This window comes from Streptomyces sp. NPDC059850 (assembly GCF_042731515.1).
Taxonomy (GTDB): Bacteria; Actinomycetota; Actinomycetes; order Streptomycetales; family Streptomycetaceae; genus Streptomyces.
Genome location: NZ_JBHWJI010000001.1, coordinates 1 through 111,764 on the forward strand (window position 1 = coordinate 1; position 111,764 = coordinate 111,764).

Genomic DNA, 111,764 nt, shown 5'->3' on the forward strand with positions numbered 1-111,764 from the left:
CGCCGCCGCCACGCTGCGCGAGGCCACCCGGGACGACGAAGCCCTCGCCCTGCAGATCCCCAGCGACGGCAGCCAGCGCGAACTGCGCTCCCTCCTCGACTGGCTGGACTCCGCCGGAATCGAGGCCGACGAACTGACCGTGCACACCCCCGACCTCGACGACGTCTTCTTCGCCCTCACCGGCGACAACACCGTCCCCAACCAGCCCAACCAGCCCAACCAGCCCAAGGAGACCGTCCGATGAGCACTCTCCCCCTCGCCGTCCGCGACTCCGCCACCATGCTGCGCCGCAACCTCCTCCACGCCCGGCGCTACCCCTCCCTCACGCTGAACATCCTCCTGACGCCGATCGTCCTGCTGCTCCTCTTCGTCTACGTCTTCGGCGACGTGATGAGCGCGGGCATCGGGGGCGGCGGTGCCGACCGCTCCCAGTACATCGCCTATCTCGTCCCGGGCATCCTGGTGATGACCATCGGCGCCACCCCGGCAGGGACCGCGGTATCCGTCTCCATGGATATGACGGAGGGCATCATCGCCCGCTTCCGCACGATGGCGATCCACCGAGGCTCCGTGCTCATCGGGCACGTCGTCGGCAGCGTGCTGCAGGCGGTCATCAGCGTGGTGCTCGTCGGCGCCGTCGCCGTGGCCATCGGCTTCCGGTCCACGGACGCCACGCTCCTGGAGTGGCTGGCGGCGTTCGGGCTGCTCGTGCTCTTCGCCACGGCGCTCACCTGGATGGCCGTCGGGATGGGCATGGCCAGCCCGAACGCCGAGGCGGCCAGCAACAACGCGATGCCGCTGATCATGCTCCCGTTCATCTCCAGCGCCTTCGTGCCGGTCGACGCGATGCCGGGCTGGTTCCAGCCGATCGCCGAGTACCAGCCGTTCACCCCCGCCATCGAGACCCTGCGCGGGCTGCTGCTCGGCAGCGAGATCGGCAACAACGGGTGGATCACGATCGGCTGGTCCCTGGGTCTGACCGTGCTCGGCTACTTCTGGTCGAAGTCGCTGTTCAGGCGCGACCCGAAATGAGCGCGCGGGCGGCCTCCCGCAACGCGTCCCGCCCGAGGGCGGCGTACTCCGACACCGCGTCGGCGTACGCCGCCCCGGCAGCGTTCCCGTCGGCCTCCTCGGCCGCCCGCCGGGCGCGGGCCGCCGACATCGTCGGCTGGAACTCGCGCAGCACCCGCAGCCGTTCGGCCAGCGCGATCATCCGTACGGCGGCCACGTCCCCCGACGCGATCCCCGCCATCCCGAGCGCGTGCAGCACCGTCCCGAGAACAGGCAGCTCCATGGGTGGGCAGGACGGGCCGGACAGCAGCGTCCGCAGCCGTTCGGTCTGCTCCGCGACCAGCTCCGGGCGACCGGCGTGGGCGTGCGCCGTCACCGCAGCCGAGTGGATCTGCAGCGCCCACTGGTCGACCCAGGGGTCGCCGCCGTACGGCGAACCGGCCTCGAACATCCGCTCCACGGCGCCCCGCCACAGGCCGAGCCCGGCCTCCGTCTGCCCACGCGTGAGCGCGATCTCGGCGCGCACGCCGAGGTCGGGGCTGTAGAAGGCGTCCTGCTGCCGCGCGCTGTCCCCCTCCGCCTGCCGCAGCCAGTACTCGGCCTCGTCGGGATCGCCGCGCTGCAGACAGGCGAGGGCCAGGCCCCAGCGGATGCCGATGTAGTCGTGCTCGCCGCCGAGCCGCCGCAGCGTCTCCAGCGCGGTCCTGAGGTACCCGTACGCGGCCTCGCCCTCCCCCACCTTCAAGCACAGCTCGCTCAGCCGGGAGTGGGCCATGACCCCCAGGGACGGGTTGTCGCTCGCCGCCAGCGCGGCGATCATCCGCCGCGCCGAGGCCAGCGCGCCGTCGATGTCGTGCTCGTACTCCCAGACGTACGTGGCGACGCACTCGGCGATGCCGACGACCAGCGGCCGCTCGCTGTCGCAGAGCTTCCGCAGCACGTCGTAGCGGGGAGGCAGCATCTCGGGGACCGCGCTCAGCACCACCGAGGTGGCGCGCAGCAGCGTGTCCGGCGGGGCCGGGGGCAGCCGCCGGAGGGTGACGAGGTGGCGTACGACGTGCGGGCCGAAGTTCATGAACAGGCCCGCCGTGCACAACACCGCCGCGGTGCGGGCGACTTCGACGTACCCGGGCTCGGGGTGGTAGTGCGACAGCGGCGGGCCGGTGTCCGCGGCGAGGGTGGCGAGGCGGGGGTAGTCGGAGTCGGTGGACCACAGGGCGGCGAGGACGGCGGTGAGGGCGGCGGTGGTGGGGCCGTCCGTACGGGCCAGGGCGTACCGCAGGGCCAGTACGAGGTTGTCCTGCTCGGGTCTGATCCACTCCCCGGCCGCCAGGGGTTCCGGGCCGAAGAGCCAGTCGTGGTGCGCGACCCCGAAGTCCCGCGCCCAGGCGACGAACCGGCCGATGGCCGCCTCTTCCTCGCCCGCCTCCGCGCGCCGGGCCGCGCTGAACTCCCGTACGGTCTCCAGCATCCGGAACCGAACCCCCACCGGGGTATCGACGACGGTCAGCAGCGACTGACCGGCCAACTGCTCCAGCAGGGACAGCGCGTCCTCCCCCAGCACCTTCTCGCCCGCCTCGCCGGAGAAGCCGCCAGGAAAGACGGACAGCGTGCGCAGCGCCGCCCTGCCGTCCTCCGCGAGCAGGTTCCAGCTCCACTCCACGACCGCGTGCAGGGTGCGGTGGCGCTCCGGGGTGTCGCGCGCGCCGCCGCGCAGCAGCGCGAACCGGTCGCCGAGGCGGCGGGCGATCTCCGGCACCGACAGCACCCGCACCCGCGCGGCGGCCAGCTCCACGGCCAGCGGCAGCCCGTCGAGGTGGCGGCACAGCGCGGCCACCGTGTCCGGCGGCAGCGCCACGCCGGGGCGGGCGGCCCGGGCCCGCTGCGTGAACAGCTCGGCCGAGGTGTCGGGGCACAGCTCCGGCAGCGCGTACACCGCCTCCGACGTGAGGCCCAGCGGGGCCCGGCTGGTGGCGAGCACCCGCAGGTCCTTCGAGGCGGAGACGAGGGCCCGTACGAGGTCGGCGGCGCCCCGGATGACCTGCTCGCAGTTGTCCAGCACCAGCAGCGCGGGCCCGGAGCCGAGCACACCGAGGATGCCGGACACCGGGTCGGCCGGATCGGCCGCGGCATGGCCGCCGAGCGCGCCGTGCCGCCGCTCCCCCGCACCGAGCGCGGAGGCCACCTCGGCGGCAACGTCCTCGTCCGCGGTGACACCCGCGAGCGGCACGCAGTACACCACCCGCTGCTCTGCCCCCCGGCTGACGGCGTGCGCCAGCCGGGTCTTGCCGAGGCCGCCGGGCCCCACGACAGTGACGGCACGGGACGCACCCAGCAACCGCTCCACGGCCGCGATGTCCTCGTCCCGTCCCAGCAGCGGGTTCGGCTCGTGCGGCACCCCGTGCCGGACCACCGGCGCCTCGCCGCCGCGCAGCAGCTCCCGCTGTACGTCCCGGAGCCCGGCGCCCGGATCGGTGCCCAGCGTCTCGCGCAGCTCACGGCGGTACGCCTCGTACCGCGTCAGCGCGGCGGACGGGCCCGCCGTCGCCGCCTCACAGCGCAGCAGCTCGGCCAGCACCTCCTCGTCGCGCGGACGCTCCGCGGCGGCCCCGGCCAGCGGCCCGGCCGCCTCCGCGTACCGCCCCAGCCGGGCGAGCGCGAGCGCCCGCGCCCGTACGAGCGCGCCCCGGACGGGCGCGCGCTCGGCGCGCAACGCGGCCACGGGATCCTCCGCCTCCCCGCCCCCGTCAGGGCTCCCCTCCCACAACCCAAGCCCGGCCTCGGCCGCCGCCAGCGCCCCCGCGTGATCCCCGGCCCTGGCCCGCTCCGCGCTCGCGGCGGCGTGCAGCAGCAGAGCGGAGCTGTCGACCCGATCCTCGGCGAGGGCGAGCCGATACCCGGTCGGCGTGCCGACGATGACATCGGCCCCCAGCTGCGCCCGCGCCCTGGACACGAGCACCTGCACCGCCTTCCCCGGCCGCTCCGGCAACTCCCCCGCCCACAACCCCGCCACCAGCCGCTCGACACCACACCCCGCCCGCACATCCCCCGCGAGCAACGCGAGCAACCCCCGAAGCCGAGGCGCGGTGACCTCCCGCCCGCGATAGGCGACACGCGGCAGCAGAACCAGATCGGTGCTCACCCATGCAGACTAGGCGCAACGGCCCCAGCTGTGCGGCCCGGTCAAAGTGAGTACGCTCCGCCGAGGTGGCCCGTGCCTCGCCGCAGCCGCAGGCAGGCCGTGATTCTCGCCGTCCTGTTCCGCTGTCCACGTGGTTGTCAGCGCCGGTCTGTGGCTCGCGGGTGCCCCGTGCCTGCGAAGGTGATCCAGCAAGTCACCCGGACGGAGTCGAGGAGGTACCAGATGCGGCCGCCGCCGGTCACCTCGATCTGCCACTGCTCGCAGATGTGCCCACGGTGGGTTCCATGTGCCAGACCGCCCTTGAGGCGGTGGTGCCGGGATGTCTCGGTGGCCGGTCTGGGGGTGGTGCGCATGGTGATCCAGGCGCGGTAGGTGTTCTCACTGGCCTGCTGGGCGAGGCTCTCCCAGCCTTTGGCCGAGGCGGCGTCAGCGAAGCGGACTTCCCAGTGGCCATCCGGTGCCGGGGGTGCGGCACGGTCGCCGCGGCCTGCGGTCACGCGACGTTCCGCGGGTCCGGTACCGGGCCGTAGTCTTCGCCGTGGTCCCGTGTCAGCGCGGCCAGCAGTTCGGGGTCGGAGTAGACCTCGGCGGTGTGCTCCCAGGCGATGAGCAGTTGGGCGACGGATGCGTTGTTGCCGAGCGAGTCAGCGGCGCGCATGGTGTCGACCAGTTCGACGGCGAAGGCGTGGAGATCGGGCTCCGGCAGGAACCGGACCCAAGGGAAGGCGTCCGGCAGTATGTCGAGCAGTAGTTCCATGCTGCCGGGCTCCCGGCGAGCCATCGCGGTCAGCATCCGGGTGGCGGCTGACACCACAGTCTGGTCCTGCTCGGCCCGGGCCGCGGTGGTGAGGACTAGATCCTCGCCGTCTCTGCGGTGCAGGAGGAGTCTCGGCGATTCCTGGAGCCGGGCAAGCGTCTGCTTGTTCTTGTTCACCAGCTCGGAGAAGTTCACGGCTGCACTCTCGGCGCTCATGACTTTGAAACTACTTCGAAACCCGCCCGAGTGCCATCACCCAAAAGAGGGGCGCAGAGCAATGCACTGGTCACGCCCGCTCGCGAGCGGCCGATCACCGGTTTTACCGGTTCCATTCTCCTCGTTATCAGGTAACGATCTTCGACGCACCTGCACCGCCTTCACCGGCCGCTCCGGCAACTCCCCCGTCCACAGCCCCGCCACCAGCCGCTCGACACCACACCCCGCCCGCACATCCCCCGCGAGCAACGCGAGCAGCGCCCGAAGCCGAGGCGCGGTAACCTCCCGCCCCCGATAGGCGACACGCGGCAGCAGAACCAGATCGACGGTCACCCATGCAGACTAAGGCGCAACGCCCCGGCCACGCGGCCCACAGGTCACAGCCTGATCCCCGCCTTCTTGGCGATCCTGTTGAGCTTCGGGTTGCTGCGCTTGTGCAGGTGAGTGAGAACGCGGCTGAGTTCCTGGCTCGTGGGATGCACCTTGGCCATCTGCGGGACCACTTCCCAAGCTTCGGCCAACGAGTCGAGTGCTCCATCCCGGTCTTTGAGGGCCAGCTTCGCTCTCGATACGTTCATGTGCGTCGGGCCGATTCGGGTCGGCGGCAGCGCAGTGCCCTCCCGGAACAGATCGGCGGCCGTTGCCACCGCCTCGCGGTACTGCTCGGTGTCCGTCTCGGTCGCGATCACGTGGGTGGCCGTGTTGTCAGGGCCAAACAGCATTCCCCGGACGTTCAGGTCTGTTCCGACGAGTTCGGCAGCATGCCAGGCTGCCTCGACGTGACGCTGAGCCGTCGCCACGTCCCCTAGACGCCCGGCGAGCGTCATTCCCCGGAGATGGAGGATTCCCAGGCCGAGATGGCGGTCCCGGCCGGTCAGCGTCGTCTCAGCCATGACCACGGCACGGTCGATGACGGCCAATCCTCCGGCGAAGTCACCGCCATTGAGGAAGGTACCGGCCTCATCGCGTGCGGCGATCGCCAGGGAGAGGGCATCGGCTCGTTCCGAGGCCTGCTTCTGCCTCGCTACGGCCAATTCGGCCAAGGTCATCCAGCGGTGCCGTGCGGCCAGCCAGTACACCGTGCTGTAGACGTCGGCGACCCTGCCCCAGTCTTGCGGCTGACCGGTCGCATGAGCCGAGTCCTGCGCTCGTGACAGGACGTCGGGGAGCTTGTGTGTCACACGCTTGAGGTCGGCGGCGTCTCGCAGTTGAAGTAGCTCAGCCACCTCATGTTCGAGAGCCACTTGCTCGTCCGGCGGGCCTTGAGGAAGGTCAAATCGTCGAATGGCGGCGCGAAGCGAATTAAGGCTGTCCTCGTCCCCGGCCGGGACGGGAGCGGGTTTGAGGAGTTCGTCCAGCGTGATGCCGAACACGGTGGCGAGTGCGGCCCCCATCACCTGGCTGAGGGCGCGTTCGCCGCGCTCGATCTTGCCGAGCTGCGACTTGGACATGCCAGCTCGCCGTGCCAGATACTCCTGGCCCCAACCTCGGTCCTTGCGAAGGCGCGCGACGTTCGCGCCCGGGCTAACGGTGTCTGTCTCCATGAACTGCGCTCTTCCCGCCGAGAGTGCTTTTGGTCGCCAGTCTCTCAGGGCCGACTACCCGCGCCCCGGCACTTGTGCACTTCTTGTGCACTTTCGACTCAGCGATCCGTTGTTGACTGACTACTGAGAGCGAGGGGGCTCCAGGTGCTCTACCACCTGCCGGGGCCATGGAGACACCGGAGGGGAGCGCCAACGTGTGGAAGAGGATCGCTCGACTGGCGGAACGGCTACTGCGGGCGTTACCGCGCCTGGTTGGCCGACAGCCAGAACGGCACAGCGCTACCTACCTCGCGACTCGTCCCGTATCCATTGCGCCTTCGCCGCCTGTCCTGACCCCGGCCCGTTCGCCGTGTCCGACCTTGCGCGAGGACCCTCCCACCCTTCACCTGCCCCGAGTCCCGGTTGACCAGCGGGCCCCGATCTTCTGGGACACGGACCCGGCACCTCCGTACGTCCCCCGCTTCTTCCATGCACATAGGGGGACGGAGCGGTGAAGGTCGACCACCCCGAGAATGGCGAGCCCTCGATTCGATCCGCACCCTCCTGGCCCGTGTGCAGTTGCGGCCACCCGAAGTGCCCTGACGCCGATCCTGACGGCGGCCCCGAGCACAACCAGGGCGAGGGCGGCGACAGTCCCCTGATGGCTCAGCTTCGGGAGCGCATGCGCGAGGACATCAGGCGGCGGAATCAATTCGGCCCGATGGGGCGAATGTTGTGACAGACGAGACATGTAAGAGCAACGAAAGCCAGTTCGCGGGCACGCCGCATGAGGACTCGCCGAAAGATTGGTGGACAGAGTACGGCGGCACCAAAGACGAATCGGGTGCGGTCTATCTGCCTCGCCCTGAGTACCCGCGCTGTCCTTTCGAGTGTCACATGTGTGAAGGCAGCGAAGGACAGGAAATCGCAAGGCACCAGTTGTTCAGGCGAGTTCGACAGGCCCTGGCGGGACGCAGAGGCCGTCACGCTGGCCAGTGATTAGCTCCGCCTCTGCCGGACGTACTGAATTTGTGGCTCCCCGTCCTATTCAGAATCCCGGCAGGGGTGGGTACCACCAGAAAGGATCTCGCACAGTGCACCCCCTAACCGGTCTGCTCGTGCCTCGAAGCGGCCCCGTTGATCCGGAATCTTGCGAGCTGTGCGCCGAGCTGGTGTCCAGGCTTGAGAAGTCTGCCCGCGAAAGAAGCCTTGAACTTTTTCATACGGTCATCAACGACATGGACATGCATGCGACCTATGGGCACCCCGGAGACTCCCGCTTTGCGGGGCAGGGTGCTTCCAACACAGGGATAGAGGTGCATTCGCAGACAAAGAAAAGACTGACATGTTCCGATCTGAATGACCGCACCCCGGAACGGGTCGAGGGGCACAACGCCCCTTCAAGCCCCCCGTCCGAGCGCATCCCCCGGTGCGCCGGGCGGGACTCCCCCTCCGACCACCAGGGGGAGTAGCAAAGCCCGCTGCTGAAGAACCCACTCACGTTCGCCCAGCAGCGGGGGCACCATCGGTCCCATCCATCACCGAGACCCAAGGAGATACCGTGCAACTCGCATCCCCGATCCCCCTCCAATCGCCTGTACCGGTGGCAGTCAGTCCCAGCGCGATCAGGCCCTACGCGGTCCGTGGCGCGCTGGTACGGCAGCCCCTGCCCGAATCAGCGACCGGGTTGCGCCCCGTCTACAACCCGGAAACCCAGACGTCCGCGTACCCGGACGGAACCCCGCTGACGACCATGGCAACCTCACAGAAAACCAACCAGGACGGCGACATCAAGAACCCGCCTCCCTCGGACGAGGGCGGCGACCCCGGCGTGATCGAGTGACTACTGTCCTGATCGTGGACGGATTGCATGACGCGGCGACTGATTTGGTCGTTGAAGCACTCCGCACCGCACATGTGCCCGTCTTTCGGATGGACACCGCGCAGTTCCCCCGAGAGGTGGAACTGCGCGGCCATCACAACGGGTCCGGGGCATGGTCCGGGACACTCGTAACAGCTCATCGCAGCGTTGAACTGGCAGACGTCAGGGCGGTGTACTGGAACCGGCCGAATCAAGTCACGTTCCCTGACCTGTCAGTGTCAGACGCGCATTGGGCGCGAGGCGCAGCCCGGATCGGGTTTGGCGGCATCCTGACAGGGCTTGCCGCCGGGTGGCCCCGATGGATGAACCACCCAAGCCACGCCGCCGCAGCGGAGTTCAAACCCGAACAGCTCCGTGCGGCCTCGAACGCTGGGTTAGACACTCCACGGACACTGATCACCAACTGTCCGGACGCGGTCACGCAATTCGCAAAGGACACCCAAGGCCCGATCATCACCAAACCCATGGGCATTCCCTACATTGCCCATGAGTCCATCGGCGTGGAAACGATGTACACCCGCGTCGTGGACCTGAGCGACTTGAACGGGATCGAGACGACCGCTCACCTGTTTCAAGAGTGGATCGAGGGCGCCTTTGAGGTCCGTCTCTTCTCGATCGGGGGTACCTGCCACAGTGTCAGGATCGATGCACACAGCGAGGCCGCCAGCCTCGACTGGCGTACCTATTACGACGCCTTGTCGTACTCCGCCGTCGAGACCCCACAGGAGATCAGCCGGGCGGTCGCCACGTACATGGAGGCAATGAGGCTTACCTACGCCGCCTTCGATTTCATCGTCCGCCCCGATGGCAAGTGGACATTCCTGGAAGCCAATCCGTCTGGCCAATGGGCGTGGCTCAACGATCAATGCGCGCTGGCCGATGCCGTCGCGAACACCCTGAAAGGCTGGTGCACTTCTTGAACTGGCGATCACAGGCCCGCGCTTTGGCCGACGCTCTTGAGGCGTCGGAGGATCTTCGCTCCCCGCATTGGCGCGCGGCAATCCAAGACACTCCACGACACGAATTCGTGCCGCACTACTACCAGAACCAAGGCGGAGTCCCGACCGTATGGCGCCGAGTCAACGCCAGCGACGGCCCCGCATGGCAGGACCCGATCTACACGAATGCCACGCTCGTTACGCACCTTGACCCGGCGACGATGCACGCCGTCGAGGGCGGTTGGATCGGAACGCCCAGCTCATCCAGCACCGCACCCAGTCTCATGGTCCGCATGCTCGAAGCCCTGGACATCGCGGACGACCACACAGTGTTGGAACTCGGCACCGGAACGGGCTACAACGCTTCCCTGATCGCTCATCGACTCCGGGACGCGAAACAGCTCACCACTGCGGACATCGATCCGGAACTCACCAGCAGTGCCAGGGACCGCCTCCAGGCATGCGGACACAGCCCAACGGTACTGACCTGCGACGCGAGCGAGCATCAGTGGACACGTACCTACGATCGCGTGGTGGCCACCTGCGGACTGCCCCGAATCAACCAATCGCTGCGCATGGCTGTCACGCCCGGGGGACGGCTGATCGCCAACGTCATGCCCCCGCTCAGTGTCGGGCTCGCCGTCCTCACCGCAGACGGGGAGGGGAACCTTCAGGGCCATTTCCACCCGGACGGCGGCACGTTCATGGCCGCACGACACGACGCCACCACCTACGCCCGCGCGGCCCCCGGCACTCCCGGAGTCCACCAGGAAGGTAAGGCGGACATCCCCCTCGAAGCCTTCGACGACTACCGGTTCAAGTTCCTGCTGGCCGCCCACCTTCCGGGGGTGGAACTGCAATACGGCACAGAGGACGATCGGGTGATGCGGCGCCTGGTCCTGCCGGACGGGTCCTCAGCCGAAGCGCAGTACGAAGGGGGGCGGCCTCTCTCCTACCGTGAAAGTGGGAAACGGGAGGTCTGGGCAGTCGCCGCGCGATGCTGGGACTGGTTCGAACAGAACGACCGTCCGGGGTGGGAACGCTTCGGGCTCACCATCACGCACCAAGATCACCATTTCTGGTTCGAGAGTCCGGACCACATTCTCACCTCGTTCTGACCCTCGCTCGATGGTGCCCCGCCCGTGCGCTGTCCCCCTGACACACGGGCGGGGTCGATCATGCCGCCTCTGGCGACTCGGATCCGGAGGACGCCGCCCGGATGTCCTCAACGATGCCCTGGACCTCGCCGCCCAAGAGGCCACCCGTCTGCTCGGCGACCGCTGGCTGGCACCCGGATCAGGCCTTCGGCAATTGCCACAGGCGCGGGAACGCGAGCATGTCGTCGAAGACGTTGAGCGCCGGGTGCTCCATAGTCACGGTGGCGGCGTCGCCGGTGAAGAGTGCGGAGCATTTGGCGGCCAGTCGCTCCATGGGCGGCGTGTCGGATGGCAGCGGCTTGACCAGGCGGTAGCCGATGGTCGAGTGGAACTGGTAGGTCTCGAAGTCCGACGGCCGGATCTCCAGCAGGGCGCTCAGTTCCCGGCGGGCCGTCCAGAGGGTGTGGAAGGTGGCGTCGTCGGCGGGGGTGAGGTCCATCGTGAAGTTGGCGTCGAAGGGGCGGAAGCCCTTGACCTTCATCCTGATCGGGCTCAGCGGGGTCAGCTTCGATTCCTGGAGGCGCGCGAGGAATCGCTGGGACACCTCGGAGACATCGGTGCAGTCGGCGAGCCAGGCCGGGAGTTGCTTGTCGATGAGGGTGTTCTGCGTCATGGCGTCAAACACCGTCATGTGCATGCTCTGCTGCGGCAGGCAGACGTACTGATCGGCGAGGGAGGACCGCTTCATGATCTCCATCGCCTTGGTCTCGGCGTGGAAGAACGCCGAGTCCTGGGGCACGGGGCAGACGAACGTGTTGCCACGGAAACGCTGCGCGTTGCCGTCGAGGTCCCACTTCTTACCGGGCCCGGCGGCCAGCGGCTCGCGCCGCTCGGGGCCCCGCGAGGGCGAGGCGGCAGACGCCGTGGTCTGGGCGATCACGAGACCGGCAGCGGCGCCGACAGCGCCGGAGAGGACGCCTCGGCGGTTGGGGGTGGACATGGTCGCTCCTGTTGAGTTGGGGGCCCGGACAGGCGAAATGTGCCGGAGCGGCCTGAACGTGGGATGGCCTGAGAGCCACCCCCAAGCGGAGCAACGGTGAGTTTGTCCCTGGTCATAGGCGCCCGGCTCAGGCGCACCACCACAGGAAACGGGTGCAGGTCGGCGACGGGGTGGGGGCCGGGGCCGATGAGGAGGGCGGGGCCGGGTGTGTGGGGTCGGGGGCCGGGTCGTCCCCGGGCGAGGGGGCGCGAGGTGCGTCCGGGGACGGCGGGGCGTTGTCGTCGGACGGGTCCGGGTCGTCGGGGGTGGGCGAGGCCTCGGGCTCGCTGCTGGTCTCCTCGGCGGGGGCAGCCGTACGCGCGGCACGCGACGCGGCAGGCTCCGTACGGTCCGACACCGGTCGCTCCGGGGACTCCGGGGACGGCTTCGGGGCCGGGGTGCGCCAGTAGCCCTCGGTGGCCAGTTCGGCCACGAACACCGCGGCCAGTACGGGGCCCAGTACCGCGGCCATGATCAGTACCCGGCGGCCACGCCCCCGGCGGGCGCGGCGGCCTCGGCGGCGGGGCTTCGGCTTTCGGCGGGAGGTGTGCGCGTCGTTCATTTCGCCCGGCAGGTTATGTGACCTGCGGAGTGCGTGGGGCCTACCCGGTGTGAGGATCTTGTGCGGAGGGCCGGTGGGTCCGCCGGTGGTTCAGCCCGCGAACGACGGCTGCGCCAGGCCCCGGCCCGCGTCCGGGATGACCAGGACCGAACCCGCCAGCGGTGGGGCGGTGAGGCCCAGGCCTACGCGCGCCGAGGACACGTACAGGTCGCTGAGACCGGACCCGCCGAAGGCGCATGCGGTGGGGCGGGGGAAGGGCAGCGGGATCACCCGATCGAGTGTGCCGTCCGGGGTGTAGCGGCGGATCGCGGCGCCGTCCCAGAGGGCGACCCAGACGCAGCCGTCGGCGTCGACGCACAGCCCGTCCGGGAAGCCCGCGCCGTCCTCGATGTGGGCGAGGGGGCGGCGGCCGGTGACGGCCTCGCCCGTGACGTCGAAGACGTCGATGCGGCGGGTCGGGGAGTCGACGTAGTACATGAGGCGGCCGTCCGGGCTCCAGCCGGTGCCGTTGCTGACCGCCACGTCCGGCAGGATCTCCGCCACGGCGCCGTCGGAGCCGATACGGGAGAGGGTGCCGCCGCCCGCCCGCTCGTCGTAGCGCATGGTGCCCGCCCACAGGGAGCCGTCCGGGGCGACGGCCGCGTCGTTGCCCCGGCGGCCGGGGACGGGGTCGCGGACCAGCCAGCGGAAGGCCGACGCGGAGGACGAGGCGGGGGACGACGCGGAGTCGTACAGGCCCACGCCATCGCGCAGATTGACCACCAGCCCGCCGCCCGCCCGCGGCTTCGCCGCGCCGACGTGCTGCTCAGTGGCCAGGGTGGTGTGCCGCCCGGTGGCCGGGTCGTAGGTGTGGACGCGGGCGGAGAGGATGTCCACCCAGATCAGCCGCCCGGCGGCGGCGTCCCAGGTGGGGCCCTCGCCCAGTTCGGCGGTCGCCCGGACCGCCACGTCCCATACCCGCCCGCTCGACCGCCCGCTCATATGCCGCGTCCCCTCCGGTGTCCGAGGCGTACGGACAGCTCGCCCGCGCCCTTGGCCGCCAGTTCCTCCAGCTCCGCCTGGCGCTCCTCGCTCCAGCGGATCGTCGGCACCGAGATGGACAGCGCCGCCACCACCTTGCCCGCCGAATCCCGCACCGGGGCGGCCACGCAGCTCACATCGGGGTTGGACTCCTGCCGCTCGACCGCGACGCCGCGCTCCCGCACGGCGGCCAGGTGGCGGTGCAGCTCGGCCGGGGACGTGATGCTGTTGTCCGTCATGGCGGCCAGCGGCCGGTCCTCGGGGAACCGGGCGGTCAGCTCGTCCTCCGGGAGGGAGGCGAGCAGCATCTTGCCGACCGACGTGCAGTGGGCGGGCAGCTTGCGGCCCGCGGCGGAGACCATGCGCACGGCGTGAGTGGAGTCGACCTTGGCGATGTAGATGACGTCCGTGCCCTCCAGAATGGCCACATGGACGGTCTCGTCGCAGGTCTCGGCGACGCTCTGGGCGACCTGCCTGCCCTCGGCGGCCAGGTCGAGCTGTTCCGCGTACCGGCTGCCGAGCTGGTACGGGCGCACACCGAGCCGGTAGCGGCCGGGCTGCTCGGGCACCTGGACCAGATAGGAGCGGGCGGCCAGAGTGGTCACCAGCTCGTGGACGGTGGTCCGGGGCAGCCCGAGGCGGCGGGTGATCTCGGGGGCGGAGAGTGTGCCGTCGCCGTCGAGGAACAGCTCAAGAATGTCCAGAGCCCGGGTCACCGCGGGCACGAGGCGTCCCATGTGGTTCGCCCACCCCTTCTGGTCCAGATAACAGTGTTCGAGATCCCGGCTATTGACCGGTATCGCGAACATAGGTTACGCATAGGCCACTTCTCACGGCAACGGTTGCGCAAAGACCTTGGCAGTCGCTGACAAGACCGCCGACAGAACCGCTGACAGGACTGGTGAATAAAACGCTACGGCAGCGGCGGCAGCAGGTCGCCGCGGAGCCGCTGCGCCCGCAGCACCAACTCCAGCTCGAAGCGGCGGTCCGGATCCTCCACCTCGTCGCCCCACAGCTCCCTGATCTGGCGGAGCCGATAGCGCACGGTCTGCGGATGCACCCCCAGCCGGTCCGCGATCTCCGGCGCGCCGCCCCGCGTCTCCAGCCACGCCAGCAGCGTCTCGGCGAGGCGGCGCCCCTGGGCGGGGCCGCACCCGGCGAGCGGGGCGAGACGGCGGCGGGCCAGGGCGTCGATCAGCTCCTCCGGGGGCAGCAGCACCAGCGCCTCGGTGTGCTCGGTGCAGTGCAGCAACTCCCCGGCGGGCAGCAGCCCGCGCTCCATCAGCCGGACCGCGGCCGCCGCCCAGCGCAGCGACTTGGCGGCCTCGGCGAGCGGTACGGGCGGGCCGACCGCGCCCGACCACCCAGCGGTGGCGCGGCGCAGCAGCTCGGGGCGGCCCGCCTCCTCGGGGTCGGGGAGGACCATGCGCGGCTGTTCGCACTCCATGTCGAGGAGGACGTCCCGGCCGACGGCGGGGGCCAGCGCCTCGCGCGCGGGGCGCAGCAGTACGGCGACGGCGACCCGCTCGGGCAGCGGCCAGCCGATGCGGGCGGCCCGCTCGGCGAGGACATCGGCGAGGGCGTCGGCGTCGGCGGGGCTCTTGCGGGGGCGTTCGGCGAGGAGGAGGTCGAGCAGCCGCCGCTGGAGCCGCAGCCGCTCCCCCGCCTGGCGCGCGGCGGCCTCGGCGTAGCCGCGCATGGACTCGGCGACCAGCCCGTCCAGGTACTCGAAACCGGACTCGGCGAGTTCGTACATGGCGGGCGCCGGGATCTCGACCTGCTGGCCGATCTCGGCGAGGCGGCGCCAGGCGAGCCGTACGCCCAGCCGGTACATGGCCTGGAGCGAGTCGAGGCTGCGGCCGTGCTGCACCTGGCCACGGCCGAACTCCTGGAACACCTCGGGGTGTTCGCCGGGGCCGCCGGAGCCGTCCGACACGTACTGGACGAAGTGTTCGAGGGCGCGCCGGATGCCCACCAGCGCCACCGGTTCGCCGTTCTCGTCCGGGACGATGACCAGGTTCGGGTATTCGCGGCGGATCTCGCGGAAGATGTCCTCGGCGAGGACCGGCACCTCGTCCAGGGCGAGCCGGGCGAAGTGGCGCACCCGCGAGCGGGGCACCTCGCGCCAGGCGGAACGTAACGGCGACGCCATGACCGGATTACCGGTCGCCCGCCGGAGTCGCGGTCGCGGTGGCACCGGGATCGGACGAGGTCGGGAAGGTGACGAGGGGGACGTTCGGCTGATCGGGCGTGGCGCCCAGCAGGGCGACGATGCCGAGCGCCGCGCCGACCGCGAGGGCGGCGGACAGGACGCAGGTCACAGCGGCGGCGAGCAGTCTGGGCATGGCGCGGTGAGCCCCTTCCGTATGGCGTGCGCACCGGCCCGGCCCGGCAACTCACCAGCATGGGAGGAGGATTGACACTCCGTCAACCCTGCGCTTACGGTCCCGGGCCTAAGACTCGCCGGTAATATCCGGCCGCATCGAGACGGAGTGCCTGCCATGCGCCGCTCGGTATCACCCAGATCATCCGCTTTCTGGCCACTCTCGCTGATCCCGCTCGGGCTCGGCGTCTTCCTCCTCGTCCTCGCACCCCTGCTGGCCTGGTACGTCGAGCCGCGGGCGAAACGCACACCGATCGACACCGACGTGACCACGGTGTTCACCGGCCCGGGCAGCTACTTCGACACCAACGCCGTCAAGGAGCGGCGGGACCAGCGGCTGACCATCACCCGCCGGGTGCTGGGCGACGTCCACGACAGCGACCGCACGGGCCGCGCCGTCTGGGACGTGTCGACGACCGTCGACACCCCGCGCACCCTGCCGCTGAAGGACCCGCGCCGGGCGTTCCAGTGGAAGACCGAACGCTGGGTCACCGACCGCCGCACCAACGAGCCGGTGCACTGCTGCGGCGAGTCGCCGACACCGTTCCAGGGGGACGCGTACCTGAAGTTCCCGTTCGACGTGAAGAAGCAGACGTACCGCTGGTGGGACAGCACGCTGGGCGCCACCGTCCCGCTCCGTTTCGACGGGACCGCGAAGGTCCAGGGGTACGAGGGCTACCGCTTCACCGGCACCGTGAAGCCCACCCGCACCGGCACCCGCCAGGTGCCCGGGCGGCTGGTCGGACGGGGCAAGCAGGGCCAGGTGCAGGCCGAGGAGTGGTACGCGAACACCGGCATCGAGCTGGTGGCCGACCGCCGCACCGGCCGCATCATCTTCGCCGGGATCTCGCCCAAGGTCACCCTGCGCGCGCCCGGTGGCAACCGGGACCGGGTGACGCTGCTGCGTGGCGAGGGGCTGGAGTTCACCCAGGCCACCCAGCGCAGCCAGGTGAAGCTGGCCAGGGCCGACAGCCGCAAGCTGGAGCTGGTCGGCGAGACGGCGCCGCTGGCCGCGGGCATCGCCGGGGCGGTGCTGGCGGGTGCGGGAGCGGTGCTGGTGGTGCGGGGGAGGCGGGCACGCGTGAGTGACACTGCGCGAAGTGATGAAGCGTCAGGTGTCCGGGGACCGTAATTTGTCACGCCGGTGAGTAGCCGGGGCGAACAAGGAAGCGAAAACTAACCACCCCACGAGCATCACCCCATCGCACACTTCGTCGCACACCCCCGGTTCGGCACGTTCGTTCTCTCCGCAGGTTTTCTCTCCGTACGTCTTCCTACGAAGTCTCCGCACCCTGAGGCGAGTTGGAGCACCACGCCATGCCCCAGCACGTACGACCGTCCCCCGCCGCACCCCCCGATGCCACGCCGGAGGCCACCACTCCGCCGGAAAGCATCCCGCACCGGATCGTCTTCCTCGCCCGCCGCGACCTCGGCAATCCGGCGGCCGGTGGCTCCGAGCTGCTGGTGGACCGGATCGCCGAGGGGCTGACCGCCCATGGCCACCAGGTCACCCTGGTGTGCGGCGGGCCCGCCGACGCCCGTGGCTACCAGGTGGTGTCCGCGGGCGGCCACGGGCGCACCCTCGGCGAGCTGGGCCACTTCCTGCGCACCCCGCACACCCTCGCCCACCGGGTCGGCCCCTGCGATCTGCTGGTCGAGGTGTGCAACGGACTGCCCTACCTGGCCCCACTGTGGCACCGGGGACCCACCCTGTGCCTGGTCAACCACGTCCACACCGACCTCTGGAAGCTGCGTTTCCGGGGACCTGCGGCCCGGCTCGGCAGGCGCCTCGAACACTGGGCGCTGGCCGGTACCCACCGTGGCAACCTCATGGTGGCCGTCTCCGACTCCACCGCCGCCGCGCTGCGTTCCCTCGGCGTCGACCGCGAACGGATCCGGGTGGTGCACAACGGCGTCGAGGAGCCGGGGCCACTGCTGCCCGCCTCCCGTGAGCCGGTGTTCCTGGCGATGGGTCGGCTGGTCGAGTACAAGCGCGTCGACCTGCTGCTGCGGTTGTGGGAACGGGTGCGTCCGGTCACCGGCGGGCGGCTCGTCATCGTCGGCGACGGCCCGGAGCGGGCCCGGCTGGAGGCGATGGCCGGTCCCGGGGTCACCTTCACCGGCCATGTCACCGAGGAGGAGAAACACCGGCTGCTGTGCCAGGCGTGGCTGCTGCTGCACCCCTCCCTGATCGAGGGATGGGGCCTGGTGGTGATGGAGGCGGCCACCCGTGGCACCCCCACGCTCGGCTTCGACATCCCCGGGCTGCGCGACTCCGTCGACGACGGGGTGACGGGTGTGCTGGCGCGTGGCGAGAGTTCGTTCGCCGCCGCGTGGTGCGCGCTCGCGCTCGGTACGGAGCGGCGCGAGGCGCTGGGCCGGGCGGCGCGGCTGCGCGCGGAGCGGTTCCGGTGGAGCGCGACCGTACGGGGCTTCCGGGCCGTGGCCGCGGAGGCGTATCTGTCGGCGCCACCACCCCTGCCACCCGTTCCGCCCGTCTCGATGTCGTCGTCCCTCAGACCCTGGCGGTGAGCGGCTTGCGGGACCCGTCGATCCGTCGCTCCGTCGCCCTCTTCCGCGCCTTCATGGCGGAGCAGACCGACCCCGAACACTGCTACCGGCTCCTCGCCCGGGACGCCGCGCAGCAGGTGGCGCGGTACGGCGGGCCGCTGCGCGGGCGGGTGGTGGTCGACGTGGGCGGTGGCAGCGGCCACTTCACCGAGGAGTTCCGCCGCCACGGCGCCCACGCCTATCTCTTCGAACCGGACACCGGCGAGCTGACCTCCCGGGGCCACCCGCCCGCCGGGGCCGTCCTCGCCGACGGGTATCTGCTGCCGCTCGCGGACGGCGTGGCGGACGTCGCGTTCTCCTCCAACGTGCTGGAACACGTGGCCGATCCGTACACCTTCCTCAGCGAGCTGGCGCGGGTCACCCGCCCCGGCGGGCTGATCTACGTCTCGTACACCAACTGGCTCTCCCCCTGGGGCGGCCACGAGTGGGCGCCCTGGCACTATCTGGGCGCCGAGCGGGCCCGCGCCCGCTACCGGCGCCGCACCGGCCGGGCCGCCAAGCACACGCTCGGCGAAAACCTCTTCCCCCTCCACATCGGCCCCGTCCTGCGCCACGTCCGCAGCCGCGCGGACGTGTCCGTGGTCTCGGCACGTTCCCGCTACTGGCCGTTCCTCACCGGGGCGGTCACACGGGTGCCGGGACTGCGGGAGGTCGCGACGTGGAACCTTCTCCTGATCCTTAGGCGGTCGCCATGACCCAGGTCGTCCCGTCCCCGCCCCAGGTGCGCACCCCGCCCGCACCGCCGCCGCCCGCGCCCGGTGAACGGCCGCGCGGGCGGCGCTGGCTGGTCGGGTTCTGGGCCGCCGTCCTAGTCGCGTTCCTCGCGCCCTCGCCCGGCAAGATGTCCTTCGACACCAAACTGCCGGTCGTCCTCGACCCGTTCGGGTTCCTCGCCGACCTCGGCTCGCTGTGGCACGACCGGGCGGGCTTCGGCGGGATCGCGGACCAGTACGTCGGCTACGCGTTCCCGATGCTGCCGTACTACGCGCTCACCCACCTCCTCCACATCCCGGTGTGGTTCGCCGAGCGGCTGTGGATGTCCCTCATCGTGGCGGTGGCGTTCTGGGGCGCGCTGCGGCTGGCGGAGCGGCTGCGCGTCGGGAGCCCGGCGACCCGGCTGCTGGGCGCGGCCGGGTACGCGCTGTGGCCGGTGTTCACCATCGTCGTCGGCTCCACCTCGGCGGCCGCGCTCCCCGGGGCGCTGCTGCCGTGGGTCGTGCTGCCGCTCACCAACCCGGCCAGCCTCCCCCGTATCGCCGCCGCCCGCTCCGCCCTGCTCGTGCCCTGCATGGGCGGTGTCAACGCCGCCTCCACGCTCGCCTCGCTGCTGCCGGTGGCGCTGTATCTGCTCAGCCGCCCCGCCGGGCGGCGGCAGCGGGCGCTGCTGGGGTGGTGGATTCCGGGGGTGCTGCTGGCCACGGCGTGGTGGGTCGTACCGCTGCTGCTGCTCGGGGTGTACGGCGAGAACTTCCTGCCGTACATCGAGCAGGCCGACACCACCACCGCCACCATGGCCGCCACCGAGACGCTGCGCGGCGCGGGCAACTGGGTGGCGTATCTGCACTTCGGCGAGGCGTGGCTGCCCGGCGGCTGGACCGTGGCCGCCTCCGTCGTGGCCGTCCTCGGCTCGGGGCTCGCCGCCGCGCTGGGGCTCGCGGGGCTCGCGCGGCGCGATCTGCCCGAGCGGCGGTGGCTGCTGCTGATCGTGCTCTCCGTCGCGCTGATCACCCTCGCCGGATACGGGGGGACGCTCGGCGGACCGTTCCACGAGACGGTGCAGGGGTGGCTGGACGGGTGGCTGCGGCCGTTCCGCAACATCTACAAGTTCCAGACCGGGCTCGCGCTGGCGCTCGCGCTGGGGCTGATGCATGTGCTCACGGTCGGACGGCGGATCCCCGGCCGCCGTTTCCTCCCCGGTGTGCTGGCGCTGCTGCTCCTCCCGGCGCTCGCGTGGCCGTATCTCAACGGGACGGTGCTCCAGCCGGGCCGCTTCAGCGCGCTGCCCGCCTACTGGGAGAAGACCGCCGACTGGCTCGACGACCACGCCGCGCGGAGCCGCGCCCTCGTCGTCCCCGCCACCGCGCACGGCCTCTACACCTGGGGCAGCCCCATCGACCAGCCGCTCGACGTCCTCGCCCAATCCCGTTGGGCGCAACGGGACTTCGTGCCCTTCGGCACCGCCGGATCACGGCGCGCGATGGACGCGGTCGAGCAGGCGCTGCTGAGTGGCGGCGAGGTGCCGGGGCTACGGGACTTCCTCGCCCGCGCCGGACTGCACGAGGTGGTCGTACGCAACGACCTCGACCCGGACCAGATCGGCTACGTACCGCCGCAGACCGTCGCCCGCACCCTGGAGGCCTCCGGCTACCGCAAGGTCACCGGGTTCGGGCCGCTGATGACCGGTGGCCGGATCGCGGCGAACACCCCGGTGCAGGTGCAGGGGCTGTTCCCGCGCCGCCAGGCCGTCGAGATCTACCGGCCGGAGGGCGTGGCGCGGCCGGGGGCGGTGGGCGCCAAGCCGGTGTCCGCCACGGCCGCCGTCAGCGGTGGTCCCGAGTCGCTGCTGCAACTCTCCGCCGACCCCTCGATGGCCGACCGCCCCACCGTCCTCACCGGCGACCGCCACCCCGGGACCGGCACCCCCGCGCTGCAGGCGGTCGGCGACGGTTTGCGGCGCGCCGACACCCGCTTCGGGCTCGTCAACTCCAACACCTCGTACACGTACACCGCCGACGAACGGAACCCGTCCGGCAGCCTGACGGATCCGGGCGACCCACCGCGCCAGATCCTGCCCACGACGGGCACCCGCCACCAGACGACCGCCACGCTGCGCGGCGCGCTCTCGGTGTCCGCCTCCAGCAGCGGCAACTGGCTGTTCCACCTGCCGCAGTACGACCCCGTCGGCGCCTTCGACGGCAACCCGGAGACGGCGTGGGCCGAGGGCAGCGCGGGCAAGCCGGTGGGGCAGTGGCTGCGGATCGAGTTCGCGCAGACGCTGCGGCTGCCGGACTCCCTCCAGCTGACCCCGCTGCCCGGCGACGGCATGCGCGCCGCGCCCACCTCCGTACGGGTCCAGACCGACACCGGCTCTGCGGACAGCCCGCTCCAGCCGAACGGCACCGCGCAGTCCGTCAAGGTGCCGTCCGGTCCGGCGAAGTGGCTGAAGATCACGATCACTGGCTCGCAGGCGCCCAAGCCGGGGCTGTCGGGGGCCGGTTTCTCCGAGGTGTCCGTGCCCGGCGTACAGGTCACCCGGCTGCTGTCGCTTCCGAACGACGCCGGGCGGAGTGATGCCCCTTCGTCGGCCGAGGTCGTCTCGCTGCACCGGTCCGCCGACCCGGGCGGCCTCTCCCCCGCGTCGGCGGAGGTCGGGCTGCACCGCCAGTTCCGTAGTGGCGGCGGCGGTACGTACTCCATCGCGGGCCAGGCCGTCGCCGTACCCGGTGGCGCGCTCGACGCCCTGCTGGCCCAGGTGGCGCCCGGACAGCGCCCCCGGGTCACCATCACCGCCGACTCCACCAGCCGCACCGGCACCGCGCTCGGCGCGCGCAACCTCATCGACGGCGACATCACGACGGCGTGGATCGCGGGCGACTCGCCCGTGCTGCATCTGCGCTGGCCGGAGAAGAAACGCGTCAGTGAGATCGTCCTCGCGGCGGCGGGCGGGCTCTCCACCCGCCCCGAGGAAATACTCATCAACTCCCCCGACGGCGCCGCCACCGCCGGAGTCGACGCCAACGGCTGGGCCCGCTTCCCCGCCATCACCACCGACCGGCTCGACATCACCATCAGCAAGACCGCGCCGCTGACCCTGCACAACCCGGTCGCCGGGCAGGAGTTGCAGCTCCCGGTCGGGCTGAGCGAGGTCTTCATCCCCGAACTGGGCAGCATGCTGCGCACCACCCCGCCCTCGGCGAAGGCCCGCTTCTCCCTGCCCTGCGGCCAGGGCCCGGCGCTGGCCGTGGACGGCACCCTGCACGCCACGTCCGCCTCCGGCCTGGTCAAGGACCTGGTCGAACGCCGCCCGGTAACGGTCGAGTTGTGCGGCAACGAGGCCAAGGGCAGCAAGCTGCGGCTCGACCCGGGCCGCCACACGGTGGAGGCGGGCGACGCCGGTCCGCTGGCGCTGACCGACGTCACCCTGACCCGCGGCAAGCCCGCCACCGCTGCGTCGGATGTTCGTACCGTCCAGGCGAAGGACTGGTCGGGCGACCGCAGAACGGTCAAGGTCGCCCCCGGCCAGGCCGTCTACCTGCAGACGTACGAGAACCACAACGACGGTTGGAAGGCCACCCTGAACGGCCGCTCGCTGACGTCGTTGCGGGTCGACGGCTGGCAGCAGGCCTTCCTCGTCCCGGCGGGCGAGGGCGGCACGGTCACGCTCACGTACGAACCGTCGACGACGTACTACGCGGGCCTCATCGGCGGCGGGGCGGCGGTCCTGATCCTGGCCGGTCTGGCGTTCGCCCGCCGCCGCGAGGCCTCGGCTCCGGAAACCGATGCGCCTCCGTCACCGGGCTGGATCCTCGGCACGGTGGCCGTCACGGCGGTCATGGTCGCCGTAGCGGGCTGGCTGGCCCTGGCCGTCCCCGCCCTGGCCCTCCTCGCCTGGTACCGCCCCGCCTGGCTGGCCCCCACGGCCCTCGCGGCGATGGCGGCCGCGGCGGTGGTGGCGGCCACGGGCGCGGGCGAACCGGCGGCGGCGAGCGAGGGCGCGTTCAGCGGGGCCGCTCAGGCGCTGGCGATCGTGGCCCTGACGGCGGCGCTGGTGACCGTACCGCCCCGCAGTGGCGCCCCGGCCGGTGCTACCCCGAGCCCCGGCGGGCCACCCCGCCACCTGGCCGATGACGACGCCCCGACCCTGGTCACCCCACCCCTCGGCCACACACCGCCCGCGAGCGGCGATGGCGGGGTGGCGAAGCCACTGCACGACACACCCCCGCACAGCGGCACGACGGCGCCCCCGGGCCCAAGCACGTTCCGGGCCGACGCGGCGGCGGGCGATCCGGCACCGCCCACGTCCGGTGCCCCCGAAGCCACGCCCGCAGGCGGCAGCGAGGCCGAGCGGACGCACGGCCGCGCGACGAAGAGCGCCGGTCAGACCGCACACGCGGACGACAGCGCCCGCGCGCCACGTACGCCCGCACGGGCCACGCCACCGGGCCCCGACCCGACAGCGAGCGGCAGCGACGCAGCGGCGCGGACGCCGCACGACGCGGCAACGGGCAGCGGCACGGCGGCGGCGCACCACACCGGGCAGACTGCACACCCGGACGACGCCACCCACGCGCCACGCACCCCTGGCCGGGCCACGCCACCGGGCTCCGGCACGCCCCGGGCCGACGCGGGGGCGGGCACACCGACACCACCCGCGGCCGATCCGGCACCGCCCACGGCCGGTGCCACCAAAGCCACGCCCACGAGCGGCAGCGAGGCCGTGCTGACGCACCACGACACCGCACCGGGCGACCGCGCCCGCGCGCCACGTACACCCGGCGAGCGGGGCACCCGGCAGGCCGGGGAAGGCGGGGGCCGGTGACTGCGCTTGAGCAAGGGGCCGGTGGCGTAGCCCTGCCCGGGCAGGGCGAGCCGCACCGCGCGCGGCGGATCCCGTTCCCCACCGTCGACGAGATCTCCCGGCACTGTCTGCAGGACGACGAGCCCGAGACCGTGCACATCGAGGTGCATCTCCCGGGGCGGCCCGACCCCGGGCGGTTGCGGGACGCCTTCCGCCAGGCACTGCGGACGCATCCGCGGATTCTGGTGCGGGAGGCGCCCGGGCCGTGGTGGCGGCGGCGGTACGAGTGGGAGGTCACCGACGGGCCGGACGTCGAGCCGGTGAGCTTCTCCCCGTGCGCCACCGACGCCCTCGCCCGGGCCCGGGAACGGGCGCTCGCGGTGTGCCCGCCGCTCACCGCGTCGCCTCCGGTGCGGCTGGAGGTGGTGACCGAGCCGGACCGTACCGGCTGTGTGCTGGTCCTCACCGTCAACCACACCGCGCTCGACGGGCCGTCCTGTCTGCGGGTGCTCGCCACCGCCGCCACCCTGTACGGCGGCGGTGGCGACACCGAGGCCACCCCGGCCCCCGTGGCCGCGCCCGCGCCCGAGCGAGGTGGTGGCGCGCGGGGGCTCGCCCGGCCCGTACGGATCGCCAAGGACACCCACGCGCCCCGCACCGGCAACGCCATGCTGCTCTCCGAGCTGCCCGTACCGCCCCGCACACCCGGCGGCCCCACCGTCAACGACCAACTCCTCGTCGCCACCTGCCTGATGGCGGCCCGCTGGAACGAGCTGCACGGCCGCCCGCCCGCCCCCGTACGGATCACCATGCCCGTGGACGACCGGCCGCGCGGCGCGTCCGAGATGGCCATCGGCAACGGCACCCGGCTCGTGGAGGTCGGCTTCGGAGCCGAGGAGCGGGCGGACGTACGGCTCCTCACCCAGGAAACGCCCGATCCAGCGGCGGTGGCGCGGCTACTGCACCGCACAGCCGCGCGCACCCGGGCGCTGAAGGCCGCGCCGGGGGCGCAGCTGGGGGTGGCGGGGACGCTGCTCACGTTGCCCGCCGTACCGGTCGCCCTGCGGGCGGCGGTGACGCGCACGTTACGGCAGGCGGCCGGGCCGTGGACCTCGACCACGCTGCTGAGCAACATCGGCCGGATTCCGTACGCGCTCGACTTCGGCGAGGCGGGCCGGGCCACCGCCGTGTGGTTCTCGGCCCCGGCCCGGATGCCCCGCGGGCTGACGGTGACGACGGCCTCGACCGGCGGGCGGCTGCATGTGACGCTGCGCTGGTCGCGGGCGTTGCTGGACGACGCGGCGGGGGCGGGGCTCGCGGGCCTCTTCCAGCGCGCGCTGGCCGCCACCGCCCACGCGCACACGAGGGGTACGGCATGAGCCCGGCGCTCCGGGACTTCTACGAGAACCCCGCCGTCCCCGTCGCGTCCGGCCCGGACCGCAGCCGCCGCCAGGCGCGCATGCTCGCCCACGCGCTCGCCACCGAGGGGAACACGGGCGCCGCCACCATCCTCGACATCGGCTGTGGCGACGGCACGGCGGCCGCCACCGCCCTCCCCCTCCTGCGCGGCCACCACCTCATCGGCGTCGACTGGTCGCAGGACGCGCTGCGCCGCGCCGCACTCCGCCTGCCCGCCGTCGTACGGGGCGAACTCACCGACGGTGGAATGCCGTTCGCCGATGGGAGCGCCGACGCGTGCGTGTTCAGCGAGGTGGTCGAGCATCTGGTCGACCCGGACGCGGCGCTGGACGAAATACACCGCGTCCTGCGCCCCGGTGGCCATCTGCTGCTCTCCACCCCCAACCTGGCGGCCTGGTACAACCGTGGGCTGCTGCTGGCCGGGGTGCAGCCGGTGTTCTCCGAGGTCAGCCTGCGTGGCATCCACGGCCGCCCGGGCCGTGAGGTCGTCGGCCACTTGCGGCTGTACACGGCGCGGGCGCTGCGCGGCTTCCTCACCGCGTCCGGTTTCGAGGTGGTACGGCTCGCGGGGGCGCCGTACCACGATGTGCCACGCGTGTTGCGGCCACTGGACCGCGCCGCGTGCCGGGTGCCGTCGCTGGCCTCGATCCTGCTGGTGCACGCGCGGCGGCGGGAGGGCGCGGGCGCATGGGCTGGGGCGTAGGCGTGGTGGCGGCGCTGCTCGCGAACGTCGCGTACAGCACCGGTTTCGTCCTGGAGAAACGCGCCCTGTCCGCGCTGCCGCCCCTGAGCACCACCCGCCCCGCCCGGCTGTTGCGGCTGCTGCTGGGGAGCCCGCTGTGGCTGGCCGGTTCGGCGGCGCTCGCGGCGGGGTTCGCGGCCCAGCTGGTGGTGTACCGGACGTTGCCGATCGCGGCCGCGCAGGGCCTGTTCGTGTCCGGCCTGGTACTGCTCCTGCTGCTCTCCTCCCGGGTGCTCGGCGAGCGGACCAGTGGCCGCGAACGGGCCGGGATCGGGCTGATCCTGTGCGCCCTGGTGATGGTGGTGGCATCGCTACGGGGCGATGGCGACATCGGCCACACCGCCGCCACCGGCACGCTGCTCGCCATCTGCGTCCCGACGCTGGTGGCGGGCGTGCTGCTGTACGGCGCGACGGAGCGTCGCGCCCGCCGCCCGGACGCGTCGGTCACGGGCGTGGAGTACGGGGTGGCGGTCGGACTGCTGTACGGAGTCAGCTCGCTCGCCATCAAGGGCGTGTCCGGGCTGCTGACGACGGACGGTGGCCTCGGCTCCCTGGCGCTCACGCTGCTGCGCGGCCCGTACCCGTATCTGCTGCTGTTCACCGGCGCGGCGGGCCTGGTGCTGTCGCAGACCGCGCTGCAGCGCTGCCGCGCGTCGCTCATCGTGCCGGTGTGCACGACGGTGACCTGCGTGTTCACGGTGGTGTGCGGGACGGTGGCGTTCGGCGAGCCACTGCCGCACGAGCCGTGGCGGCTCGCGCTGCGGCTCGGCGGGACGGCGCTGGCGGTGTGCGTGCTGCTGACGCTCCCCCGCCGCGACGCCGCCCACCCCGATCCGGTACGCGAAGGAAGTGACCGATGACCCCCGACGACCCGATCCTGAAGATCCTGGCCTGCCCCCTCGACAAGGGCCCACTGACCCTGCTGCTGCCCGAGGACGTCCTGTACAACCCCCGGCTGCGCCGCCGCTACCCGATCCTGGACGGCGTCCCGCAGCTGCTCCCGTCGTCAGGGGAGCGGGTCCCGGACGAGGAACACGAACGGCTGGCGAAACGGCTCACTCCCTGACGCTGCTCGTACGCCACGATGTCCGTATGGACACCACGCCCGACGCCTTCCCCACCCCCTTCCCCTTCGTCCTCGTCCTGCTGCGCCGCATGGCCGACTACCAGCCGGGCATGGTCGAGGAGGCGCTGCGCGAACTGGGCCACGAGCGTGCCGTGATGCGCGAGGCCAACCGCCGCTGGCAGGCGATGCAGCGCTCGCCACGGCGGCGCTCCGCCGTCGCCCGCTACCGCTCGGTGCTGGGCCCGCCCGAGACCACCGCGCGGCGCCGGATCGGCGATCTGACGTGCGACGCGCTGAGCTGGCCGGTGCCGCTCTGGCCCGACCTGCGGTTCGAGGTGCTGACGGCGCCGGGCGGGGCGGTGTGGAACGAGTGGCTCGTACGCGCCCCCGGCGCACCCGCGCCCACCCTGCGCACGGCCGCCGACCTCGCCCCCTGGTCCTGCACGGTGGACGACGTGGCGCGCGCGTTCCCGCCCGCGCGCCCGATGGAGGGCTCGGCGCCGACCCGCTCAAGGCTGGCCTTCGACGCCCCTTCCGAAACAGGTGAACTCCGCTACCACGTAGCGGAGTTCACCTGGGGACTGCTGCAGCGGGTGGAGGACGTCAGGCCAGCTTCGCCGTCAGCGTGATGTCCGTACCGGCGAGTGCCTGGCTCACCGGGCAGTTCTTCTTCGCGTCCTCGGCGGCCGCCGTGAACCCGGCCTCGTCAAGACCCTCGACCGTGCCCTCCACGGTGAGGTGGATACCGGTGATGCCGGTACCCGGCTGGAAGGTGACCTCGGCCTGGGTGGTGAGCCGGGTGGGCGGGTTACCGGCCTGGGTCAGGCCGTGCGACAGCGCCATGGAGAAGCAGCTGGAGTGGGCGGCGGCGATCAGCTCCTCGGGGCTGGTCTTGCCGTTCGCCTGCTCGGCCCGCGACGGCCAGGAAACGGGCTGCTCGCCGATCCCGGACGAGTCGAAGGTGACCGTCCCCTGGCCCTCGGCCAGATTGCCCTGCCAGACGGTGTGCGCGGTACGCGTCGTAGCCATGCTCGCTGTTCCCTGCTTCCTGTTCGGTGACGTATACGCCGTCCCGTACGCGGGTGGCGTAGGGGGAATACGGAACTTACCAATCATCTTGTGTGAAAGCCCCAACCCTCAGCCCGGGGATGGAAGGCATCTCAGGGCTGATGTGACCTATGTTCGACGGTGAACATTCCAGGCCGGTACTTGGTCACAAAAACCAAGTGAACGCGCATCGCCGGAACCACATGCCTACCACGGCGACATTCGCCCTCTCGGCCCATGAGACCCACGTACGATCACGTTTGTGCAGCTCCGCTACAACTACCGGGTCTATCCGGACGCCCCGCAGCGTCGTGCGCTGGCGCGTGCCTTCGGATGCGCGCGTGTGGTGTGGAACGATTGCCTGCGCGACCGGGAGGAAGCACAAGCGGCCGGGCGGCCGTATGTGACGTCGGCCGAACTGTCCCGGCGCCGTATCACCCAGGCCAAACGCACCGCCGAGCGCGCCTGGCTGGCCGAGGCACCGGCGATCGCACTCCAGCAGTCTCTGCGCGACCTGGACACCGCCTACAAGAACTTCTTCGACTTCCTCAAGGGCACGCGCAAAGGCCGCAAGGTCGGACCGCCTCGCTATAAGTCGAAGAAGGACACCCGGCAGTCCATCCGCCTGACCGCCAGCGCCTTCTCCCTCCGCGGCAACGGCACGGTGTACGTGGCCAAGGTCGGCGACATCAAGGTGAAGTGGTCCCGGCCGCTGCCGAGCCCGCCCACTTCCCTGACTGTCACCAAAGACTCCGCCGGCCGGTACTTCATGAGCTTCGTGGTGGACACCGAACCGCATGTCCTTCCCGTGCTCGATGCCGAAGTGGGCATCGATCTGGGACTGTCCACCTTCGCTGTGCTGTCCGACGGCACCCGCATCCGCTCCCCGAAGTTCCTGCGCCGCGCGGAGAAGAAACTCAAACGGTTACAGAAAGACCTCAGCCGGAAGGCCAAGGGATCGAAGAACCGGGACAAGGCCCGTGCCCGGGTCGCGCGGCAGCACGCCCGGGTGGCCGACCGGCGCAGGGACTGGCACCACAAAGCCTCCACACAGATCATCCGCGACAACCAAGCGGTGTATGTGGAAGACCTCGCGGTCTCCGGCCTCGCGCGGACCCGGCTGGCCAAGTCCGTCCACGACGCCGGATGGTCGGCGTTCGTGAACATGCTGGAGTACAAGGCAGTCAAGCACGGCAGGTACTTCGGCAAGATCGGACGCTTCGAGCCAACCTCGCAGAAGTGCTCCGTGTGTGGCGTCAAGGACGGCCCCAAACCCCTCCACATCCGCCAATGGACATGCGCCGGATGCGGGACCGTCCACGACCGCGACGACAACGCCTCCCAGAACACCTTGGCCGCCGGACGGGCGGACAGGCTAAACGCCTTGCAGAGCGCAGGTAAGACCAGGACGAAAGTCCCGGCACAGCGCGTTGAAGCAGGAAGCCACCCAGGCGGTCACCCGACCGCGGCAGGAACCCTCGGACTTTAGGCCGAGGAGCACGTCAAGTTCCACGCCAGCAGAGCCGGACGCCCGTGCTCGGTTCCCAGTCGACTGACGGTCGCGGTCTCCAGCCGGAACAGCGCCCCGGCGGCGGGCGGCAGCCCCAGCCGACGGGCGGTGAGCACCCGCAGCACATGCCCGTGCGCCACGAGTACGACATCCTCACCGTCCTCGTCGCGCAACTCGGGCTCGATCCTGGCCAGCACCCGGTCGACCCGCGCCCCGATCTGCTCCGGCGTCTCCCCCGGATGGGCGACATCACCGGGCGCCACCCCATCCGTCCACAGCTCCCACCCGGGCCGCGTCTCATGGATCTCGGCGGTGGTCACGCCCTCATACCCGCCGTAGTCCCATTCCCGCAGCTCAGCCTCGGTGTGCACCTCGGTGAGCCCGGCAAGGCGCGCGGTCTGGGCAGCCCGCCCCAACGGGCTGACCAACGCCAACCCGACCTTCCGCCCCGCCAGCAGCGGCCGCAGCGCCCGGGCCTGCTCCTCACCGCGCGCCGTCAGCGGCAGGTCGGTCCAGCTGGTGTGCTTCCCGGTACGGCTCCACTCGGTCTCGCCGTGCCGGATCAGCACCAGCTCAGCCATCGGCCGCAGGCGTGGCGACGGAGGCCCGTACGGCGTCCATGTCGAGATCCCGCGCCTGCCCGATGACCTCCTCCAACCCCTGCTCGGGCAACGCGCCGGGCTGCGCGAAGACGGCGATGTTGTCGCGCACGATCATCAGCGTGGGGATCGACTGAATGTCGAACGCCGCCGCCAGCTCGGGCTGCGCCTCGGTGTCGACCTTCGCGAAGATCAGATCCGAGTGCCGCTCCGCGGCCTTCTCGTACACCGGCGCGAACATCCGGCAGGGGCCGCACCAGGAGGCCCAGAAGTCGATCAGGACGAAATCGGCGCCCGAGACGATCTCGTCGAAGTTGTCCTTGGTGAGTTCCACAGTGCTCGTGCCCATGCGACCGTAACCCACCCGCCCGCCCTGATATTCCTGCCCCCACCCTCCCGCAGGTCAGCGGCGCCCCCGGGCCTTCGTCGCAGCGGTCTTCGTCGCGCTCAGCCTGCGAGGAGCTTCAGCATCCGCCCGGTGTCGGAAAGATCTTCAACCACTTCGGCAGCCCCAGCGGCCCGCAGCTCCTCCGCGCTGGTACGCCCGGTGGCGACACCGACCACGCGGACGCCCGCACCCAGCCCGCCCCGCACATCGGACGGCGTGTCCCCGACCAACACGGCGAACTCCGCACCTACCCGGGCGCGCCCGAGGGCGGTATGCACCAGCTCCGGGCGCCCCTCCGCGTCCTCGCCGAAGGCGCCGATGGTGAGGTCGACGTACGGATCGAGGCCGAATGCCGCCAGCTTGACCTGAGCTGCGGCGCGGATGTTGCCCGTCACCGCCGTTTGCACCATGCCGTCGCGCGCTGCCAGGGCAGACAGCAACGACGGCGCCCCGGGGAGAGCGCGCCCCCGCTCACGCAGCTCGGCCGCGCGCCGTATGTGGGCGGCTCCGAGCGCCCGGGCGAAGCGCTCGAACAGCTCCCGACTGCCCTCCAGCCCGTGCAACGCCAGCGTCTCCCGGAGGATCACCGGCTCGGTCGACCCGTCGACCCTCGCCTGCTGCCGCATGGGCTGGCCGGTGACCTCCTCGAATGCCTCGGCCCAGACTTCCCGGCCGACGCCGCGGGTATCCACGAGCGTGTGGTCGATGTCCCACAGCACGAGCAGCGACACTGTCCCGCCTTCCGATCGCCGGGTACCGACCCCCGGATACCACCGAGCCCCGCCATCGTGCGAGCCCTGACGGGCTACGGGCCCGCATCGCGGCACCGCACACGCGTACCCCGCGTCTGGCCTCCGGGCCGAGCGAGGGGCGTCCGTCGTGTCAAGGAAGCGCGACGGCCCCCACCGAGATGGGGGCCGTTTAGCCGTACCTGCGGAGCCGACCGCGGGTAGCGTTCTGATGTCAACGCAGAACGGAGTTCAGCATGCCACAGAGCATCGAAGAGCACACCGGTAAGCGAATCGCGCGGGCGCGCAAAACCCGGCACCTGAACCAGCGCGAGCTGGCCGACAAGAGCCACGTCTCGTACAGCACCCTGACCAAAGTCGAGCAGGGTGCCATGCCCGCCAGCCCGTCCGTCATCGGCGCCCTGGCCCGCGCCCTGTCCGTCCCTGTCTCCGAACTCACAGGTCAGCCCTATCTGGACGAGCTGCGCCACGACCAGCTCGACGGCCTGATCCAGCCCATCCGCGAGGCACTGGACGTGTACGACCTCGGCCCCGATCCCGAAGTCGCCCCGCGCGGGCTGGCCGAGCTGCACGCCGACGCCGAGCGCCTGTGCACGCTGGTGCGCGCCACGGACCTGAAGACCGCCGCGGCCGAGCTGCCGACGCTCATTCACGAGGCGACCGCCACGGCGTACGAAGCGGGCAGCGACCAGGCGTGGAAGATCCTGGCCAGCACGTACCGCACGGCGTACGACGTCACGACGAAACTCGGCTACGCGGACTTGTGCACGGTCGCTCTGGACCGGCTGGAGTGGGCGGCTCAGCGCGGCTCCGACGCGGTACTCAGCGGGATGCGCCAGTACATGCGCGCCCTGGTCTACCTGCGGGCCGCCCAGTACGGGACCGGGCAGCGACTGATCCGTTTGGGGATGTCGGCCATGGAGCAGGCCGAGGCCAGCCGGGAACGGGACGTCGTAACTGGCCAGCTCCACCTGGGCGCCGCCGTCCTGTCCGCCCGCAGCAAAGACGGGGATGCCGCCGACAACCACCTGGCCGAGGCCGAGCGCATCGCGAAGCGCACGGGCGAGGCGATCGAAACGCATTGGCTCGCCTTCGGCCCGGCCAACGTGGGCGTCCACAAGGTCAGCACGCTCGCCGAGCGGGACTTGTACCCCGAAGCGGTGGCGGCCTCGAAGGACCTGACGCTGCCGGAGGACTGGCCACCGTCGCGGCTGGCTCATCACCACGCCGAGGTCGCTCGGGCGCAGCTGTGGATGGGCCGCACGAAGGACAGCTTCGGCAGCCTGCAGAAGGCGCGGAAGGTGGCGCCGCAGCAGACGCGGTACCACCCGATGGTGCGGGAGACGTACGCCGGGCTGGCTCATGTACGCAGGAACATGCCGGAGACGTTCACCGGATTCGGAACCTGGCTGGGCGTGTAACGCCCCGTCAATCTCTGGCCGGGGCTATCAATCAGCTCTGATAGTTCCGGCCCTTTCGCGTCGGCACGATGTAACGGTCAGCACACCGTCCGTACACGGAGCCGAACCATGACGACCCGAGCCCGAGCCGACCAATGGGCACCGCCAGCAGGCACCGAAGTTGAGATGATCAAAGTCGGGCCGCACTGGGACATCGTCCGAGCCCCCGCAGACTTAGGGGAACGCGTCCTCGAACAGCTCGGCGACACCTCCGGCGCCGTCATCGCGGACTACGGCCTCATGTACTGGTTCATCCCCTCGGGCCACGCCCAACACTGGGAGCGCCTCCACAGCGGCATCCACGCCCTCGGCGCACATGGCGCCGAGGTCACCTACGTCGGCGTGCCGCCCGCGACCTGGACGCAAGGCCCGCGCCTGCACTGGCGGACCCCGGCGAGCGACGGCCAGTACCTGACCGACCCGCACCGGCTGCGCCTGGCCCTGGCCCGAGCACTCGCCGAGCCCGCCGAGGAGGCGACGGGCCGGTGATGCCCCAGATCTGCGCCCGCTGCCAGAAGACCACCAGGCAGCCGGTCGTCGTCGCGATCGGTCACGGCGGGAGCAGTGGCGGCGGCACGGTCTACGCCTGCCCCGACTGCGCGCCCACGTTCCCGAAGCAGCGCGACCCGTTCGACTGCAGCAGCCGTCTCCTCGACCGCAACGAGCCCGTCAGACGGCAGAAATGACGGCACCCGAGCAGCCGCCCTCACCCACCTGCGGCGCCGAGCCCACCGCTCCGGAGCCCGAGTCGACGGCCTGGAGCCAGTTCCTCGACCACGCCATGGACTGCACCGGCTGCCGGAACGGCCACCGGTGCGCCACCGGGAATGAGCTGCACGACGCGGTGCGGGCGGCCTCGCCCTTGCGGCCCGATAAACCGGGCGGGCCGGTCCTCGCTTAGTTGAGCGCGGCCCGCAGCACCGCCGTGACGTCCATCGCCGGATCGGAGGCCCGGAGGATGCTCATCGCCTGGTCGATCACTCCGCCGCAGGCGTCCGGCGGTGCTACGGCCAGCGCATCCCGCACCCACACCACCACCTCGTCCGGGTCGACCGGCGGAGGCACCTCCCAGGGCAGCGGCCGCTGCTCAGTGGCGTACGCGGCAGCGGGAAGCCCAACCCGCTCGGGATGCACGCACACCGGCACACCAGCCGACGTGAAGCGGTTGCCCGTCTCGGGGTCGAAGGCAGAGTCGCGGGACGGCCGCTCGTGAACGTCGAATCCACCACCGGGGAGCCGCAGACTCGGGCAGATCCCGCACACGGGCCGCTCCCCATCGTTGGAGAAGGGGCTCGCCTCACAGTCCTGTGGCATCTGCGGCCTCCGCCCTTCGCAGCGCAGCCGACTGACGCTCCGAAGCCTAGCGATCCCTGGAGTCACGGGCCGGGTTCAGCGGGCTGATGTAGCCGTGCGAGGTGCCCGAGCACATCGCCGCAGGCGTCCACATGCTGACCTACGCCTTCGGGCTCCAATACGTCGCACTGGACTTCCTCGTTAACCCACAAGGGGACTGGCACTTGGTCGACGTCAACCCCAACGGCCAGTGGGGGTTCGTCCCGGACCTGCGCACGCCCATCACCCGAGCACTCGCTGACCTACGGGAAAGGCCCACCCCATGACCATCACCGACGCACCGTCCGCCGCTGACGAGCTGCGCCGCCACATGGCCGACCACCTGGTGAGCACCGGCTGCATCCGGTCCAAGCCGTGGCGCGCCGCCTTCCTCAGCGTCCCCCGCCACGAGTTCGTCCCCCACTTCACCGTCCGGTCGCAAGGCGTCCTCCACGAGTACAGCCAGGGCGACCCCGCGTGGCTGACCGCGGCGTACCAGGACATCTCCCTCCTGACACAGTTCGACCAGGACGGCACCGCGACCAGCTCCTCCACACAGCCGTCCCTCATGGCGCGGATGCTCGAAGCCCTCGACGTGCGCGACGGGGACACCGTGCTGGAGGTGGGCGCGGGCACCGGCTACAACGCGGCGCTCCTCTCCCACCGCCTCGGGGCCGACCACGTCGTGACGATCGATGTCGACCCCAAGCTGGTGGCCACCGCCAGGGACCGCCTGCGGCAGGCCGGGTACGAGCCCACGCTCGTCGCCGGGGACGGGATGGCCGGTCACCCCGAGCGCGCTCCGTACGATCGGCTGCTGGCGACGTGCGGAGTGCCCAGGATCCCGGCACCCTGGCTGGAGCAACTCCGCCCCGGCGGCATGATCGTGGCCAACGTCGGCTGCGGCATCGCGTGCCTCACGCTCGCCGCCGACCACTCCGCCGACGGCCGTTTCCTCCCCGGCCTGGCGACCTTCATGGCCGCCCGGCCCACCCCTGATGCCATGGGCACCACCGCACAGCGGCTCGTGAAGCCACTGCTGGCCTGGACAGGCCAGACCCGGGAGATCACCATCCCCGCGAGTCTGGACGCAACGGGACCGCAATTCCTCGCCTCGCTGCTGCATCCTCAGGTCGACGACTTCGTCCTGACGAACGACGGCCAGCAGATGCGTTGCCTCTTCGAACCGAGGACCTCCTCATGGGCACGCATCACCATGACCGGGGCCCGCACCGCTCGGCTCGACCACGGCGGCCCCCGAGATCTGTGGACCGAGCGGGAGCCGCTGCTGACCCATTGGCAGGAAACCGGGCGACCGGGCCACGAACGCTACGGCCTCACTGTGGCCCCAGACGGGGCACACACACTGCGGCTGGACGGGCCGAAGAACACGCGCTGGCAACTACCGGACTGAGCAGCCCGGCCCGGCAGAGGCTCTGGGCCCGTCCGCACGTCGCTTCCGCGGCGCCCGGACGGGCTCCCATACCGGTCGCGCCGCTGGCCTACACCAACGCCAGCCGCTCGCGATGGCACCGGTGAAGTGGTTCGGGGTAGTGGGCGACGGTCCGGCCATGCACCATCTCGCCATAGCCAGAGAATAGTCGGACATTGGGTCATCAATTGACCGAAACGGCTACATTGGATATCGCGCGAGAGCTTCACGGAATCGTCAAGCTCAAGATCCGCTCAATCGGGTTCCCGATAAGGAAGTCGGCTAGTACATTCGTAATTGGCCAACACGGGGCGACTTCTGACCAAAGCCGCTCTGGGGGAAAGCTGAAACGGGAGGATTTATGAAGAGCGCTCTCTCCGGTGCAATGTCGGCCGTCATGCTGGGAGGCATAGTTCTCGGCAGCGGCACTGGTGTGGCATACGCCGAGTCGAAGCCGCGGCCCGCAGCGGCACAGTCCACCATGGTGAGCCCCATCGAAGAAGCTCGTTCGATGTGCATCATGTCTGATAGCAAGGACGACTGTGCATACTTGATGCACAACACCAAGATGGAGAAGCTCGTTAAGAACTGCCTGATCAAGGGGGCAATCGTCGGGGCAGGGGCGCTGGTCGTCGGCCGCTACGTCAGCAAGGACGTGGCCAAGGACGTCGCGGCCAAGACTGTTGTCGGCGGCGCCACCGGCTGCCTCTCTTCGCTCGGCTGAGGGGAAGGAACTCTGATGGCCAAGATTGTATTTACTCTCCTCTGGGCCGGGGTGCTCATTGCGGCAAGCAGGGCGCTCGATGATGTTGCCTGGGCTCAGTATCTGGCAATATTCGCCCTCGGGGGATTGTACGCGTTCGCCATCAACAAGGTGCCGGACATGCGCAGCAAGAACACCCGCGAAGGTTCAGGCCGGTAGCTCTCTTGGCGTCACGCATCAGTATTTCAGCCTCCTGAGGGCTGGCTGCCCCTTCCTGGCGCGGCGAGTCATCGGCGTGCTGAAGGCTAGGCAGGCTATGTCGGCGGAGCCCATCGGGCGCCGTCGGCATAGTCATTGCCGGTTCCGGTTCCGCCGCCCGGCCGCTCAGCGCCCGTGGCGCTGATCACCCGCCGCAGTGCCGCTCTGACCGCCAGCGGCGCCCAGGGTTCAGAGCACGAGGCCTCCGCGCCATCGTCCAGCAGGCCGCCCACGGCGTCCGTATCAGTCCGGCCCGGCAGAAGCTTTGGACCCGTCCGTGCCTCGCTTCCGTGGCGCACGGACGGGCTCATACCGGTCGCGCGGCTGACCCACACCGACGCCAGCCGCTGAGTGCTCATGCCCGGAACCACCCCCGCGTGCGCGGGGACCACCCGTCTCGGGGCACCTCCCAGCCCAGAGGGTCGGGACCAACCCCGCGTGCGCGGGGACCACGGCACCGTGACCCAGTACGGCGGTGTCCCGCCAGGACCAACCCCGCGTGCGCGGGGACCACAGGAGCTGGCCTGGGGCCTTATGTAACCGAGTGCTCGGCTTCAATCACTTTCACACCATCCGGCAAACCCGCCCTTCCTCACGAAAAGGGCAAAACAACTGAACCCTATGCCCAGGTTCGTCATGCGTCCGTAACCCCGCCCCTCACTCCAATTTTCCTGCCCCACCCTTCCGCAGGTCAGCGGCGCCCGCAGGGCTTCGTCGTGCTCAGCCTGCGAAGAGCGCGCACCCACCTGGGCGCGCCCGAGAGCGGTACGCACCAGTTCCGGGCGCCGGGTACCGGCCCCCGGATACCACCGAGCCCGCCATCGTGCGGGCGCTGACGGGCTACGGGCCTGCCTCGTAGCACCGAGCACGCGTATCCCTCGTCTGGCCTCCGGGCCGGGCGAGAGGGCGTTTCGTCGTGTCAAGGAAGCGCGACGGCCCCCACCGGAATGGGGGCCGATCGACCGCACCCGCCAGGCAGCCGGGGGTACCGTTCTGAGTGTCTAGGTCAGAACGGAGTTCAGCATGCCACCGAGCATTGAGGAGCACACCGGCGCGCGGATCGCGGACTACCGGAAACTGCGTCAGCTCACCCAGACTGCCCTCGCGCAACGTTCGTTCCTCTCCCGAGGCACCATCGCCAAGGTTGAGCGGGGCCTGGCTCCAGCTACGCCGTCCGTCGTAGCCGCCGTTGCGCGCGTCCTCCAGGTCGACGTCGCTGTGCTCAACGGCCAGCCGTACATGTCCGAGTTGCAGCAGGATCATCTCGACCGCCTGATCTCCCCGCTGTCCGAGGCTCTCGACATGTACGACCTTGGGCCGGACCCCCACATCACCCCCAGGCCCATCGGCCAAGTGGAGAGCGACGTACGTGCGTTGTGTGATGGGGCCTCCGCCACGGAGTACAAGGACATCGGCCAGAAGTTACCCGGGCTGCTCGGCGAACTCACCACGACGGTCAGCCTCCTATCGCCGGGCGAGGACTACCGGCGCGCGGCCTCGTCGTTGAGCTGGTGCTACTGGGTCGCCTATGAGTTCGCCTACCGGGTCGGCTACCACGACCTGGCATCCATCGCTTTGGAGCGCATGGGCTGGATGGCGGAGCAGGCACAGGACCCGCTGCTGCTCGCCATCCGGCTGAACAAGCGGTCGAGCATGCTGCTCCGCCGAGGGAACAACCAGATGTCGCTACAGGTCATCACGCGCGGCCACCGGCTCATCGACCAGGTCGAGCGGCCCAAGTCTGTGGAGGCCCTGGCGGTGGCCGGGAGCCTGCATCTCGCGTCAGCCATCGCGGCTGCTCAGGCGCGCGACGCTGACTCCGTCGCCGGATTCATGGGACTCGCCCGTGAAACGGCCAAGAAGATCGGCCGGGACGTCCCGGACGTCTACTGGTCGTCGTTTGGTCTGACCAACGTGCAGCACTTCGATGTCGCGACGAACGTGGAGCTGGGCGAGCTGGGCGAGGCGGTGAAGCTGTCCAAGAAGTTGCACTTCCCGGACACGCATCCGCGGATGCGTGTCGGTCGGTACTACATCGAGATGGCCCGTGCCTACGCGCAGATGGGGAAAACGGAGCCCGCCGAGCGCTTCTTGCTCCGGGCGCGTAAGGCCGCTCCGCAGCAGGCCCGGTATCACCCGCTGATGCGGGAGACCATCGGCGTCCTGGTGCGCCGTCAGCGGCGGGCGCCTGAGTCCCTGTCCTCGTTGGCCGCGTGGGTCGGCATGTAGCAGCCGCGAGGGGCGCCATTGTTCCGTATCCGGGAACACTGACGGCCTCGAAGTTCGGCACGCTGTGACGGTCAGCACACCGTCCGTACACGGAGCCGAACCATGACGACCCGAGCCCGAGCCGACCAATGGGCACCGCCAGCAGGCACCGAAGTTGAGATGATCAAAGTCGGGCCGCACTGGGACATCGTCCGAGCCCCCGCGGACTTAGGGGAACGCGCCCTCGAACTGCTCGGCGACACCTCCGGCGCCGTCATCGCGGACTACGGCCTCATGTACTGGTTCATCCCCTCGGGCCACGCCCAACACTGGGAGCGTCTCCACCACGGCATCCACGCCCTCGGCGCACATGGCGCCGAGGTCACCTACGTCGGCGTACCGCCCGCTACCTGGACGCAAGGCCCGCGCCTGCACTGGCGGACCCCGGCGAGCGACGGCCGGTACCTGACCGATCCGCACCGGCTGCGCCTGGCCCTGGCCCGAGCACTCGCCGAGCCCGCCGAGGAGGCGACGGCCCGGTGATGCCCCAGATCTGCGCCCGCTGCCAGAAGACCACCAGGCAGCCGGTCGTTGTCGCGATCGGTTACGGCGGGAGCGGTGGCGGCGGCACGGTCTACGCCTGCCCCGGCTGCGCGCCCACGTTCCCGAAGCAGCGCGACCCGTTCGACTGCAGCCGCCGTCTCCTCGACCGCAACGAGCCCGTCAGGCGGCAGAAATGACGGCGCCCAAGCAGCCGCCCGCGCCCGTCTGCGGCGCCGAGCCCACCGCTCCGGAGCCCGAGTCGACGGCCTGGAGCCAGTTCCTCGACCACGCCATGGACTGCGCCGACTGCCGGGACGGCCACCGGTGCACCGCCGGGAATGACCTGCACGACGCGGTGCGGGCGGCCTCGCCCCTGCGGCCCGATAAACCGGGCGGGCCGGTCCTCGCTTAGTTGAGCGCGGCCCGCAGCACCGCCGTGACGTCCATCGCCGGATCGGAGGCCCGGAGGATGCTCATCGCCTGGTCGATCACTCCGCCGCAGGCGTCCGGCGGTGCTGCGGTCAGCGCATCCCGCACCCACACCACCACCTCGTCCGGGTCGACCGGCGGGGGCACCTCCCAGGGCAGCGGCCGCTGCTCAGTGGCGTACGCGGCAGCGGGAAGCCCAACCCGCTCGGGATGCACGCACACCGGCACACCAGCCTACGTGAAGCGGTTGCCCGTCTCGGGGTCGAAGGCAGAGTCGCGGGACGGCCGCTCGTGGACGTCGAATCCACCACCGGGGAGGAGGGACCAGCCCCGCGTGCGCGGGGACCACGGCTGCAACGGGGCCGCACTCGCCCCATTGCAGGGACCAACCCCGCGTGCGCGGGGACCACGGCGTCAGACCTTCTTGCCGGTGCCCATGGCGGGGACCAACCCCGCGTGTGCGGGGACCACCGCGTCCAGGTACAGCATCTGGCCGGTGGCGCGGGACCAACCCCGCGTGTGCGGGGACCACAAACACGGCTTGGGCGCCCCGGCCGCCACTGCGGGACCAACCCCGGGTGCGCGGGGACCACGGGCGTCCGCGTACTGGGCTTCGCTGCGGAACTGGACCAACCCCGCGTGCGCGGGGACCACTGCCCGTAGTGGCCGCCCCTGGTCAGCCACGTGGGACCAACCCCGCGTGCGCGGGGACCACCCACCGACACGATCGCGGCCCTGGCCCTGGTTGGGACCAACCCCGCGTGCGCGGGGACCACACCGACCCCGGGGCGCTGCCCGGGAACGACTGGGGACCAACCCCGCGTGCGCGGGGACCACGCTAGGACCACCCCCCATCCCTGGTCCCCGACGGGACCAACCCCGCGTGCGCGGGGACCACGCGAGCTGATCGGTCTCGACGGCCCGGGCGAGGGGACCAACCCCGCGTGTGCGGGGACCACTGTCCCTTCCCCGTGCCCTGTGTCTTGGTGAGGGGACCAACCCCGCGTGTGCGGGGACCACACGATCCTCTGTTCGTGAACGAGTTTCGTTATGGGACCAACCCCGCGTGTGCGGGGACCACATCTTGCCGACCGCCCGTGCCGGTGACAGGTTGGGACCAACCCCGCGTGTGCGGGGACCACAGGAGCTGACCTGGGGCTTTATGTAGCCGAGTGCTCGGTTTCCATCACTTTCACACAATCCGACAAAGCCACCATTCCTAGCCAAAAGGGCAAAATACCCGAACTCCGTGCACAGGTTCGCCGTGGGGACGTGACCTCGTTCCGATTATCCCGGATGCGGCCTCGGTGGCGTGGCGCTTCACCCTCGGCGGCTCGTCGGTCGGTCCGAGCTTGGGCGGGACAGGTGCGGTGGGTGTGCATCGCATCCGGGACAGGGGCGCAGCCGCCCCGGGCGCGAAATCGGTTGTACCAGGGTCCCGCAACGCTCCAAACGCCCCGGGAGGACCCGCCGCCACAGCCACCGACCGCCCAGCCCCGCCCCTCCTCGCACGCGAACGCGAAACCCTCCGCGGCTTTCTCGACTTCCACCGCGCCACCCTCGCCATGAAATGCGACGGCCTCTCCGATGAGGAGCTACGGCAGCAGTCGATGCCACCCTCGACACTCTCGCTGCTCGGCCTCGTCCGCCACATGGCCGAAGTAGAACGCACCTGGTTCCGCATCGTCGCGAACCGCGAAAACATCCCCCTCGTCTGGTCCGACCAGCGCGATTACCAGGTGGCGCACGACGCGACGACGTCCGCCAGAACCGAGGCGTTCGACGCCTGGCAGCGCGAGGTGGCGCACGTACGCAGCGAGCGCTGGGGCAAGGACCTGTCGCTGCGGCTCGTCATGACCCACGCACTCCTGGAGTACGCCCGCCACAACGGCCACGCCGACTTCCTGCGCGAGGGAGTCGACGGCACGGTGGGTGCCTAGCCTGTGAGATAGCCCCACCACCGTTCCGGCGCCCCGCCCCCTGGGTTAACGTAACCGCGATCGGAAACAGAGCACGGGGGTCCACAGTGGAGCTGGTGGAGCATATAGCGGCAGTACGGGCCGGATCGGGCGATCCGGCCGCGATGGTGGGCGAGTTCCGCCGCACCGCCGTACTGGTACCGCTGGTCGACGACGACTTCATGACGGCGACATACGGCGGAATCGACTGGATCTACGCCTTTACGGACGAATTCGCCCTGGCCCGCTTCGCCGAGGCCCGCGGCGCGGCCCGCCAGGAGTGGGAGTTCGCGACCGTACTGGGCGCCCGGCTGCTGGATGTGCTGGTCCCCGCGATGGACGGCCCGGCGGGGGTCGCGCTGGACGTGGCGGACGAGGACGGCTCGATGATGTTCCCGCCCGTACAGGGGATCGTCCCGGACGAGGTCGCGGTAGACCTCCCCGAGGCCGGGACCGAAAACGAAACCGCGGCCCACCGATGAGCGGCGGCGCCGACTTCAAAGTCACCCAAGAGTCCGTCGCCCTCATCACCAAGGGCCTCCGCGGCGCCATCGGCGAGCTGAAGGACGTGGGCAGCTCCACCGGCGCCCTCCAGGGCAGCGGCTTCACCGACATGACGCTGTCGAAGATGGAGGCCGGTGGCGGCGGCCTGGCCGACGCCTTCGAGGGGTTCTGCGACCGCTGGGAGTGGGGCGTCCGCGGGCTGATCCAGGACGCCAACGAGATCGCCAACCGGCTGGGCATCTCGGCGGGCGCCTCCTGGGAGGAGGACCAGTACTGGGGCGGCACGTTCAAGGTGGCCGTCAACGCCCTCTCCCCCACCGGCAATCCGCACGCCACCGAGGACGAGATCGCCAAGCAGAGCTGGGGCGACGTCCTGCGGCCCGACGCGCCCGATTACAGCGCCGAGTCCTGGGACAAGGCGGGCACCGAGATGGGCCAGACCTGGAAGGACACCGGCCGCAGCCTGATGACCGAGGGGGCGGGCGGCTTCCAGACCGGAATGGCGAACGACATCGCCGGGGTCGACGACCAGCAGTTCGCCCAGTCCCTGGACGACACCTTCGGCCCCTCCCCCGAGGAACGCGCACAAGCTCAAGCACAACAGCAGCAGCCGACCGGAGGCGAGCACTGATGGGCCTCGGCGACTTCATACCCGACCCGGTCGAGAACTTCGTCGAGGACCGCGTCGAGGACGTCGGCGACGGCATCGAGAGCGCGGGCAGCTGGACCGCCGACCGGCTGGACGACGCGGGCTGGGAGGGCGGCGCGGACTGGGTTCGCGATAAGAGCGCCTCCGCCGCCAACGCGCTCGGCGCCGACGTCGACGAGTGGCAGCTCGACCAGACCGACGACCCCAAGAAGCTGGTCCACGGCAGCCCCAGCAAGCTGCGTTCCACGGCCGAGCACCTGGCCGACTTCGCGAAGTCGTTCAACAACGTCGGCCGTGGCCTCAAGGGCGTCGACCCCGACCAGCTCATGAAGGGCGTGTTCGCCAACGCCTTCTACAGCAGGGTCTCGGTCGAGCCGAAGAAGTGGTACAAGGCCGCCGACGCCTGCGAGAAGGCGGGCGGCGCGCTGAGCCACTTCGCCGGGACGGTCGAGTGGGCGCAACAGCAGGCGCAGCTGGCCATCGACAAGTACAAGGCGGCGAAGAAGGCGTCCGACGACGCCCGCTCCGCGCACAACGGCAAGGTGGACGCGTACAACACGGCCGCCACGAAGTACAACCTCCTGCCCGCCGAGGACCGCGATCCGAGCACGCTGCCGGACAAGCCCGGCACGTTCCACGACCCGGGCGCCGAGGGCATCAAGGCGGCGGAGGACATCCTCAAAGAGGCCCGGCGGCAGCGCAACGAGGCGCACGACGCGGCCAAGAAGGCGGTGGAGACGGCCCGGGACGAGGCGCCCGCGAAGCCGTCGTACAGCGAGCAGGTGTCGGACGGCGTCGAGGGGCTGAAGCTGGACGCCTCGCACCTCGCGGGCGGTGTCATCAAGGGCACGGCGGGCGTCGTGAACTTCGCCCGCCAGGTGAACGCGCTCGACCCGTACAACCTCACCCACCCCGCCGAGTACGTCACCAACCTGAACAACACCGCCGCCGGTCTGGTCCAGATGGCCAACAACCCGGGCGGCGCGCTGAAGGGGATGTACGACTCCTTCACCAAGGACCCGGCGGAGGGCATCGGACGGCTCCTCCCCGAGCTGATCGGCACCAAGGGGCTCGGCGCGGCCAAGGGCGCCGCGACCGCCGCCAAGACCGTCACCACCGCGAACAAGGTGGAGTCCGGGCTCGCGCACCTCGCCAAGGACGGCCACTCGCCGCACTCCATCCCGAACGGCACCAAGACCCCAGGACCCACCGACCCGGTGGACCTGGCCACCGGCCGCATGTATCTGCCGCAGACGGATGTGTCGCTGCCGGGTCTGCTGCCGCTGAACTTCACCCGGCAGGGGACGTCCGGCTACCGCGCGGGCCGCTGGTTCGGCCCGACGTGGGCGTGCACCGCCGATCAGCGGCTGGAGATCGGCGCCAGGGGCGTCGTCTTCGTCCAGCAGGACGGGATGCTGCTGGACTATCCGCATCCCGCGCCCGGCGTCCCGACGCTGCCGAAGGCGGGCCCGCGCTGGCCGCTGGAGCGCAACGCCGAGGGCGACTTCACCATCACCGACCCGGACACCGGCCACGTCCGGTACTTCACCGGCCCGGCGGACGGCGGCGACGGCGACGCGCCGATCGCGGAGATCGGCGACCGCAACGGCCACCGGCTGACGTTCGAGTACGGCGCGGACGGCGCCCCGTCCGCCATCGTCCACGACGGCGGCTACCACCTGAAGCTGACCACCCGGGACGGCCGGATCACCGCCCTCCACCTGGCGGGCGCCGCCGCCCCAGACGGCTCGGACGCCCCAGACGGCTCGGACGGCTCGGACGGCTCGGACGGCTCGGACCTGGAGCTGGTGCGGTACGGCTACACGGACGGCGATCTCACCGAGGTCGTCAAATCCTCCGGCCGCCCGATGCGGTTCGACTACGACGACGAGCGCCGGATCATCGCGTGGACGGACACCAACGGCCACGCCTACGACTACGTCTACGACAACCGCGACCGGGTGATCGCCGAGGGCGGCACCGAGGGCCACCTCGCGGCCCGCCTCCACTACGGCGCCCCCGACCCGCACACCGGCCACCGGGTCACCACGGTCACCTCCGCCGAGGGGAACACCAGCCGCTACGTGGTGAACGAGCGGTCCCAGATCGTGGCCGTGACGGATGGCTCGGGGAATACGGTCCGCACCGAGCAGGATCGTTTCGGCAAGGTGCTGTCCCGTACCGACCCGCTCGGCCGGACCGTCCGGTTCGCCTACGACGACCAGGGCCGTTGCACCCGGGTCACCGACGCCGCCGGGTTCGTGTCGACCTCGACGTACAACGACCTCGGCCTCCCGCTGGAGATCGCCGAGGCGGACGGCGCGATCTGGCGCCACGCGTACGACGAACGCGGCAACCCCACCGCCCTCACCGACCCCACCGGGCACACCACCCACCACACCTACGACGAACGCGGCCATCTCTCCGCGATCACCAACGCGCTCGGCGCCACCACCCGGGTGCGCTGCGACGCGGCCGGGCTGCCGGTCGAGATCACCGATCCGCTGGGCGCCGTCACCACGTACCACCGGGACGCCTTCGGGCGGCCCACCACCCTGGTCGACCCGCTCGGCGCGACCACCCGCCTGGAGTGGACGACCGAGGGCAAGCTCGCCCGGCACACCGCCCCGGACGGCGCCGAACAGCGCTGGACCTACGACGGCGAGGGCAACTGCACGGCCCATGTGGACGCGAACGGCGGCGTGACCTCCTTCGAGTACGGTCACTTCGACCAGCTGGCCGCCCAGACCGGCCCGGACGGCGCCCGCTACACGTTCACCCACGACAAGGAACTGCGCCTCACCCAGGTCACCAACCCGCAGGGTCTCACCTGGAGTTACACCTACGACCCGGCGGGCCGCCCGCTCACCGAGTCGGACTTCGACGGCCGGGTCCTCACGTACGCGTACGACGCCTCCGGCAAGCTGGCCTCCCGTACCAACCCGCTCGGCGAGACGGTCTCCTTCGAACGCGACGCCACCGGCCGGATCGTCCGCAAGGACGCCGCAGGCCAGATCACCACGTACTCCTACGACCCGGTCGGACGGCTGGCCACGGCCTTCGGCCCGGACGGCGAGGCCGTGTTCCGGCGGGACAGGGCGGGCCGCCTCACCTCCGAGCTGGTCGGCGGCCGCACCCTCACCCACACGTACGACGCGCTCGGGCGGCGCACCGGGCGGACCACCCCCTCCGGCGCCACGTCCACGTTCCGTTACGACGCGGCGGGCCACCGCACCGAGCTGACCACCTGCGGCCACACCCTGGCCTTCGACCGCGACGCCCTCGGCCGGGAGACCGGCCGCCGCGTCGGGGTCGGCGTCGGCGATGGCGATGGCGTCGGCAATGGCAATGGCAATGGCCTCACCATCGCCCAGGTCTGGGACCCGGCGGGCCGACTGGCCGAGCAGACCGTCACCGGCCCCGCCGCCCGGCCCCTCCAGCACCGCGCCTACACCTACCGCGCCGATGGCCACCTGGTCGGCCTCGACGACCGGCTCGGCGGCTCCCGCCACTTCGACGTGGACGCCGCCGGGCGCGTCACCGCCGTCCACGCCAAGAACTGGACCGAGACCTACGCGTACGACGAGGCGGGCAACCAAACCCACGCCTCCTGGCCCGACCAGCTCCCCGGCGCCGACGCGACGGGCCCGCGCGAATACCGGGGCACCCGGATCGCCCGCGCGGGCCGGGTCCGCTACGAGCACGACGCGGCGGGCCGCGTCACCCTCCGCCAGAAGAACCGGCTGTCCAAGAAGCCCGCCACCTGGCGCTACACCTGGAACGCCGAGGACCGGCTGACCTCCGTCACCACCCCCGACGGCACCGTCTGGCGCTACCTCTACGACCCCCTCGGCCGCCGCCTCGCCAAGCTGCGCCTCGGCGACGACGGCGCCTCCGCGGTGGACGATGTGTCCACCGTGGACGGCAAGTCCGCCGTGGACGGCGTGTCCGCCGTGGACGACGTGTCCGCCGTGGAGCGGGTGGACTTCACCTGGGACGGCGACACCCTCGTGGAGCAGACCGCCACCGCCCCCGGGCTGCCCGACCCGGTCACGCTCACCTGGGACCACGAGGGCCTGCGCCCGGTGGCACAGACCGAGCGCATCACCGACGCCACCAGCCAGGCCGAGATCGACCGGCGCTTCTTCGGCATCGTCACCGACCTGGTGGGCACCCCCAGCGAACTCGTCGACGAATCCGGCGAGATCGCCTGGCGCACCCGCGCCACCCTCTGGGGCACCACCACCTGGTCCCGGAACAGCACCGCGTACACCCCGCTGCGCTTCCCCGGCCAGTACTACGACCCCGAGACCGGCCTCCACTACAACCACCACCGGTACTACGACCCGGAGACGGCCCGCTACGCCACCCCGGACCCGCTGGGCCTGGAGGCCGCCCCCAACCCCGCCGCGTACGTCACCAACCCGCACGCGGCGGTCGACCCGCTGGGCCTGAACCCCAAGTTCCCCCACGAACAGTCCCCACAGGGCAGCTTCGGCCCCAGCCCCGGGCCGTTCGGCCGCCCCGACAGCGAGGTGGTGCTCAGCGGCCACGGCGGCATCTCCGCCAAGGACGGCGTGCTGACCACCGTGCCCGAGGGAACCCATGTCGCCCTCTACAGCAGGCACGGCGAAACCATCTCGGACGCCCTGGGCAATAAGATCGAGACCGGAAATCCCACCCCGGTACGGGTCTACGGGCCCGGCGAACACCTACCGGATTACACCCTTTTCCCGCCCAAGGGCCTGAATATCGAGGGCGCCCCCGTCACCGTGGACAAAGCGACACCCCTTTCCCATCTGCTCCAACCCAACATGGGCCGCGTACACTGGGCCGCTTGCCGATCCCTGATGGATTGAGCCTCCGCACGGATTGAGAGAGGAATTGCCGTGACACGCTACGAGGACGGCTCCCCGTACGCATACAGCCCCGGGACCGTCCCGTACGGGGTCGAGGCGGTCAACGTCGGCTGGCTGGAGAAGGATTCCGAATTCCCGCGCGGCGAGGCACCGGCGGAATTCGTCCAGTCGCTGGCACTGCTGTGCCGGGACGATTCCCGTAACGCCATGCGCGGCCTGTTCCCCTGCCAGCTTCCGCACCAGCAGGATCCCGGATATCCGGTGAGCATCGTGGTCGGCACCCAGGAAGTCGTCCTCGGCAATGCCGAGGTGCGGGTCGTGGACGGGGACGGCCGCTGGCTGATCGCCCCCAACCTCATCCACCACTACGTCACCGCGCACTCCTATCTGCCCCCGGCGGAGTTCGTGGAAGCGGTGACGTCCGGTCGGAGCGCCCCTCGGGGATAGGGGTTCTTGCCACGGAGTCGGCGGCGAGACTCCCGAGCATCGACAGCGCGTGTTCGGAGGGACTGCCCGGGGCGGCCTGGTAGACGACCAGCTGCTGCCCCGGGGCGCCGTTCACCGTCAGCGACTCGTAGTCCAGCGTCAGCTCGCCGACCACGGGGTGCCGGAAACGCTTGGTCGCGTGCGCCTTCCGACGGATGTCGTGGCGGGCCCACAACCGCCGGAACTCCTCGCTGCGCAACGACAGTTCGCCGACCGCCTCGACCAGCTGGGGGTCGTCGTAGTCGGTCCCGACGGCCGCCCGCAACCCGGCCACCGTGCTGACGGCCACCCGCTCCCACTCCGGGTAGAACTCCCTCGCGTCCGGATCGAGGAACACCAGCCGCAGCAGATCCCCGCTGTAGGTGTGCCCCTCGAACAGGGCCCGGCCCAGGGCGTTGTGCGCGAGTACGGTCAGACAGCGCCCCAGCACCACGGCCGGGGTCCCGTGCCAGCCCTCCATCATCCGCGCCAGCACCGGGCTGACCCGCTCCCCGCGCGTGGCTTTCCGGCGCCGCGCGGGTACGGGGCGCGCCAGCTCATGCAGATGCGCCACCGCGTCCTCCTCCAGCCCCAGCACCCGGGCCAGCGCGTCGACCACCTGCGCCGACGGATGCCGCTCCCGGCCCTGCTCCAGCCGTACGTAGTAGTCGGTGCTCACCCCGGCGAGCATCGCCACCTCTTCCCGCCGCAACCCGGCCACCCGGCGCCGCACACCGGGCGGCAGACCGACGTCCTCGGGCCGCAGCAGCGCGCGGCGGGCCCGCAGGAACTGCCCGAGCAGATTCTCGCTGTCCATGCCTTCGACGCTACGCCGCCGGGGACACCGAAAGGTGGCCGCGATACTCCTACGATGCCGCCACCCAGACGGATCACAACCTGGAGCCACCCCGCGCCCACCAGCAACCTGACCCCATGACCACTCACCACCACACCCCCCTGTCCAACCGAACCGCGGTGATCACGGGCGCCACCAGCGGAATCGGCGCCGCCACCGCCCGCCGTCTGGTGGCCGACGGAGCACAGGTCGCCATCCTGGGCCGCCGCGAGGACCGCCTCAAGTCCCTGGCCGACGAGCTGCGCGGCGACGCCCCCGGCACGATCCTCCCCCTGGCCGTGGACCTGACCGTCCCCGAGGCCCTGGCCACCGCCGCCGACACCATCCACGCCGCCCTCGGCCGCGTCGACCTCGTCGTGGCCAACGCGGGCGTGATGCTCGGCGCCCCCTTCGAGACGGCAGCCATCGAGGAATGGGACCGCATGCTCGACACCAACCTCCGCGCCCTCCTCCACACCGCCCGCACCTTCACCGACGACCTCATAGCCACCGCCGCCGAGGGCCACCCCGCGGACCTGGTCCACGTGGGCTCCGTAGCCGGACACCTCCTCTATCCCAACTGGTCCGTCTACTCCGCCACCAAGGCCGCCGTGGCCCACCTGACCCGCAACCTGCGCGCGGAACTCGGCCCGCGCGATGTGCGCGTGAAGAACGTAGAGCCAGGCGTAACCCTCACCGAACTGGGCGAGGACATGCGCGATCCGCAGATGCAAGCAACTCTGGCTGGCATGCGCACCACCCTCCACCCCCTAACCCCCGAGGACATAGCGGAAGCGATCGCCTTCGGCGTGGCAGCCCCACCCCATGTGAACATCGCGGACCTGGTGGTAGTCCCAACCCAACAGGGCTGACCGAGGGACCGCCGTCCCGCCACCGGGAATACCCTTCCCAGGTGAGCGACCTCTTCGAACTCCAGCTGTCCCTGGACCTCCCCGGCTCCCTGCCCGCCTCCGACCTCGCCCTGATCCGCCGACACCTGGGCGAGGCCGGAGACCAGGCCCTGGAGACGTCCGACCCCCTGCCCGACCCCCTGGAGGAGTACCCCCTCCTCTCCTCCAGGGGCCCGGCCCACCGCATCGGCGGAGCCCTGGTCGGCGAACTGCTCCCCGGCCCGCGCGGCTGGGCGCTGACCGTACGCCAGGAGGTGCACCCGGACGAGTTCGACGCCCTGCGCACCCTCCTCACCTGGCTGGCCATCAGGACGACGACCATCGGCACCATCGGCCACATCCGCTTCCTGGAATCCGAAGTCCCCGACGCCCTGATCGCCACCCCGGAAGGCATCCACCGCCTCCCCCTACGCCCCGACTCCCCCACCCAGCACCTGCTCCCGAACGACGAGGAGTAGGCCCGAGCGCGAGCAGCAGGAAGACGTACGATCGCTCCCCGGCACCACCCCCACCCCACCGGAAGTGACCCGCATGCCCAGCCGCCACCCCGCGACCACAACCCTCTGGCGCCCCACCGGCCCCAAGGAGCTGGACCTGGTCCGCGAACTGAACTGGCGCGCCTGGCCACCCCGCCTCCCCGAGCAGCCGATCTTCTACCCGGTGCTCAACGAGGACTACGCGATCAAGATCGCGAGGGACTGGAACGTCAAGCACGACGGAGCGGGCTACGTCACCCGCTTGGAGGTCGAATCCGACTTCCTGACCCGCTACCCCGTCCAACAGGCGGGCGGGCAGACCATCCTCGAACTCTGGGTCCCAGCCGAAGACCTGGACGACTTCAACGCCCACATAGTCGGCGAGATCCAAGTAGTCCAAGAGTTCCACTAACCGCCCCCGCGCCCAGCTCACCCCCTCCACCCCAACCACCACCAGCCCCCTCTCCACAAACACATCGGCCGAGACGATCCGGGATACTCAGAACGAGCCCGAGCCCTACACCGAGCAGGGGCGCTGAATTGACCAACATGCGAGAAAGGTGCACTTTGCCGGACTCAGCAGAAGTAAGTAAAACCAAGTCACCGCCCACATAAAGCCCCAGCTCACCTCCTGTGGTCCCCGCACACGCGGGGTTGGTCCCCGGCATCCGTGGAAGTGCGAGCCAGTCCTGCCGTGGTCCCCGCACACGCGGGGTTGGTCCCTGTCATGCGGAAGACGTCGACCGGCTGGTGCTGTGGTCCCCGCACACGCGGGGTTGGTCCCGCCGGGCACCGAGCCAGTCCGCGTACCCCTGCGTGGTCCCCGCACACGCGGGGTTGGTCCCCCCACCTCGGGGCCTGGGCCGGCCTCTGACGGGTGGTCCCCGCACACGCGGGGTTGGTCCCGGGCTGTCAGAGCAGTCCCGTTGACCATGCAGGTGGTCCCCGCACACGCGGGGTTGGTCCCGAGGGGAAGACCGAGAAATGACAACACCTACCGTGGTCCCCGCACACGCGGGGTTGGTCCCGGCATCATGTACTTGATGTACATGAGCGCTATGTGGTCCCCGCACACGCGGGGTTGGTCCCCTGTACCGGAGCGCGGCCGACGTCCTCAAGACGTGGTCCCCGCACACGCCGGGTTGACCCCTGCGGAACCGCCACAGACGTACGAGCGCGCCATCACGACCGCTCCCAGCCCACACGCGCCTGTTGCGGTGCCCGACCAAGAGGCGGGCACCGCAACTTCCTTCCGTCGTAGCTCAGTTCTGCAGCACCGGCGATCCGGTCACAGCGAGGCGCGTGGCGCTGCGATAGGTGGAGATACCCACGGCCAGCAGCCAGTAGCTGAAGATCGCCCCCATCAGGGCAGTGGTGCCCCAGCCGTTCGCCGCGTAGAAGTTCGCGGGGGTGTTGCCGAAGAACAGAGACGGCACGAACGCCAAGTTGACCCCCGCCAGGACGTACGCCGACCGCCCGGCCCACCGCGAGAGCAGGTTCGTGCGGGAGATGGCGTAACCCACCGAGGCCAGGAAGAACGCCAGCATGAGACGGGAGATCGACCCGTAGAGGATGTACGTGCCGCTGACGTCGATAGTCGGATCGATCCGGTGGTCGGTGGCGATGACCGCACCGGCTTCCAGCCCGCTGGAGACCAGGGTGACCGTCGCGTAGACCATTCCCGTGGCGAAGGCCATCGAGCCCACCCACTCATACCCGGGGCTCACCCGCTTCACCAGTTCCCGGAAGGCCGTCACGAACACGATCAGGAACGCGAGCGCGACAATCCCGATCAGCAGCCTGGTCAGGACGTTCCAGTCCGGCGGCGGACCCGAGTAGATGAAGTACAGGGGCACTTCGACAATGATGGCGGCCGCAGCGGAGATGCCCGCGATGCCAGTCAGGCGTCTGGCAAAGGTCTCGTTCATGAGTGCCCCCGGTTGTCTTCCTCGTCGGCTCGACTGCCGACGAGATGAATCCTGCCGATCGTGGCGCCTGTCGTCAGTAGGTCTGGACACCGGATGCGGGGTGGCCCTACCGACACCCTCTCCTCGGCGGGAACGTAAACGGGCACCTCTCGACTCCCTGACAGTGCAACCGCTGGAACAGCGCGCCATAACCCAGCTCCAACGACGGGCTAACCCAAGCAGACTCCTCGACCCAAACCCGCCCGAACTTCGGCGAGCCCGAGGATTTCATCATCCCCGAACCCCGGCCTCGGCTACGGCGTTCAGCTGGCTGACCTCTCACCCGCCGATGCACCTCCAGCGCCGCAGCTCGAACCGACGGACGCCCCATTGAGACGGAAGAGCAAAACCGACGCGACCGCTTCCCTGATAATCAGAACGAGATCGTGGCACCAAGATCGCCGGGGTAGCGGTGAGCAGTTCGCCCTTTTGGAGAGGAAAGACCGCTTTGACGGTTTCTAGAGAAGTGATTGAAATCAAGCACTCGGCGGGATAGAGCCCCAGGTCAGCTCCTGTGGTCCCCGCGCACGCGGGGTTGTTCCCTCACCATCTGCTCGCCACCGAGGACCCCCGGCGTGGTCCCCGCGCACGCGGGGTTGTTCCCAGGCTGAGCGTGGCGCCGATGGTGCGGGCCCGGTGGTCCCCGCGCACGCGGGGTTGTTCCCGGCTCGTGCATGTGCTTCTTGATCGTGCGCCAGTGGTCCCCGCGCACGCGGGGTTGTTCCCAACATCCCCTTCGACCGGATCAAGGCCTACTGGTGGTCCCCGCGCACGCGGGGTTGTTCCCGATGAGCATGGCGCCGCCGAGGATGAACGGCCGTGGTCCCCGCGCACGCGGGGATGGGCGGGACGGCGGGGACGGAGCCGATGGGGCGGACGGCCGGACCTGCCCGAGCGGGACTCGTTGCAGCCGCCTGCTGCTGATTGCGCTGATGTGTCGGCGTGATGGCGCGCAGCAGCCTCAGCCAGAGCCGCCCTCGGGGCCGGGGAGGCCTGCTATACGGACGCCGTACCGGCGGCGTCTCTGACCCTCTGGGCGTGAAGATTTCGCGGCCTTCGCTGGCGTCTTGCCCCTCGCCCGGCCCTGCAGACCGGGCGAGGGGCACGACGTCACGCCCCATACAGCACGAAGGCCCCTGACGGGCGCTCCGGGGCCGATCGCTGCAACCCCGGCAGCGCCAGGAGTACCGTCTGAGTGTCGAGTTCAGAACGGAGTTCAGAATGCCCGACGACACTCACCTTGGCGCCCAGCTCCGCAAGATCCGCAAGCGCCGCGGCCTGAACCAGCGAGAGCTGGCTGCCGCCTCCGGCGTATCGCTCTCCCTCATCCGCAAGCTGGAGCAGGGCGAAATCACCGACACCCGCATGGAGACGGCACACGATCTTGCCGTCGCGCTGCGCATCCCCACGAGCGCTCTCCTGGACCGCGACGACGAAGAGACCGACGGCGAGGCCGCGGAGGAGTGGCGCCCCCTGCGGGCCGCAGTCCAGGTCGCGGCCAGCCGTACGGGCGAGGCCCCCACGGTGGAGGGCGTCCGCGAGCTGCTGCCCGCCGTACGGAAGGCGTATTTCGCCAACCACCTCACCGAGTTGACCGGCCTGCTCGCGCCGCTGCTGCGGGATGCTGACGCACTCGGCGACTCCGCCGACGCCCGGGACGTACGGTCCCACCTGCTACAGATCGCGGGCAGCGTGCTCACCCAAGCACGCCAGTACAGCGCGGCGGAGACCGCTCTCCGCCGCGCACTGGACGACGCACCGGACCGGCTCCGCGCCGCCGGAATCATCGCCACATGGAGCTGGCTCCTCGTCCGACAGGGGAAGCTCGCCGCGTCCCGAGAGCTGGCCACCAAGTGGGCGGACGACGTCGAGCCCAGGGTGAGCCGGGCGACGCCGGAGGAACTGGCGGCGTGGGGTTGGCTACTGATGCAGGCGTCGGCCGCGAACCTCCGCGATAACAGGAGGGGCGAGGCGGACGACACGATGCGCCTGGCGCAGTCGGTCTCCGTGCTGCTGGGGCGTGAGCTACCCCGCGGCACCGAGCGCCTGACGACCTGGGGCCCGACGACCGTGCGGTACAAGGCATGCGAGCGGCACATCGTGCTGGACGAGCCGGACAAGGTGCTGCGCGCGGTGAAGCCGACACGGCTCGGCCGTGCCGCGCCGCCTCAGATGCCCAGCGGTCTGTCGGTGAGTACGGAGTACCACCGGCATCGCCTGGACGTGGCCAAAGCGCACACCATGATGCGGCAGTACGGCGAGGCGGTTGGTGTGCTGACCGACGTACACACCAATGCGCCTGAGTGGCTGGCCAATCAGCGCTATGCGCGGGACATCCTCGGTGATGTGGTCGAGCGGCGGCGGACGCTGACGCCGGAGATGCGGATGCTGGCGGACGCGGTCGGTCTGCCCCTGTGAGGTAACCCCTGTTGGCACTTCCGCCGCATCGCCGACGGAAGTGCCATTGAGCAGTGACCCACACCACACTTAGCGTCACGACACGGATACCCACCGGCACGAGGAGCCGCGTCGTGATCGCTGAGCCTGAACCAGCCCTGCCTTGGACCCCACCAGCGGGCGATATCGAGATGGTCGAAGTCGGCCCGCACTGGGACGCCGTACGCGCCCCCGTGGCCATCGGCGAACGAGCGCTCGAATTACTCGGCAAGAGGTCCGGCGCCGTCATCGCCGACTACGGCCTCATGTACTGGTTCATCCCCTCGGGCCACGCCCAACACTGGGAGCGTCTCCACCACGGCATCCACGCCCTCGGCGCACACGGCGCCGAGGTCACCTACGTCGGCGTGCCGCCCGCGACCTGGACGCAAGGCCCGCGCCTGCACTGGCGGACCCCGGCGAGCGACGACCGGTACCTGACCGACCCGCACCGGCTGCGCCTGGCCCTGGCCCGAGCACTCGCCGAGCCCGCCGAGGAGGCGACGGGCCGGTGATGCCCCAGATCTGCGCCCGCTGCCAGAAGACCACCAGGCAGCCGGTCGTCGTCGCGATCGGTCACGGCGGGAGCAGTGGCGGCGGCACGGTCTACGCCTGCCCCGACTGCGCGCCCACGTTCCCGAAGCAGCGCGACCCGTTCGACTGCAGCAGCCGTCTCCTCGACCGCAACGAGCCCGTCAGGCGCCAGAAATGACGGCACCCGAGCAGCCGCCCTCACCCACCTGCGGCGCCGAGCCCACCGCTCCGGAGCCCGAGTCGACGGCCTGGAGCCAGTTCCTCGACCACGCCATGGACTGCACCGGCTGCCGGGACGGCGAACGGTGCGCCACCGGGAACCAGTTGCACGGCGCGGTCCGGGACGCCGCGGCCCCATAGACCGGGCGGGCTGCTGCCGATCCGGTTCCCCCGTACCGGGCACGTTGGCAGCGGTCCGCCCTCTCCGCCCCCTGCGGCCGGATGTTCGGCGGTCGGCCACAGGGCGACGGGGCTCCGGCCTCCGGCCAGGCATCCGAGCCGGGGCCCCGTCGAAAACAAGCCCCCGCCCCGATCGCGCGCTTGGACGGCCAGCGACCGGGACGGAGACCGTGCACCACCCCATCGAGAGAGGAAGGCACATGCGAGACGTTACTGCGTTACTCGACCCGCCACAGCGGGCCGAGGCCATCAGGACCGTGCTGCGCAACAACCCCGGCATGGACGAGGATACGGCGGGCCGGATCGTCGACGAGGCGGTGAAGTTCGTGGCGGCCGCAGCTGGCGCTTCGAGCCCGCTCACCCCGTCCCGGGTCGTGGACGAGGGCTGGCATGCTCTGATCCTGCACACCCGCACGTACCGCCAACTGTGCGAGCGAGTCGGCACGTTCGTCCACCACGTGCCGCAGGCGCCGGACCCGGAGCGGCTTAACCCCGAAGCGCTGACGCGGACCCAGCAGCGCATCGTGCAGGCCGGTTTCCCCGTGGACGATGCCCTGTGGCTGGCGCCGACTGACACCTCCATCCCGGTCGCGGCCAGCTGCCAGCACGGCCCCGGCGGCCCCGAGGGCAGCTGCACCGGCGACCCGGACGGCGACGGCCCGAGCGGCCCGAACTGACGAAGCGCTGAACTACCGGGCGTCGCGCCCGTACCATCGTCACAGGAGGTGGCCAGCATGGAGCAGTGGGTGAACCCCGAGAGGGCCGCTCTCGTGGAACTCGTAGATCAGCTCCGGGCGCCTGCCCCGCAACCGGATGAGGCCTGCGGCTGCAAGAAGCGACGCGGCGGCTTGCCCGCGACCGTCTTCGTGGAGCCGGACGGCAAGGTGCTCACCGTGGGGTGCAACCGGTGCGGCGGTACGGGCATCGCCCCTTAGCCCAAAGGTCCGAAGAGCGCCCCCGTCCGCGCGTCGCCCCGTGGCGCACAGACGGGCTTAACGCCGCCCTCAGCAGTCCCCGCGCATGCGGGGTTGGTCCCGTTGTAGTACTCGTAGCCGACACCGTCGGCGTGTGGTCCCCGCACACGCGGGGCTGGCCCCATCGACCACATGGTGCCGTTGGCGGAGGCGTGGTAGTCCCCGCGCATGCGGGGGAGGGCCCGTCCCTGACCACGGCGAGAGCTCTGCACGAGGACATCTCCCAGGTTGAAGACTCCGAAGCATCAACCCGCTCGGCCGCCAGCCGAGGGCAAGCGCATGAGGCCGGTGCTTGGGCTGTACACAAGGCGCCCCCTGGGGCCACGGATACAGCGGCCGTTCGGGGCCAAGACGAGGGTCGCACGATAGTGCACCGCAGAGTGGGGAAGCGGCTGCCAGGTGGCTGGCGGCGGCAGCGGGTCGTCGCCATGGAACCACGAGTGCGGGACGGCGAGGGTATTACTCAGCAGGGCCCGCTGCTGAGCACGGTGGGCGACCCGGCTCTCCTCGGCCTCCTGGGCTCGATGATCGCGCAGATCAGCCGGGACGTCTCCTACGGCGTCGTACGTCAGCTCGCCGCCATCTTGCTGGTAGAGCACGATGACGTCGGTGGTCGGCTCGCCCAGCCGGGACAGAGCAGCCAGCCCACGGGCGCCTGATCCTCGTGCATCGGCTCCGGCTTCACCGTCGCCATTTGCCTCACCGGATACGAGGCTCGTGACCTCGATTGGGGTTCCGTCGCTGTAGGGAAGGAAGGTGCGCGAGTGGGCATTGCTGTCCTGGTCGGCAAGTTCCGTCTGCCAGTCGGCCCAGGTGCGGGTGAGCAGAGTTCCAAGTAGGCCGGAAGCGTTGACGGTCGGCGGAGCGTAGGCGGAATCGATCAGCTTCTTGGTGTCCGATGGGGTGGAGATTCTGATCCTTCCGTCCGCAGCAACTCGCTCGCGGAGGGTCCGCCAGGTGGCGGCGAGCGTGTACGGGGCGTAGACATAGCCGTCCGAATTTCCTGGCTCCTCGAACCGCGAGCCCGGGGGTTCAACCAGGGGGAGGCCGTCAGCTCCACGGTTCCACAGCACTGTCACGCGGGCTTCCTGGAATCCGGCCGGGCGGCCGGCATCGTTCACCGCGTGACGGTGGAGGCGGCCACGTCGCTGGAGAAGCAGGTCGATGGGGGCGAGGTCGGTGTAGAGACGGTCCGCGTCGATGTCGAGGGATTGCTCGATGATCTGGGTGCCGATGACGATCAAGCGCTCGGGGCGTAGCGGGTTGCGGATTTGGCGATCGTCGCCGTGGAGGCCGAGCAGGGTCGTGATGCGTTCTTCGACGGGGAGGCGGTCCCGGGGCAGCAACTGGCCGTGGGCGAGGAGGATCTCGCTGCTATCCCAGCCGTACACCGTTGCCTGTTTCAGTAGGGCCGTGTACAGGTCTCTCGCCGAGGAGACGCGGTTCCGGACGACAGTCATGATTCCCCCGGCGGCCGCCTCGACGAGGAGGCTTCTGGCGAGTTCGTCGGGCCCGGGGTCTGGCAGGAGGTCGACCGTGGTGTCCGTCGGGGCAGGCTGCTCGATGGGCGCCGTGGGGCGCACGCTGCCGTGCTGGTCCACGACGGTGATGGGGCCAGCGTCGCCGTGTTCGTCCGGCGTGGTCCGGTGCCCGGCGCACCACGCGGTGATCAACGCCTGCCGGGCCTCAAGAGGCAGGGTGGCGGACAGCACGACGACCGAGGCGCCTGCATCGGCGAGCCATGAGACGGTGGCGCTGAGCAGGCATCGTTGGAAGAGCTCGTAGGCGTGCGCCTCATCGATGATCACGGTCTTGTTGGCCAGCCCGAACAGGCGGAGGAACCAGTGGCGTGAGGGCTGGGAGGCGAGGGTGATCTGATCGACCGTGCCGATGCCGAACGGGGAGACGAGACCGCGGCAGCGCAGCAGATACCAGGGGTCGAGGACGGTGTGCTTCGCCTGCACGAGGTCCCCATACTCCAACGTCGGGTCGCTGATGGAGTCCAGACTGCTGAGGCTGTCCACGTCCCCCTGCACCCCGCGGGCACCATCGATGAGCTGGTGGACGAGCGGGGTGGCGCCTGCGGTGTGGTGCACCACTGCGAGGTTGGCCGTCGTGGAGCTGCCCAGGGATGTGCCGAGGAAGGAACGGATCTCCTGGGCCGTCTGGTCGGTGGCCGCCCGGGTGGGCATGGCCATATAGAGCCCATGGTGTCCGCAGGAGCGGGCCAGGTGCTGGGCGCAGGACAGGGCGAGGCGCGTCTTGCCAGAGCCTGTGTCGGTCTCGATCAGTACGAGGGCGGGGCCGTCGGTCGGCAGGGCGGCTATCGCGGCGGCTTGGAACGGGAGCGGGGTGGGGGTGTCCGTGAACATCGACGACCAGGTCGTGGGTTCAGGACGCCACGCCTCCAGACGGAGGTCGGTGACAGCTTGGGCCGCCTGAGCCTTGGAGTCGTCCCACCACTCCTCGACGGGCTGCTCAAGGCGACGGTAGGTGAAGCGGCTTACGTCGGAGGCAACCCAGTCGGCGAGGACCACCAGTCCCGCGAAAAGCGGGAGGGCACTCGGACGCTCCGGCCGGACGACGCGGGGTAGCCGGGTGAGGTCGAGGTCCAGCATGCGTGCGAGGCCGTCGAGGATGGCACGGTGGACCGGCTCCCACACTCTGGGCCGGGCAGCCTTGAGCGCGTTCCCGATCACGTCGGCGTTCGGGATGTGCCCGTGGTGACCGCCCAGGAGGGTCGCCACAGTGTGGAGCCCTTCGCGACGTGGTCCATTCCCGAGGCATCCGTAACAGGTACAGCCAAGCAGTCGCGGAAGGCATGCGGCGGTCATGTGCTCATGGCGAGCGAAAGGTTCGGCGTCCAGTCGGGCAGCCAGTGGCAGTTGGGCAGCACGGGCCGCACTTTCCCACCGAACCCCGGCTCGCCTCAGTGCTTCGGCGTCCTTGGCGTAGCGGGCATGCTTCCCGAACTGGCGCAAGAAGCAGTTCGACGCCTTGCCGAGATCGTGGAGCGCGGCGAAGAACATCACCACGCGGCGCGCGAGAGCGACGTCGCCATCGCCGAATGCCTCCGTGAGTCGACCCCGTACGGAAGCCGATAGGTAGCGGTCCCATAACTCCCCGGCGCAGGCGGCGGTGTCCAGCAGATGGGCGAACAACGGGTTCCAGGGCTCTTCGCCCCTAGCGCGGCTGGTCCCTTCACGGTCGGTCTTGCCCCAGGGCAGCAGCCACCGACATACACCAGATGCCGGTTTTTGGTGATCAATCACATCAAAGCCTTCTTGTGTAGTAGCGTCACATCCCCGCCCCGGCCGTCTCGGAGGGATCAAGTGCTGCCTCATGCCAGCCCGTTATGACCCGCGCAGCGAAGCCTGCCTCACGGCACTGACAACCGCCGCCAGACCGCAGGTCGCCAAGATCAGCCTGGTCCAGGCTCTGGAGGGCGCTGACACGTTCACCGCCATCGCGGGCGCCACTCCGGGCGAGGCTGTGGCGGTGATCGAGTACCTACTGGCACTGCTCTATGCCTCCGACCACATACCCCGCACGGATTCCGAGTGGCGTGAGTGGGTCCTGCGGCGGGAGTCGCTGGCGCCCGCCGCCGCGTGGCTTCGGAACGACGCCGCCGAGCGCTGGAACCTCTTCGATCCAGTGCACCCACTGGGGCAGAACATCGCCCTCGCCCCTTTCATGGCCGAGCACGGCGTCGGCCCGGCGCAGATCGTGATCGAGCAGACAGGCGACTACAACCAGTTCTTCGACCACCGGCATCTGCATCATGCACGTCCCGTCCCCGCGGACATCGCCTTCCGCGCATTGCTCACCCAGATGGCGTACGGGCTCGCAGGCAACGCCAAGGTCAAAAAGAACTGGCTGGGGCACTTACTGTTCCCTCAGCCAGTGGCGAGGCTCGGCGGACGGGTTCGCGTCCTGGCACTCGGCCAGACCCTCGGCGAGACGCTCCGACTCAACCTCGCGCCGGGCACCAGGCGGCCCAATGATGGACTCAACTACTCGTGGACCGGCGGCCGTTCCCGTCGCAGCTTCCAAGGCCGGAAGGTCACACGCCTCCCCGACGGACCTGCGGACGCCCATTCGTACCTGTGCCGATCCATCCTTCTACGGCCGACTCGGCTGAGCGACGGCAGTCTCGGCGTCGATCGCGTGCTGATGGGCAGTGGCGAAGTGCTGCCGGATCTGCCTGGGGAGTTCTGTCAGGACGCCGTCATGGTCAAGCGCGGCTCCAAGGGCAAGGACGCCTGGGTGCAGCTCAGGCCCAGCCCGGATCGGGCCATGTGGCGTGAAGCCCATGCGCTATACGCAACCGTGGCGGAACGGACCAAGGACAAAGACCTGTACAACCGGCTCGCCCTGCTCCCCGGAACACGCGTGCAGTTGTGGGCCGTCGGTCTCATCACGCGCAAGTCCACTCCGGTCGCATGGGTGGCGGATGAATTCCCGTACGTACCGGGTCAGGAGATGGAGTTCCGGGAGGCATCGGAGGGTGCGTCGGCCATCTGCGAATACGTTGCCCGGGCCTTGTGGAAGGCCGCCGACACCGCACGCGGCATCGTCTATCCGAATCCCAACCCTTCCGACGTCAAACGGCAGACCGAGCGATTCAATGGCGCGGCCGATATGTGGGCGAGGGCGGGTGACCACTTCCATGTGCTGCTCGACGCCGTTGCCGAGGGACTTGAGCCCGTCGAAGCCCTGGTTGGCTTCGCGGCCGAGATCGCGGCTCTCGCCCGCACGGCGCTGGACAACCGTCTCGATTCACTCCCCGCCCACGGATCCGGATTGCAGGCCCGCCTCCAGGCTCAGGCCCGCTTGCGGGGATCGCTGACTGCAAGCAAGGCACCCCATTCCCTCCAGGAGGCCGCGCATGTCCCACGGTGACGAAGGGCTTGATGAATACCCTGCCGAACACGCTCAGATCATCGCCGGGGCGCCGCCGGCCGATGAGCGGCCTCCGTCCGAGAGGCTCAACGCATGGTTGCGTGGACTCGTCCACAGCCACGAATACGGAACGCTGGCCGACCTGCGTCGTCTGACCGTCCCGCGGCGACGCTCCCGTCGATCGGCGCCGAACCAAGCACAGCTGTTGGCCGCCAACTTCGCTCCTCACGAGCACCAGCGGGCAATCTATGAGGGCGTGGCATTTCTCTTCGCGCGCTATCACGCTGGAGCCACGCGTCCCCGTGCAGCCTACGGAGACATGGGCGACGCCCTGCGTAAAGTCGGCAGCATTGCGGGGCGCGGCCCCAAGGATCCCGGCGCCCGGCGATTGCTCGATCGGCTGACGGCCACACGCGAGATTCCATGGCGGCATCTTCAGCACGCGGTGGAGCGCATACGTGCCGGAGACACCACCCCACCGTCCTGGGTACAGCTCGCCGACGACCTCTCCGACTGGAAATCCCGCCATCGCGATGTGCCCGAAACATGGGCCCGCTCCTTCTACACCCCGACGTTCACCAAGAAGAACGGAAAGCTCGTATGACCGCCGCCCAGAAAGCTCCCGTCGGCCATCAGTTCCTCTCCCTGCACGTGATCGAAACGCTGATCGCAGTGCTTCCGGTACGTGATGAGAACGGTCAGCCCAAGAGCATTCCCTTCGGCGGCGAGGAACGCCACATGGTCACGTCTCAGTCCCGACGCCGTGCCGAACGAACGTACAGCCGAGACCGGGCCAATGCCGGCGAGGGCCCGCTGACCCCGTACACCATGGGCATCCGCACTCGCGAGTGGGCGCTACTCACCGCGGACGCCCTGGTGCAGCGCGGGTGGGAGCACCGGGAGGAGGCGGTTACCGCCGCCAAGACGGTCTTGGAGGGCGTCGGGCTCAAGTTCGGCGACAAAGAGCGGACGCGAGACCTGACCAAGGTGCTGCTCTTCGCGCCCGAAGACGCCGGAGAGAAGATCGCAAAGGTCCTCGATGAGAACAGAGAGGCTGCCTCCGCCTGGGTAGCGGAGTTCGGGAAGGCAAAAGCGGCGGCGGAGGCGGGCAAGGCCAAGAAGCGCGGCAGAGGGAGGAAGGCCAGCGGCGACGAAGCATCCAGCGAGGTGGCCGACACCGACGCGGATGAGCCTGGCGAGGGTCGGGAAGCCAAGGACAAGCTGCCGCCTCTGCCCAAAGACCTCAGGGCGGGGGTGCTGGCTGCCCTCGCCCCGGCCGATGCCATCGACATCGCCCTGTACGGCCGGTTCCTCGCAGAGATCGCAGACTCCCCGAACGTTGACGGCGCGGTACAGACCGGCGCGGCCTTCACCGTGCACGCCGCCGAGCAGGTGGACGACTTCTACAGCGCAGCGGACGACGCCAAACTGCGCCGTAAGACGAGTGCTCTGGACTACCTCGACGCCGCCGATGACGGTGGAGCCGGGATGACCGGCTACCAGTCGTTGATCTCTGGAACCTTCTACCGTCACGCCGCCCTCGACCGGAATCGACTCCGCGTCAACCTCCAGCTCGGCGGCATGTCTCCGGAGCGAGTGGAAGAGGCCGCCCAAGCGGCCGAGCAGGAGTTCATCCAGGCATTCGTGAACGCCGTCCCCGCAGCAAAGAAGAACACCACCGCCTCTACCGGCACGCTGCCCAAGTTCATCCTGGCCTTCGACGGCAAGCGCCCCTTCAACTACAGTGCGGTCTTCGAGCGCCCTGTCGACGAGCAGTCCGAGGGCCCGGCCAGCCTCGTCGCAGTCCGCCGTCTACTGGCCCAACACCGCCTGGTGACCCGCAAGCGCGCCGACATCGCTTCCGGTTGCGCCCTCACATACGACGTAGACGTGGAAAAACTCTTCGGCGAACTCCGCAGCGCGGGGGACTTGGTCCCCGAGCCGGTCGACACCGTCGAGGAACTGACCTGAGCATGAGCGCATTCACTCTGCTCGCACGCCTGGCCGGGCCCCTTCAGTCCTGGGGCGTCGCGTCACGGTTCGACCGCCGGGACACCCTCGTCCATCCCACCAAGTCCGGCTTCGTCGGCCTCCTCGCCGCCGCCCTCGGTCACGACCGCGCCTACGACCTCGACCCCCGCCTGCTCGAGCTGCGCTTCGCGGTCCGCGCAGACCGTCCGGGTAAGTCCATACGGGACTTCCACCTCGTCGGCGGAGGCCGCTACCCCGTACGTCCTCGAGATCTGATCACGGACCACCGCCGCTCCAGCCGGGCCGCCCGGGGGCTTGAAGCGGGTGCGGGGGTCTTCTTCGGCAGCACCACCGAGCATTACCTATCGGGCTGGTACGGAGCGCCCAAGAACATCGCCCCCGACGCCGACAGCGGGGTTCTGTTGGCCAAGAATCTCGGCCGCGATCCCATGATCACCAATCGGAGCTACCTCGCGGACGCGGCATTCGTCGCTGCTGTCGAGCACCCCGATCGTGACTACCTGGAGAATCTGTCCGCGGCGTTGGAGCAGCCCCGAAGCCTTCTCTGGCTCGGACGTAAATCGTGCCCGCCCGCCGGCGAGATCTCCGGCGGTGTCCACCCCGGGACCGTTGAAGAGGTACTGGCCGCCACGGCACTCCTGCCCAACAAAGCCAGCGACTGTCCCTGGTGCTGGCTGGAAGTCCCTCCGGGCACGCCCGGAGCCGTGCGAGTCAACGACCAGCCCGTCTCCTTCGACTTCGCTCACACCACCTACGCCCCGCGCTGGGAGCAGCGCACCCGTATAGCCCCCGGGCAGTCCATCGGATGGGACCAGCTTCTGTGACCACGACCTCGTCCCGGCCGGTCCGGTCGGCCCAGTTCATCGCCTGCCACAGCATCCTCCAACTCGACGCCCGGCACCCGCTGGCACAACGCTCCGTTCTCGACCCGCACATCATGCACCGCACGGTCATGTCCGGCTTCTACGGATGGGTGGAACCGGACGGCCCCGAACCCCGGGCTCAAATGGGCATTCTCAATCTGTGGAGTCTCGACCTGCGCAGCAACAAGCTGCTCATCGTCGTCCAGTCCCGGGTCCAGCCCGACTGGTCGTCCATCCCGTCCAAGGCTCTTCTCGAAGACATCGCAGTCCTGCCCATCGACATGCGCATCCAGCAGGGCGAGACCCTCACCTTCCGCACTGTGGTCAACCCAGCCCGCGAACGCCAGGTCTGGACGGAGACCCCGCAGGGCCGCCAGCTCACCCGCCACAGACTCGCCGACACCACCCCCAAGCATGCACGCGAATGGTTCGCCGACCGCCTCCAACCTGAGGGCGCAGAACCCGTCGGCCGCGCCGGCATTCGCCGGATCGGCGCCACTGGCGACACCTCCACCATGATTGTCCGCATCCTCCCCAAGCTCACCTTCGGCGAGCGCCATCGAGGCCAGAAACTCGGCCGCGCCGAAATCCGCGGCGCCCTCACCGTCACCGACCCCGACGCCTTCACTCATGCTCTGGCGAACGGCATCGGCCGTGCTCGTGCGTACAGTTCAGGCCTGATTCTGGTACGGCGGCGGGGCGACGAGGGAGGCTGAGCGTGACGTGTACGAGTTGGCCCCAGCAGCGGTCGATGTGCTCCCCGCTTGAGTTGGGGATGATCCCGTCATACGAATGACCAGGGCGGCGCCGGCTACCTGATCCCCGCGACTGCGGGGTGGGGTCCTCTCTGCAATGGCCGGTCGTACGGATGACGTCCGCGACCAGGACGCGGGGACGAGAAGTTGGGGGCAGCTTGGTTACTCAGAGTCACAGGTCCACGACGAGGCGGGGGGACTGGGCTCGGGATACGCAGGGGTATATGCGGTTCCCGGGGGCGCCTATGTCGTCGCGGTGGTCGGGGGCGCCGTCGACGACGGTGAGTTCGCAGCTTCCGCAGACGCCCTCGCGGCAGCCGGACGGCACCGGGTATCCGGCGTGGGTCAGGGCGTCCAGCAGGGTTTCGTCGGGGGGTACTTGGACCGTGCGTCCGGACCGGGCGCATACGGCCTCGAACGGGGTGTTGGGGGCGAACGTCCTGGTCAGCGGGTGGAATCGCTCCATGTGGAGCCGTTCGGCGGGGAACGTGGCCTCCGCCTCGGCGAGCAGCGGGGCGGGGCCGCAGCAGTAGACCAGGGTGTCGGGGGCCAGCGCGGCGCGCAGGGCGGTGAGGTCCGGTCTGCCGTGGTCGCGTGTGGCGACGATCCGTACGCGGTCGCCGTGGATGGTGCGCAGTTCGTCGGCGAAGGGCATGGTGGCGGGCGACTGGCCTACGTACACGAGGGACGCCGGGACGCCTGCCCCAGTCGCCGCGCGCAGCATCGGCAGGATGGGGGTGATGCCGATGCCGCCCGCGAGGAAGAGGTATTCCGGGGCGGGTACGAGCGGGAAGTGGTTGCGTGGCAGCGACACCTGGAGGGTGCGGCCCGGGCGCAGGAAGCGGTGGATGTACTCGGAGCCGCCCCGGCTGAGGGGGTCGTACCGTACGGCGACCCGGTAGGTGGCACGGTCCGCCGGGTCCCCGCACAGCGAGTACTGCCGGGTCAGCCAGTTCGGGAGGGCCAGGTCGATGTGGGCTCCCGGTTCCCAGGGCGCGAGCGGGCCGGTGGCGCCACGCAGGACGAGGGTGACGACGCCCTCGGCGGCGTGCTCGATGTGGGCGAGGGTGGTGTGTTGGGTCTGCTGGGTCTGGTGCGTCTGTTGCATCGGTATTCACCTTGTGGCGTGGTCAGTAGAGCTTCCGGTAGCCGTCCTGGAGCATGCCGTCGAGGACTTCCGGGTCGATGGCGAGTCCGAACTGCGCGGCGGCGATCTCGCCCAGCGACGGCATCTCGTCGGCGAGGGTCTGGCTCGCCGGGTCCCACAGGCGGGAGCGGATGAGCGCGCGGCCGCAGTGGAAGTAGGCCTCCTCGACCTCGACGACGATCGCCAGGTCCGGTGCCTTGGCCTCGGTCCGCATCCGGGCCAGGACATCGGGCTCGTCGGTGGGATAGCCGCGGCCGTTGACGCGCAGCGTCTCCCGCATTCCGGGGATGAGGAAGAGCAGCCCGACGCCGTCGTTCTCGGCGAGGTTGCGGAACGAGTCGGCGATCTTGTTGCCGGGCCGGTCGGGGAGCGCGAGGGTGTGGTCGTCGAGGACCTTCACGAACCCCGGGTAGTCGCCGCGGGGTGAGCAGTCGGCGCGCCCGGCCGCGTTCGCGGTGGCGAGGGTCAGGAAGGGCGAATGGGCGATGAAGCGGCGGAAGTGGTCGTCGATACGGTCGAGGATCTTGGCCTCGGTCATGGCTTCGGGTTCCCCGAGCCGGGCGCGGACCTCGGCGGGTGACACCCGCCGGGGGCGGGCAGGGGCATGCGTCATGGCGGCTCCTTCCGGAGTGGGTGGGCAGGGCACAGCGGGTGCGTTTCCGGTGGCGTCGTCCGGTGGCGTTCTCCGGTGACGTCCTCGGGTGGCGTCGTCCGGCTACGGACCCGGCGCGCGTCCGCAGGGCCGCCGTTGGCGGTCGTCACCGCTCAGCCGCAGCTCATGGCATCATTGTGAGTAATCATTCAGGTTCTGCGCCACTCGCTTTCGCGGGGTCGTCCAGGAGGTGTCATGACGTCAGGCCGCCGTGGACTACAGCCACGTAAACAGCCACGCCAGGCCCGAGCGGAACTCACCCGGCAGCGCATCCTCGCCGCCGCTGCTCACGTTTTCGCCGAGTACGGCTACGCCGCCGGGACCACCAACCGCATCGCCGAGCAGGCCCGGATCTCGATCGGCTCGCTGTATCAGTACTACCCGAACAAGGACGCGATCCTGGTCGAGCTGGCGGCCCGTCACCTCGACGCCGGGGAGGCCGCCACCCGGCACCGTCTGGACGAAGAGGAGCCCGAATCCCTTGAGGAGATCATCCGGGGAATCGTGCGCACCGTGATCGAGAACCACGTCGACGACCCGCAGCTGCTCCGCGTCATGTTCGAACAGGCGCCACGCTCACCCGAGTTGCTGGAGAGAGTCGCTCAGCACGAGCGGGAACGCATCGACTACACCCGGGAGTTGCTGGAGCGCCACCCCGAGTCCCGGGTCGAGGACACCGACGTCGCCGCCCGGCTCATCGTGGCCTCGGTCGAGCTGCTCATCCACCAGCTCATCGCGTCGCCCCACTCCGTCGATCCCACCCGGCTGGAGAACGAACTCGTCGCGATGATCACCCGCTACCTCACCCTCGGGTAGGCGGCGGGCGCAGTCCGCGCAGCAGCACGGTGAGTCCACCGATGAACTCCCGCTCGGCGCTGACGCTCCGCGCGTGCCGCGCGGTTTCGCTCATGTACGGGAACTCGTCCGGCGGCAGGGCGGCGACGGCGACCGTGCCCTCGCCGGACAGCGGCCCGAGGTGTTCCAGCTGGATCGCCCCGATGACGTAACCGAGCAGGCTCCGCAGCGCGATGACCCGCCGTTCGCCCGTGAAGCCCGCCTCGGTGAGGATGGCGAGCACGGTCTCCGCGTGGCGCAGCACGCTGGGAGAACGGTGCCGGTGGGCGAGCGTCAGCGGGACGACCTCCGGATGGGCGCCCACGGCGTCGCGCAGGCGCCGCATCATGACCTCGACGCGCTCGCGCCATGGCTCGTCCGGTGGCGGCGGCTCGGTGTCGACGGCGCCGAGCACCAGCTCGACGACCAGCCGCTCCAGCTCGCCGCGGTCCTGAACGTACCGGTAGAGGGCCATCGTGCTCAGGCCGAGTTCCTTGGCGACCGTACGCATCGACAGCCCGGCGAGCCCGTCGCGGTCGATGACGGTCAGCGCGGCGGCGGAGATCTGCCCGGGGGTGAGGGAGCGGGGTCGTGGCATGAGGGTTGACAGCGTACGGCATACGCCTACGCTCGTAGGTGTACGGCATACGCCTACGGAGGGGGAACCCACATGTCCCAGTCCCGCACGCCCCGGCAACGCACACCCCGACACCGCACACCCCGGCAACGCACGGTCCTGCGCCCCGGCGACCAGGTCACCGCCCGCGAGCTGTGCTCCGTCACCGGAGCCGCGCTCGCCTTCCCCGCGCTCGACGGACGCCTCATCCATCTGCAGTTCCGCCGCTTCTCGGGCTGCCCCGTCTGCAATCTGCATCTGCGTTCGATGGCCGTCCGGCATGCCGAGATCGAGGCGGCGGGCATTCGCGAGGTCGCCGTCTTCCACTCCCCCGCCGACGAGCTGCGGCCGTACGCGGACACGCTCCCGTTCGCCCTGATCGCCGATCCCGGCAAGCGCCTGTACGCCGAGTTCGGCGTCGAGTCGGCGCCCCGCGCGCTGCTGGATCCCCGGGCGTGGCTCCCCGTACTGCGGGCGCTTCTGCGCAGTACGGCGATGCTGGTGCGCGGGCGCGAAGGCCTGCCGTCCCGGCGTCAGCCGCACGGCCGCCTCGGCCTCCCCGCGGACTTCCTCATCGCCCCCGACGGGACCGTCCTGGCCGCGAAGTACGGCGAGCACGCGTACGACCAGTGGTCGGTGGACGAGCTGCTGTCGCCGCGGATCCTGGGATAGTGAGCCCATGACCGACGCGTACGAGCGGATGATGCGGGCCAACCAGGCGAACTGGGATGCCCGGACCCCCGTCCACCTCGCCAGCCGGTTCTACGGGCTGGACGGGCTGGACGGGCTCGACGGGGCCGACGGGGCCGAAGACGTCGGCGAGGCGCCCGACCCGTCACGCTGGTTCGCCCCCTGGGAGTGGGACGACCTCGGCGAGCTGGCCGGTCGCGACGTACTGCACCTGCAGTGCCACCTCGGCACGGAGACGATCGCCTTCGCCCGGCGCGGAGCCCGGACCGCGGGCCTCGACTTCTCCGCGGCGTCCGTGACGGCGGCGACCGGTATCGCGGCGCGCGCGGGCCTCGACGTGACGTACGTACGGGCCAATGTGTACGACGCCGTGGAAGCCCTCGGCGGACGGCGCTTCGACGTCGTCTACACCGGCAAGGGCGCCCTGTGCTACCTGCCCGACCTGGACCGCTGGGCCGGTGTCATCGCCGAGCTGCTGCGCCCCGGCGGCCGCCTGTACATCGTGGAGTTCCACCCGCTCCTCAACGCCCTGGGCCCGAAGCCCGCCCCCGAAGAGGGCCCCGAACTCCTGCTCCGCCACGACTACTTGGGCGGTTCCGGCCCCGTACACCGCGACGCGACCCACACCTACACCGACGGTCCGGCCGTCGAGGGCGCCACCGACAGCTACGAGTGGATGCACGGCCTGGACGACGTCGTCAACGCCCTGACCGGAGCGGGCCTGAGCATCCGCCGCCTCCGCGAGAGCCCCGAACTCCCCTGGCCCCGCTGGCCCCACATGACCCGCACCCCGTCCGGCTGGTGGCAGCTCCCGGAACCCCGGATCCCCCTGCTGTACGGGCTCCTGGCGTCCCGCTAGAGCGACGGGAGCGACCGCTGCAGAAGCAGCGTGTCGATCCACCGGCCATGCTTGTGACCGACGGCGGTCAGCCGCCCGGCATCGGTGAAGCCGAAACGCCGGTGCAGCGCGGCCGAGACATCGCTCCCGGTGTCGGCGATGACCGCGATCATCCGCTGTTTCCCGGCCCGGGTGGCTTCGGTGATGAGGGACTCCAGCAGGGCGCTGCCCAGCCCCCGGCCGGTGGCGTCGGGGGCCAGGTAGATCGTGTCCTCCACCGTGTACTGGTACGCGGGCTTCGGCCGCCAGGGACTGGCGTACGCGTACCCGGCCACGGCCCCGGACACGTCGGCGACCAGGAAGGGCAGCCCCCGGCCGGTGAAGGCGTCCAGCCGCTCTTCCCAGTCGGCGACGGTGGGAGGAGTGCTGTCGAAGGTGATCACGGTCTGCTGGACGTAGTGGGCGTAGATGTCGGCCACGGACCTCAGGTCGGCGCGGGTCGCCGGACGGATGAGGGTGCTGTGGGCCCGGTCGGGGGCCGGGCCCGCAGACGGGTTCTCAGACATCGCAGACAAGAGGAGAGTCACCTTCGGCTCGGGCGCGGGGTCTCAGGCCGCGGCCGGGATGCGGTGGGGCTGCGGCTCGGCTTCGACCTCTTCACGGATCGTACGGCAGCTGCGCGAGATGAGGCGGGAGACGTGCATCTGGGAGATGCCCAGCTCCTCACCGATGTCGGCCTGGGTCATGTCGCGGAAGAACCGCAGGTAGAGGATGTGCTGTTCCCGCTCCGGGAGCCGGTGCAGACAGGGCTTGACCGCTTCGCGGGCGATGACCGTCTCGTAGCGGGCCTCGGGGCTGCCGAGGGTGTCGGCCAGCGAGTAGCCGTCGTCCGAACCGGCCAGCTCGACGTCCAGGGACAGGGAACGGAAGCTGTCCATGGCCTCCATACCGGCGAGCACGTCCTCCTCGTCCAGACCGGCGGCCTCGGCGATCCGCGCCACCGTCGGGGAACGGTCGGCGCCCGCCGTGGCGGCCAGTTCCTGGAGGGTGGCGCGGACCTTGTTCCGCAGCTCCTGCACCCGCCGGGGGACGTGCACGTCCCAGCTGCAGTCGCGGAAGTACCGCCTCAGCTCCCCCACGATCGTGGGGATCGCATACGGCTCGAACGGGCCGCCGCGCCGCGGGTCGTAGCGGTCTACGGCCTTGACCAGGCCCATCGCCGCGACCTGCTTCAGGTCGTCCAGGTTCTCGCCCCGGTTGCGGTAGCGACCGGCGAGGCGGTGGGCCATCGGCAGCCAGGCCGCGACCAGTTCCTCGGCCAGGAGGTCCCGCTCGGGGCCCTCGGGGGCCGCGGCCAGCCGTTCGAAGTCGGCCGCGGTGTCGGGGGCGTCGTCGTGACGATGACGGGTGCGCGCGGGTGTGGTGCTCGTCGGTGTCATCTCTCCTGCTCCCTGCTCGTCGCTGTTCAGCAGAGCGGGAAGCCAACACGGCACATCTGGGGCCCACTGCGCGTACGCGCGGCTCCCGCCAGGTGTGCCTGCTTTCCGAAGCACCTCGATCACTGACTCTTCTAGCCCGGCGCGCTGACGTCAAACCGTTCCCGCGCGGGAGACCTGGCCGACTTCTCCGGCTACCGGGTCTGATCAGCGGGTTGTGTGGGCACCTCCGTTCACGTTCAGCACCTGGCCCGTGATGTGGCGGGCCGCCGGGGAGGCAAGGAAGGCGACCGCTCCCGCGATGTCCTCGGGCGAGCCCGGGCGGCCCGTGGCGGTGGAGGCGATCAGCCGCTCGCGGGTCTCGTTCGCCAGCTGGTCGCGGAAGAACTCGGTGTCGGCTATGTAGCCGGGGGAAACGACGTTGGCGGTGATGCCGCGCGGGCCGAACCGCGCGGCCAGGTCGAGGTTCCAGGTGGCGAGTCCGGCCTTGGACGCGCCGTAGGCACCGGCTCCCTGGTCGGCGGCGATCGACCCGATGTGCACGACCGCGCCGCCGGAGGCGAGCCGGTCGTCCACACACCGTGTCGTCAGCGCGGCGGTGACGAGGTTGGCGTCGAGGTTGGCGCGGAAGTCGCGGGCGTAGGAGGCGAGGTCCGACTCTCCGTCGGCGTCGAAGTCGGTGTTGCCACCGGCGTTGTTGACGAGCACGTCGAGCCGGTCGGGCAGCTCGGCCAGCAGCTCGGTGAGGGCCGCGGGTTCCGCGTGATCGCAGACCAGGGCGCGGACGCCCGTCTCGTCCGCCAGCTCCTTGAGCGGGCCCGGGCGGCGACCGGTGACGATGACCCGCTCCCCCTGCTCCGCGAAGTGCCGGGCGATCGCGCGGCCGATGCCCGTACCGCCGCCGGTGATCAGAACGTCGCGTGACATAAGCTGGACTCTCCTCGCATGTTCAGACCTAAATTTAGACCTAAAAACGCTAACTCGGGAGAGACGCCATGGCAAACGAACCCAGGGACGAGGGCGACGACGGGCCCGACCTCGCACGGGACATCGCCGAGGCCTGGGAGCGGGAGCGGCCCGGGACCCCGGTCTCCTCGATCCAAATCGTCACGCCGGTCTGGCAGCTGGCCAAGCTCTTCGGCGACGACCGGCGCCGGGTCCTCCATCGGGCCGGGGTGGACGCCGCCACCCTCGACCTGCTCAGCGTCCTGCGCCGCAGCGGACCTCCGTACACGCTCACCACCCGCGAGCTGAGCCGCCGTTCCCTGGTCACGGCAGGCGCCGTCTCGCAACGCACCACCCGTGCCGAACGCGAGGGGCTGGTCACCCGGCGGGCCGTCCCCGGCCGCCTCCGTACGGTCGAGGTCACGCTGACCCAGGCGGGACACGACCTGGTCGAGGCGACCGTCGACCAAGTGCTCGGCCGCGAGGCCGAGTTGATCGACGGCCTGACCCCTGACGAGCAGGCCCACCTCACCTCGCTGCTGCGCCGCCTCCTCCAGGACGTACAGCACCGCCTCGGCGACAGCCGGATCACCCATGTCGGCGAGGAGTGACGCCGAACCGCTACGGCGCCGCCACCGGCTCCTCGGTGTTCTCCGTACGGTCGGCGAGCTTGAGCCAGACCACTCCGGCGATGATGACGCCCAGCCACAGGGCCTTGGCCCCGGTGAGCGTCTCGTCGAAGAAGGCCGGGCCGAGGACCGCCGCGCCGACCGCGCCGATGCCCGCCCAGACGGCGTAGCCGATGCCGACGTCGATGGTGCGCAGCGCCACGCTCAGCGCGTAGAGGGTCAGCAGGAAGAACACGACAGCGACCAGCGACCACGTCAGACGGGTGAAGCCCTCGCTGCCGCCGACGGAGAGCGCGTAGCCGACCTCGAACCCTCCGGCGAGGAGGAGCATGAGCCAGGCCTGAGCCGGGTTGTTGCTGGGGTTGGACATGTCCGTGAGTCCTTTCTCGGGAATTCGCGGGAATTCGCGGGAATTCGCGGGAATTCGCGGGAGTGCGCGGGAGTTCGCGGGGATGAGTCAGGTGGTGGCGGGAGGCTCAGGCGCCACCGCTGAGCTGGAGGCCGACGACCCCGGCGATGACGACGGCGATGCCCAGCGCCTTCCGCCAGTTCAGGCGCTGGCCGAAAAGGCTCGCACCGAGAACGGTGATGCCGATACCGGCAACGGACGTCCAGAGGGCGTAGCCGACGCCGACGTCGAAGGTGAGCAGCGCCTTGCTGAGAAAGTAGGTCGCGATGGCACCGCTGACCAGGGTCGCGATGGTCCACTGGCGGTTGGTGGAGCCCGCGGCCTTACCGGCTGCGATGGCGACGGTGATCTCGAAGATGACGGCGATGGCGAGGTAGAGCCAGTGCACGGGCGGCCGCCTCGTCCGACCAGGCCATGTGGGGCCGGATCCTCACCCTGCACGCACAGGTGGAGCATCAGCTTCGGCCTCGGGCAAAGCTCGGTGACCCGGCTGGTAGGCCGCCTCTTCTCGGCCGGGTTCGCCTTCCGTGACCTGTGCCCCGACGACAAGCGCGGTGTCTACGCGGTCATCACCGACGACGGCAGGCAGCGCTACGCCGACGCGCGCGGCACCTACTCCGAGGTCCTCAGCGCGGCACTGAACACCGCCGGAACCACCCCGGAACTGGCCGGTACCGTACAGGCGCTGCGCAGCGCCCGCTGAGCCGCGCCGCGCGCGCCACCGCGCGGCGGGCCAACTCCGCCGGGCCGGGGCGCAGTCTCCACGGCTTGGAAACGTACACCTCGGCCGCGTGCGCGTCGTCCAGCTTCTGCGCCGTCCGCACGGCGAGCTGCCGCGTGGGACACAGATAGGCGACGCGATGTCCCTCGGCAACGATGCCCTCCGGCCGCGCGGGCCGGAGGGCAGGGAGCAACGACCAGATCTAGAACAGGCGGTTCAGGCGGAGCGACAGATAACAGCCCCCGGCGCGGCCGTCGGTGTCGTCGCTCACCGTCACGGGGTGGCCCTCATAGGCCGTGTCGTAGGTGTCCTTGGGGCGGTAGTTCTTGCACTGTCCCCCCGCGTCGGCGCCGCCGTCGCCGTAGAACTGCACGTCGAGGCCGATGTCCGAGCGACCGGACAGGGCGAAGGTGAGGTTGCACCAGCCCGCACGGCCGTCGGTGTCGACCCGGATGAGGTCGCCGAACGTCTTGAACGGCTTGATCGGGATCGTCTTCGTGCCCCCGTTCTGGCACTGGCTGTCGTCGCTGCCGGGCTCCGCCTCCCAGGTGTAGGTGGCGTTCAGGCCCGCGAGCGAGTTCGACGGATCGTAGATGCCGAAGGCCAGCTGACAGCCGCCCGCGCGATTGTCGGTGTCCAGACGGATGGCAGTGGTCCAGTCGGGCGCGGTGACCCACCGCTCCGGCGGGTTCGCCGGCCCGTCGCACTGGCCGTTCCCGTCGGGGTAGAACCGAACGCCCAGTTCGGGCGCGGCACTGGCCGAGGACGACGCCGCGTTGGCCGACGTGGCCGACGTGGCCGACAGGCCGGTCACCATCAGCAGACCGACCGCCAGCGCGGACGCCATCCGGGCGGGTCTCCTGCCCAGCTTCAGCTTTCTCACGTATGTCTCCCAGGATGTCTTCGCTTGATCAGGAAAGGGTGCAGAACCGTTCCATGAGCGTGAATGGCCATCTCTGAGTGCAATGAAGCGCAGCGCCGACAGCGCGCGACGACGATGACAGAAATTATCCAGGGCACATCAGGACAAGCAGCAGTCCGATATCAGCCAGGCAGAAGGACTCTGCTCGCCGCCCCGGACGGCCTCGCAGGCTGCTGTTGACCAGCCCGCCAGCCGGGCCTACTCATCTATGGTCGGGATCATACGGCCGGAAAGCAGTTCCTGAATCCGGCGGGTGTGGTCCAAGGCGGATTCCTGGCGGCGATGCCTCGCATGGCCGGTCAGTGGCCGTGGCAACGGCGAACCGCACGAACTCCAGGGAGCAGTGCGCACCACGCCCCCAGGGCCCGTGCCGGCGGGGGAACCGTCCGGCGCACTCGCTATAGCGCACGCTAACGCGTGCTTGACGCGTTGTCATTCCCCCTTGCTATCCCCCTATGTGACCCTTGTGATGGCAGCCATATCAATTGCTGGTGTAGGCGCGCTCGGGCCCGTGCTAGAAAGGGCACTTCCCCAGGTCCCGTAACGGGCAAAGTGCGCTTTGAGCAGGCTCCTGTTGTTGAACGGGCCGAATCTCGATTGTGGAAGCGATTCGACAACACGGAGCCGCCCGCGCGACTTCGCAGCGGACCGACCCGATGGAAAGCCGAGGACAGGACACTATGCCCCAGGGACAGACGGCGGAATCCGTACTCACCGCACACCGCGACCGGCTGCGGCCCGTCGACCGGTGGATTCCGGAGGCCGCCCCGCTGCCGGAGCCCGCCGACGGCCAGGAACTGCTGGAGGCCGACGGCGCGTACGGGCTGCTGACCCACACCCAGGTCAAGGTCGACTCGCTGGAGGCGGTGCTCGGCCCGCTGGACCGCTGGGAGCTGGAGCCCCGGGTCTCCGGGCCCGACGAGATGGCCGCCCTGCTGACGCGGTGCAACCAGCACATGAAGGACCACGCGGAGCGCCCCGGCGCGGACTCCATGGCCGCCGTCGAGTGGCCCAGCCGGGACGTCGTCATGACCCGGGTCCTCCGTTCCTTCGGCTTCGTCCCCGAGTTCGTGATGATCGGGCAGCTCAAGGACACCGCGCTGATGCCCGAGCCGGGCAACGTCCGGGTGCGCCGGGCAACCGTCGAGGACACCGAGGAGGTGTGCGAGCTGCAGATGGTGGAGACCCGGTACGACGCCGCCGTCAGCGGCGCCGTCGAGCGCCCCAACACCGAGGCGCTGCTGCGCGCCGAGATCGTCGAGCAGATGGCGGGCCCCGATCCGCTGGTCTGGGTCGCCGAGTACCAGGACAAGATCGTCGGGGTGCACCGGGGCCAGGAGCCCTCCGAACCGCAACAGGCATGGCTCGCGACGAAGATCGCCACCTCGCCGGTCGCCCACCTGGTCGGCACGGCCGTCAAGGAGGAGTACCGCAGCCTGGGCATCGGCACCTCCATGTCCAACCACGCGCACACCGAGATGAACGCCATGGGCATCGGCGCGGCGGTCGGCTACCACGCGATGTTCAACCCGATCTCCATGCCGTTCTGGCACCGCCACGGCTGGCGGCCGTTCTGGCACCGCTGGATGCGCATACCGGCCGTCTGACCGGCACCGAGACGAGAATCCATACGACCCTGTGGAGATATGAATGCTGGTCAAGGCGCTGGAGGAGCGGGCCGACGCGGTCGCGGACCGCCCCGCCCTCGAATGCGAGGGGGAGGAGCTGACGTACCAGGAGGCGCACGAGCGGGCCAACCGGCTCGCCCGTCACCTGGTCGCCCGGGGGGTGGGGCCCGACCGTGTCGTCGCGGTGATGCTGCCCCGTTCCACGGACCTGCTGGTGACGCTGCTGGCGGTGCTCAAGGCGGGCGGAGCGTACCTCGCGCTCGACCCCGAGTACCCCCACGAGCGGCTGGCCTTCCAGGTCCGCGACGCCGCCGCGGTCGCCCTGGTGACGTCGTCACACATCGACGCGGACCGCTCTGACCTGGGCGTTCCGCGCATCGTGCTGGACGACCCCGCGACGGCCGACACGCTGGCCGCGCTGCCCGCCGGGCATCTGACGGACGACGAGCGGACCGCCCCGCCGAACCCCGAGGACCTCGCGTACGTCATCTACACGTCGGGTTCCACCGGCACTCCCAAGGGCGTCGAGATCCCCGTACGCGCTCTGCACAACCTGATGGAGGCGATGCGGGAACTGTTCTCGCTGGGGCCCGGTGACCGCATGCTGTCGGTCACCACCGCCACCTTCGACATGTCGGTGCCCGAGCTGTTCTTCCCGTACTACACCGGTGCCTGCGCGATCATCGCGCCCCGGGCCACCGGGCAGGACCCGAGGGAACTGGGCGATCTGATCGTCCGCCGGAAGATCGACCTGGCCCAGGCCACCCCGACCCACTGGCACATGCTGGCCACGGTCAGCCCCGAGGCGCTGCGCGGCCTGCGCATCGTCATCGGCGGAGAGGCGTTCTCGGAGAAGCTGGCGGCGACGCTGCTGGACCTCGGCGCCGAGATGGTCCAGGGGTACGCGCCCACGGAGACCACCGTGTGGTCGACGATGCATCCGATCACCGCGCCCGAGGACGCACCCGTCATCGGCAGTCCCCTGCGCAACACCCGCCTGTACGTCCTCGACGAGGAGCTGGCGCCCGTCGAGACCGGCGCCGAGGGCGAGCTGTTCATCGCGGGCGCGGGTGTCGGCCGCGGCTACCTCAACCGGCCGGAACTGACCGCCGAACGCTTCCTGCCCGACGGGTTCGGTGACGGCCACGGCGACGGCAGCGGTAAGGCCCTGATGTACCGCACGGGCGACCTGGTGCGGATGCGCCCGGACGGCTCCGTGGTGTACATCGGCCGCACGGACCACCAGGTCAAGCTGCACGGCTTCCGGCTGGAACTCGGCGAGGTCGAGGCCGCCCTGGAACGCTCCGAGGACGTCGCCCAAGCGGTCGCGACGGTCCGCGAGGACCGGCCGGGCGACCGGCGCCTGGTGGCCTATGTGACGCCCGCGCCCGGCCGCGCGCCCGACACCGCGACGTTGCGGACGTCCGTGGCGGACACGCTGCCGCTGTACATGGTGCCGTCCGCCGTGGTCGCCCTGGACGAGTTCCCGCTCACCCCGCACGCGAAGATCGACCGCAAGGCCCTCCCGGCCCCCGTCGTCGAGCAGACCGCCATGGTCGAGACCCACCTCACGCAGTCGGAGCTGATGCTCAGCCGGCTCTTCGCCGAGGTACTCGGAGTCGAGCAAGTGGGCCCGCGCGACAGCTTCTTCGACCTCGGCGGCTCCTCGGTGCTCGCGGCACGGCTGCTGGCGCGGGTGCGCTCCGAAATGGACCTGGACCTCCCGATCCGGATGCTCGTGGAGTCCCCGACGCCGGCCGAGCTGTCCCGGCGGCTGACCGGCGAGGAGCCGCAGGACTCCTTCGACGTCCTGCTGCCGCTGATGACCAAGGGCGACGCGCGGCCGTTGTTCTGCATGCGCCATCTCGGCGGCACGGCCTGGTGCTACGGCGTCCTCGCCCAGCACTTCAGCCTGGACTACCCGATCTACGGCCTCCAGTCGCACACCTTCCAGGAGTTCGACACGCCCGTCGACACCATCGCTGCCATGGCGGCGGACTACGCCGACCGCATCAGCGGCGTGCAGGCCAGCGGCCCGTACCGCCTCCTGGGCTGGTCCTTCGGCGGCATCCTGGCCCACGCCGTCGCCGCCGAGTTCCAGAAGCGCGGTGAGGAGGTCGAGTTCCTCGGGGTCTTCAACATCGACCCGCACCTCACGGAGAAGGAGGACCGGGACGAGCAGGGCCTCATCGAACTGATCCTCCGGATCAACGGCAAGGACCTCGCCGACTACGAGCGTCCCCTCCGCTACGAGGATGTCGCCGAGTTCGCCGACATGGCCACGAACTACGCCTGGCGGGGCCGGAAGAGCGCGGCCGAGACCTTCGTCGGGACCATGCTGACCGACCTCGGCGCGTGGCGGGAGCACCGGCCCGAGAAGTACAGCGGCACCATGCACTTCTTCGCCGCCGACCCCAGCCCGGTGGCCGAGGCGGCCTCCAGCGAGGCCTGGGAGCCGTACGTCGCGGGCGAGATCGTCCGCCACGAACTGGGCTGCGTACACGAGGAGATGCTCAGTAGTCCGCGCGTGCTCCGCCAGGTCGCCGAGATCGTCAGCGGCCACCTGAAGGACTGACCGGACCGGGACCCACCGCATCCCGCTACCACCTGGGCGGTGCTCGGCGGCAGGCTGCCGCCGAGCCCGTCCCGCCCTGATCCGGGTGTGCGCCGAGGTGCCGAATTCGTCATGCCCGTGGGCGGCCCGTTTTCCTGCCGACCACCGCTGCCGGAAAACCGCCGGACGGCTGCCGGAAAACCGCCGGGAAAGAGAATCCCGATCCCCGGGCATTCGCGGGAATCGTTCGCGGACCGTTTACCCGAACCCTTCTCACCCCCTAGCCGTTTCGAGGATCCGTGTATGTGTCCCAACGCCAGAAAATCCGGAGCTGATCCTGTGAAAGCCGTTGGAGCTCAAGACCTGGACGTAGAGCTCCGGCGCAAGGAGACGCCCGGGGTCGAGAGCGTGACCCACCTCAACAACGCCGGTGCCGCGCTCATGCCCGCCCCCGTGGTGCGGGCGATGACGGAGCACTTAGAGCTGGAGGCGCGGCGCGGCGGGTACGAGGCCGCCGAGATCCAGGAGGAGGCGCTGAACCTGCCCTATGCCGCCGCCGCGGAGATCCTGGGCTGCGAGCCGGGCGACATCGCCATCACCGACAGCGCCACCCGCGCCTGGAGCCTGGCCTTCTACTCCATTCCCTTCCAGTCGGGGGACCGCATACTCGCGTCCTCCGTCGAGTACGGGAGCAACTACCTCTCCCTGCTGCACGTGGCGCGCCGCGCCGGGGCCGTCGTCGAGGTGCTGCCGAACGACGAGTTCGGCCGCGTCGACGTGGCCGCCCTGCGGGCGATGCTGGACGACCGGGTGAAGGCCGTGGTGATGACCCACGTGCCGAGCCATTCCGGCATCGTCAACCCGATCGCCGAGATCGGCGCCGCGGTCCGGGAGACCGGCGCCCTGTACCTGGTGGACGCCTGCCAGTCGATCGGACACTTACCGATCGATGTGAAGGAGGTGGGCTGCGACTTCCTCTCCGCCTGCGGCCGCAAGTACCTGCGGGGCCCGCGCGGCACCGGGCTGCTGTACATGAGCCCGCGGGCCGCTGAGAACGTCGATCCGCTGATGGTCGGCCTGGACGGCGCGTGCTGGCTCGGCGGCGGCCGCTACGCGATCGCCCCGGGCGCCAAGCGGTTCGAGACCTGGGAGGTGAACGCCGTGGCCCGGGTCGGCCTCGGCGCCGCCCTCAGCTACGCGCTGGAGACCGGGATCGAGGCGAGCTGGGCGCGTATCGCCGAACTGGGCCGGACACTCCGTCGCGAACTGCACGCCCTCCCCGGCGTCCAGCTGCTCGAGCGGGTGGACGAGGACGGGGAGCTGGCCGGCATCGTCGGTTTCACCGTCGACGGCCACGAGCCCGACGAGATCCGACAGGCGATGCACCGCTCCGACGTCAACCTGTGGGTGTCGAGATCGAATACGGCCTGCGTCGACATGGAGGACCGCAAGCTGGAGCAGACGCTGCGGGCGTCCGTCCACTACTACAACACGCATGCGGAGATCCAGCAGCTCAGCTCCGCCCTCGGGGCCTTCCTCGGCGACCCCCGCACATCCGACGAGATCGCGGCCGCGGGCAGAGCCTGCGACGTCCCATGACGTCCTATTCGGTGCGCAGGGCCGTGGCCGTTCGGGTCCTGGCGGCCCACCCGGCGGGCAGAAGCGCACCCAGGGTGGCGATGAGCAGGCCGCCGAGAGCGAGCGGGAGCAGTTCGGCCCCGTGGTAGACGGCGCTGACGGAACGGGGGAAGCGGAGCCCCACGCTGTCGCCCATCGCGGGGAGGACCCAGCCGTGCAGGGCCACACCGAGCGGCACGCCCAGAGCACCCGCGACGAGTCCGGTCACGACGACCGAGGTGAGGACCATCGCGACGGTCTGCCGGGGAGTCATGCCGAGCGCCTTGTGGACACCGATCTCCCGGACGCGCTCGCGGGTGTCGAGCAGCACGCTGTTCAGCACGCCGAGCGCGGCGACGGCGACGAGCATCAGCGTGAGGATCCCGGACAGCGCGATGAGCGTGCCGACCATGTCTCCACCGGCGCCGGGCCCGCCGACCTGAGCGGTGGCGCCCAGGGGCGCCAGGTCCCTGTTCAGCGCGGTGACGTAGCCGGTCAGGTCGGTGCCTGACGTGACCGCGATGTGATGGCTCGTCTCCGTCAGGTCGGGGTGTGCGGCCGTGAGGGTCGAGGCGCCGGTGAAGACCTGCATGCCGTCGTTACGGGGGTCGAGGACCTCGCCGACGATCCGGACCGTGACCGGCTTGGCCAGGCCGTTGAGCGTGACGGTGTCGCCGACGCGGGTGCCGGTGGCGGCCAGGAAGGGGGTCGGGACCACGGCCTCGCCGGGCCTGTCGAACCAGCGGCCCGAGACCATCGTGTAACCGCCCCAGGAGGCGTCGCCGGTGAAGGCGTTCACGTCGACGGTGCCGGTCAGGCCGGACACGGTCGCCCGTACCGTCGCGGTGCGGTAGTACTTCCCGGTTCCGTCGGCGGCCTCGATGGCCGCGGCGACTGCGGCGGGATCGGCCTTGGGCCGCTTCTCCAGAGCACGCCCCGGGGGCCCGAAGTCCGGCAGCGGCGCGGGCACCGTGACATCGGCGGCGTCATGGGCCTTGGCCTTCATCACCTGGCCGAGCGAGGCGCCCATCCCCACGGTGAACGTGACGGCGATGGCGCCGAACAGGATCGCCGTGCCCATGGCCAGCGCGCGGGCGGGCCGCGCGAAGGGCCGGGCCAGGCCCAGGGCGACCGGCTGCGGCAGCGGCAGCCGTCCGGCCAGGCGGGCCGCCCACCGGCCGCGCCCCGCCCCGGCGGTGCGCCCGACGGCGAGCGCGTCGACCGTACGCAGCCGGCCGGCCCGCCAGGCACTCGCCCACGCGGTCACCGCCACCAGGCCGAGCACCCCGGCGATCACCGCCAGATCGACCCAGGGGGCGACGGCCAGGGACGAGGTGCCGTAGACCTGCTCGGTCTCGGCCATGACGGGGACGGCGAGCAGATGACCGGCGAGGACACCGAGGACCGTACCGGCGGCGGCCGGGATCAGCGCCTGGCCCACGTAGGCCCGCACGACCTGGGCCGGGGTGAAGCCGACGGCCTTGAGGATGCCGATGCGGCGCGTCGCCGTGCCGACGGCCGACGCGACGACGTTGCCGACGATGAGCGCCGACATGACCAACCCCAGAGCGCCGAACGCGATGAGGAACGGGACGTAGACGGCGGTGTCACGCTCGGCGCTCTTCCTGACGGTGAGCCAGGACTGTTCGCCGACGGCCCCTCCCGGCGGCAGGGACTCCGTCACGGCCTCGCCGCCTTCGGTGATCCGCGCGGCGGTGCCCGCGTCGGTGAAGCGGTAGAGCATCTGGTAGCCGCCGCTGCCGGGTGCGGTGAGCGCGGGCATCTGGGACGGAACCACCCAGGCGTCGGCGGTCTGGGTGACCGATCTGGCCACACCGACCACCGTCAGCGCCGGACGGCCGGGCAGATCGGGGAAGGTGAGCCTCATGCCCATCCTCGGGAAGAGCGAGGCGTTGGCGGACAGCACGATCTCGCCGGAGCGCGTGGGCCACCGCCCGTCGATCAGCGCCACCTCGTCCACGTCCCGCCCCGGATCGCCCCGGCCGACCACGGTCATCGGCCACTCGGGGCCCCCGTCCGACCGTGGGGTGACCGTCGCCGTACGGAACGGCCCGGCCGCGGCGCTCACCCCTTCGGCGTCCCTGGACTTCGACAGCTGCCCGGCACCCACCTTGCCCGCGTCGAACCGCACGGACAGATGCGCGCCGTGCTGCTCCGCGAAGGCGTCGTCGAAGGGCGCGCCGGACACCACGAGCAGCGACCCGCCGAGGACGGAGGCGGCCACCGCCATCATCGTGGCGAGCCCGATCACCAGCGTCCGCACCCGGCGTCGCCCCACCCCCGAGCGCACCACCTTGCCGAGCGCGCTCATCGGACGGCCTCCGAAGCGGCGGCCTCCGGGCCGACGGCCTCCGACCGGACGACGTCTTCGGTGATCCGGCCGTCGGCGATCCGGACCGTACGGTTCGTGCAGGACCGGGCCAACTCCAGGTCGTGGGTGACCACGACGATGGTCTGGCCCTCGGCGTTGAGGGCGGTGAGCAGCCTGCTGACGTCCTGTCCTGCGGCCGTGTCCAGGGCCCCGGTCGGCTCGTCGGCCAGGAGCAGCGCGGGCCGGTTCATCAACGCCCGGGCCACCGCGACGCGCTGCCGCTCGCCGCCGGACAGCCGCCCCGGGTAGGCGCGGGCGTGCCGGTCGATGCCCAGCAGTTCCAGGAGTACCGCCGCCCGGCGGTCCGCCACCCCACGTGCCATACCCGCGAGGCGCGCGGGCAGGGCCACATTGTCGGTGACGGTCAGATCGTCGAGCAGGTTGAAGAACTGGAAGACCATGCCGATCTTCGACCGCCGGTAGAGCGCCAACGCGGCTTCGCCCAGCCGGTCCACCCGAAGCCCGTCCACGGTGACGGTCCCCGTATCGGGCCGGTCCAGGCCCGCGATCAGATGGAGCAGCGTGGACTTGCCGCTGCCGGAAGGGCCGAGGATCGCGACGGCCTCGCCGCGCCGCACGGTCAGCGACGCCCCGTGCAGAGCGGGCGGGCCGTCGTCGTATCGGCGGCTCACCTCGCGCAGTTCGATCACCGGCATGGCCATGAGAAGGCTCCTCGGGTACGGGCGGTTGGCTTGCGAGAACGCTAGGAGCGGGCCCGGCCCGCGCGCGTCGCCCGCCCGGACTCTTTGCGGTAACGCGCCGGGATGAGCCCCGGAAACGTCATCCCTGCGATGTAGTCGGGCGATGTATCCGGGGCGCCGGGAATGACCACCGGGACGGACTCCGCAGGTCCGCGCGGCGGCGACAATGAACCGGTGACGGCCTTACGTACGACGCTGGAGCGGCTGCGGGAAGCCGCCCGCCGGACGGTCCGCGACGCCGGGCTGCCGAGCGGTCCAGCACTGCGGCCCACCCGGCGGGCCTGGCAGTTCGACGCGCTGGTGGCACTGGCACTCGGCATCGCCACCGTCTACTACGGCGTCGACAACGTCGGCGTGGTCGTGAGGCGGGAGATCGCACCCGGCGTGGAGCACATGGCGCCGCGCCCGTCCGGCCCCGGCGGCCTGGTCTTCATGGTGTCCCTCGCGGTCATCGCCTCGGGGGCCCTGGCGCTGCGCCGCCGGTACCCGCTCGCCGTGCTGTGCGTCGTGACGGCCGCGACCCTGGCGACACCGGAGAGCGTCATGCGGCTGACCTTCTACGCGTTCGTCATCGCCGTCTACAGCGCCGCCGTGTACAGCCCGTACCGGGTGGCGACCCTGACGGCGCTGCCGGTGTCGGTCGTCCTGGTCGGCACCTCGGGGAACTCGGTGACACCGATCGTCCCCAACAACTACATCGCCCTGCTGATCCTGGTCCCGATGGCCGTGGCCGCCGTCGGCCTGCGCACCTGGAAACTCCGCACCGACGAGGGCCGCATCCGGCTCTCCGCCCTGGAGCGCGAACAGGCCGAGGCGCTGCGCCGGGCCGTGGAGCACGAGCGGGCCAGGATCGCCCGCGAACTGCACGACGTCGTCACCCACAACGTCAGCGTGATGATCATTCAGGCGGGCGCCGCCCGCAAGATCATGAAAACCTCCCCCGAGCAGGCAGGCGAGGCACTGCTCGCCGTCGAGGCGGGCGGAAGGGCGGCCATGACCGAGCTGCGCCACGTCATGGGCCTGCTCACCATGGCCGACCAGGGCGAGGGGACGGAGGCGGACGCGGACCTGGCCGATACGGCGGCGGAGCTGGCCCCGCAACCCGGCCTGGACCAGCTGGAAACGCTGGTCGGACGGGTCCGGGACACCGGACTGCCCGTCGGCCTGACCGTGACCGGCCCGCCCCGCCCCCTCCCGCCCGGCCTCGAACTCGCCGCCTACCGCGTGGTCCAGGAAGCCCTGACCAACACCGTGAAGCACGCCGTGGGCGCCACCGCCGCCGTGACCGTCGAATACGGCCCGGAACGGCTCCGAGTGGAAGTCACCGACACCGGTGGACACCCGGGCGCGGGCACCGGAAGCGGCCGGGGCCTGATCGGCCTGCGCGAACGCCTCGCCGTGTACGACGGAACCCTGAACACCGGACAGCGCCTGACCGGCGGCTTCCGTGTGGAGGCCCTGATCCCCTTGGAGACACCGTGACCGAGCCGCCGCCGCGTGTGCTCCTCGCCGATGACCAGACCCTGGTCCGCACCGGATTCCGGATGATCCTCAGCGCCGACGGCATCGACGTCGTCGCCGAGGCGACCAACGGAACCGAAGCGGTCGAAGCGGTCCGCCGCACCCGGCCCGACGTGGTCCTGATGGACATCCGGATGCCCGAGATGGACGGCCTGGAGGCCACCCGCCGCATCCTCACCGGCGCCCACGCCCACGCCCATGGCCCCGGCACACCCCGCGTCATCATCCTGACCACCTTCGACCTCGACCGGTACGTCTACGCGGCCCTGTCCGCCGGGGCCAGCGGCTTCCTCCTCAAGGACGTCACCCCCGAGCAACTGACCGCGGCCGTCCGCACGGTCCGTACCGGCGACGCCCTCCTCGCGCCCGCCATCACCCGCCGCCTCGTGCAGAGGTTCACCCAGCGCGGCGGCGACACCGCCGCCCTCCACCGCGACCTCGCCTCGCTCACGCCGCGCGAACTGGAGGTCCTCGGCCTGCTGGCCCGAGGACTGAGCAACGCCGAACTCGCCACCCGCCTCCACCTGGCCGAGACGACCGTCAAAACGCACGTCGCCCGCATCCTCGCCAAACTCGGACTCCGCGACCGCGTCCAGGCCGTGATCGCCGCCTACGAAACGGGGCTGGTCAGCGCTGGCGCACACGAGGCCGCCCAGCAGCCCACCGAGCAGCCGTAGACCGTTGCCGAGGGCGGGGCGGGGCGGATCAGCGCAGCCCGGCGAAGAGGTCGTTCTCGGGTACGGCGGCGCCGGTGGCGTCCTTGACCCGCAGGTAGGTCTCCATGCCCATCAACTCGCCGAACCTCTCCTTGCCCATCTTGAGGAAGAAGATGTTCTCGCCCTGACTGGCGTGCGCGGCCAGCGCGTCGAACTTCTGACCGCTGAACGCGGTGGTGTCCACCCACGTGGTGATCTCATCGTCGGGGAGGCCGATCTCGGCCAACGCGGCGGCCTCGGCAGGGTCCGGCTCCGGCATGTCCTCATCGAACTCGCGCATGGTCTCCCCGAACCGCCGCATCGTCGAGTGCGGCATCGTGGTCCAGTACACCTTCGGGGTCAGCGTGGTCATCTCCAGCGCCGCCATCGTGATGCGGTGGGCCTGGATATGGTCGGGGTGGCCGTAGAAGCCGTTCTCGTCGTAGGTGACGACCACATCGGGGCGGTAGTGCCGCATGAGTTCCGCGAGCCGGGCGGCGCCTTCCTCCACGGGGGTCTGCCAGAAGGACCCGGGGTCGTCGTTGCTCGGCCAGCCCGTCATCCCGGAGTCGGGATAGTCCAGCATCTCCAGATCGCTGATCTTCAGAACGTCACAGCTGGCCTTGAGTTCTTGACGGCGCATCAAGGCGACGGCCGCCGGATCGTGCCCGGGATCGCCCGGCTTGACACCCCCCGGTCCGTCACCGCAACCGCCGTCGGTACACGTCACGAGAACCGTGCGGATGCCCTCCGCCGCGTACCGCGCGAGGACCCCTCCGGTTCCGGTGGCCTCGTCGTCGGGGTGGGCGTGTACGGCCATGAGCGTCAAGGGCCGGTCAGTCATGGAACAGTCCTCCTGCGGGAATACGTCTTGGTCCAAGTAATCGATGCAACCGTCCCGCCGGGACGGCTGTTCCCTACGCGGCCGCCAAGACCGCTGCGATGTGGAAAGCCCCGAACCCGCCCTCGCCGCCTCGGATCTGCACGTGGTGATGTGCTGTGCGATGTGCACCTTTACCTGTACGCGGTGCTGAGCTGCACTGTTGATGGGGAGTCGAACCCCGCGTTGCTCTTCACGTGCCAGGAGTGGGCTGGATAACCGCCAGCCCTCGGTGTGTGCACGCCTCCGAAACCGCTACCTGCTCCACATCCCCAGCTCGCTGGGCCACTCAGTCCAGCAGATCGACTTCCCAGTTCGTGCGCTGGATCCGCACATCGACCTCTCGGATCTCCCGGGCGAGTGCATCCGCCTGCCCGCGCAGTTCCGCGACCGGAAGCGCGGAAAGCATCATCAGCTCGGACCGGAGCTGCCGCCCGTATCCCCGCTCGCCCTTACCCGTCGCCGCGTCCGCCGCCGCGGTGACCACGGAGTGGCGCAACCGCAGGACATCCCGGCGTGCGAGGGCATCGGTGAGCGTGCCGTCCGGACCCATCTCCACGGCGGCATTGGTCCGGTTGATCCGCCGGATCAACGTTTCCAGAGCGTCCAGCACCTCACCGGCCTCAGCCAACAGCTGAGCCGCGTCCTCGGCGGGTGTCTCACCTTCCTGGTGCCGCGCACTGCTGACAACGCGCGCTCGCAGCTGCTCCACGCGGCGGGTCGCCTCCGCACGTTCCGCCAGTGCCTCAGCAAGCTTCACTGTCTCCCCCTCCATGAGCTCGCACGAGTATACGAGCACGGCCCAGCTCATCCGCACCTGGATTTTGGTCCGCCGGAGCCCCCGCAGGAGTCCCAGGACGAGTTCTGATACACCCCGCCCGTACGGACGGGGAGGGCGCGCATCAAGCGTGCATGGGGTGGACAGCGCTCGGCATGGGACAACGTCACATGCAGCGTGGTGAGGATGCGCGGTGTCCGTCCGGTGCTCCTTCTCGAACCCGCGCGTCTCTTCCGCCTGGACAAGCCGCGTGGGAATGTCCAAAGCAGGCCACGTAGCAGCATGGCCGAGAGGCCAGATCTGAGTCAGACGGGCGATCGCCACCGTGTCCGAAGCGAAGGTCCTCACTGCTGCGGGAGCTTGGGAGGCGACATGGCCACGGTTGGCGCCGAGCTGCCGGATGCGGACGCCGTGCGCAGCCGGGTGAACTGCTGGCTGGACGGTTTCCTGGAGGGAAAGGCCCAAACCGCCGTGGGACTGCGGATGCCCGCCGAGGCACACCAGTGCCTGCGCGACTTCCTGGCGGCCGGCGGGAAACGCCTGCGCCCCCTGGTGTGCGTGAGTGGCTGGCAGGCCGCAGGCGGCCGCGGTGAGCTTGGTCCGGTCGTGGCGGTGGCGGCGGCGTTGGAGATGTTTCACGCGTTCTGCCTTGTCCACGACGATGTCATGGACGACTCCGCTACCCGACGCGGCGCCCCCACTGTCCACCGCCGCCTCGCGCGACACCACCACGACGGGCGGAGCACGGCGGCAGCCCGTCGTCTAGGTGCCAGCGCTGCGGTCCTCGTCGGGGACCTCGCTCTGGCCTGGTCCGACGAACTCCTGAGCACCGCTGACCTGACTTCTCACCAGCTTCAGGCGGTGCTGCCGCTGATCCATGTCATGCGCGACGAGGTGATGTACGGCCAGTACCTGGACGTCACCTCTGCCGGCCGCCCCACTGCGGATGTGGAGAAGGCACTGCGGATCGTGCGATACAAGACCGCCAAATACACGATTGAGCGGCCCCTGCACATCGGAGCCGCCCTCGTCGACGCCCCGCCCACAGTGCTGGATGCGCTGAGTGCCTATGCCTTGCCCGTCGGCGAAGCCTTCCAGCTCCGCGACGACATCCTGGGTGCCTTCGGCGATCCGACAACGACAGGCAAGTCGTCCTGGGAAGACCTGCGGGACGGCAAGCAAACCGCGCTGATGGCCTTGGCCCTTCAGCGCGCCGATGCTGTCCAACGCCGAGTCCTGCTCACCCGGGTTGGCGATCCTGCCCTGGACGAGGACGGCGCCACCCGTATCCGGGACATTCTCACCGCCACCGGCGCCCTCAGAGCGGCCGAGGACATGATCAGCCACCGCCGCGAGCAGGCCCAACACGCCCTGGACCACGCCCCGTTCCCGCCCACCGCGACCGCCGCCCTGCGTCAGGTCGCCGACGCCGCCGCCGTAAGAACCACATGACCGCACCGAAGGTTCCGACACGTGGGTGGTGGCGTCGCGGCACCACCCACGGCCCGCGTGTAGTCAGCCCTCAGGGAGAGGAAAGGGACGCCCATGGCGCTCATCCCCAATGCTGCCGGTTCGTCGTCACTGAAGGCCAAGGCCGACCAGATCCTCGCTGACAGTCTTGCCGACCCGTTGGGTTCGATGACCGCAACCTGCTACGACACAGCACATCTTGTCCGACTTTGGACTCGCTCGGCCGATCCCCGTATCGGGGCACTGGCCATGCCTGCTGTGGCCTGGCTGCTGCGGAGCCAGAATCCCGACGGAAGCTGGGGCGCTGGCCCTGCCCCGGCCGGCTACCGCTTCGTCCCCACGTTGGCTGCGGTCTCCAGCCTGCTCGCTGTCTCGGCCACACGCACCGCCGGGCAACTGGCAGCACCGGCTGGTGATGCCGCGCGCCGGGGGCTGCTGTTCCTCACCGCCGATCCGCACCGATTCGGCCCAGCCGGTCTGCCGGACACCGTTGCCATCGAACTGATCGTCCCCTCACTGCTGGAAGAGATCTACGAAGCACTGGAAGCGGAGCCGATCTGCCGAGAGGCCACCGGAGCGGCCAGGACTCCCACGGCACCCATGGTCACCCGCACTGGCATAGGCGGTCTGCTGGCCGACCACGGTCCATGGCGAACCCGCCTGGACTTCCTGCGACAGGCAGCGCGCCAAGGACTGGAGTACCCTCCCCAACTCGCCTGCAGCCTTGAGATCTTCGATACCCCGCCGGCCACCGTTCCGGCATTCACCGACGGACACATCGGCTGCTCACCATCAGCAACCGCAGCAGCCTTGGAATGGACTGGCACAGCACCCGAGGCCGCCGCGGTCGACTATCTGGAACGCGCCGCGGACCGCCACAAGAACGGATCGCTGCAACACCTGATGCCCCTGGCCACCTTCGAACGCGCTTGGATCGCGAGCACCATGTTGCGGCTGGGCATCGCGGTACCGAAACGGACGGCCGACCAGTTGGCCGCCTACTTCACCGGAAAGCTGGCATCCGGTGGTGTCGCCATGGGGCCGGGGCTTCCGGAGGACGCGGACATCACGTCCACGATGATCTTCAGCACGCACAAGCTCGGCTTGCGCGCCGATCCCGCCTGCCTGTTCACCTTCGAGCGCGAGGACTGCTTCACCAACTACCCCCAGGAACGCACCCCGTCTGTCACCACCAATGCGCACATCCTCGAAGCCCTCGGCAGCTGGTGCGAGCGGACGCCGGCTCCCGCCCGGCGCTACGCCGCCGGCCTGGACAAGGCGCGCGCCTTCCTGCTGGCTGCCCAACGGGCGGACGGCGCGTGGGACGACAAGTGGCACAGCTCCCCCTGCTACGCCACGTACTGCGCCGCACTCGCCCTGCACACCCATGGTGGAACCGATGCCCGTCCCGCCGTAGAGCGTGCCGCTCAGTGGATCACCGCCACCCAGCATGACGACGGATCGTGGGGCGTTTGGTGCCCCACCCTGGATGAGACCGCTCACGCCCTGCACCTGCTGCTCAGCCTCGGTCGCCCCGCTCACCGGGAAGCAATCCACCGCGCCGCGGCCTTCCTGGCCCAAGCCCGCGATGCCGGCCCGGCCGATCCGGTCCGCACTCCCCTGTGGCACGGCAAGGAACTCTACGAGCCCCCACGCATCATCGACGCCCTCATCGCCAGCGTCCTGCACCGCTACCACAGCACATGGACCACGCGATGACCCGATGCCCGACCCTACGGGAGCATGGATGACCGCCTCACATGGCGACGCACCGGGAGCCCTGCCGCTGATCGGCCACCTCCTGCGACTGGTACGCGATCCGCTGCGATTCGTCTGCTCCTTGCCGCACTGTGCCGATCTCGTCCAGGTGCGGGTCGGCCCCTGGAAAATGATCGCAGTCTGCGACCCGGGCCTGACCCGTCAGCTCCTCGTCGATGACCGCACCTTCGACCATGGCGGCCCGTTCATGAACCGTAGTCGCCAGCTCCTGGGCAACGGCCTGGCCACCTGCCCGCACGCCGATCACCGGCAGCAGCGACGCCTCATCCGGCCGGCCTTTCACCGCACCCGCGAAGCCGGATACGCCAGAGTGATGAGTCAGCAGGCCGCCGAACTGATCGGCTCCTGGCACGACGGACAGATGATCGACGTCTTCCCCGCACTCCAGCGGTTCACCGCTCGAACCACGCTCACCGCCCTGTTCGGCCGGACGCTGCCGCCCTCCACGCTCCGCGGAATGATGGGCGACCTCGCGATGATCGCATCCGGCCTCTTCCGGCAGATGCTCACCCCGCCGCCTCTGGACAGACTCCCCACTCCGGCAAACCGCCGCTACGAGCGAGCCCGCACGAGCCTGCGGCGTACCGTGGCACAGCTCGTCGCCGACCGCCGGACGACCGGCATCGACCACGACGACCTCTTGTCAATCCTCATGGGAATCAAGAGCCAAAACCGTGGCGGCGCCCCTGCACCGTCGGACACCGACATCGCTGACCAGGTCCTGACGTTCTACTTCGCCGCAGTGGATACCCCGGCCACCGTCCTGTCCTGGTCCCTGCACCTCCTGGCCCAGCACCCGTATATTCGACAGGCCCTGTGCGCGGAGGTCGACACGGCCCTGCACGGACGCGTCGCAGCCTACGAAGACCTGCCGAACCTGCCACTCACCAGGAGGATCATCACCGAGACGCTCCGCCTGTACCCACCCGGCTGGCTCCTGACCAGGGTCACCACCACCGACACCGGACTCGGCGGGATCCCCATCCCCGCAGGGACCACCGTGCTGTTCAGCGCCTATCTCATCCACCGCCGCGCTGACCTCTACTGTGATCCTGACCGATTCGATCCTGACCGGTGGCTCGAAAATCCCCGGACACAGCTGCCTCGCGGCGCCTTCATCCCCTTCGGCAGCGGCCCGCGCAAGTGCGTCGGCGAGGACTTCAGCTGGATCGAGACCACTCTCACGCTCGCCTCCATCACCGCTCACTGGACTCTCGCCCATCTCCAGGGATCCAGTGTCCGCCCAGCGCCCCGCGGCATGCTCTACCCCGAGAACCTGCACATGTGCCTCACCCGACGGCAAGGAGTCCGGTGATGCCCGAAGTCCGCATTCACCCCGTCGAGCTGCCGTTCCCGCCCCCCTCACACAACCCGCTCCAAGACCGGATTCTGCCCCCCACCCTGGAGTGGGGCCGCCGGGTCGCACTGATCGGATCCACCGCCGCTGAGAACCGGCTACGCCGCGGTGGCTACGCCGCCATGATCGCGCTCTGGGCACCCACCATCGTCGACCTGCCCCGCCTGAGCCTGCTGACCGACTGGACCCTTTGGTACGGCGTACTCGACGACCAGATCGACGAGGCGTCGGCCGGCCTGCACCCAGACCGGCTCGCCGAACTCTTCCAAACCCTCCGCCGCATCACCCACCACGACAATCCCGAACCCGCACCCGCCGGCCCAACCACCACAGCGCTCGCCGACCTCTGGCACCGCACCACACCCGGTACGCCCTTCTTCTGGCAACAGCGCCTGCGCGAGGACCTCTCCAGCATCCTCACCGGCTCACTGCGCGCCGCGACCCACCGCGCCACCCAAGCCCCCATGGACATCGCCACATGCGTACAGGTCGGCAATGCCACCCGAGGCATGCGCCTGCTCCACGACCTGCAGCACCGCATACACAACCTGTACCTGCCCGACATAGTCCACGCCACCACCCCGTACCAGACCATGCTGACCGCCGTTGAGAACTACACCTCCATCAACAACGATCTCGTCAGCTACGAGCGGGAAGCCGCATTCGGAGAACTGCAGAACCTCGCGATCATCCTCCAGCGAACCCATCGCTGGACACCCCAACAAGCGATAGACCACCTCACTGAACAAAGCGGCCAGCAGATCCAGGACTACCTGGCCGCCGAAAGGGCCCTGATCTCACTCACGCGTGCCCTACGCCTCCCGGCCGACGTCATCGACTCAACCGAGCAAGCCATCCATCTGATGCGTGCCCTGCTTCACGGGGGCCACGCATGGCACTGGGGAAGCGATCGTTACCAGCACGGCACCGACATCACCGCCAACCTCCACTCGCTGGAGGACTCCTTCTGCCTCGGTCTCCCCGGAACACCATCACCCGCACCAAGGCCGCAGCCTCAGCGAACCGGTGAGATACGAGATTCCCGCGACTGAACCCCGGACCGCCCCGTAGCAGTCGGCGGTGGTGGTGATGGACTCGTGCCCGAGCCTTCGTATTCGCAGGTCAGAAGGGTCATTCTGAGGTGGGGCGGGTGGGACTCGGACCCACGGCCGACGGATTATGAGTCCTTTGAGGATCTTGGCGGACCTTGGCGATCAACGGCCGTTCGTGACGTCGGACCCACTCGCGTCGGCTCAGACCGTGAACTCCCGGATCACCGTGTTCCGGAACACCGCCTGCCCGTCGATCGTGAAGAGGGCCAGCCCTGTATCGGACGGGTCGGGGAAGGCCTCGGTCGAGTGCACGTAGCGGCCGTCGCCTACGAACATCTCGACGGACGTGCGGTCGACGAGGATCCGCAGGCGGACCGTCCGGGCGGACAGGTCGAAGGGCGTACGGCTCTCCTGCCAGCGGCCGGAGGTGTCGGGGCTGATGGTGTAACCGCGGTTGACGAAGGCGTAGCCGCCGTAGATCCCCGCGTCGATGTGCCGCCCACCGTCCGGAGACCGCCGCAACTGGATCCCGGCACCGGCCAGTTGATCCCAGGTGATCTCGCAGGTCAGCTCGTACGCGGTACCCGTGTAGTCGAGCAGCCGCGTGCCGTCGACGGTGATGTCGCCGAGGTTCACCGTACGCGACACATGGTCGTCCAGGGCCGCCACCGGCTGGGACGCCAGGTAGTACGTACCCGACGACGTACGCTTCAGCCGCACCTCGCGGACGATCGAGTCGGTGCCGTTGAAGCCGTCGCACTCGATCGTGGGCGTGGTGTTCGCGTAGTCCCAGTGGTTCATCCAGCCGATCGCGTACCGTGCGGCCGGGTCCAGGGCACCGTTCGCGTCGCGTTTGTCGAAGGTGACCGCCGCGTACCAGTCCCAGCCGTGGTCCAGCCACTGGGGATCGGATGCGTCGGCGGTGAAGGTCGTGCCGTCGAAGGAGCCCGTCCAGTACGCGAAAGTGCTCGGCAGCCCGGAGCCCTTGCCATTGGCGCTGACACCCAGCACCCACTTCCAGGTGCCGTCCTCCGCCCTGATGCGGAACAGGTCGGGGCACTCCAGGACGCCGATGCCACCCTTGATGAAGCCGCCGGCGTACGTCCACGCCTTGAGGTCGGCGGAGTGGTAGAAGCCCACTTTGTCGTTCTCGGCGAGCGCCATCACCCACCGCCCGCGCTCCTCGTCGCGCATCACCTTGGGGTCGCGGAAGTCCCGTACGCCGGGGTTGGGGAGGACCGGGGCGGTGCCGTGGTTCGTGAAGGTGCGGCCGCCGTCCGTCGAGTAGTACAGGTACTGCGCCTGGGTGATCTCGTCGGGCGCCATGGTGGCGATGACGATCACCGCGCCCGCGCCGAAGCCCGCCGTACCGTCCGTGTCGACCACCGCCGAGCCGGACCAGACATCGCCATTGGGGGTCGTGTCCTTGGGCACGGCGACGCCTCGGTCGGTGAAGGAGACGAGGTCGGTGCTGGTGGCCAGGCGCCAGGCGGTGCCGGCTGTCGTGCCGCCCGTCGAGTAGTCGGGGTTGTAGAGGTAGTAGTAGTGGTACTCGCCGTTGATCCAGATCGGGCGCTGGGGGTCGTTCATCCACTGGTCGGGGACCGTGAAGTGGTACTCGGCGCGGTAGCTGCCCGTGCACGCGGCCGCCGCCGCACGGGGCACCGCCACCGCCGGTCTCCCGAGGTCCGGCAGCAGAGCACCGGCGGCGCCGGCGGCCGAGGCCGCCAGCAGCGACCGCCTGGACAGCGTCCCCTCTGGACCCGGCGAACCCCTCTTCATGCCACGCATCATGCGGCTCCCTTCCCCGACGTCGTCGGGACGCGGCTCATGTGGCCGGAACCGTACACCTAACTCGTTAAAGGTCAAGCCCTCGCGCACCGCCCCTTCACGTAGCTTCCGACCCGCCCACATCCCTTGACAGAGCCGCGACGGGGTTCTCATCATCATGGAATCCCCCTTCGACTAACACGAGTTAGGTTCGTCGATGACCGACTCACTCCTCTCCCGCCGGGCCCTGGTGCGCTACGGCGCGTACGGCGCCGGAGCCGCCGCTCTCGCCGGTGTCGCGGCCGGCTGGGACCGGCTCACCGCCGCCGACATCCCCGGCCGGGACGACGGCTCGCTCGTCATCGCCACCCTGGGCTCCGCCTTGACCCCCGAGGCACAACGCGCCCTGCGCGATGGATTCCGCGAGGTCCACCCCGACATCAAGATCCGTATCAACCCCGTACAGGCCTACGACTGGTCGGACTTCTTCTCCAAGATCCTCACCCAGATCGCCGCGGGCACGGCACCCGACCTCGTGTACGTCGCCACCGAGGGCGTGCAGCTCTTCGCCCGGCGGCTCGGCGTACCGCTGGACCGGTGGGCGAGGCGGGACGCGGCCGAACTGCGCGAGTACTTCGCCGACGTCCACCCCGCGCTGGTCGAGTCGATGATGTGCGAGGGAAGCCTCTACCAGCTGCCGGTCGAGTTCAACGCGGCCGACATCTACCTCAACAACCGGGTCCTCGAACGCGCGGGCGCCGACCTCCCCGACGACGACTGGAGCCGTGACGACTTCACGGCGCTGCTGCGTGCGATGAAACGCAGCAACGGATCCCGGTTCACCCCGTACTTCTGGACCAACCGTCTGTGGGGCGGAGTGGTCCCCTGGCTCTTCGCCAACGGCACCAACCTCCTCTCCGAGTCCAAGGCTCCCGGGGGCGACTGGCTCTGGAACTCCTTCTATCCCGAGGCGGAGCGGCGCGGCCGGGGCGGCGGTTACCGGTGGACAACCCCCCAGGCCGACTCCGACCGCGTCGCGGAGGTCTACGACTACCTCTCCTCCCTCATCCAGGAGGACCTGTGCACCCGGCCCGAGGGCGGCGACGGCCGGAACCTCGTCGGCGTGTTCTCCACCGGCCGCGTCGGTGTCACACCAGCGGGCGGCTTCTGGTCGGGCGGCCTGCATGACGCCGGCATGAAACCCGGCGACTACGACGTCCGGTACTTCCCGCGCTGGCGCACACGGCGTCACCAGTTCGGCGCCGCCGGGTACGCCATGCTGCGCACGTCGAAGATGCGGGACGAGGCCTGGGAGTTCATCAAGTACACCGCCCGCAAAGACGTGATGACCCAGCTCTTCGCAGCCAACCAGACCACTCCGGCCCGCCGCTCCATGGTCGACGCGGCCCGCTACCGGGAGACCGGCCCGGCCCACTGGCAGGTCTTCTACGACACCCTCGACAAGATCCCCACCACCGGCCCGATCCCGGCCCCGCCGCAGGTCAACGAGGTCGAGCAGCTGCTGATCAAGCACACCGGAACCGCCCTCGCGAGCCCCGGCGCGGTGCGTCCCGCGCTGCGCCGGCTGCAGGAGGACCTGGAGCAGGCAATGGAGCGTGGAGTGTGACGAACACCGAGATCAGACCCCTGCGACCGGAGTCCGTCCGTACCCGCGAGAGCCGCAGGACCCGTCGGAGTCGTGAGGCGTCCGAGTCCACGGCCACCACCGCCCGCACCCGGGGCGCCCGCCTGCTCGCCGTACTGTTCCTCGCGCCCACGGTCGTCGGCATCGTCGTCTTCACGGTCGTACCGATCGTCGGCTCGGTCGTCCTCAGCCTCTTCCAGTGGGACGTGATCGAGGACCCGCGCTGGGCCGGAGCGGCCAACTACCGCGACATCCTCACCGACTCGACGGTCCTCGTCTCCTTCCGCAACACGCTCGTCTTCATGGTGCTCGCGGTCGCGCTGCAGCTGCTGATCGCGCTCGCGCTGGCGATCGCGGTGAACGGCGGGATGCCCAAGTGGCTGCGGTCCGTGTTCCGTTCGGCGTTCTTCTTCCCGCTGGTGCTGTCCGCCGCGTCCATCTCGGTGGTGATGAAGTACCTGTTCAACCAGGACTTCGGTCCCGTGAACTGGTTCCTCGGCACCGTCGGTATCCCCTCGGTCCCGTGGCTGACCTCGGAGAACGGGGCAATGGCGGCCGTGGTCCTGGCGTACGTCTGGCAGCAGTTCGGCTTCTCGTTCCTGCTGTTCGTCGGCGGCCTGAACAACATCCCGAAGGAGGTGCACGAGGCGGCTTCGCTGGACGGCGCGAGCGGGGTTCGCAAGCACCTCGCCATCACCCTGCCGCTGCTGTCGCCCACGCTGCTGGTGGCGTCCGTGGTCGGCATCATCAACGCCCTCCAGGTCTTCGAGCAGCCTTACGTTCTCACGGCCGGTGGTCCTGGCGACTCCACACGCACAGTCGTGATGGTCATCTACGAGACAGCCTTCGAGCAGCTCCGCTTCGGCGAGGCATCCGCCGTGGGCGTCCTGCTCTTCGTCTTGATCATGGCTGTCACCGCTCTCCAGTTCCGGCTCAGCCGGCGTTACGTCCACTACCAGTGAGCCGGGTGAGTCAGATGAGTACGAGTTCCCTCTCGGGTCCGGCACCGGCTCCGACGCCTGGTTCCCGCACGAGCCCCACCGCATCGCGCGTACGGCGCGGCCTGGCGCCCTGGGCCCGGATCGCCGGCCTGGCGCTGTGCGCCCTGTTGACGCTCGGCCCGGTCATCTGGACGGTGTCGACGTCGCTGCGCACGCCGGCGGAGTCCTTCGACCTGCCGCCGAAGATCATCCCTGCGGACCCCACCCTCGACGCCTACCGCGGGGTCTTCGACCAGATCGACGTGTGGCTGTACGCGCTGAACTCCACCCTGGTGACCGCGCTGATCGCGGTCGGTCAGATGATCACCGCAGGGCTGGCGGGCTATGCCTTCGCCCGCCTCGAATTCCGCTTCAAGAAGCCGCTGTTCGCGCTGGTCCTGGCCACGATGATGGTGCCCTTGCAGGTCACGATGGTCCCGGTCTTCCTGGAGCTGAAGACGATGGGTCTGACCGACACCCTGCTCGGCCTCATCGTGCCGGCCTTCCCGACGGCCTTCGGCACCTTCCTGATGCGCCAGTACTTCCTGGGCATGCCGAAGGACCTGGGCGAGGCGGCGATGATCGACGGCGCGGGCCCATGGCGTGTCTTCCGCTCCGTGTACGCCCCCTTGGCGGCCCCCGGCCTCGCCATCGTCGGCGTACTGGCTTTCAACTACCACTGGAACGAGTTCTTCCGGCCGCTGATCCTCGAAACCTCCACCGAGAACCTCACGCTGCCCCTGGGCCTGGTCTCCCTCCAGGGCAACCTCGGCACCGGCTCGATCTCCGTCGTCCTCGCCGGGGTCGTCCTCTCCATGATCCCCGCCGTCCTCGTGTTCGTCGTCGGCCAGCGCCCTCTGCGCGAGGGCATCACATCCGCAGGAGTCAATCGTTGAGTTCCGTGAGCCAGTCGACCGACGCCCACAGCCCGCGCTTCAGGGTCCGCCCGCCGGCCAACTGGATGAACGACCCGAACGGGCCGTTCCGCTGGGGTGGTCGGTACCACCTCTTCTACCAGCACAACCCCGACGCCCCCGTCCACGCGAACGTCCACTGGGGCCACGCCTCCAGCCCCGACCTCGCCCACTGGGACGACCACGGGATCGCCCTGCGGCCGGCGCCCGGCGGCCCGGACGAAGCGGGCTGCTGGTCCGGCTGCGTGGTGGACGACGGTGGTGTACCGACAGCGGTGTACTCCGGGATCGGCCACGACCACCAGGGCCTGAGCGCGATCTGTCTCGCCGTGGCCGAGGACGATGACCTGGAGGAGTGGAAGCAACTGCCGGTGCCGGTGGTCGCCGGCCCGCCACCGGGCCTGGCCGTGACCATGTTCCGGGACCCCTTCGTCTTCCGCTTCGCCGGACGCCGCTGGGCGCTGGTGGGCGCCGGCCACGCCGACGGCACCCCGTCCGTCCTGGTGTACGACTGCGAGGACCTGTACGCGTGGCGGTTCGCCGGGGTCCTGCTGGACGGCCGGGACCCGGCGGCGGCCCGCACCTTCGGTACGCGGACGATCGGCTGGGAGTGCCCGCAGCTGTGGGAGACCCCCGGGGGCGACTGGGTGCTGGCGGTGGCGCTGTGGGACGGCGACCCGCTGAGCACCGCGTACCTCACGGGGCATCTGGTGGAGGCGGGAGACGGTGGACCGAGGTTCGTCGCCGGTACGGGCGGCGGTCCCCTCGACCTCGGCCGTGACTTCTACGCCCCCTCCGTCCTCCAGGACGCGGAGTCCGGCCGCGCCCTGCTCTGGGGCTGGTCCTGGGAGTCCCGCCCTCGCGAGGAGGCGGACCGCGCGGGCTGGTCCGGCGTCCTCACGGCACCACGCGTGGTGGACACCGACGAGAACGGCACGCTGCGGGTCGTACCGGCCGCGGAGCTCGAACTGCTCCGGGCGGCCGTCCCGTTCACGGCCACACCCGGACCGCGTCGACCGCTCCCCCTCTCCTACGACCTGCTGGTGACCGCCCGGTCGGCGGCGACGGTGAGTCTGCTGCGGGCCGCGTCCGGAGCCGAGCTGACCGTGCGACTCGACCCGGCGTCCGGCGCGGTGACCCTGGACCGCACGGCCTGGCCACGCGCCCGCCCGGACGGCGCGGCCCCCCTGGTCCTGCCCACCCCGCCGGGCGGGACCCTCACCGTACGGATCCTCGTGGACGGCTCCCTACTGGAACTGTTCGCGGGCGGCCGGGCGATGGCCACGGAACGGGTGTACCGACGCGGCGACGACGTCGCGGAGCTGGCCGTATCGGGGACGGCCGTCGAGGTCACGGGCTGGGAGTTGGTCCCACCGAGCCCCGCATGACGACCGGGCACTCCAGCCGCCGGGTCGTGACGGGCGGCGCGGTCCCGCTGTCGATGGCGTCCAGGAGCAGGCGGGCGGCCGTCTCTCCCATCGCACGGTGCGGCAGAGCGACCGTGGTGAGGGGCGGGCTGAGGAAGGCAGCCATGTGCTCCTGGTCGTCGTAGCCGACGACGGACAGATCGGCGGGCACGTCGAGGCCCAGGCGCGCGGCGGCGTGGAGGACACCGGCGGCGACCCGGTCGTTGTAACAGACGATCCCCGTGGGCCGCCGGTCGGCGGGAACACGGTCCAGCAACCGCGACGCTCCCTCGTACCCGGCGGAGATCTCCCCTCCCGTCCGCAGGAGCCAGTCCTTCTCGGCGGTCAGCCCCACCGCCCGCAGCGCGTCACGGAAGCCGCGCAGCCGCTCCGCGGTCGCGATGTCCTCCAGGCCACCCACCAGGGCGACACGGCGGTGGCCCGCGTCGAGGAGGACGCGCGCGGCGCTGCGGCCACCGACCCTCTCGGCGGGGATGACGGCGGGGAGGGAGCCGTCCTCGGGGAGGCAGTTGGCGAGCACGGCGAACGTGCGGTGCAGCCCTTCCGGGACTCGGGCGCGGCGCAACGACAGCGCGGCGTAGATGATCCCGTCGACCCTCCGGTCGAGCAGTTCGGCGACGGCCGCGTCCTCGGTGACCGGGTCCTGCCCGGAGTCGACGGTGAGCACCAGATGCTCACTGTTCCACGCCGTGTCCATGGCCCCGCGCAGCAGCTGCCCGGCGAACGGCGATGTGGCGATCTCGTCCGTCACCAGACCGATCACGGCGGTACGACGTCGGCGCAGGCCGCGGGCGACCGCGTTCGGCCGGTAGCCGAGCTGTGCGGCTGCCTTGCGGATCTTCTCCTGCGTCTCGGCGGAGAGGTTGCCCTCGGCACGCCCGTTGAAGACGAAGGACACGGCCGTGTGCGACACCCCGGCAAGCCGGGCGACATCCCGCGAGGTCGCCCGCTCAGCCCCGCCACCCCGCGTCTTCTCCACCCCGCCCATGCCCCGTCTCCGCAGACTTTGCCTGATCAGGCAAATCCTACCCGCAGGAGATGTCGCGGAGCCCGCAGCGGACCGAATGGGACACCGCGGTGGGACAGCCGCTGACCTCGGCACGCCGGGGTGCGGGTCGTCGTGCGACCGTGGCCGTCCGACCGCCGGATTTGGCTGTTCCCCGCCGACCAAGCGTCGCCCGTACGGGCACGGCGGACGTTCCGCCGTCTGCTGCAACGTGCCGACGCCGCCTACGGCGCCCAGCGGAGGGTCGTGCTGTCCCGTCGGTGCACGGCGCACAGCAGGCGCTGGACACCACGCGACGCGCGAGAGAAGTCAGTCACGGCTCGCTACCCGCGTCTGCGCGCGCTCGAAGAAGCCCGCACCCTGGCGGCCGACGGCGCACTGGACGTGGACCTCCTCCTGGGCAAGAGCAAGTACCGGCCCACGAGCGCGGCAGACGACGTCCGCGACGGTGGAGTGGATGGGTAACCCTCGCCGACTGCCCCATCGACACCTCCGCCCTCGCCCGCGGGGCTTACGCTGATCCGCTGCGATCGCGACGTCGAAACCATCGCCAGCACGACAGGGCAGCCGGTGCGCATGATCGACCTCAGGCGGTAGTACTCCGCGAGAACACAGCGGGCCCTGAATCCGTGCTACTCCCGAGACGTTTCCGCAGATCACAGACCCGCTCGATCCGGCGCGACGAGGCATTTGCCTCACCGGACGGCCGGCTGGTGATGATCAGTAGACACCAACAACCTCGTACGATATCTTGTACAAGTCAAGAGAGGAGGCAGCCATGCCCATCACCGCCAGCGAGGCGCGCCAGAACCTGTTCCCGCTGATCGAGCAGGTCAACGAGGACCACGCCCCGGTTCACATCACCTCCCGCAAGGGGAACGCCATCCTGATGTCCGAAGAGGACTTCACCTCCTGGACGGAGACGGTGCACCTCCTGCGCTCCCCCAAGAACGCCCGCCGCCTGCTCGACTCCATCGCCGAGACGGAGGACGGTAAGGCTCAGCGGCGTGAGCTGATCGACCCCGACGCGGGACAGGCGTGAAGGTCTCGTTCACCTCACACGCCTGGGAGGACTACACCTACTGGGCCGAGAACGATCGCAAGATCGTAAAGCGCATCAACAAGCTGGTCGACGACACGATGCGCGACCCCTTCAAGGGCATCGGCAAGCCAGAGCCGCTGAAGGGCGACCTCTCAGGTTATTGGTCCCGGCGGATCGACGACACGCACCGGCTCGTGTACAAGCCGGCCGACGACGAGTTGATCATCGTCCAGGCCCGGTACCACTACTGATCACGCGCTCCGCCGTAGCAGGGCAGACGCAATCGGCTGGCTCAATCTCCGTTTGAGGACGACGCCCAGCCGGCTTTCAGACGACCAGGACCCGGCGCCCGCGCGTGTGCCCAGCACGGCTGTCGACGTGCGCCGCTGCGGCCTCGGCGAGCGCGTACGACTTCTCTACCGGGATGTGGAGCTTCCCCCGCGAGATGAGGCCGACGGCCTCGGCGAGCGCATCCGGCACGCTCCCGGCCACGCCGGAGAATCGGACACCGAGCTCCGGCGCACCGAGATCGGCGATGGAGATCACCTTCTGGGGATCCCCGGTCAGCTCGACGAGCTCGCGGATCACGCCCGAGCCGGCCAGATCGAGAGCCGCGTCGACATGGCCGAGCCGCCGCACCCGCTCGGCCCAGCCCTCGCCGTACGTCGTGGCGAGGGCACCCAGGCTCCGCAGATAGCCCTGGTTCGCGGCCCCAGCCGTGCCGATCACCGCGATGCCGCGGTCGCGGGCGATTTGCAGCACCGCCGATCCGACTCCCCCGGACGCGCCGCTGACCAGCAGCGTCTGCCCGGACCGCACACCGACCTCCCGGATGACGCGCAGCGCGGTCTCCACCACGGAGGGGTATCCGGCCGCCTCTTCGAACGTCAGCCCCTCGGGCATACGGACCCAAGCCGACAGCACGGCGAACTCGGCATAGGTACTTGACCCCTCGCCGAACACGCGGTCGCCGGCCTCGACCCCTTCGACACCCTCGCCGATCTCGTCCACCACCCCGGAGGCGTCCAGCCCGACTCCGGAGGGCAACTCGATCGGATGGGCCCCCAGGACCTGGCCTTCACGAACCCTCCAGTCGACGGGGTTCACGCCCGCCGCCCGCACGGCGATGCGTACCTGACCGGGGCCCGCGTGGGGCTCCTCGGCGTCCATGAGTCGCAGAACGTCCGGACCGCCGAACTCGGCAAAGCTCACTTTCTTCATGTGACGGACCGTAACACTAACCGTTAGGTTTTAGAAACTGCTTCACTTTCATATCTGATAGCGTTTGGGCATGACCGTGCCGACTGGACGCCGTGAGCGCAAGAAGGCCGCGACCCGCCAGAAGATCGCCGACACCGCCCTGCGACTCTTCCTGGAACGCGGGTACGACGCGGTGGGCATCCGTGACGTGGCCGCCGAGGCCGACGTGGCCGTCACCACGCTCTTCTCCCACTTCGCCTCGAAAGAGGCCCTGGTGTTCGAGCAGGACGAAGACTTCGAGCAACGCCTCACGCAGGCGGTCAACGGCCGGGCGCCACACGAGCCGCTCATCCCGGCGCTGCGCCGCGAGATCCTGGCCCTGGTGCGACATTGCACGACGGACAGCGCCGCCCCGGTCTGGCGCATGATCGACGCATCACCCGCCCTGCGGGAGTACGAGGAGTCGATGAGGCTGCGCCATGCGGAGTCGCTGGCAACGGCCATCGCCGCCGGTCCCGATCTACCACAGACCACTACGGCCTGCCGGACGATCGCGAGGTTCGTGATCGACGCCTATTCACTGGCCCGCGAGGCGGCCGATCCGGATACCGCGGTGGACGAGATCTTCCGGATGATCGAGGCGGCCTGGGAGGTCGCCCACCCCTCCAGCGATCAGCTGCCTGCGGAGAGGTCCCCGTCAAGGAGCTGTGCCGTGAGTTCCACGCACCGCGTCCGGGCCGCGGAGAAGCCGTAGGGCATCTTGGTTACCGCTTCGAAGGCGCTCATCCGGGCGTCCTCCTCGCCGTTCGCCTCGGCGTCGTCGATCTCGAACAGCTTCTCCTCGGCCGCGTCCAGTCCGGCCGCTTCCATGGCCTGGAGCAGGGCCGTGTGGTGGGCGCAGTGCCGCGCGGCGAGTTCCTCGACCTGCGGGTCGTGGGGGTCGACGGTGTCATCGAGGGCGGCGTCGGCCGCGTCGAGGCGGTCTGCCTCGGCCCGTAGGCCGGGATGGGTCGCCAGGATGATGAACACGCTGGCCTGAATCGCGGCTCCCAGCGGCCCGAAGATCCGTTCCGTGACCAGCAGGGCGTCCAGGTCAGAGGGGCGCAGTGCGCCAGAAGGCAGGTGGCTGAGCCGGTCCGTGACCAAGGGGGAGAGCAAGCCCAGTGGGCTGCCCACCCCCCGCAGGCGCTGGACTGCCGCGCGCTGACGCTTGATATCGGCCTCCTGGGCGGCCAGGGTCTCCTCCAGCCGGCCCAGGACGTCCTCAACGTCCCGGGCTTCGTCGAAGGCGGCCCGCATGTCGTCCAGGCTGATGCCGGCCTCGGACATCTTGCGGATCCACAGCAGGCGGATCATGTCCTCGTAGCCGTAGCGGCGGCGTCCGTCTCCGCCTCGCTCGGGCTCCGGGAGCAGACCGATCTGGTGGTAGTGGCGAATGGCGCGCGGGGTGGTCCCGGCGAAGGCGGCGGCATCACCGATCTTGACTTCGCGGGGAGGCGTGACGGAGGGGTACATCGCAGACAGGGCCTTTCGTGCCGTGGTGCCCTCGACAACACCACATGCCGCTACGGCACATGCAACTCCACAACACCCAGATCCTGACGGACTATCGGGCGTTCCCTCGCGGCGGAGGGCGACCGCCTGTACGCCCTCTCGGGCCGGGCACCTCGCTGGTTCTGGTGGAGCACCGGGTACGGCCGCCGACAGGGTGAGCACGGAGTGCGCCGACGGAGCGGCGATCCACTGCGCCGCAGGTCAGAAGGATTCTGCCCGCGTAGCGCGGAGTGGGGCGGGTGGGACTCGAACCCACGGCCGACGGATTATGAGTCCTTTTCGGATCTTCCGATCAGTCCCCATCCTTGCCGCGATCTTCCAATAATTGCAGGTCAGAAGCCCATTGTTGTTCTGGCTCTGCGCCAGCTTTCCTGATCCTTCCGGGTCCTTCCGTCCCCTGCGTGTCCCCTGGCGGTCCCCGAGAGCCCTTCCGCCGGAGCAGCTTGGGAACGCCTCACTGCATCAACGCAGGTTGAGCGCCAGGTAAGTTGAGGTTTCGAACTCTCACGCAGCGGAGTGCCCTACCGGCGTAGCGGGCTCTCGCCCCCTGTGCCCGGGGACGGAGCATCGCGGCTTTTCACAGGTCAGCCGCCTGATCCCAGCGTAGTGCGTCTCGCTTCATGTCCGACGTCAAACAGCATGTCGCGGCCACCGACCATGGTCAGGTCATGCACCATCCGGAATCGCAGCCGGTGTCGATTGCGCTGACCGGCAGGACCTCCACGCCATCGCGGATGGCTTCCCGCAGTGGCTTGCCGAGGCGCGTCAGGTAGACGTGGTCCTTGCCGAGGTCGTCACGCCGACCGTTGAGCAGGTCCTCAAGCTGGCACGCCTTCGCGAATAGCTCGGGTTCCGTACGCCGCATCTGGTGCCACGTCTCCGGCCGGTGGAAGGGACAGAACCAGCACGAGGACTTCGGCGGCACCGGCAGCCCAGCGGAGCGGACGATCCGCGCGCAATCACTGCGACGGATGCCACGCTCCAACAACGGATACTCGATCCGCTCGTGCGGGTCACAGCGACGGGTGTTCGCCCGGTGGATCTCGTCCAGGGTGATGCCGATGCCGACTGTGGCGGGGTGCTGTGCGCTGGCGCCGCGCCTCTTGAGTTCACGGCCGATGACCTTGATTTTGAACTGGGCGGTGCATGAGCGGGTGCCGGGGGCTCCGTTGGACATCCGTATGGGGATCTTCAGAGAGCGTGAGCCTTCCCGGGTGAGGTCCTGGTAGAGGGTGCGGACCTCTCCGGTGCGCTTCATGACGTGGTCGACCACGACGAGTTCGAGGCCGTGTTCGGCTGCGAACGGCATGGCGTATTGGTGTAGGTAGCGGATGGTTCCTGGGTTCTCGGAGTCGTCACCGACGTTGGCCATGATGAAGGTGCGGTAGTTCAGCTCTCCACGGGCGGCGAGCACGAGGGCCGCCATGGACTGCCAGCCGCCGCCGAAACTGAATGACCGTAGTTCGCGGCGTAGGGGTGTGGTGCGCCGCCAGCGCCTGAGGGGGTGTTGGTTCTTGTCCTCGAACCGCGGGAGGTGGACGGTCTGCTGTGCGCCTGTGTCGGCAGGTTCTTGAATGTTCACGCTTGGTGCCTCTGTTTGGGGCGGCCCCGACTGGTGTGTCGGGGCCGCCGTTCTGGGTCAGTGCGTCGTTGGGTCCGAGTGCGTGGTGCGCGCCAGCCGTTCGGCCCGGGTTTCGCGGGCGAGGTTGAGAAGCACCTGGGGGTCCTCGCCGTCGGTGATGGCGCAGACGAGCAGCCCGGCCAGCTCGTAGTCGGGGTCTGCGGTCAGCGCGTCCTTGAGTGCGAGGCGGGCGGTGAGGGTGTCGTCCTGCCGCCAGGCGACCCAGGCCAGGAGGGAGAGGAGGGGCACGGCCTTCTGGGTGTAAGGGGGAAGGCACCGGCGAGCGAGGAAGGACCAGAGGCGCCGGGCGTGCGGAAGGTCGTCGTCTTCTGCGAACTCGATGCCGTGGTCGCAGGCCCAGCCGTTCTGGAGCCCGTGGATGATTCGGGCGGCCATGTCGTCGGCGAGGTCGGTCGCGCCGTTTCGGAAGGCTCGTATCGCGGTTTCGAGGAGCCAGTGGGTGACATCGAGGGCGACTTCCTGCCCGCCAGGTGTCGCGCACTGGGCTGCGTATGCTGCGGCCTCGTTGTCGAGAACCCGGAGTTGGCCCGGCGCGGCTGGTTGGGCGGGGCGGAACTCCTTGACGATCTCGCCTGTGCGGCGGCCGGGTGAGTAGCCCATGCGTATGAGTTGTGCGGCGGCGCTCTTCGGGTCGTCGAGCGCCGGGAGCGGGTCGCCTTCGCAGCAGCCGTCCCATTCGCATTCGAATGCCCACCATCGGCCTGCGACGAGTCCGAGTGTCTGGGTGACGCTTCCGCGGAGTTGTGTGCAGGTCTCGGTGAGCGAGTTCGATACTGGGCGGAGGAGTTCGATGACCTGTTCTGCGCTCTGCCCCGGCTCTGGTTCGCGGCAGAGGTAGACGATGATCTCGCCCACGGTGTCGTGTGCGTTCTCCTGGACATGGGTCATGAAGCGGCGGGCGAAGAGTTCGGCTTCCTCCTTCCAGTCGGCGGGGTTGTCCGGGAGGGGGCTGGCCATGGTGGGCCCGTCGATCAAGTTGGGCCCGACGTTGTGGAGGACCATGCTGTCGTCCGGGTAGTGGCCGAGCATGAACGGCAGGATCTCGGCGAGGTTGGCCAAGCTCGTGATGATGAGCTTGTTCTCGGGAACGGTCACTTCAAGGTTTCCTTCTCTTTGGGGTCGTGCGCGGCCGTGGGAGCTGTGGTGACGACCCGCTTGGGCTTCTTGGCGAGTGCGGGTGTGAGCTGGTCGCGCAGCACGCGGCCGATTTCTGTCGGCAGGTCGTCGGTGTGGCGGGTGGGGATGGTGGCGTGCCAGGTGCGGCCGGGTTGGAGCCGGGCGTCGTTGGCGGCTTGTGCTTCGGCCTGTTCGATGGCGGTGCCGTCTGGGATGGGCGGCAGGTTGGGGCCTGCGGTGATCCAGGTCTGGATGGCGAGGCCGCGGGGCTGGATGCGGAGGCCGATGTGGTGGCCGTCGGGGTGGTGGTAAGTGGCGGTGCGGTCGGGGGTGTCGGTGTCCTCCTTGTGCCAGGGGGGTTCGAGGGTTGGGGTGATGTGGTCCAGGGGTGGCACGTCGATCTCGTCGCGTGGTCCGGCGAAGGCCGGGCGTCGGCGGCGTGGTGCGGGGGTGGTGCCGGGTCGGTCGAGGGTGTCGGTCACGCGGCTGTGGTCTCCGGCATGAGCTGGTCGAGGAGTGCGACGGCACGGCGGTGGGCGACGATCGTGGTGGCGGTGTCCATGTACCGGTCGCGCTGCTCGAAGGCTTCGGCGGCTTCGGCGCGGGTCTTGGCGTGGTCGTCGTCCGGGGCGAGGGAGTCTGCGCAGCCGATGAGGCAGCGTGGGCCGAGGTCCCAGATGATCGTGTTGACGGCGGCGCACCCGGCGGAGAGCGAGTCGATGTCGTTGCCGTACCAGTGGAAGTCGTGGGTGTTGAGGCCGAGGTCGCGCAAGCGTTGGGCGACGGAACGGAACATGGTGCCGGAGCCGACGGCGGGTTCACGGATGCACATGCCGGGCTTGGCGAAGTCCTTGTCCACGGTCATGTTGGCGAGCAGGTCGGTGACGCACGCCGGCGTGTGGTATTCGCCGCGCCACTTCTTGTCGCTCTTGTGGCGAAGGCCGGTGAGCAGGGGGCTGAGGACGTCGGCTTCGGAGCGTTGCCAGGGGTCGTCGTGGCCGGTGAGGTCCATCAAGCCGGTGTTGATGGCGGCGCGGGTGACGGCGTGGACGGCACGGAGTTGCTGCTTGTCGGGGTCGGGGTTCCAGGCCCAGTCGTGGAGGCGTATCGCGCGGTTGATCAGGTCGGGGCGCTTGATCCAGTGGCCGAGGTAGATCTCCTTGAGCAACTGCGGGAGTTCTTCGGGCTTGAGGTTGAGCACCCAGTCCGCCAGGCCGGGGACGTTGCGCAGCAGGGAGAGCCCGGCGACGGTGCCGAGGGGGACGTCGATGCTGCTGCCGCCGAAGGACTGGTACCAGGCGTCGAGGACGTTCTCCGCGATCTTGCGGGCGTGCTCGTACGGGTCGCGCGGGGCGGCGTAGGGGCGGGCGGTGATCTTGCCGGTGGGTCGGGCCTTGTTCTTGGGCGGGGGCTTCTTCGCCCAAGAGGGCACGGGCCGTTCAGTGATCGGGGCCGCGGCGCGGGGCAAGAAGTCGTTGGACATGGCTGCGGAATCCTTTCTGCGGGCGCGCATGGGGCCGCCCCGGTGCGCAGAGCGCGGCCGGGGCGGCGTATGGGTGCGAGTGGTGCGGGTCAGCCGAGCTGCTGGTGGTCCCGGAGGGCGGTGAGGATGCCGCGGATCTCGACGTCGTGGGCGGCGGCGGGGTAACCCCCTTGGCGAAGGCCGTTGATGAGGAACATCAAGGCCGCCTCGTCGGCGTCCATGTCATCGATGAGCTGATCGAAGCTGGCGTCGCGCAGTACCTCGGGGCGGTGCTCGTAGCCGATGCGCAGGGTCTTCTCGATCTCGGCGAGGGTGGCGACGGTCTGCTTGTCGGTGAGCCCGAGCAGGGCGGACCAGGACGCCATAGTGGCGTCGTCAACGGGGAGTTTCACGAGCTGATGCCCTTCTTGTTGGGGCCCTGCCCGGCCGCGTGAGTGCGGCCGGGCACGGGCGGCGGGGTCAGGAGGTGGGGGCGGTGGGGAAGGGGTTGTACCGGTGGTCGGGGTGGCAGGCGGCGTACAGGTCGCCGGGAAGGCGATCGGTGATGACGCCCCATCCGGCCCAGCGCATGACGGCGAGGTAGCCGAGGTCTCCACCCGCGAAGCCGGTGCGGGTCTTGGCGCCGGGGTCGGGCGCGATGAACACCCAGCCGGGCAGGTCTCCGGCGTCGTCGGACACGACCTGGAAGCCGGGGCGCAGTTCGCGGACGCCGTCGGTGTGGATGGGCGGGAGTCCGGCGGCGGTGAGGATGCGCACGGCCTGCTGGACGTATGGGTGGCCGTGGCACTCGGGCACGGTGCCGACGCCGGTGTGGATGGGGGGCTCGTACGGGAGGCGGCCGACGGCGGCCTTGTAGATGTCCATCAGGAGTTGGGCGTCCTCGCGGCGGCCCGCGTGGCGCATGGCGAGGTTCGCGATGATGGCGATGGCGTGCCGGTCCTGGGTGAGCAGGCGGCGGTACTGGTCGAGGCTTATGCCGGTGGTCACCTGCACGCGGGCGAAGTTGCGGGAGGCGAAGCGGACGGCGTGGGCGACGTGATAGGCGTCGAGTCCTATCTCGTGGGCGAGTTGGCGGACGCCGGGCGAGTAGTCGGTCATTGGGTCTCCAAGAGGTCGCTTGCGCGAATGGGTGCGCCCCCGGCGTTGGCCGGGGGCGCGGGGTACGTCTGGGGTTCGGTGCCGGTTACCGCCGTCGGCGGCATCCGGCGTGACCGCAGCCGCCGCAGAAGCCGCCGCTGTTGCACTCGCAGCCGCATCCGCTGTGGTTCTCGGTTTCCATTTCCGATCCCCTTTCCCTTCGGGCATTTCCCGAATTCCTTACTTATATCTTAATGGCAAATACCCCAGAAGCAAGGTGTATCCAAATTCGCGCGCATTCAATTTCCGCAATTCAATTCCCTAATTCGCGGCGGCGGGAATGAGGTCGGGCCAGTGGACCGCCTCCAGCGCGCGGCGGTGCGAGTCGGGCACCGGCACGGTCGGGTAGCCGAGCCAGTCGAGCCCCATCGCGGCGAGGATCGTGGCGTCGGCCTGGTCGTAGCGGCCCGGCCCCTCGCACGCGACGCCGTACCGCTCGACGGCCGCCGAGCGCACCATCCCCTTCGCGATCCGGGCCCGGTCCTTGCGCGGGAAGCTCTGGGCCGGGTTGGCCCGGCCGGTGGCGTAGATCGTGCGCCCGTGCGGAGTCACGACGGCGTACGGGATGCGATGCCGCCACAGGTACTGGGTGACCAGCCACCACAGCCCAGCGAGCTCGTGGTGTCCGGCCTGCCCGCCCTGGGCATACGCCGCGCCCTCGACGACCGCCAGGTCCACGCTGCCGTTGACGCTCAGCGCGACGGCCGCGACCAGCCAGTCCAGCCGTTCGTGGCTGCGGCGGCGGCCGGGCCGGTAGGCATGCGCCCAGTCCGTCCCCGCGATACCGGTCGAGGTCAGCGACAGATCAAGGCCGACAACCCGCGGTTGCCACTCCCCCATTGCCTGGAAGCTGGGCAGGGTCACCGGGGCACTTTGGAGTTCGGCGGTCACGCGGCACCTCCGCAGGCGCTGACCAACTCCGTCCGACGGCTCACCGCTGCTCCTCGCCGGTCGCGGCGCGGTGCTTGGTGATCAGGCGCTCAGCCTCGGCCATGGCCGGTCGCTTGTGGCGGTCAAGCCACTCGCCGTCATAGCTGCCGACCGGCCCCCACAGGTACCAGCCGATGGCGCGATAGCCGTCCTTGGTGTTCCGGCGGCAATAGCTCAGCTCCCACCAGCCGTCGCGCCAGCGCCACAGGCGCCTCGCGTCCGCGTCGCTCACCCAGCCAGCGCGCTCGGCCAGGGCCTGGAGGCGTGCCACATCGGTGCGCAGCATCGCCGCTTCGGCGGCTGCGTCCAGGTCGCGCGGGGCGGTGTGTTCGGTGCCGCTCGCGCGATACGCGGGCGAGGTGGCGCGGAGGCCGAGCTGCCGTACGGCGTCGTCCCGTTGACGGGCGACGCGCCGCAGCAGTCCGGCCGCGCCGTGCAGGCCCCGCTTCTCCAGCCACTTCGCGGTGGCGTCGATCTCGACGCCCACCGAGAGGTCGTTCATCTGTCGAACTCCTTGAGCCGGGCCGCCCCGGCGCATGGCGGGGGGGCCCCGGGGGGGGGGGGGGTTCGGGGGGGCGGCCGTGGGGGGGGTGGGGTGCTGGGTGTTATACAAAAGAGGAGGGGCGGGCGGG

Annotated in this window: 109 protein-coding genes, 3 pseudogenes and 4 CRISPR repeat arrays; of the genes and pseudogenes, 67 read left to right on the forward strand and 45 right to left on the reverse strand. The window is 70.1% G+C overall.

All coding sequences use genetic code 11. The annotated features are described in order from the left end of the window. Both ACFV9T_RS00005 and ACFV9T_RS00010 read left to right on the forward strand, forming a co-directional pair. Nucleotides 1-244 (forward strand): annotated as a pseudogene (locus ACFV9T_RS00005) (ABC transporter); the annotation flags it as partial. Then, nucleotides 241-1,032 (forward strand): ABC transporter permease, encoded by a 792-nt coding sequence (locus ACFV9T_RS00010; RefSeq protein WP_385435773.1) that lies wholly within the window; start codon nt 241-243, stop codon nt 1,030-1,032. The pseudogene ACFV9T_RS00005 and the gene ACFV9T_RS00010, both read left to right, overlap by 4 nt. On the opposite strand, the gene ACFV9T_RS00015 is transcribed toward ACFV9T_RS00010, so the two are convergent. The 5 genes and pseudogenes from ACFV9T_RS00015 to ACFV9T_RS00035 all read right to left on the reverse strand — a co-directional run bounded on the left by ACFV9T_RS00015 (nt 1,013) and on the right by ACFV9T_RS00035 (nt 6,670). Further along, nucleotides 1,013-4,153, reverse strand: a complete 3,141-nt coding sequence (locus tag ACFV9T_RS00015) for an ATP-binding protein (RefSeq protein WP_385435774.1) — start codon at nt 4,151-4,153, stop codon at nt 1,013-1,015. The genes ACFV9T_RS00010 and ACFV9T_RS00015 overlap by 20 nt on opposite strands. Nucleotides 4,154-4,290: 137 nt before the next feature. Next, nucleotides 4,291-4,650 carry a hypothetical protein gene (locus tag ACFV9T_RS00020; protein WP_385435775.1) on the reverse strand — a complete coding sequence of 120 codons (360 nt, stop codon included), beginning with the start codon at nt 4,648-4,650 and terminating at the stop codon, nt 4,291-4,293. After that, the gene (locus ACFV9T_RS00025) at nt 4,647-5,126 is read right to left on the reverse strand and encodes a hypothetical protein (protein WP_385435776.1); all 480 of its coding nucleotides are present in this window, start codon (nt 5,124-5,126) and stop codon (nt 4,647-4,649) included. The genes ACFV9T_RS00020 and ACFV9T_RS00025 overlap by 4 nt, the downstream gene beginning before the upstream one ends. Nucleotides 5,127-5,273: 147 nt before the next feature. Next, nucleotides 5,274-5,459 (reverse strand): annotated as a pseudogene (locus ACFV9T_RS00030) (hypothetical protein); the annotation flags it as partial. A 44-nt stretch (nt 5,460-5,503) separates the two neighbouring features. After that, nucleotides 5,504-6,670, reverse strand: a complete 1,167-nt coding sequence (locus ACFV9T_RS00035; protein ID WP_385435777.1) for a helix-turn-helix domain-containing protein — start codon at nt 6,668-6,670, stop codon at nt 5,504-5,506. A gap of 1,582 nt (nt 6,671-8,252) precedes the next feature. Here ACFV9T_RS00035 and ACFV9T_RS00040 point away from each other — a divergent pair. From ACFV9T_RS00040 to ACFV9T_RS00050, 3 genes are all read left to right on the forward strand, one after another. Next, on the forward strand, nt 8,253-8,492 hold the full coding sequence (locus ACFV9T_RS00040) for a hypothetical protein (protein WP_385435778.1): 240 nt from the start codon (nt 8,253-8,255) through the stop codon (nt 8,490-8,492). Between the two features lie 14 nt (nt 8,493-8,506). Next, nucleotides 8,507-9,451 (forward strand): MvdC/MvdD family ATP grasp protein, encoded by a 945-nt coding sequence (locus tag ACFV9T_RS00045; RefSeq protein ID WP_385435779.1) that lies wholly within the window; start codon nt 8,507-8,509, stop codon nt 9,449-9,451. Nucleotides 9,452-9,558: 107 nt separating this feature from the next. Next, entirely contained in the window at nt 9,559-10,587 is a 1,029-nt protein-coding gene (locus ACFV9T_RS00050) for a methyltransferase domain-containing protein (RefSeq protein WP_385435780.1), read from the forward strand. Nucleotides 10,588-10,765: 178 nt separating this feature from the next. Here ACFV9T_RS00050 and ACFV9T_RS00055 read toward each other — a convergent pair whose 3' ends face one another. The 6 genes from ACFV9T_RS00055 to ACFV9T_RS00080 form a co-directional block, all read right to left on the reverse strand. Beyond that, nucleotides 10,766-11,566, reverse strand: a complete 801-nt coding sequence (locus ACFV9T_RS00055) for a DUF1868 domain-containing protein (RefSeq protein WP_385435781.1) — start codon at nt 11,564-11,566, stop codon at nt 10,766-10,768. Nucleotides 11,567-11,693: 127 nt separating this feature from the next. Then, nucleotides 11,694-12,167 carry a hypothetical protein gene (locus ACFV9T_RS00060; protein ID WP_385435782.1) on the reverse strand — a complete coding sequence of 158 codons (474 nt, stop codon included), beginning with the start codon at nt 12,165-12,167 and terminating at the stop codon, nt 11,694-11,696. A gap of 90 nt (nt 12,168-12,257) precedes the next feature. Continuing rightward, nucleotides 12,258-13,148 (reverse strand): SMP-30/gluconolactonase/LRE family protein, encoded by an 891-nt coding sequence (locus ACFV9T_RS00065; protein WP_385435783.1) that lies wholly within the window; start codon nt 13,146-13,148, stop codon nt 12,258-12,260. Then, nucleotides 13,145-13,924, reverse strand: a complete 780-nt coding sequence (locus tag ACFV9T_RS00070) for an IclR family transcriptional regulator (protein ID WP_385435784.1) — start codon at nt 13,922-13,924, stop codon at nt 13,145-13,147. The genes ACFV9T_RS00065 and ACFV9T_RS00070 overlap by 4 nt, the downstream gene beginning before the upstream one ends. 176 nt (nt 13,925-14,100) lie before the next feature. After that, nucleotides 14,101-15,339, reverse strand: coding sequence for a helix-turn-helix domain-containing protein (locus tag ACFV9T_RS00075; protein ID WP_385435785.1), 1,239 nt, complete (start codon nt 15,337-15,339; stop codon nt 14,101-14,103). Between the two features lie 7 nt (nt 15,340-15,346). Further along, on the reverse strand, nt 15,347-15,532 hold the full coding sequence (locus ACFV9T_RS00080; protein WP_385435786.1) for a hypothetical protein: 186 nt from the start codon (nt 15,530-15,532) through the stop codon (nt 15,347-15,349). Nucleotides 15,533-15,688: 156 nt separating this feature from the next. On the opposite strand from ACFV9T_RS00080, the gene ACFV9T_RS00085 reads away from it, so the two are divergent. From ACFV9T_RS00085 to ACFV9T_RS00125, 9 genes are all read left to right on the forward strand, one after another. Further along, nucleotides 15,689-16,702 carry a DUF3068 domain-containing protein gene (locus ACFV9T_RS00085; protein WP_385435787.1) on the forward strand — a complete coding sequence of 338 codons (1,014 nt, stop codon included), beginning with the start codon at nt 15,689-15,691 and terminating at the stop codon, nt 16,700-16,702. Nucleotides 16,703-16,887: 185 nt separating this feature from the next. Then, a complete protein-coding gene (locus ACFV9T_RS00090; RefSeq protein ID WP_385435788.1) occupies nt 16,888-18,102 on the forward strand; it encodes a glycosyltransferase family 4 protein in 1,215 nt (404 codons plus the stop codon). A 5-nt stretch (nt 18,103-18,107) separates the two neighbouring features. Then, nucleotides 18,108-18,836 carry a class I SAM-dependent methyltransferase gene (locus ACFV9T_RS00095; RefSeq protein ID WP_385436118.1) on the forward strand — a complete coding sequence of 243 codons (729 nt, stop codon included), beginning with the start codon at nt 18,108-18,110 and terminating at the stop codon, nt 18,834-18,836. Next, complete coding sequence (locus ACFV9T_RS00100; protein ID WP_385435789.1) at nt 18,833-23,680, forward strand: alpha-(1->3)-arabinofuranosyltransferase family protein; 4,848 nt, start codon at nt 18,833-18,835, stop codon at nt 23,678-23,680. The genes ACFV9T_RS00095 and ACFV9T_RS00100 overlap by 4 nt, the downstream gene beginning before the upstream one ends. Further along, complete coding sequence (locus ACFV9T_RS00105; protein WP_385435790.1) at nt 23,677-25,038, forward strand: condensation protein; 1,362 nt, start codon at nt 23,677-23,679, stop codon at nt 25,036-25,038. The genes ACFV9T_RS00100 and ACFV9T_RS00105 overlap by 4 nt, the downstream gene beginning before the upstream one ends. Continuing rightward, a complete protein-coding gene (locus ACFV9T_RS00110) occupies nt 25,035-25,781 on the forward strand; it encodes a class I SAM-dependent methyltransferase (protein WP_385435791.1) in 747 nt (248 codons plus the stop codon). Before ACFV9T_RS00105 ends, ACFV9T_RS00110 begins: the two co-directional genes overlap by 4 nt. Then, on the forward strand, nt 25,766-26,680 hold the full coding sequence (locus tag ACFV9T_RS00115) for a hypothetical protein (RefSeq protein WP_385435792.1): 915 nt from the start codon (nt 25,766-25,768) through the stop codon (nt 26,678-26,680). The genes ACFV9T_RS00110 and ACFV9T_RS00115 overlap by 16 nt, the downstream gene beginning before the upstream one ends. Continuing rightward, a complete protein-coding gene (locus tag ACFV9T_RS00120; RefSeq protein ID WP_385435793.1) occupies nt 26,677-26,886 on the forward strand; it encodes a Trm112 family protein in 210 nt (69 codons plus the stop codon). The genes ACFV9T_RS00115 and ACFV9T_RS00120 overlap by 4 nt, the downstream gene beginning before the upstream one ends. A 26-nt stretch (nt 26,887-26,912) precedes the next feature. Further along, nucleotides 26,913-27,515 carry a hypothetical protein gene (locus ACFV9T_RS00125; RefSeq protein WP_385435794.1) on the forward strand — a complete coding sequence of 201 codons (603 nt, stop codon included), beginning with the start codon at nt 26,913-26,915 and terminating at the stop codon, nt 27,513-27,515. Here the strand turns inward: ACFV9T_RS00125 and ACFV9T_RS00130 are convergent. After that, nucleotides 27,490-27,915, reverse strand: a complete 426-nt coding sequence (locus tag ACFV9T_RS00130; RefSeq protein WP_385435795.1) for an OsmC family protein — start codon at nt 27,913-27,915, stop codon at nt 27,490-27,492. The genes ACFV9T_RS00125 and ACFV9T_RS00130 overlap by 26 nt on opposite strands. A gap of 280 nt (nt 27,916-28,195) precedes the next feature. Between ACFV9T_RS00130 and ACFV9T_RS00135 the strand changes: the two genes are divergently transcribed. After that, nucleotides 28,196-29,422 (forward strand): RNA-guided endonuclease InsQ/TnpB family protein, encoded by a 1,227-nt coding sequence (locus tag ACFV9T_RS00135; protein ID WP_385435796.1) that lies wholly within the window; start codon nt 28,196-28,198, stop codon nt 29,420-29,422. Here ACFV9T_RS00135 and ACFV9T_RS00140 read toward each other — a convergent pair. From ACFV9T_RS00140 to ACFV9T_RS00150, 3 genes are all read right to left on the reverse strand, one after another. Next, the gene (locus tag ACFV9T_RS00140) at nt 29,419-30,024 is read right to left on the reverse strand and encodes a histidine phosphatase family protein (protein WP_385435797.1); all 606 of its coding nucleotides are present in this window, start codon (nt 30,022-30,024) and stop codon (nt 29,419-29,421) included. The genes ACFV9T_RS00135 and ACFV9T_RS00140 overlap by 4 nt on opposite strands. Next, entirely contained in the window at nt 30,017-30,391 is a 375-nt protein-coding gene (gene trxA / locus ACFV9T_RS00145; protein ID WP_385435798.1) for a thioredoxin, read from the reverse strand. Before trxA ends, ACFV9T_RS00140 begins: the two co-directional genes overlap by 8 nt. A gap of 98 nt (nt 30,392-30,489) precedes the next feature. After that, entirely contained in the window at nt 30,490-31,161 is a 672-nt protein-coding gene (locus ACFV9T_RS00150; protein WP_385435799.1) for an HAD family hydrolase, read from the reverse strand. Nucleotides 31,162-31,415: 254 nt separating this feature from the next. Between ACFV9T_RS00150 and ACFV9T_RS00155 the strand changes: the two genes are divergently transcribed. The 4 genes from ACFV9T_RS00155 (at nt 31,416) to ACFV9T_RS00170 (ending at nt 33,540) form a co-directional block, all read left to right on the forward strand. After that, nucleotides 31,416-32,600: a helix-turn-helix domain-containing protein gene (locus ACFV9T_RS00155; RefSeq protein WP_385435800.1), complete on the forward strand. Its 1,185-nt coding sequence runs from the start codon at nt 31,416-31,418 to the stop codon at nt 32,598-32,600. Nucleotides 32,601-32,765: 165 nt separating this feature from the next. Beyond that, a complete protein-coding gene (locus tag ACFV9T_RS00160) occupies nt 32,766-33,128 on the forward strand; it encodes a hypothetical protein (RefSeq protein WP_385435801.1) in 363 nt (120 codons plus the stop codon). Continuing rightward, nucleotides 33,128-33,325, forward strand: a complete 198-nt coding sequence (locus ACFV9T_RS00165) for a hypothetical protein (protein WP_385435802.1) — start codon at nt 33,128-33,130, stop codon at nt 33,323-33,325. Before ACFV9T_RS00160 ends, ACFV9T_RS00165 begins: the two co-directional genes overlap by 1 nt. After that, the gene (locus ACFV9T_RS00170) at nt 33,322-33,540 is read left to right on the forward strand and encodes a hypothetical protein (RefSeq protein WP_385435803.1); all 219 of its coding nucleotides are present in this window, start codon (nt 33,322-33,324) and stop codon (nt 33,538-33,540) included. Before ACFV9T_RS00165 ends, ACFV9T_RS00170 begins: the two co-directional genes overlap by 4 nt. On the opposite strand, the gene ACFV9T_RS00175 is transcribed toward ACFV9T_RS00170, so the two are convergent. Beyond that, nucleotides 33,537-33,953 carry a hypothetical protein gene (locus ACFV9T_RS00175; protein WP_385435804.1) on the reverse strand — a complete coding sequence of 139 codons (417 nt, stop codon included), beginning with the start codon at nt 33,951-33,953 and terminating at the stop codon, nt 33,537-33,539. The two genes, ACFV9T_RS00170 and ACFV9T_RS00175, sit on opposite strands and share 4 nt — an antisense overlap. 301 nt (nt 33,954-34,254) lie before the next feature. On the opposite strand from ACFV9T_RS00175, the gene ACFV9T_RS00180 reads away from it, so the two are divergent. The 7 genes from ACFV9T_RS00180 (at nt 34,255) to ACFV9T_RS00210 (ending at nt 39,527) form a co-directional block, all read left to right on the forward strand. Further along, on the forward strand, nt 34,255-35,385 hold the full coding sequence (locus tag ACFV9T_RS00180; protein ID WP_385435805.1) for a methyltransferase domain-containing protein: 1,131 nt from the start codon (nt 34,255-34,257) through the stop codon (nt 35,383-35,385). A gap of 379 nt (nt 35,386-35,764) precedes the next feature. Next, nucleotides 35,765-36,127 carry a hypothetical protein gene (locus ACFV9T_RS00185; protein WP_385435806.1) on the forward strand — a complete coding sequence of 121 codons (363 nt, stop codon included), beginning with the start codon at nt 35,765-35,767 and terminating at the stop codon, nt 36,125-36,127. Between the two features lie 15 nt (nt 36,128-36,142). Further along, nucleotides 36,143-36,325 carry a hypothetical protein gene (locus tag ACFV9T_RS00190; protein WP_385435807.1) on the forward strand — a complete coding sequence of 61 codons (183 nt, stop codon included), beginning with the start codon at nt 36,143-36,145 and terminating at the stop codon, nt 36,323-36,325. A gap of 400 nt (nt 36,326-36,725) precedes the next feature. After that, nucleotides 36,726-36,878: direct repeats of the CRISPR family, unit length 21 nt; unit sequence CCCCGCGTGCGCGGGGACCAC. A 509-nt stretch (nt 36,879-37,387) separates the two neighbouring features. Then, the gene (locus ACFV9T_RS00195; protein WP_385435808.1) at nt 37,388-38,593 is read left to right on the forward strand and encodes a helix-turn-helix domain-containing protein; all 1,206 of its coding nucleotides are present in this window, start codon (nt 37,388-37,390) and stop codon (nt 38,591-38,593) included. A gap of 159 nt (nt 38,594-38,752) precedes the next feature. Then, the gene (locus ACFV9T_RS00200; RefSeq protein WP_385435809.1) at nt 38,753-39,115 is read left to right on the forward strand and encodes a hypothetical protein; all 363 of its coding nucleotides are present in this window, start codon (nt 38,753-38,755) and stop codon (nt 39,113-39,115) included. Next, complete coding sequence (locus ACFV9T_RS00205) at nt 39,115-39,312, forward strand: hypothetical protein (protein ID WP_385435810.1); 198 nt, start codon at nt 39,115-39,117, stop codon at nt 39,310-39,312. Before ACFV9T_RS00200 ends, ACFV9T_RS00205 begins: the two co-directional genes overlap by 1 nt. Further along, a complete protein-coding gene (locus tag ACFV9T_RS00210; protein ID WP_385435811.1) occupies nt 39,309-39,527 on the forward strand; it encodes a hypothetical protein in 219 nt (72 codons plus the stop codon). Before ACFV9T_RS00205 ends, ACFV9T_RS00210 begins: the two co-directional genes overlap by 4 nt. Here ACFV9T_RS00210 and ACFV9T_RS00215 read toward each other — a convergent pair. After that, nucleotides 39,524-39,766 (reverse strand): hypothetical protein, encoded by a 243-nt coding sequence (locus ACFV9T_RS00215; RefSeq protein ID WP_385435812.1) that lies wholly within the window; start codon nt 39,764-39,766, stop codon nt 39,524-39,526. The genes ACFV9T_RS00210 and ACFV9T_RS00215 overlap by 4 nt on opposite strands. A gap of 98 nt (nt 39,767-39,864) precedes the next feature. Next, nucleotides 39,865-40,687: a CRISPR direct-repeat array (repeat unit 30 nt; unit sequence GGGACCAACCCCGCGTGTGCGGGGACCACA). 332 nt (nt 40,688-41,019) lie between these two features. Between ACFV9T_RS00215 and ACFV9T_RS00220 the strand changes: the two are divergent. The 5 genes and pseudogenes from ACFV9T_RS00220 to ACFV9T_RS00240 all read left to right on the forward strand — a co-directional run. Beyond that, nucleotides 41,020-41,484, forward strand: a pseudogene (locus ACFV9T_RS00220) (DinB family protein); the annotation flags it as partial. 86 nt (nt 41,485-41,570) lie between these two features. Then, nucleotides 41,571-41,984 carry an SseB family protein gene (locus tag ACFV9T_RS00225; RefSeq protein WP_385435813.1) on the forward strand — a complete coding sequence of 138 codons (414 nt, stop codon included), beginning with the start codon at nt 41,571-41,573 and terminating at the stop codon, nt 41,982-41,984. Continuing rightward, on the forward strand, nt 41,981-42,637 hold the full coding sequence (locus ACFV9T_RS00230; protein ID WP_385435814.1) for a hypothetical protein: 657 nt from the start codon (nt 41,981-41,983) through the stop codon (nt 42,635-42,637). Before ACFV9T_RS00225 ends, ACFV9T_RS00230 begins: the two co-directional genes overlap by 4 nt. Further along, nucleotides 42,637-47,514 (forward strand): putative T7SS-secreted protein, encoded by a 4,878-nt coding sequence (locus tag ACFV9T_RS00235; protein ID WP_385435815.1) that lies wholly within the window; start codon nt 42,637-42,639, stop codon nt 47,512-47,514. The genes ACFV9T_RS00230 and ACFV9T_RS00235 overlap by 1 nt, the downstream gene beginning before the upstream one ends. A 30-nt stretch (nt 47,515-47,544) precedes the next feature. Next, nucleotides 47,545-47,961, forward strand: a complete 417-nt coding sequence (locus ACFV9T_RS00240; RefSeq protein ID WP_385435816.1) for a hypothetical protein — start codon at nt 47,545-47,547, stop codon at nt 47,959-47,961. On the opposite strand, the gene ACFV9T_RS00245 is transcribed toward ACFV9T_RS00240, so the two are convergent. Beyond that, nucleotides 47,885-48,796 carry a helix-turn-helix transcriptional regulator gene (locus ACFV9T_RS00245; protein ID WP_385435817.1) on the reverse strand — a complete coding sequence of 304 codons (912 nt, stop codon included), beginning with the start codon at nt 48,794-48,796 and terminating at the stop codon, nt 47,885-47,887. The genes ACFV9T_RS00240 and ACFV9T_RS00245 overlap by 77 nt on opposite strands. Nucleotides 48,797-48,912: 116 nt before the next feature. Between ACFV9T_RS00245 and ACFV9T_RS00250 the strand changes: the two genes are divergently transcribed. The 3 genes from ACFV9T_RS00250 to ACFV9T_RS00260 all read left to right on the forward strand — a co-directional run bounded on the left by ACFV9T_RS00250 (nt 48,913) and on the right by ACFV9T_RS00260 (nt 50,613). Continuing rightward, nucleotides 48,913-49,686 carry an SDR family oxidoreductase gene (locus tag ACFV9T_RS00250; RefSeq protein ID WP_385435818.1) on the forward strand — a complete coding sequence of 258 codons (774 nt, stop codon included), beginning with the start codon at nt 48,913-48,915 and terminating at the stop codon, nt 49,684-49,686. Nucleotides 49,687-49,727: 41 nt separating this feature from the next. Continuing rightward, nucleotides 49,728-50,183 (forward strand): hypothetical protein, encoded by a 456-nt coding sequence (locus ACFV9T_RS00255; RefSeq protein WP_385435819.1) that lies wholly within the window; start codon nt 49,728-49,730, stop codon nt 50,181-50,183. A gap of 73 nt (nt 50,184-50,256) precedes the next feature. Continuing rightward, nucleotides 50,257-50,613, forward strand: a complete 357-nt coding sequence (locus ACFV9T_RS00260) for a hypothetical protein (protein ID WP_385435820.1) — start codon at nt 50,257-50,259, stop codon at nt 50,611-50,613. Between the two features lie 221 nt (nt 50,614-50,834). Then, nucleotides 50,835-51,351: a CRISPR direct-repeat array (repeat unit 29 nt; unit sequence GTGGTCCCCGCACACGCGGGGTTGGTCCC). 112 nt (nt 51,352-51,463) lie between these two features. Here the strand turns inward: ACFV9T_RS00260 and ACFV9T_RS00265 are convergent. Continuing rightward, a complete protein-coding gene (locus ACFV9T_RS00265) occupies nt 51,464-52,129 on the reverse strand; it encodes a hypothetical protein (protein ID WP_385435821.1) in 666 nt (221 codons plus the stop codon). Between the two features lie 553 nt (nt 52,130-52,682). Beyond that, a CRISPR array of direct repeats spans nt 52,683-53,016; the repeat unit is 29 nt; unit sequence GTGGTCCCCGCGCACGCGGGGTTGTTCCC. Between the two features lie 373 nt (nt 53,017-53,389). On the opposite strand from ACFV9T_RS00265, the gene ACFV9T_RS00270 reads away from it, so the two are divergent. From ACFV9T_RS00270 to ACFV9T_RS00295, 6 genes are all read left to right on the forward strand, one after another. Beyond that, on the forward strand, nt 53,390-54,586 hold the full coding sequence (locus ACFV9T_RS00270) for a helix-turn-helix domain-containing protein (protein ID WP_385435822.1): 1,197 nt from the start codon (nt 53,390-53,392) through the stop codon (nt 54,584-54,586). 113 nt (nt 54,587-54,699) lie between these two features. Then, nucleotides 54,700-55,119: a hypothetical protein gene (locus ACFV9T_RS00275; RefSeq protein WP_385435823.1), complete on the forward strand. Its 420-nt coding sequence runs from the start codon at nt 54,700-54,702 to the stop codon at nt 55,117-55,119. Then, nucleotides 55,119-55,316: a hypothetical protein gene (locus tag ACFV9T_RS00280; protein ID WP_385435802.1), complete on the forward strand. Its 198-nt coding sequence runs from the start codon at nt 55,119-55,121 to the stop codon at nt 55,314-55,316. Before ACFV9T_RS00275 ends, ACFV9T_RS00280 begins: the two co-directional genes overlap by 1 nt. Continuing rightward, nucleotides 55,313-55,498 carry a hypothetical protein gene (locus tag ACFV9T_RS00285; RefSeq protein WP_385435824.1) on the forward strand — a complete coding sequence of 62 codons (186 nt, stop codon included), beginning with the start codon at nt 55,313-55,315 and terminating at the stop codon, nt 55,496-55,498. The genes ACFV9T_RS00280 and ACFV9T_RS00285 overlap by 4 nt, the downstream gene beginning before the upstream one ends. 239 nt (nt 55,499-55,737) lie before the next feature. Next, on the forward strand, nt 55,738-56,214 hold the full coding sequence (locus ACFV9T_RS00290; RefSeq protein WP_385435825.1) for a glycine-rich domain-containing protein: 477 nt from the start codon (nt 55,738-55,740) through the stop codon (nt 56,212-56,214). 57 nt (nt 56,215-56,271) lie between these two features. Next, a complete protein-coding gene (locus ACFV9T_RS00295; RefSeq protein ID WP_385435826.1) occupies nt 56,272-56,472 on the forward strand; it encodes a hypothetical protein in 201 nt (66 codons plus the stop codon). Between the two features lie 284 nt (nt 56,473-56,756). Here ACFV9T_RS00295 and cas3 read toward each other — a convergent pair whose 3' ends face one another. Further along, a complete protein-coding gene (gene cas3 / locus ACFV9T_RS00300) occupies nt 56,757-59,783 on the reverse strand; it encodes a CRISPR-associated helicase Cas3' (protein WP_385435827.1) in 3,027 nt (1,008 codons plus the stop codon). A gap of 70 nt (nt 59,784-59,853) precedes the next feature. On the opposite strand from cas3, the gene ACFV9T_RS00305 reads away from it, so the two are divergent. The 5 genes from ACFV9T_RS00305 to cas6e are packed head-to-tail and all read left to right on the forward strand — an operon-like array spanning nt 59,854 to nt 64,984. Further along, nucleotides 59,854-61,413: a type I-E CRISPR-associated protein Cse1/CasA gene (locus tag ACFV9T_RS00305; RefSeq protein ID WP_385435828.1), complete on the forward strand. Its 1,560-nt coding sequence runs from the start codon at nt 59,854-59,856 to the stop codon at nt 61,411-61,413. Continuing rightward, the gene (casB, locus tag ACFV9T_RS00310) at nt 61,400-62,017 is read left to right on the forward strand and encodes a type I-E CRISPR-associated protein Cse2/CasB (protein WP_385435829.1); all 618 of its coding nucleotides are present in this window, start codon (nt 61,400-61,402) and stop codon (nt 62,015-62,017) included. Before ACFV9T_RS00305 ends, casB begins: the two co-directional genes overlap by 14 nt. Then, nucleotides 62,014-63,384: a type I-E CRISPR-associated protein Cas7/Cse4/CasC gene (locus ACFV9T_RS00315; protein WP_385435830.1), complete on the forward strand. Its 1,371-nt coding sequence runs from the start codon at nt 62,014-62,016 to the stop codon at nt 63,382-63,384. The genes casB and ACFV9T_RS00315 overlap by 4 nt, the downstream gene beginning before the upstream one ends. Before the next feature lie 2 nt (nt 63,385-63,386). Continuing rightward, entirely contained in the window at nt 63,387-64,229 is an 843-nt protein-coding gene (cas5e, locus tag ACFV9T_RS00320; protein ID WP_385435831.1) for a type I-E CRISPR-associated protein Cas5/CasD, read from the forward strand. After that, nucleotides 64,226-64,984: a type I-E CRISPR-associated protein Cas6/Cse3/CasE gene (cas6e, locus tag ACFV9T_RS00325; protein WP_385435832.1), complete on the forward strand. Its 759-nt coding sequence runs from the start codon at nt 64,226-64,228 to the stop codon at nt 64,982-64,984. Before cas5e ends, cas6e begins: the two co-directional genes overlap by 4 nt. A 211-nt stretch (nt 64,985-65,195) precedes the next feature. Here the strand turns inward: cas6e and ACFV9T_RS00330 are convergent, their stop codons facing one another. Continuing rightward, nucleotides 65,196-66,131, reverse strand: coding sequence for a PDR/VanB family oxidoreductase (locus ACFV9T_RS00330; RefSeq protein WP_385435833.1), 936 nt, complete (start codon nt 66,129-66,131; stop codon nt 65,196-65,198). 22 nt (nt 66,132-66,153) lie between these two features. Continuing rightward, nucleotides 66,154-66,783 carry an MSMEG_1061 family FMN-dependent PPOX-type flavoprotein gene (locus tag ACFV9T_RS00335; RefSeq protein ID WP_385435834.1) on the reverse strand — a complete coding sequence of 210 codons (630 nt, stop codon included), beginning with the start codon at nt 66,781-66,783 and terminating at the stop codon, nt 66,154-66,156. A 234-nt stretch (nt 66,784-67,017) separates the two neighbouring features. On the opposite strand from ACFV9T_RS00335, the gene ACFV9T_RS00340 reads away from it, so the two are divergent. Beyond that, on the forward strand, nt 67,018-67,638 hold the full coding sequence (locus tag ACFV9T_RS00340; protein ID WP_385435835.1) for a TetR/AcrR family transcriptional regulator: 621 nt from the start codon (nt 67,018-67,020) through the stop codon (nt 67,636-67,638). Here ACFV9T_RS00340 and ACFV9T_RS00345 read toward each other — a convergent pair. After that, nucleotides 67,625-68,254, reverse strand: a complete 630-nt coding sequence (locus tag ACFV9T_RS00345; RefSeq protein ID WP_385435836.1) for a TetR/AcrR family transcriptional regulator — start codon at nt 68,252-68,254, stop codon at nt 67,625-67,627. The two genes, ACFV9T_RS00340 and ACFV9T_RS00345, sit on opposite strands and share 14 nt — an antisense overlap. A gap of 138 nt (nt 68,255-68,392) precedes the next feature. Here ACFV9T_RS00345 and ACFV9T_RS00350 point away from each other — a divergent pair, with 138 nt between their 5' ends. Both ACFV9T_RS00350 and ACFV9T_RS00355 read left to right on the forward strand, forming a co-directional pair. Then, nucleotides 68,393-68,944, forward strand: a complete 552-nt coding sequence (locus ACFV9T_RS00350) for a peroxiredoxin-like family protein (RefSeq protein WP_385436119.1) — start codon at nt 68,393-68,395, stop codon at nt 68,942-68,944. A gap of 7 nt (nt 68,945-68,951) precedes the next feature. Further along, nucleotides 68,952-69,821, forward strand: coding sequence for a class I SAM-dependent methyltransferase (locus tag ACFV9T_RS00355; RefSeq protein ID WP_385435837.1), 870 nt, complete (start codon nt 68,952-68,954; stop codon nt 69,819-69,821). On the opposite strand, the gene ACFV9T_RS00360 is transcribed toward ACFV9T_RS00355, so the two are convergent. The 3 genes from ACFV9T_RS00360 to ACFV9T_RS00370 all read right to left on the reverse strand — a co-directional run bounded on the left by ACFV9T_RS00360 (nt 69,818) and on the right by ACFV9T_RS00370 (nt 72,163). After that, nucleotides 69,818-70,366, reverse strand: a complete 549-nt coding sequence (locus tag ACFV9T_RS00360; protein ID WP_385436120.1) for a GNAT family N-acetyltransferase — start codon at nt 70,364-70,366, stop codon at nt 69,818-69,820. The two genes, ACFV9T_RS00355 and ACFV9T_RS00360, sit on opposite strands and share 4 nt — an antisense overlap. 42 nt (nt 70,367-70,408) lie before the next feature. Then, nucleotides 70,409-71,239 carry a SigB/SigF/SigG family RNA polymerase sigma factor gene (locus ACFV9T_RS00365; RefSeq protein WP_385435838.1) on the reverse strand — a complete coding sequence of 277 codons (831 nt, stop codon included), beginning with the start codon at nt 71,237-71,239 and terminating at the stop codon, nt 70,409-70,411. A 204-nt stretch (nt 71,240-71,443) separates the two neighbouring features. Beyond that, on the reverse strand, nt 71,444-72,163 hold the full coding sequence (locus tag ACFV9T_RS00370; protein WP_385435839.1) for an SDR family NAD(P)-dependent oxidoreductase: 720 nt from the start codon (nt 72,161-72,163) through the stop codon (nt 71,444-71,446). Between the two features lie 68 nt (nt 72,164-72,231). Here ACFV9T_RS00370 and ACFV9T_RS00375 point away from each other — a divergent pair, with 68 nt between their 5' ends. After that, nucleotides 72,232-72,792: a MarR family winged helix-turn-helix transcriptional regulator gene (locus tag ACFV9T_RS00375; protein WP_385435840.1), complete on the forward strand. Its 561-nt coding sequence runs from the start codon at nt 72,232-72,234 to the stop codon at nt 72,790-72,792. Between the two features lie 10 nt (nt 72,793-72,802). Here ACFV9T_RS00375 and ACFV9T_RS00380 read toward each other — a convergent pair whose 3' ends face one another. Together ACFV9T_RS00380 and ACFV9T_RS00385 are read right to left on the reverse strand one after the other, a co-directional pair. Continuing rightward, the gene (locus ACFV9T_RS00380; protein WP_385435841.1) at nt 72,803-73,180 is read right to left on the reverse strand and encodes a DMT family transporter; all 378 of its coding nucleotides are present in this window, start codon (nt 73,178-73,180) and stop codon (nt 72,803-72,805) included. A 106-nt stretch (nt 73,181-73,286) separates the two neighbouring features. Next, complete coding sequence (locus ACFV9T_RS00385) at nt 73,287-73,607, reverse strand: DMT family transporter (protein WP_385435842.1); 321 nt, start codon at nt 73,605-73,607, stop codon at nt 73,287-73,289. A gap of 93 nt (nt 73,608-73,700) precedes the next feature. Between ACFV9T_RS00385 and ACFV9T_RS00390 the strand changes: the two genes are divergently transcribed. Further along, nucleotides 73,701-73,922 carry a hypothetical protein gene (locus tag ACFV9T_RS00390; RefSeq protein WP_385435843.1) on the forward strand — a complete coding sequence of 74 codons (222 nt, stop codon included), beginning with the start codon at nt 73,701-73,703 and terminating at the stop codon, nt 73,920-73,922. A 220-nt stretch (nt 73,923-74,142) separates the two neighbouring features. Here the strand turns inward: ACFV9T_RS00390 and ACFV9T_RS00395 are convergent, their stop codons facing one another. After that, complete coding sequence (locus ACFV9T_RS00395; protein ID WP_385435844.1) at nt 74,143-74,823, reverse strand: hypothetical protein; 681 nt, start codon at nt 74,821-74,823, stop codon at nt 74,143-74,145. Between the two features lie 719 nt (nt 74,824-75,542). Here ACFV9T_RS00395 and ACFV9T_RS00400 point away from each other — a divergent pair. From ACFV9T_RS00400 to ACFV9T_RS00410, 3 genes are all read left to right on the forward strand, one after another. After that, nucleotides 75,543-76,469 carry a GNAT family N-acetyltransferase gene (locus tag ACFV9T_RS00400; protein ID WP_385435845.1) on the forward strand — a complete coding sequence of 309 codons (927 nt, stop codon included), beginning with the start codon at nt 75,543-75,545 and terminating at the stop codon, nt 76,467-76,469. A gap of 43 nt (nt 76,470-76,512) precedes the next feature. Further along, nucleotides 76,513-79,065 carry an amino acid adenylation domain-containing protein gene (locus tag ACFV9T_RS00405; RefSeq protein ID WP_385435846.1) on the forward strand — a complete coding sequence of 851 codons (2,553 nt, stop codon included), beginning with the start codon at nt 76,513-76,515 and terminating at the stop codon, nt 79,063-79,065. A gap of 318 nt (nt 79,066-79,383) precedes the next feature. Beyond that, nucleotides 79,384-80,643, forward strand: coding sequence for an aminotransferase class V-fold PLP-dependent enzyme (locus ACFV9T_RS00410; RefSeq protein WP_385435847.1), 1,260 nt, complete (start codon nt 79,384-79,386; stop codon nt 80,641-80,643). A 4-nt stretch (nt 80,644-80,647) separates the two neighbouring features. On the opposite strand, the gene ACFV9T_RS00415 is transcribed toward ACFV9T_RS00410, so the two are convergent. Then, a complete protein-coding gene (locus ACFV9T_RS00415; RefSeq protein ID WP_385435848.1) occupies nt 80,648-82,993 on the reverse strand; it encodes an ABC transporter permease in 2,346 nt (781 codons plus the stop codon). Continuing rightward, complete coding sequence (locus ACFV9T_RS00420; RefSeq protein WP_385435849.1) at nt 82,990-83,715, reverse strand: ABC transporter ATP-binding protein; 726 nt, start codon at nt 83,713-83,715, stop codon at nt 82,990-82,992. The genes ACFV9T_RS00415 and ACFV9T_RS00420 overlap by 4 nt, the downstream gene beginning before the upstream one ends. A gap of 162 nt (nt 83,716-83,877) precedes the next feature. Here ACFV9T_RS00420 and ACFV9T_RS00425 point away from each other — a divergent pair, with 162 nt between their 5' ends. Next, complete coding sequence (locus ACFV9T_RS00425) at nt 83,878-85,236, forward strand: sensor histidine kinase (RefSeq protein WP_385435850.1); 1,359 nt, start codon at nt 83,878-83,880, stop codon at nt 85,234-85,236. After that, nucleotides 85,233-85,952, forward strand: a complete 720-nt coding sequence (locus ACFV9T_RS00430) for a response regulator (RefSeq protein WP_385435851.1) — start codon at nt 85,233-85,235, stop codon at nt 85,950-85,952. Before ACFV9T_RS00425 ends, ACFV9T_RS00430 begins: the two co-directional genes overlap by 4 nt. Nucleotides 85,953-85,980: 28 nt before the next feature. Here the strand turns inward: ACFV9T_RS00430 and ACFV9T_RS00435 are convergent, their stop codons facing one another. Together ACFV9T_RS00435 and ACFV9T_RS00440 are read right to left on the reverse strand one after the other, a co-directional pair. Further along, nucleotides 85,981-86,814, reverse strand: coding sequence for a PIG-L family deacetylase (locus ACFV9T_RS00435; RefSeq protein ID WP_385435852.1), 834 nt, complete (start codon nt 86,812-86,814; stop codon nt 85,981-85,983). Between the two features lie 325 nt (nt 86,815-87,139). Next, nucleotides 87,140-87,610, reverse strand: a complete 471-nt coding sequence (locus tag ACFV9T_RS00440) for a DIP1984 family protein (protein WP_385436121.1) — start codon at nt 87,608-87,610, stop codon at nt 87,140-87,142. A 390-nt stretch (nt 87,611-88,000) separates the two neighbouring features. Between ACFV9T_RS00440 and ACFV9T_RS00445 the strand changes: the two genes are divergently transcribed. From ACFV9T_RS00445 to ACFV9T_RS00460, 4 genes are all read left to right on the forward strand, one after another. Then, nucleotides 88,001-89,080, forward strand: a complete 1,080-nt coding sequence (locus ACFV9T_RS00445) for a polyprenyl synthetase family protein (protein ID WP_385435853.1) — start codon at nt 88,001-88,003, stop codon at nt 89,078-89,080. Nucleotides 89,081-89,173: 93 nt separating this feature from the next. Then, complete coding sequence (locus ACFV9T_RS00450) at nt 89,174-90,817, forward strand: prenyltransferase/squalene oxidase repeat-containing protein (RefSeq protein ID WP_385435854.1); 1,644 nt, start codon at nt 89,174-89,176, stop codon at nt 90,815-90,817. Nucleotides 90,818-90,821: 4 nt separating this feature from the next. Further along, the gene (locus ACFV9T_RS00455) at nt 90,822-92,192 is read left to right on the forward strand and encodes a cytochrome P450 (RefSeq protein WP_385435855.1); all 1,371 of its coding nucleotides are present in this window, start codon (nt 90,822-90,824) and stop codon (nt 92,190-92,192) included. After that, complete coding sequence (locus ACFV9T_RS00460; RefSeq protein WP_385435856.1) at nt 92,192-93,286, forward strand: hypothetical protein; 1,095 nt, start codon at nt 92,192-92,194, stop codon at nt 93,284-93,286. Before ACFV9T_RS00455 ends, ACFV9T_RS00460 begins: the two co-directional genes overlap by 1 nt. Before the next feature lie 201 nt (nt 93,287-93,487). Here ACFV9T_RS00460 and ACFV9T_RS00465 read toward each other — a convergent pair whose 3' ends face one another. Continuing rightward, entirely contained in the window at nt 93,488-95,068 is a 1,581-nt protein-coding gene (locus tag ACFV9T_RS00465) for a glycoside hydrolase family 32 protein (protein ID WP_385435857.1), read from the reverse strand. A gap of 205 nt (nt 95,069-95,273) precedes the next feature. Here ACFV9T_RS00465 and ACFV9T_RS00470 point away from each other — a divergent pair, with 205 nt between their 5' ends. The 4 genes from ACFV9T_RS00470 to ACFV9T_RS00485 are packed head-to-tail and all read left to right on the forward strand — an operon-like array spanning nt 95,274 to nt 99,983. After that, nucleotides 95,274-96,683 (forward strand): extracellular solute-binding protein, encoded by a 1,410-nt coding sequence (locus ACFV9T_RS00470; protein ID WP_385435858.1) that lies wholly within the window; start codon nt 95,274-95,276, stop codon nt 96,681-96,683. Further along, nucleotides 96,680-97,663, forward strand: a complete 984-nt coding sequence (locus ACFV9T_RS00475) for a carbohydrate ABC transporter permease (RefSeq protein ID WP_385435859.1) — start codon at nt 96,680-96,682, stop codon at nt 97,661-97,663. The genes ACFV9T_RS00470 and ACFV9T_RS00475 overlap by 4 nt, the downstream gene beginning before the upstream one ends. 14 nt (nt 97,664-97,677) lie before the next feature. Further along, complete coding sequence (locus ACFV9T_RS00480) at nt 97,678-98,577, forward strand: carbohydrate ABC transporter permease (RefSeq protein WP_385435860.1); 900 nt, start codon at nt 97,678-97,680, stop codon at nt 98,575-98,577. A gap of 5 nt (nt 98,578-98,582) precedes the next feature. Continuing rightward, entirely contained in the window at nt 98,583-99,983 is a 1,401-nt protein-coding gene (locus tag ACFV9T_RS00485; protein WP_385435861.1) for a glycoside hydrolase family 32 protein, read from the forward strand. Here ACFV9T_RS00485 and ACFV9T_RS00490 read toward each other — a convergent pair. Then, a complete protein-coding gene (locus ACFV9T_RS00490; RefSeq protein WP_385435862.1) occupies nt 99,946-101,010 on the reverse strand; it encodes a LacI family DNA-binding transcriptional regulator in 1,065 nt (354 codons plus the stop codon). The genes ACFV9T_RS00485 and ACFV9T_RS00490 overlap by 38 nt on opposite strands. 132 nt (nt 101,011-101,142) lie before the next feature. On the opposite strand from ACFV9T_RS00490, the gene ACFV9T_RS00495 reads away from it, so the two are divergent. The 3 genes from ACFV9T_RS00495 to ACFV9T_RS00505 all read left to right on the forward strand — a co-directional run bounded on the left by ACFV9T_RS00495 (nt 101,143) and on the right by ACFV9T_RS00505 (nt 102,321). After that, nucleotides 101,143-101,493 (forward strand): hypothetical protein, encoded by a 351-nt coding sequence (locus ACFV9T_RS00495; protein ID WP_385435863.1) that lies wholly within the window; start codon nt 101,143-101,145, stop codon nt 101,491-101,493. Nucleotides 101,494-101,806: 313 nt separating this feature from the next. After that, the gene (locus ACFV9T_RS00500) at nt 101,807-102,070 is read left to right on the forward strand and encodes a type II toxin-antitoxin system Phd/YefM family antitoxin (RefSeq protein ID WP_385435864.1); all 264 of its coding nucleotides are present in this window, start codon (nt 101,807-101,809) and stop codon (nt 102,068-102,070) included. Next, nucleotides 102,067-102,321 carry a Txe/YoeB family addiction module toxin gene (locus ACFV9T_RS00505; RefSeq protein ID WP_385435865.1) on the forward strand — a complete coding sequence of 85 codons (255 nt, stop codon included), beginning with the start codon at nt 102,067-102,069 and terminating at the stop codon, nt 102,319-102,321. The genes ACFV9T_RS00500 and ACFV9T_RS00505 overlap by 4 nt, the downstream gene beginning before the upstream one ends. Nucleotides 102,322-102,397: 76 nt before the next feature. On the opposite strand, the gene ACFV9T_RS00510 is transcribed toward ACFV9T_RS00505, so the two are convergent. Continuing rightward, entirely contained in the window at nt 102,398-103,291 is an 894-nt protein-coding gene (locus ACFV9T_RS00510) for an NADP-dependent oxidoreductase (protein WP_385435866.1), read from the reverse strand. Nucleotides 103,292-103,361: 70 nt separating this feature from the next. Between ACFV9T_RS00510 and ACFV9T_RS00515 the strand changes: the two genes are divergently transcribed. Next, nucleotides 103,362-104,024, forward strand: coding sequence for a TetR/AcrR family transcriptional regulator (locus ACFV9T_RS00515; RefSeq protein ID WP_385435867.1), 663 nt, complete (start codon nt 103,362-103,364; stop codon nt 104,022-104,024). Here ACFV9T_RS00515 and ACFV9T_RS00520 read toward each other — a convergent pair. From ACFV9T_RS00520 to ACFV9T_RS00560, 9 genes are all read right to left on the reverse strand, one after another. Continuing rightward, nucleotides 103,943-104,785 carry a MerR family transcriptional regulator gene (locus tag ACFV9T_RS00520; RefSeq protein WP_385435868.1) on the reverse strand — a complete coding sequence of 281 codons (843 nt, stop codon included), beginning with the start codon at nt 104,783-104,785 and terminating at the stop codon, nt 103,943-103,945. The genes ACFV9T_RS00515 and ACFV9T_RS00520 overlap by 82 nt on opposite strands. A gap of 700 nt (nt 104,786-105,485) precedes the next feature. After that, complete coding sequence (locus ACFV9T_RS00525; RefSeq protein WP_385435869.1) at nt 105,486-106,406, reverse strand: phosphoadenosine phosphosulfate reductase; 921 nt, start codon at nt 106,404-106,406, stop codon at nt 105,486-105,488. A gap of 57 nt (nt 106,407-106,463) precedes the next feature. Further along, on the reverse strand, nt 106,464-107,561 hold the full coding sequence (locus ACFV9T_RS00530) for a DUF4192 domain-containing protein (protein WP_385435870.1): 1,098 nt from the start codon (nt 107,559-107,561) through the stop codon (nt 106,464-106,466). Then, nucleotides 107,558-108,064 (reverse strand): hypothetical protein, encoded by a 507-nt coding sequence (locus tag ACFV9T_RS00535; protein ID WP_385435871.1) that lies wholly within the window; start codon nt 108,062-108,064, stop codon nt 107,558-107,560. The genes ACFV9T_RS00530 and ACFV9T_RS00535 overlap by 4 nt, the downstream gene beginning before the upstream one ends. Then, nucleotides 108,061-109,065, reverse strand: a complete 1,005-nt coding sequence (locus tag ACFV9T_RS00540; RefSeq protein ID WP_385435872.1) for an N-6 DNA methylase — start codon at nt 109,063-109,065, stop codon at nt 108,061-108,063. Before ACFV9T_RS00540 ends, ACFV9T_RS00535 begins: the two co-directional genes overlap by 4 nt. Nucleotides 109,066-109,154: 89 nt before the next feature. Then, nucleotides 109,155-109,457, reverse strand: a complete 303-nt coding sequence (locus ACFV9T_RS00545; protein ID WP_385435873.1) for a hypothetical protein — start codon at nt 109,455-109,457, stop codon at nt 109,155-109,157. Between the two features lie 67 nt (nt 109,458-109,524). Beyond that, nucleotides 109,525-110,163 carry a hypothetical protein gene (locus ACFV9T_RS00550; protein WP_385435874.1) on the reverse strand — a complete coding sequence of 213 codons (639 nt, stop codon included), beginning with the start codon at nt 110,161-110,163 and terminating at the stop codon, nt 109,525-109,527. Nucleotides 110,164-110,463: 300 nt separating this feature from the next. Next, a complete protein-coding gene (locus ACFV9T_RS00555) occupies nt 110,464-111,093 on the reverse strand; it encodes a hypothetical protein (protein WP_385435875.1) in 630 nt (209 codons plus the stop codon). A gap of 40 nt (nt 111,094-111,133) precedes the next feature. Beyond that, the gene (locus tag ACFV9T_RS00560; RefSeq protein ID WP_385435876.1) at nt 111,134-111,634 is read right to left on the reverse strand and encodes a hypothetical protein; all 501 of its coding nucleotides are present in this window, start codon (nt 111,632-111,634) and stop codon (nt 111,134-111,136) included. Between the last annotated feature and the right edge of the window lie 130 nt (nt 111,635-111,764).

Coding starts and splice junctions, on each gene's coding strand:
- ACFV9T_RS00010 (WP_385435773.1), top strand. CDS start 241: ATGAGCACTCTCCCCCTCGCCGTCCGCGACTCCGCCACCATGCTGCGC.
- ACFV9T_RS00025 (WP_385435776.1), bottom strand. CDS start 5,126: ATGAGCGCCGAGAGTGCAGCCGTGAACTTCTCCGAGCTGGTGAACAAG.
- ACFV9T_RS00035 (WP_385435777.1), bottom strand. CDS start 6,670: ATGGAGACAGACACCGTTAGCCCGGGCGCGAACGTCGCGCGCCTTCGC.
- ACFV9T_RS00055 (WP_385435781.1), bottom strand. CDS start 11,566: ATGTCCACCCCCAACCGCCGAGGCGTCCTCTCCGGCGCTGTCGGCGCC.
- ACFV9T_RS00060 (WP_385435782.1), bottom strand. CDS start 12,167: ATGAACGACGCGCACACCTCCCGCCGAAAGCCGAAGCCCCGCCGCCGA.
- ACFV9T_RS00065 (WP_385435783.1), bottom strand. CDS start 13,148: ATGAGCGGGCGGTCGAGCGGGCGGGTATGGGACGTGGCGGTCCGGGCG.
- ACFV9T_RS00070 (WP_385435784.1), bottom strand. CDS start 13,924: ATGGGACGCCTCGTGCCCGCGGTGACCCGGGCTCTGGACATTCTTGAG.
- ACFV9T_RS00075 (WP_385435785.1), bottom strand. CDS start 15,339: ATGGCGTCGCCGTTACGTTCCGCCTGGCGCGAGGTGCCCCGCTCGCGG.
- ACFV9T_RS00080 (WP_385435786.1), bottom strand. CDS start 15,532: ATGCCCAGACTGCTCGCCGCCGCTGTGACCTGCGTCCTGTCCGCCGCC.
- ACFV9T_RS00085 (WP_385435787.1), top strand. CDS start 15,689: ATGCGCCGCTCGGTATCACCCAGATCATCCGCTTTCTGGCCACTCTCG.
- ACFV9T_RS00090 (WP_385435788.1), top strand. CDS start 16,888: ATGCCCCAGCACGTACGACCGTCCCCCGCCGCACCCCCCGATGCCACG.
- ACFV9T_RS00100 (WP_385435789.1), top strand. CDS start 18,833: ATGACCCAGGTCGTCCCGTCCCCGCCCCAGGTGCGCACCCCGCCCGCA.
- ACFV9T_RS00110 (WP_385435791.1), top strand. CDS start 25,035: ATGAGCCCGGCGCTCCGGGACTTCTACGAGAACCCCGCCGTCCCCGTC.
- ACFV9T_RS00115 (WP_385435792.1), top strand. CDS start 25,766: ATGGGCTGGGGCGTAGGCGTGGTGGCGGCGCTGCTCGCGAACGTCGCG.
- ACFV9T_RS00120 (WP_385435793.1), top strand. CDS start 26,677: ATGACCCCCGACGACCCGATCCTGAAGATCCTGGCCTGCCCCCTCGAC.
- ACFV9T_RS00125 (WP_385435794.1), top strand. CDS start 26,913: ATGGACACCACGCCCGACGCCTTCCCCACCCCCTTCCCCTTCGTCCTC.
- ACFV9T_RS00130 (WP_385435795.1), bottom strand. CDS start 27,915: ATGGCTACGACGCGTACCGCGCACACCGTCTGGCAGGGCAATCTGGCC.
- ACFV9T_RS00140 (WP_385435797.1), bottom strand. CDS start 30,024: ATGGCTGAGCTGGTGCTGATCCGGCACGGCGAGACCGAGTGGAGCCGT.
- trxA (WP_385435798.1), bottom strand. CDS start 30,391: ATGGGCACGAGCACTGTGGAACTCACCAAGGACAACTTCGACGAGATC.
- ACFV9T_RS00155 (WP_385435800.1), top strand. CDS start 31,416: ATGCCACAGAGCATCGAAGAGCACACCGGTAAGCGAATCGCGCGGGCG.
- ACFV9T_RS00160 (WP_385435801.1), top strand. CDS start 32,766: ATGATCAAAGTCGGGCCGCACTGGGACATCGTCCGAGCCCCCGCAGAC.
- ACFV9T_RS00165 (WP_385435802.1), top strand. CDS start 33,128: ATGCCCCAGATCTGCGCCCGCTGCCAGAAGACCACCAGGCAGCCGGTC.
- ACFV9T_RS00170 (WP_385435803.1), top strand. CDS start 33,322: ATGACGGCACCCGAGCAGCCGCCCTCACCCACCTGCGGCGCCGAGCCC.
- ACFV9T_RS00175 (WP_385435804.1), bottom strand. CDS start 33,953: ATGCCACAGGACTGTGAGGCGAGCCCCTTCTCCAACGATGGGGAGCGG.
- ACFV9T_RS00180 (WP_385435805.1), top strand. CDS start 34,255: ATGACCATCACCGACGCACCGTCCGCCGCTGACGAGCTGCGCCGCCAC.
- ACFV9T_RS00185 (WP_385435806.1), top strand. CDS start 35,765: ATGAAGAGCGCTCTCTCCGGTGCAATGTCGGCCGTCATGCTGGGAGGC.
- ACFV9T_RS00190 (WP_385435807.1), top strand. CDS start 36,143: ATGGCCAAGATTGTATTTACTCTCCTCTGGGCCGGGGTGCTCATTGCG.
- ACFV9T_RS00195 (WP_385435808.1), top strand. CDS start 37,388: ATGCCACCGAGCATTGAGGAGCACACCGGCGCGCGGATCGCGGACTAC.
- ACFV9T_RS00200 (WP_385435809.1), top strand. CDS start 38,753: ATGATCAAAGTCGGGCCGCACTGGGACATCGTCCGAGCCCCCGCGGAC.
- ACFV9T_RS00205 (WP_385435810.1), top strand. CDS start 39,115: ATGCCCCAGATCTGCGCCCGCTGCCAGAAGACCACCAGGCAGCCGGTC.
- ACFV9T_RS00210 (WP_385435811.1), top strand. CDS start 39,309: ATGACGGCGCCCAAGCAGCCGCCCGCGCCCGTCTGCGGCGCCGAGCCC.
- ACFV9T_RS00230 (WP_385435814.1), top strand. CDS start 41,981: ATGAGCGGCGGCGCCGACTTCAAAGTCACCCAAGAGTCCGTCGCCCTC.
- ACFV9T_RS00235 (WP_385435815.1), top strand. CDS start 42,637: ATGGGCCTCGGCGACTTCATACCCGACCCGGTCGAGAACTTCGTCGAG.
- ACFV9T_RS00245 (WP_385435817.1), bottom strand. CDS start 48,796: ATGGACAGCGAGAATCTGCTCGGGCAGTTCCTGCGGGCCCGCCGCGCG.
- ACFV9T_RS00250 (WP_385435818.1), top strand. CDS start 48,913: ATGACCACTCACCACCACACCCCCCTGTCCAACCGAACCGCGGTGATC.
- ACFV9T_RS00260 (WP_385435820.1), top strand. CDS start 50,257: ATGCCCAGCCGCCACCCCGCGACCACAACCCTCTGGCGCCCCACCGGC.
- ACFV9T_RS00265 (WP_385435821.1), bottom strand. CDS start 52,129: ATGAACGAGACCTTTGCCAGACGCCTGACTGGCATCGCGGGCATCTCC.
- ACFV9T_RS00270 (WP_385435822.1), top strand. CDS start 53,390: ATGCCCGACGACACTCACCTTGGCGCCCAGCTCCGCAAGATCCGCAAG.
- ACFV9T_RS00280 (WP_385435802.1), top strand. CDS start 55,119: ATGCCCCAGATCTGCGCCCGCTGCCAGAAGACCACCAGGCAGCCGGTC.
- ACFV9T_RS00285 (WP_385435824.1), top strand. CDS start 55,313: ATGACGGCACCCGAGCAGCCGCCCTCACCCACCTGCGGCGCCGAGCCC.
- ACFV9T_RS00290 (WP_385435825.1), top strand. CDS start 55,738: ATGCGAGACGTTACTGCGTTACTCGACCCGCCACAGCGGGCCGAGGCC.
- ACFV9T_RS00295 (WP_385435826.1), top strand. CDS start 56,272: ATGGAGCAGTGGGTGAACCCCGAGAGGGCCGCTCTCGTGGAACTCGTA.
- ACFV9T_RS00305 (WP_385435828.1), top strand. CDS start 59,854: ATGCCAGCCCGTTATGACCCGCGCAGCGAAGCCTGCCTCACGGCACTG.
- casB (WP_385435829.1), top strand. CDS start 61,400: ATGTCCCACGGTGACGAAGGGCTTGATGAATACCCTGCCGAACACGCT.
- ACFV9T_RS00315 (WP_385435830.1), top strand. CDS start 62,014: ATGACCGCCGCCCAGAAAGCTCCCGTCGGCCATCAGTTCCTCTCCCTG.
- cas5e (WP_385435831.1), top strand. CDS start 63,387: ATGAGCGCATTCACTCTGCTCGCACGCCTGGCCGGGCCCCTTCAGTCC.
- ACFV9T_RS00330 (WP_385435833.1), bottom strand. CDS start 66,131: ATGCAACAGACGCACCAGACCCAGCAGACCCAACACACCACCCTCGCC.
- ACFV9T_RS00335 (WP_385435834.1), bottom strand. CDS start 66,783: ATGACGCATGCCCCTGCCCGCCCCCGGCGGGTGTCACCCGCCGAGGTC.
- ACFV9T_RS00340 (WP_385435835.1), top strand. CDS start 67,018: ATGACGTCAGGCCGCCGTGGACTACAGCCACGTAAACAGCCACGCCAG.
- ACFV9T_RS00345 (WP_385435836.1), bottom strand. CDS start 68,254: ATGCCACGACCCCGCTCCCTCACCCCCGGGCAGATCTCCGCCGCCGCG.
- ACFV9T_RS00355 (WP_385435837.1), top strand. CDS start 68,952: ATGACCGACGCGTACGAGCGGATGATGCGGGCCAACCAGGCGAACTGG.
- ACFV9T_RS00360 (WP_385436120.1), bottom strand. CDS start 70,366: ATGTCTGAGAACCCGTCTGCGGGCCCGGCCCCCGACCGGGCCCACAGC.
- ACFV9T_RS00365 (WP_385435838.1), bottom strand. CDS start 71,239: ATGACACCGACGAGCACCACACCCGCGCGCACCCGTCATCGTCACGAC.
- ACFV9T_RS00370 (WP_385435839.1), bottom strand. CDS start 72,163: ATGTCACGCGACGTTCTGATCACCGGCGGCGGTACGGGCATCGGCCGC.
- ACFV9T_RS00375 (WP_385435840.1), top strand. CDS start 72,232: ATGGCAAACGAACCCAGGGACGAGGGCGACGACGGGCCCGACCTCGCA.
- ACFV9T_RS00380 (WP_385435841.1), bottom strand. CDS start 73,180: ATGTCCAACCCCAGCAACAACCCGGCTCAGGCCTGGCTCATGCTCCTC.
- ACFV9T_RS00400 (WP_385435845.1), top strand. CDS start 75,543: ATGCCCCAGGGACAGACGGCGGAATCCGTACTCACCGCACACCGCGAC.
- ACFV9T_RS00405 (WP_385435846.1), top strand. CDS start 76,513: ATGCTGGTCAAGGCGCTGGAGGAGCGGGCCGACGCGGTCGCGGACCGC.
- ACFV9T_RS00415 (WP_385435848.1), bottom strand. CDS start 82,993: ATGAGCGCGCTCGGCAAGGTGGTGCGCTCGGGGGTGGGGCGACGCCGG.
- ACFV9T_RS00420 (WP_385435849.1), bottom strand. CDS start 83,715: ATGGCCATGCCGGTGATCGAACTGCGCGAGGTGAGCCGCCGATACGAC.
- ACFV9T_RS00425 (WP_385435850.1), top strand. CDS start 83,878: ATGACCACCGGGACGGACTCCGCAGGTCCGCGCGGCGGCGACAATGAA.
- ACFV9T_RS00435 (WP_385435852.1), bottom strand. CDS start 86,814: ATGACTGACCGGCCCTTGACGCTCATGGCCGTACACGCCCACCCCGAC.
- ACFV9T_RS00445 (WP_385435853.1), top strand. CDS start 88,001: ATGGCCACGGTTGGCGCCGAGCTGCCGGATGCGGACGCCGTGCGCAGC.
- ACFV9T_RS00450 (WP_385435854.1), top strand. CDS start 89,174: ATGGCGCTCATCCCCAATGCTGCCGGTTCGTCGTCACTGAAGGCCAAG.
- ACFV9T_RS00455 (WP_385435855.1), top strand. CDS start 90,822: ATGCCCGACCCTACGGGAGCATGGATGACCGCCTCACATGGCGACGCA.
- ACFV9T_RS00460 (WP_385435856.1), top strand. CDS start 92,192: ATGCCCGAAGTCCGCATTCACCCCGTCGAGCTGCCGTTCCCGCCCCCC.
- ACFV9T_RS00465 (WP_385435857.1), bottom strand. CDS start 95,068: ATGAAGAGGGGTTCGCCGGGTCCAGAGGGGACGCTGTCCAGGCGGTCG.
- ACFV9T_RS00470 (WP_385435858.1), top strand. CDS start 95,274: ATGACCGACTCACTCCTCTCCCGCCGGGCCCTGGTGCGCTACGGCGCG.
- ACFV9T_RS00480 (WP_385435860.1), top strand. CDS start 97,678: ATGAGTACGAGTTCCCTCTCGGGTCCGGCACCGGCTCCGACGCCTGGT.
- ACFV9T_RS00490 (WP_385435862.1), bottom strand. CDS start 101,010: ATGGGCGGGGTGGAGAAGACGCGGGGTGGCGGGGCTGAGCGGGCGACC.
- ACFV9T_RS00500 (WP_385435864.1), top strand. CDS start 101,807: ATGCCCATCACCGCCAGCGAGGCGCGCCAGAACCTGTTCCCGCTGATC.
- ACFV9T_RS00510 (WP_385435866.1), bottom strand. CDS start 103,291: ATGAAGAAAGTGAGCTTTGCCGAGTTCGGCGGTCCGGACGTTCTGCGA.
- ACFV9T_RS00515 (WP_385435867.1), top strand. CDS start 103,362: ATGACCGTGCCGACTGGACGCCGTGAGCGCAAGAAGGCCGCGACCCGC.
- ACFV9T_RS00520 (WP_385435868.1), bottom strand. CDS start 104,785: ATGTACCCCTCCGTCACGCCTCCCCGCGAAGTCAAGATCGGTGATGCC.
- ACFV9T_RS00540 (WP_385435872.1), bottom strand. CDS start 109,065: ATGTCCAACGACTTCTTGCCCCGCGCCGCGGCCCCGATCACTGAACGG.
- ACFV9T_RS00550 (WP_385435874.1), bottom strand. CDS start 110,163: ATGACCGACTACTCGCCCGGCGTCCGCCAACTCGCCCACGAGATAGGA.
- ACFV9T_RS00560 (WP_385435876.1), bottom strand. CDS start 111,634: ATGAACGACCTCTCGGTGGGCGTCGAGATCGACGCCACCGCGAAGTGG.